Origin of the sequence: Paenibacillus sp. FSL W8-0194, assembly GCF_037969745.1 — a bacterium.
Taxonomy (GTDB): Bacteria; Bacillota; Bacilli; order Paenibacillales; family Paenibacillaceae; genus Paenibacillus_AQ; species Paenibacillus_AQ cookii.
Window position 1 is genome coordinate 2,029,902 of record NZ_CP150205.1, and the last position, 111,504, is coordinate 2,141,405.

Genomic DNA, 111,504 nt, shown 5'->3' on the forward strand with positions numbered 1-111,504 from the left:
ACGATCAAAATTCCGACCCTGGGCGTAGGTACGACGCAGTTCCACATCACGCCGGAGGAAACGATGGAGCTGTACGAATCGGGAGTGCAGGCGGGAACGAAATTTTTTGCAAGGTTCAAGGGATCGGGATCATAAAGCGGCAGAGCCGGGAGCAATCAACAGGGCTGAGAGAGGCATTTAGGGACCTGCCTAAAAATAAAAGGCGTTCATCTTCCTGGGGGAGGATGAGCGCCTTTTGTTTGCAGTTTCGCGGATGCTCCGTCGGATAACGGAGGGAGTCAATGATATTTGGGCTGCTGGTCATCGTTTTTGCCTTTGGAGCCTTCAATGACCTGAAAAGGATAATGCTTTCGTTTGCCATTCGATTGGGAACGTTTTGCCGCGGCCACCTTTTCCATCGTTCGGGCGGAAGGTTTGACCTTCGGTTTTTTGCGGTAACGGGCAGGGGGAAACTTATACAGCAAAAATACGACGCCTATTACGCACAACGGAACGAGAATGTTGCCGAGGCCGGAGCCACCGGAAAAAACGATATTGACAATCCCGAGTACGGCCAAACCGATGGCGATCCAAAAAATCAGAGCATGCCTTTTCATTTTATCCTCATCCTTTCAGGGGATCCAAGACTCCTGTTCTGACAGGCTGGTTCGTTTCAGGCGCTTTTTCCATCTGCGCGTCCAGCTCGAGCATCCGTTTGAAGGACGCGATGGAAACTTCGACTTGATCGTCCTTCGGCTCTTTGGTCGTCAACAGCTGCAGCCACAGGCCGGGGTATCCCAGGTACCGGAGCACCGGCACGTCCCGCAGCGCGTTGGTCAATTTCAAAAATTCAAAAGAGACGGCAATGACGACGGGGAGCAGAATGATCCGCTGCAGCACGCGCTGGGTCATGTTATCCCACGGCACGAGGGAATAAATCAGCACGCCCAGGACGATGGTGAGCATCATGAAGCTGCTTCCGCACCGGTAATGAAGGCGGCTGTGCTTTTGCACGTTTGCCACGGTCAGCTCTTCGCCGGCTTCGTACGTCGTGATCACTTTGTGCTCCGCGCCGTGGTATTGAAACAGCCTTTTGATGACGGGAGTTTGGGAAATTCCCCAAAGATAAGCGAGCAGGAGCAGCAGTTTGATGACTCCTTCTATGAGATTATGCAATATATAGTTCTCGAACATCGCCCCGAACAAAAATTTTTCCAAAAAGACGGGGAGCAGCGTCAGCACCAGCTTGCCGACCACGAAGGAGAGCACGCCCACGGCGGAAACGCCGATAATCATGCCGAGGCTCCATTTGGATTCTTCCTTTTGCTTCAGCTTTTCGCGTTCTTCGGGTTCGAGCGTATCGTCCGCAAAAGCATCCGCCGAATAGTTCAAATGTTTCGTCCCTTTGGCGCTCGAATCTATAATGCTTACGATACCGCGCAAGAGCGGAATTTTGCGCAGCTTCCGGATCCAATCCTTGTCCTGCTTGGGTACTTCCAAAAACGTAATCTCTTGATTTTTCCGACGCACGGCTGTCACATTGACATATTTGCCGCCAAACATCACGCCTTCAATGACAGCTTGGCCGCCGTAGCTGACGGGTTTCGATTGTTGCGACAACCAGTTCACCTTCCCTGGATAGATGGATTCAGGATTTTCATTGCATCCCGTGATTGGCTTCCGACTTCCAAAGCGGGATTCCGCACGAAAGCCGGGGTTGATTATTACCATTGTATCGAATTTCAGGTCCGATTTCTAGTTGGTTTAGGCTCGAGGGAAATGAACCATACTAAGGAAAACAAAAGGAGACAGACGAAGATGGCATCTTATGTTGCACCGTTTCGCCAAAAGTCGCAGGAAGGCCCGACCAACCCGCTTAGGTTTGGGCTCGAACTCGGATGTTTTGCGGGATTCATCTGGGGCGCGATCCATTGGCTGTTTTATACGCTGAACTTTACGAAGGTGATTCCGGGATTTCTGGGGGAACCGTTTTTTCACCACGGGTTCCTGAAAAGCGGCGCGGGACAGCTTGCCGGCTGGCTGATGTTTATCGTTCTCTCGGTGATCGCTTCCGTCATATACGTGCTGTTATTCCGCAAACTCAAAGGGCCGTGGCCCGGGATCATCTACGGGATCGTCTGGTGGTGCGTCATTTTTGCCGCCGCCGGGCCGCCGCTACATATGACGAAGCCGCTGAACCAGCTCGGCTGGAATTCCATCGTCAGCGAATTTTGCCTTTTTTTGCTGTGGGGACTGTTCATCGGTTATACGATCGCATTCGAATTTACGGATGAACGCATGCGGGAACCGAAGCGGGCAAAGGCTTGAAGCAACCAAAAAAACTTCTCAAGTAGACATTCCCTATGTTAAAATAGCAGATGGTTATTTGACAGTAAGGGTGGGAATACCATTTTGAGAACCATTTGGGTGATCAACGGACCGAATTTGAACCTGCTGGGGCTTCGGGAGCCCGGCGTATACGGATCCCAAAGCCTTCAATCGATTGAGGAAGGCCTGAGCCGAAAAGCCGAAGCGCTCGGCGTGACGCTCAGCTTTTACCAATCCAATCATGAAGGCGGCATCATCGACCGGATCCACGGAGCCTTGGGGAAAGCCGACGGGATCGTCCTGAATCCGGGGGCGCTGACCCATTACAGCTACGCCGTCCGCGACGCCATCAGCTCTGTCCGGATCCCGACGGTGGAAGTGCATTTGTCGAACATCCACGCCCGGGAGGAATTCCGCCATACATCGGTCATTGCTCCGGTGGCTGTCGGGCAAATCGCCGGATTCGGGGCTGTCAGCTACGAGCTGGGATTGATAGCCTTGCTTCGCCACTTGGAGGGCCAGGGACAATAAGCCGCTTTCCTTTTCCATGGACGAAGCTCGCGAGAGAGAGGAGACGAACGAATGAGCAAAGATCGTGTGCTTAAATTGCGTGAAGCGATGCAGCAAAAAAATGTGGAGGCACTTTTCGTTACGAGTGCGATCAACCGGCGTTATTTGACCGGATTTACGGGCTCCTCGGGCTATTGTTTGATTACGATGAACGATGCTTACCTGCTGACCGACTTCCGTTACATGACGCAGGCGTCCGAACAAACGAAAGATTTCCGGGTCGTCGAACACGGGCAGCGGGTGATGGATACCGTGAAGGAACTGCTGGCTGCCGCAAACGTCGGCAAGCTTGCGTTTGAACAGGATGACGTCACGTTCGCCGCCTACAGCGTTTATGCCGAACAGCTTAAACCTGCGGAGCTGGTGCCGGTTTCCGGCCTGGTCGAGCAGCTTCGCATCATCAAGGATGCCGAAGAGCTGAAGGTGATGCAGCGGGCCGCGGATCTTGCGGACGCGACGTTCAAACACATTTTGGAATTTATCAAACCGGGCATGACCGAACGCGAAGTCGATCTGGAGATGGAATTTTTCATGCGCAAAAACGGCGCGACCAGCTCTTCGTTCGATACGATCGTCGCTTCGGGAGAACGCTCCGCGATGCCGCACGGCGTGGCCAGCGAGCGCGTGATCGCGGGGAACGAGCTGATTACGTTCGATTTCGGCGCGCTGCTGGACGGATATTGCTCCGACTTGACCCGCACGATCGCGATCGGCAAACCGGATCCGAAGCTGAAGGAAATTTACGATATCGTGCTGGAAGCCCAATTGCATGCGGTTGCGAACATCAAGCCGGGCATGACCGGGCGGGAAGCCGACGCGCTGGCGCGCGACATCATCGCGAAATACGGCTACGGCGACCAATTCGGCCACAGCACGGGCCACGGACTCGGCATGGAAGTGCATGAGAATCCGCGACTGTCCAAGCTGAGCGACGATATCCTGAAGCCGGGCATGGTCGTGACCGTCGAACCGGGCATCTACATACCGGGCCTTGGCGGCGTGCGCATTGAAGACGATATTGTGATCACGGAAACGGGAAATGCTGTCTTGACGCATTCGCCGAAAGAATATACCGTATTACCGGCGTGATTGAAGCAATATATACTTAATTTTAGGAGGCATTTTTGTGATTTCAGTAAACGACTTTAAAACAGGACTAACGGTAGAAGTGGATGGCGATATTTTTACCGTTCTTGATTTCCAACACGTAAAACCAGGCAAAGGCGCGGCGTTCGTCCGCTCCAAACTGAAAAACCTGCGCAACGGCAACACGGTTGAGCGCACGTTCCGTGCGGGAGAAACCATCGGGCGCGCCATCATCGAAAACCGCGGCGTTTCCTACCTGTATGCCAGCGGCCAAGAGCATACGTTCATGGACAACGAGACTTACGACCAATTCACCCTGAACAGCGATCAGCTGGAGTGGGAACTGAACTTCCTGAAAGAAAACATGAACGTGAACATTGTCAGCTACCAGGGTGAAATTCTCGGAATTAACCTTCCGACCAGCGTTGAGCTCAAGGTCGTTGAAACCGAGCCGGGCATCAAAGGCAACACGGCTACCGGCGCGACCAAGAACGCGAAGCTTGAAACAGGTCTTAACGTGCAAGTACCGCTCTTCATCAACGAAGGCGACGTGCTTCTGATCGATACCCGCGAAGGCAAATACATTTCCCGCGCGTAACGTTTCGGCAGGAACAAAGAAGCGGTTTATTAACGGATTCCCCTCACGAACGGTGAGGGGGATTTTTATATGCGCAGCCGCCGCAAAAAAAGTCTACCTACCCGATGAACTTTCGTATTATACTATGTTAAAGCGTAAAAAGACATTTGCATCAATCCATCTCGGTTTTCATGGGCTGTTTGGGCCGATGACGCAATGGATTGGCTTAAATCGGGATTTTCGCAACTTTCGATCTCAATCGGCATGATCCGGCATGAATCGGAACGGCGATCGTTCGAATGTTGCGCGATCCTCAAACGAGTGGGGAGTGAATCGAAGTTGTCACTGTACGTCATGAAATTCGGAGGAAGTTCCGTAGGGGACACGGAGCGAATGAAGCGCGTAGCCAAACGCATCGTCGAAAAACAGGATGAAGGGCATCAATGTGTCGTGGTCGTTTCCGCGATGGGGGATACGACGGACGATCTCATTGACCAGGCAAAGCTGCTGAATCCGAATCCTCCGGCACGGGAAATGGATATGCTGATGACGACGGGGGAACAGATTTCCATAGCCTTGTTGTCGATGGCCATTCACGATCTGGGGCGGAGCGCCGTTTCGCTGACCGGATGGCAGGCCGGATTCCGGACCGAACCCGTGCACGGAAAAGCGCGGATTACCGATATTACGCCGGAGCGGGTCATGTCCGCCCTAAATGAAAACCACATCGTCATCGTTGCGGGCTTCCAAGGGATGACGGAAGACGGGGAAATCACGACGCTGGGACGCGGCGGTTCGGATACGACCGCGGTTGCGCTGGCTGCGGCGATCAAGGCGGACGTGTGCGAAATTTACACGGACGTGGACGGCATTTATTCGACGGATCCGCGGATCGTCAAATGCGCGCGCAAGCTTGCGGAGATTTCCTACGACGAAATGCTGGAGCTTGCCAATTTGGGGGCGGCTGTCCTGCATCCGCGGGCAGTGGAATACGCCAAGCATCACAACGTCCAGCTGGTGGTCAGATCCAGCTTTAACTATAACGAAGGCACAGCGGTTAAGGAGGAAACAAGCGTGGAACAGGGAGTTGTAGTAAGCGGCATCGCGTATGACAAAAATGTGGCAAGAATCAGCATCCTCGGCGTGGAGGACGTTCCGGGCGTGCTGGCCCAAGTATTCGGGGCGCTTGCCGAGGCGCAGATCAACGTCGACATTATCGTGCAAAGCGGCGTGCAGGACGGCAGAGCGGACTTTTCCTTTACGACGTCGCTGGCCGAATGCGATCTTGCGCTGGAGGTCATTCAAGGCCTCAGATCGAAGCTGCCGTACCGTGACGTCACCTCTGAACGCGACCTGGTGAAAGTTTCGATCGTCGGAGCGGGCATGATCAGCCATCCGGGCGTAGCCGCCCAAATGTTCGACGTCATCTCGCAGCAAGGCGTCAGCATCAAGATGGTCAGCACCTCGGAAATCAAAACGTCCTGCGTCATCGAAAACGGCAACCTGGAGCAAGTGGTGCGTGCTCTCCATACCGCTTATAATCTGGATACCGACGCGCAGGTTTACGTCGGCGGACCGCAGGTCAGACGTTAAGGATCGATTCCGTTTTAGGATACTAATGAAGAAAAAATAATGAAAAAAGGCCTGAAGCTCAAGCTTCGGGCCTTTTTTTGTTCTCGGGTCAGCAGGGAGCCTTCGCGTATAACGGCGTCAGAATCAAATCGTTTTTGGCGATGGGAACGACCGGCACGGTATCGATTCCGGTGCAGTATTCCACGTCATGGGCATATCCCAGCTTGACCAGCTGTTTGGCGGACGTTCCCTCCATGACGGTTTCGTACAGATTGGCACGGCATTGCCTGTAGGCAAGTTTCATGGCCAGCCCCAAATCGTTCAGGCGCAGCGGGCCGTCCACCATGGATTCCATGGCATCGATAATCATGCCTGCGCACAACCCGTCCTCCAGCGAAAACTCGTTTCTGCAGCCCGAGCATAGCAGGATGACGTCGCGGTCGAATGCCGCGAGCGCCGAAGCGACGGCCGTACCGTTGATGAAGGAGGCCGCCAGAAGTTTGGCTGCCCGCTGCGATTTGAGAAGCCCCCTTGTTCCGTTCGAGGTCGTCAGAACGACAAGCTTGCCCGCAACTTCTTCCGTCATGTAATCGTGAGGGGAATTGCCTGCCTGAAAGCCGGGAATCTTCTTGTAATATCGTTCTCCGCCGACAAAGGTATGTTCGCTTTTTTTGCTTTGGGCTTGGGGGACGGTTTCAACGGGAAGCAGGCCGCAAGCGCCCTTGGCCAACGCCGTGATCATCGTGCTGGTTGCACGCAGCACATCGATGACGGCAGCGCTTTTCTGAATAAAATCCTCCGATCTGATATCGTCCACATTGGCAATCACATCCACCCGCATGGGTCAAATCCTCCTTAAGCCCTTCACTTTATGTGTCCCAATCTCTATCAGCATGTTTTTGCGCGCAGAGAATTGCAACTTCAAAACTAATATATGCAGCAGGCGCGGAAATGTTCCGAACGCTTTTCTCGCAAAACATAACTAAAAAGAGAGAATGCGGCATATCCATATAAAAGATGAACATTTCATTTCAAGGAGGTTTCCCGATTGGACAAGTTCGTGTTAAGTATGGCTACGCTGCGCATGCTCTCTGGCGGCATCGAAATTGCAGCGGCATTGTTCATGTTGAGGCTCGCCCAGGTCGATAAGGCGCTGGCGATCAATTCGCTCCTGGCTTTCGTCGGGCCGACCGTGCTGATCCTGACCACTTCCATCGGCCTGATCGGCCTTGCCGACAAGCTATCATGGGGCAAGATCGCTTGGATCTTCGTAGGGGTTTCCTGTCTCTTAATCGGAATTTTAAAAAAATGATAGATTCGGTCGTCATAATTTTGAAGTACAAGCATAAACATGTGGTATAAAAAACATCTACTAGTCTATAAACGAAAAGCTCACGGACTTAAGAGAAGACAGCTTGGGGGTGGTCGTATTACGAATCCAAACTGGCTAGAACTGTTTCCCGACCGGATCAAGTCCATCCTGCTAAGATTGCCGAGGGAACTCCTCGGGAAGCTGGAAGAGGTTCGGATCCGCGAAGGAAGGCCGCTGGAGGTGAATGAATCGGGCGGGCACCGCTTCGTCACCGAAGAGGGGCACCCGACACTGGACGGGGACAAGGCGTACAGGCCCAGCCGCGACGATAGCCGCAGGTTTCTCGATCTGATCAGCAACCATTCCTTATATACCCTGGAGGAGGAACTGCGGAAAGGTTTTATTACGGTCCCGGGCGGGCACCGCATCGGGCTTGCCGGAAGAACGGTCTTATCCGGAGGGAAAGTGGAGCATATCCGGGACATCAGCGGATTCAACATCCGGATCGCCCGGGAAGTGAGGGGGGCCGCAAACGCCATTCTGCCGTTTTTGTACGACGAAAGGGAGCGAAGAATGAAACACGCGCTGATCCTTTCGCCGCCGCAGCACGGGAAAACGACGCTGCTTCGGGATTTGGCAAGGCAGATCAGCTCCGGCGGCATGGAGGCGCCGATTGCGAAGCCCGCGGGCATGAAGGTCGGCATCATCGACGAACGTTCCGAAATTGCCGGCAGCGTGCACGGGGTGCCAAGCTTCGATGTCGGCCCGCGGACCGACGTGATGGATGCGTGCCCGAAAGCCGAAGGCATGATGATGATGATCCGTTCGATGTCGCCGGATGTCCTCATCGTGGACGAGATCGGCAGGGAAGCAGATGCCGAAGCCGTCACCGAGGCGCTGCATGCGGGCATATCCGTCATCGCTTCGGCTCACGGCAGCGCCCCGGAGGAACTCCAAAACCGCCCGGCGATGAAACGGCTGATGGACAACCGGATGTTCGAAGTTTACGTCCTGCTTCACCGCAGCCGCGGCAAAACGGCATTCCGGATCATGGACCGGCAGATGCGCTTGCTCCAGCTTCAGGCAAAGGGGGAAGCCAACCATGCTTAAGCTTTTCGGGGCCGTGCTGATCCTCCTGGCCGGAACGCTTGCAGGATTTCACCAGGCCGCCCGGTTTGCGGCAAGGCCGAAGCAAATCCGCGAACTCATTCTTGCGATGCAAAGGCTCGAAACCGAAATCTCGTACGGCTTTACGCCGCTTCCCGATGCGTTCCGCAGATTGGCCGGGCAGCTCGGGGAACCGCTGCGGAGCATCTTCAAAAGCGCGGCGAACCATATGGCGTCGGGGAGCGGAAATACGGCTCAGGAAAGCATCCAGCGCTCCCTGCACGACCATTGGAAGCGGACCGCGATGAAAGCGCCGGAGCGCGATATTCTCCATCAGCTCAGCTTTACGCTTGGGACAAGCGACAGGCAGGATCAAATCAAGCATATTGCCTTGGCCGCCCAGCAGCTGAAGCATGAAGAAGCACTGGCAAGAGACGATCAGGCGAAATACGAAAAGATCAGCCGGAGTCTCGGGCTATTGATTGGAGCATTGATCGTCATTTTGATCTTTTAGCGAGGTGCCAAGGAATGAACTTTGAAGTGAACGCAATTTTCCAGATTGCGGGAATCGGCATCATCATTGCGATGATTCATACGGTACTCAAGCAAATGGGAAAAGAAGATATGGCTCATTGGGTGACGGTCATCGGCTTTGTCGTGGTGCTGTTCATGGTCGTCCGGCTGCTCGATAACCTGCTGCAGGAGATCAAAACCATTTTTCTGTTCCATTAGGGGTTGCTTATGGAAATTATACAGGTGGTGGGTCTTGGACTCATAGCAACGATTCTGATCCTGATCGTCAAAGAGCAAAAGCCGATGTTTGCTTTTCTGCTGGCCGCCGCGACGGGCGTGCTGATCTTCATGTTCCTGATGGGCAAAATCAGCACCGTCGTTTCGGAGCTGGAGCGGATGGCCAGGTCCTCCGGCGTCGAACTGATCTACCTGAAAACGATCCTGAAAATCATCGGCATCGCCTATATCGCCGAATTCGGAGCTCAGGTCGTGCGTGACGCCGGGCAGGAGAATATCGCCTCAAAAATCGAACTGGCAGGCAAAATGCTGATCATGGTCCTTGCGGTACCGATCATCGGCATCATCATCGAAACCGTGCTGAAATTGCTGCCAGCGTAGGAGAAAGTGGGAATACCCATGCTTTTAAAACCGCGCCGGGATACACGGCATTTGATCCTTTTTTTCATCCTGTTTTTGCTCGCGGGGACAACCCGGGTTTTCGCCGATTCCCCGGCCGAAGAGTGGATCAAGCATCAAGCGGAGTCGCTGCCGAAGGACCAGGTCGAAACCTACTGGGAAAGCCTGATGAAGGATTACGGCGGGTTTTTCCCGGATCAAAAAGTGCCTTCCTTTATGGATATCCTGCTTCCCGGAGGAGAAGGCTTCAGCGTCAAAAGCGTTCTGGCGGCGTTAGGTTCCTTCATGTGGCACGAAGTGCTGTACAACGGGAAGCTGCTCGTCACCATCGTCATGCTGAGCATCATGAGCATGATCCTGGAGACGCTGCAATCGGCGTTCGAACGAAAAACCGTCAGCAAGGTCGCTTACGCATTATGTTACATGGTCATCATCGTCCTGGCGATCAACAGCTTCAACGTGGCGATCGGTTACGCCAAAGAAGCGATCGACCGCATGATCGATTTCATGATGGCCATGGTGCCGCTGCTGTTCGCGCTTTTGGCCTCCATGGGCAACGTCATCACGGTTTCGGTCACGCATCCGCTCATCATTTTTATGATCAACACCGTCGGCACGCTCATCCACACGCTGATCTTCCCGCTTCTGTTCTTTTCGGCGGTGCTTCATTTGGTCAGCTCCCTTTCCGACAAATACAAGCTGACGCAGCTGGCCAACTTGCTTCGCAACATCAGCGTAGGGTTTCTCGGCGTACTGTTGACCATTTTTTTGGGCGTCATTTCGGTTCAGGGCATCACGAGCTCCGTGACGGACGGGGTGACGATCCGGGCGGCCAAATACGTGTCCGGAAGCTTCATCCCGGTGGTGGGGAAAATGTTCGCCGATGCAACGGATACCGTCATCTCGGCTTCGCTGCTCATCAAAAACTCCATCGGTTTGGTCGGCGTCATCATCATCCTGTTCCTGTGCGCGTTTCCGGCAATCAAAATATTGGTGCTCGCGTTGATCTACAAGGTATCCGCTGCCGTCATGCAGCCGCTCGGAGACTCACCGATCACGACATGCCTGGAAACGATCGGGAAAAGCATGCTGTACGTGTTTGCCGCGCTGGCCGTCGTCGGACTGATGTTTTTCCTGGCGATCACGATCATGCTTACGGCGGGGAACGTCACCGTCATGATGAGGTAAGGAAGGAGGCGTAAGATGGCCTGGCTGAGCAGTTGGCTGAAAGAAGTGATTATGGTGGTTCTGCTGGCCTCCTTCGTGGATCTCATCCTTCCGAGCCGTTCCATGGAGCGTTACGTCAAGCTGGTGCTGAGCCTGCTGATCCTGCTCACGCTCCTCGGGCCGCTGATCAAAATACTGACCGATGCGGCGGACATCAAGATCGCGGCCGTGTTTAACGGCATGAACCAGAGCCACGAGGCCGGAGGAAAAGGCAGCCTGCAGCAGATCATGGACGAAGCGAAGCAGCTGCAAACCCGGCAGCAGAAGCAGTCCCTCGAATGGGCTGCACGCGAAGTCGCCGCGAAGATGAAAGACCAGATCCGCAAGGAAAGCGGGGAGCAAGGCGCGGACGTGGCGGTGGTCCTGGCGATGCCGGAGGGGACGGCGCAGGACGCGAACCAGAGCCCCTATATCAAAAACGTGACCGTCACGATAAAAGCAGGGCCCGCCTCGGAAGAAACGGCTGCCGCCCCGCCGGCGTCCGGCGAAATCCGAATCGATCCGGTGCTCCCCGTGCAGATCGAAATCGGCGGCCCGCCAAGGGAAAATCCAAGCGGCACGGAATCGGGACGGGAAGCGGCGACGAGCAGCGAGGAGAACTGCGGCGCGAACGCGGAAGCCATCAAACGAATCATCGGAAGCGAATGGGGAATCGACCCGGAAATCATCGCCGTCCGAAACGGAACAGCCGAAAACGGGAAGCTATAAAAAGAGGTGATAAACGTGGGGAAATGGTTCAAGAAACTGGAGCAGTGGATCGGAGGCGGAGGGCAGGGCAGCGGCAGCAGGATCAACACCTTCCGCTGGCTGATCATCGTCGGCCTGATCGGTGTGGCGATCGTCCTCTTCAATTCCTTCGTCAACGTCAAAAAGCTGGATAACGAAAACATCGGCCGCGAACCGCCGGCGCAACCGACCGTCAACGAAAGTTCCCCGGAGCACGGCGGGGAAAGGAACGCCTTCAGCAGCATCGAAGAAGACGCCGAAAACAAGATGAAGGAGATCCTCGAAAAAATCGTCGGAGTGGGCACCGTTGACGTCCTGGTCAACGTGGATTCGACGGAAGAAGTGGTTTACCAGAAAAACATGAAGGATTCGCAGCAGCAATCGGACGAAAACGACGCGAACGGAGGCAAACGCCGCACGACGCAATATACGCGGGACGGGGAAGTGGTTACATACGAGCAGTCAGGCACCCAGGCCCCGATCGTTACGAAGAGGGTGAAACCGCAAATCCGCGGCGTCCTGGTCGTCGCCAAAGGCGCCGAAAACGAGGTCGTCAAACAGCTGATCGTCGATGCGGTCGAAAAAGGGCTGAACGTTCCGGAATACCGGATCTCGGTCGTTCCGCGCAAACAGGGGTAGGCAGCAATTCAAATAATGAGTTCAAATTTGAGGAGGATTTAACGAATGAACAGTAAAAGACAAACGATTTGGTTGGTGTCCATGCTGAGCTTGATGGTTGTGTTATCCGCTTACTACCTGTTTACGGAGGACTCGGGATCGTCGAAAACGCCGAAAACCCCGGTTGCCGACAGCCAGCAGGTGAGCGGCGCGGATAAGTCGTCCGCCAAGGAAACGGCGTCCAAGACGACGACGGAAAGCGGAGTGGAAGTAACCGAAGTGATCACCGACGGCAAGGTCAACGAGAATGCGGCCGCCGCCAAAACGGACGCAGGCAGCGCGGATGCTTCCAAGGAAGCCGCCAAGGACACGGCCAAGGACACGACGAAAGACGCGGCGAAGGATGCTTCAAAAGAAAGCAGCGACAAAACGACGGCTCAGACGGACGGCAAGGACGCCGCTTCCAAGGATGCGGCCGCAGAGGAAAAAACGGCTTCGAAGGGAAAAACGGATAACGGCAAGGAAACTCAAGCCGGAAAAAGCGACGATGAAGTGCTGAAGGAAGTGGCTGCCCAAAAAAGCTCCGCCTCCAGCCTGTTCGACTCCTACCTGATGGAACGGGACCAAAAAAACGAGTCCAAATATAACGATCTGCTGGCTGCCATGAACGACATGAGCAAGGATCCCGCTGAAACCGCGAAAGCAAGCGAAGAACTGAACGCGCTGGAAACGAAAACAGAAAAAATCAAGGGCATCGAGGAGGAGCTGGAGCATAAATATTCCTTCGCCAACGCGTTTATCAAAGAAGAAACCGATAAATACCAAGTGCTTGTCCTCAGCGACAAACCGGACGTGAAGCAGGCCGTCAGCATCGTTGAACTGGTGATGAAAGAGCTGAACGTCACCCAGGACAAAGTGAGCGTTCAATACATGGCGCCATAAGATGCGGTAAGCACGGAATATGTCGAAAGAGTCCGGATTTCCCCGGACTCTTTCCATTTTGCTTGTTTATGATATAATACTTATCGTTATGTGTATGTATGTCCGGAAGCTTCCGAAAGCTTCCCTCGAAGGAGTGAATTGTACATGTTGAAGTTAAGCGAGATTAAAGAGTTGATACAATTGGTCGATCAGACCTCTGTACATGAACTGGATATTGAATTGGAAGGAACTCATTTAACGATCCGCAAAGCAAACAAAACCGAGGTTGTTGCAGCGCCGTCCGTACCTGCGCAGTTCGTTCAGGTTCCGCAGCAGGCCGCTCCCCAATTCCAGAACCCTGCTGCGGCAGCGGAAGCCGCCCAGCAGCCGGCAGCCGAAGCGAAAGCAGCCGATCCCAACCTACATAAAATCGTATCCCCGATGGTCGGCACGTTCTACAGATCGCCTTCCCCTGAAAAGGGTCCGTTCGTGAACGTAGGGGACAAGGTCAATGAAAAAACGGTCGTCTGCATTCTCGAAGCCATGAAGCTGATGAACGAACTCGAAGCCGAAGTGAAAGGCGAAATCGTCGAAATTCTCGTGGAAAACGGACAATTGGTTGAATACGGGCAGCCTCTGTTTCTGGTGAAAACGGAATAACACCGCATTCGAAAGGGAGGTTATCTGCATGAAATTCCAAAAAATCCTGATCGCCAACCGCGGCGAAATTGCCGTCCGTATCATTCGCGCTTGCCGAGAGCTGGGCATTTCGACGGTTGCGGTCTATTCCGAAGCGGACAAGGATGCGCTTCACGTCCGTCTTGCGGACGAAGCTTACTGTATCGGACCTACCACGTCCAAAGACAGCTACTTGAACATTACGAACATCATGAGCGTGGCGACGTTGACGGAGTGCGACGCGGTACATCCGGGTTACGGATTCCTTGCCGAAAACGCCGACTTCGCCGAAATTTGCGAATCCTGCAACATTACGTTCATCGGCCCGTCGGCGGATGCCATCAACAAGATGGGCGATAAATCGGTCGCCAAGCAAACGATGAAAGCGGCCGGCGTGCCGGTCATCCCCGGCTCGGACGGCTTGGTCGAAAACATCGAGGAGGCCGTGATGATCGGCCGGGATATCGGTTATCCATTGATCATCAAAGCGACGGCCGGCGGCGGGGGCAAAGGCATCCGCATCGCCGAAGACGAAGAGGCCCTGATCAAGCAAATCACGGCCGCGCAGCAGGAAGCGCAAAAAGCTTTCGGCAACGCGGGCGTATATTTGGAGAAATTCCTGACCGGCATGAAGCACGTCGAAATCCAGGTGATGGCCGACAATCACGGCAACGCCGTCCATTTGGGCGAACGCGACTGCTCCGTGCAGCGCCGCAGACAAAAACTCGTCGAGGAATCCCCGTGCCCGGTGATTTCTCCGGAAGTCCGCCAGCGCATGGGCGAAGCCGCCGTACGCGCAGCCAAAGCCGTGAACTATTCCGGCGCGGGCACGCTGGAGTTTCTTCTCGGTCCGGACGGGCAGTTCTACTTTATGGAAATGAATACGCGTATCCAGGTAGAGCATCCGGTTACGGAGATGGTGACGGGCGTGGATCTGATCAAGGAAATGATTTCGGTGGCGGAGGGCAACCCGCTTTCCTTTGCCCAAGAAGACGTCGTGATCAGCGGAAGCTCCATCGAATGCCGCATCAACGCGGAGGATCCGGATCGCAACTTTATGCCTGCACCGGGTAAAATCCAGTTTTATCTTCCTCCGGGAGGACCCGGGGTGCGGGTCGACAGCGCCGCGTATCAGGGATATACGATTCCTCCTTTCTACGATTCGATGATCGCCAAGCTGATCGTATGGGCGCCGACGCGCGACGAAGCGATCGCCAAGATGAAACGCGCGTTATCCGAGTTCGCCGTGGAGGGAATTCACACGACGATTCCTTTCCATATGAAGCTTCTGGATCATCCGACCTTCAACAGAGGCGACTTCGATATCAAATTTTTAGAGGAAAACGAGATATAAGCCTCCGCGGACGTTTGTCACGAATCGCCCCGAATGTTATAGTATGAGTGATTATGCGGCGTCCAGAAAGGTGTGCTTCTTATCCATCTTATCCGAAAGGTGTGTTAAGCCATAATGAGCACGGAACCGAATGAGTTTGAACGTACCGAAATCGGCGAAATCCAGATTGCGCCCGAAGTCATTGAAGTGATTGCGGGACTGGCGACCGTCGAGGTCAAAGGCGTAGCCGGCATGAGCGGCGGTTTTGCCGGAGGCATCGCCGAGCTGCTTGGACGCAAAAACCTGTCCAAAGGCGTAAAGGTGGAAGTCGGGCAGCGCGAAGCGGCCGTTGACGTTTCCGTTATCATCGAATACGGGAACCGGCTGCCTCAAGTCGCTACCGAAATTCAGCGCAACGTCAAACGATCGATCGAAATGATGACCGGCTTGAACGTCGTGGAAGTGAACGTGCATATTCATGACGTTCATTTCAAAAGCGCCGAAAGAACGGAAGAAATCGATTTGACGCAACAACGCGTGAAATAAGAGATGACCGAAGGAATGAGCCCTGGAAACATGCCGTGCTTCCGGGTTCATTCCGTATCCGTAACCCCCGACGAACGTCGAGGGTTTACTCTAATTTAAGGAGGCTGCGCCGTTCGTGGCTAAAATACTGGATAGATTTTTGCTCTTTATTTACAGCTTGAGCATCGGAATCATAAGCGTATTTGCCCTCCTCCGGTTAAGCGGCTTGGTTCCCGGTTTGGGAGAATACATGGATGCGTCCACGCTGGAAATCACGCTGCTGGTCATTGCCGCCGTCTTGTTTTTGCTTAGCGTCCGATTTTTCTATATCTCGATCCGCCGAGATCGTACGCAAATTCCTTCGATCGACCAACGCACCGAATACGGGGACATCCAAATATCGGTGGAAACGATCGAGAATTTATGCCTGAAGGCGGCAGCCCGCATCCGGGGAGCCAAAGATTTGAAGGCGCGGATCCGCGTGTCCGAAGCCGGGCTTGAAATCAAGATCCGGGCGGTGGTCGAAGGCGACGTTTCGATTCCGACCATGACGACCGACATTCAAAAGCAGGTACATGATTATCTTCAGGAGACGACGGGCATTCCGGTATCGAATGTGGCGGTATATATCGCGAATGTGGCCCAGTCGACGGCCATGAAGAGCAGAGTGGAATAGGGGTGGTCTTCCATGGCATTCTTGAAGGAAGTATGGGAGAGTCACAGAGGACGGATCGTCGGCATCGCCGGCGGGATTTTCTTTGGTTTTATTTATTTGATCGCGGGATTTTGGGATATGTTGTTCTTTGCATTGGTTGTGTTCATAGGATATGCCGTCGGCAAGCGGAAAGACTTGCGCATGGAGTCCGTTTTTCGCTGGGATGAGATGCGGAAATGGCTTTCCGAGCGCTGGCGTCCTTTTAAATGAACCGTGATATGCTTTCTCCGGAAAAAAGAGCTGCAGCTTCATAACGCCCATTTTCTGGTGAAACGTATCGCGGTTTTTTTGCGGAAATGCTTTGAAAAACCTTTGCCATAGGAGATTGCAACAATCCGCAGTAACCCATAATAAAGATAAGTGCCATAAATGACAGGTTCAGGAGGAACAAAATGAAAAGACGTTTGGCAAGGGAAATCGTCGTGCAAAGTCTGTACCAAATGGAAATGAATGAAGTGGGCAGCGAAGAAGCCGTCAATATGCTGCTGGATGAGGCCGCCGAGGAAAACGATACGGAACGCGTCATCACGAACGAAATCGAGCTGAAAAATTACGTGCTGACTCTGGTCAACGGCGTATGGAGCCAGAAACAAGCCATCGACGGCCTGCTCGAAAATTATTTGAAAGGCTGGCAAATCAGCCGTTTGTCGCGGGTCGACCGGCAAATTTTGCGTTTGGCGGCTTACGAGCTGCTCTATTCGAGCGACGTTCCGGCGAAAGTGGCCGTCAACGAGGCGATCGAGCTGTCCAAGCATTTCGGCACCGAGGAATCCGGCAAATTCGTCAACGGCGTGCTGGGGAACATGATCCGCGAAGTGGACAAGCTGAAAAACACCCTTTCCTGACCTTGCCGCTTCCGCTTGGCGTTACCGAAGCCCACATATCGATTTGACCATTCTAATTACGGGGGAGAGAGTAAAATGACAGCAACCATCATCAGCGGAAAACAGGTATCCGAAGAGATCCGGGGCAGCATCGCCGGCGAAGTGCGGGCATTGGCGGCCAAAGGCGTCGTTCCGGGCCTCGCCGTCGTGCTGGTCGGGGAAGATCCGGCATCTCAGGTGTACGTTCGGAACAAGGAAAAAGCTTGCCACGATTTAGGGTTTTACTCCGAGGTTCACCGCCTGCCCGCCGAAACCTCGCAAGCCGATTTGCTTGCTTTGGTGGACCGGCTGAACCGCAAGGGCGACATCGACGGCATCTTGGTGCAGCTGCCCCTGCCCGGACATATCGATGAAAAAGCCGTGATCAACGCGATTGCCGTAGACAAGGACGTCGACGGTTTCCATCCGGTGAACGTCGGGAACCTCGTCATCGGCGACGACAGCCTGCTTCCGTGTACGCCGGCCGGCGTGATCGAGCTTATCAAACGGGCGGGGATCTCTTTGTCCGGCAAACATGCGGTCGTCATCGGACGAAGCAATATCGTCGGCAAACCGGTTTCCCTTCTTCTTCAGCGGGAAAACGCGACCGTGACGATGTGCCATTCCCGTACGGAGCGGATGGCGGAAATCGCGCGCCAAGCCGATGTGCTGGTCGTTGCGATCGGCCGTGCCAATTTCATTGACGCCAGCTACGTGAAACCCGGAGCCGTGGTCATCGACGTGGGCATGAACCGGCTCGAAAACGGCAAGCTTGCGGGAGACGTCGACTTCGAAAGCGTGAAGGAAGTGTCCGGTCCGATTACGCCTGTGCCGGGCGGCGTCGGTCCGATGACCATTACGATGCTCATGCAGAACACCCTCATCGCGGCAAAGCGCCATCACGGGCTTGTGTAAGCGGGGGCATGGCCATGGAACCGCAGCGAATTTTATCGATCAAGGATTTGAACCGGTATATCCGGATGAAGCTCGACTCGGACCGCCTGTTGTCCGACGTGTGGATTCGCGGCGAAATTTCGAATTTCACGCACCATTCGAGCGGGCATATGTACTTTACTTTGAAGGATGAGGGCAGCCGGATTCGCGCCATCATGTTTGCGTCCCATAACCAAAGGCTGCCCTTCAAGCCGAAGGAAGGCGCCAAAGTCATTGCCCGTGGCAACGTCACGGTATACGAACGCGATGGTCAGTACCAGTTTTACGCGACGCATATGCAGCCGGACGGCATCGGCAGTTTGTATTTGGCATTTGAGCAGCTGAAAAAAAAGCTCGAAGAAGAAGGGCTGTTTGCCGCGGAACGCAAAAGGCCGATTCCCGAATTCCCGGAGACGGTCGGCGTCATCACTTCGCCGACGGGCGCGGCCGTACGGGATATCATCATTACGCTCGGACGGCGATATCCCCAAGCGAAGGTGGTGCTCTATCCGGTGCTCGTGCAGGGGAAAGGAGCGGCCGCATCGATCGTTCGCGCCATCCGCAGCATGAACGAGATGGACGAGGCGGACGTGCTGATCGTCGGCCGCGGCGGCGGTTCGCTCGAGGAACTGTGGGCGTTTAACGAGGAGCCGGTGGCACGGGCGATCCGCGAGTCGCGGATCCCGGTCATATCCGCCGTAGGCCACGAAACGGACTTTACGATCGCCGATTTTGCGGCGGATCTCAGGGCCGCGACGCCGACGGCGGCCGCCGAACTGGCGGTTCCCCATGCGGCCGAGCTGCAGGATCGTTTGCGCCAATTCGAGCGGCTGCTCAAACAACTGCTGCTCGACCGGGTCAAACGCAGCCGCCAGCAGCTTGCGTCGCTGCAGCGTTCGCCGGTGCTCATGCACCCGCGGCGATATTTGCTGCAGCATGCCGAACGCTTGGACATGCTGCATATGCGGTTAAACGGCAGCATGCGCGCGGCGCTGAACCAGAGCCGCGAGAAACGGCTCCGGATTCACCACGGCCTGATGCGGTACCATCCGCAGGAACAGCTTTCCTACGCCAAAAAACGAAACGAGGCGAGCCGCAAACAGCTGGTTGCGCTGATGCAGTCCATTTTGAAGCACAGACAATCGCAGCTGCGCGAATCGGTGCGCCATCTGGACGCGTTAAGCCCGCTGAAAGTGATGGCGCGGGGATACAGCCTCGTATACGACGAAAAAGAGCAGCATCTCATCAAATCTATAAACGACGTACAGCCTGGGGATTTGGTCCAAATCAAAGTAAGCGACGGTCAGCTTTCATGCCAGGTATGGGGAATGAAGGAGGATGGGCAAGTTGACGGAAAAGGATAATGAATTGAAATTCGAAGACGCCATGATCCAGCTCGAGGATATCGTCGGTGAACTCGAACATGGCGACGTGCCTTTGGAGAAGGCGATCGAGCTGTTCCAGCAGGGAATGAAGCTTTCGCAGCTTTGCAGCCAAAAGCTGGAGCAGGTGGAACGGAAAATCGAAATGATCGTGGAAGAAAACGGCGAATTGCGCAAAAAGCCTTTCGGCAGCCCGCTCGATCCGGATGGCGGTGACTCGGTTGACTGAACGTGCCTCCTTCAGGGAATATCATCAGAACATCATCGAGCGGGTCGCGACGCGACTGGAGGAGAGCCTTCCCGCGCAGTGGCAAATCCCGTCTTCGCTGCGGGAGGCGATGCTTTATTCTTTGATGGCCGGCGGTAAGCGGATGCGGCCGCTGCTCGTCATGGCTGCCTGCGAAGCGCTGGACGGCAATGCGCATGCGGCGCTAGACGCCGCGTGCGCGGTCGAGATGGTGCACACCTACTCCCTCATTCACGATGATTTGCCCGCGATGGACAATGACGATTACCGTCGGGGCAAACTGACGAACCATAAAGTATTCGGCGAAGCGGCGGCGATTTTGGCGGGCGATGCGCTGCTTACCCACGCTTTTTATTTGGTGGCCCGGTTGTCGCAGGTCCATGGCGTTCCGGCCGAGCAGGTGGTCAACATCACCATGGATTTGGCGGAGCTTGCGGGGCCGAAAGGCATGGTCGGCGGCCAGGCGGCCGATATGGAAGGCGAGCAGGGGCTGACCGAATTGTCCCAGCTTGAATACATCCATCTTCACAAAACGAGCGATTTGATCACGTTTTCGCTTCTTGCCGGGGGAAGGATCGCCGGGGCGGATGAACAAAAGCTCGAGGCGCTCCGCACGTTCGGGCAAAAGCTCGGGCTGGCGTTCCAAATTCAGGACGATATCCTCGATATCGTCGGCGACGAGGCAAAACTCGGCAAAAAAACGCAGAGCGACATGAAGCAGGAAAAGGTAACATATCCCTATTTTATCGGGCTTGAAGCTTCGCGGGTCGAGGTCGAAAGATTGACGGCCGAAGCGAAATCGGCGGTGATCGAAGCCGGCTTAGCCGACCCGTCGCGCCTGCTGGAGATCGCCGACTACCTGATGAATCGCGATCATTGACGCCGTGCTTAGGATTGCGTAAAGTTTTGTGATATAATGACGAAAAGAATCGTCTTTCTGCAAGGAAAGCGCTAACCATATATATAATGAAAAGAGGCTTTTTACATGGAAGCCGGACTTGAAGAAATTATTCCATTCTATAGAGGAAAGCGGGGAGATTGTCGTGCTGCTTCCACAAATTAAACAGCCAGAACAAATCAAATCTCTATCGGTTGAACAATTGGGCCTTCTTTCGGCTGAAATCCGTCGATTTCTGATCGAAAAGCTGTCCGTGACGGGAGGTCATCTGGCTTCAAACCTGGGAGTGGTGGAACTCACGCTGGCCCTGCATTACTGCTATGACAGTCCACGTGATAAATTCATTTTCGATGTCGGCCACCAGGCCTACGTCCATAAAATGTTGACAGGGCGCATGGACCAATTCGATACGCTGCGCAAGTACAAAGGATTGTGCGGGTTCGTGAAACGCAATGAAAGCGAGCACGACGTGTGGGAAGCGGGGCATAGCAGCACCTCGCTGTCCGCAGCGATCGGCATGGCCGTCGCCCGCGACTTGAAGGGCGAGAAAAACAAGGTCATCGCCGTCATCGGCGACGGCGCTTTGACGGGCGGCATGGCTTTCGAGGCGTTGAACCATATCGGCCATGAGCAAAAAGATTTGATGGTCGTCTTGAACGACAATGAAATGTCCATCGCCCCGAACGTCGGGGCCATGCATAACTATTTGAGCAAAATTCGTTCCGACCGCCATTATTTGCGGGCGAAGGACGAACTCGAGATGCTGCTCAAAAAAATTCCGGCCATCGGCGGCATGCTGGCTAAAACCGGTTCCCGCCTGAAAGACAGCCTGAAATACATGATGGTGCCGGGCGTGCTGTTCGAGGAGCTCGGGCTTACGTATCTCGGCCCTGTCGACGGGCATGACATCCAGAAGCTGATCGAAACCTTCAAACAGGCAGATAACGTGCGCGGCCCGGTATTTGTCCATGTGTTGACGACCAAGGGCAAAGGCTACAAGCCGGCCGAAGCCGATTCCCATAAATGGCACGGCATTTCGCCGTACAAGATCGAATCCGGAAAAGAGCTGAAGTCCGTCGGCAATCCGATGTACACGGACGTCTTCGGCAAAACGCTCATCGAGCTCGGGGAAAAGGATCCGCGCATCGTGGCGGTGACCCCGGCCATGCCGAAAGGTTCGGGGCTGATCGAATTCAGCGAAAAATTCCCAAGCCGAATGATCGACGTCGGCATCGCCGAGCAGCATGCGGCAACGATGTGCGCGGCTCTCGCCATGGAGGGGATGAAGCCGGTGTTCGCCGTCTACTCGACGTTTATGCAGCGGGCGTACGACCAGATCGTCCATGACATTTGCCGCCAAAACGCCAATGTCATGTTCGCCATCGACCGAGCCGGTTTCGTGGGGGCCGACGGCGAAACGCATCAGGGCGTGTTCGACGTGGCTTTCTTGCGCCATATTCCGAATCTCGTGCTGATGATGCCGAAGGATGAAAACGAGCTGCGGCACATGATGAAGACGGCGCTGGACTACGATGACGGACCGATTGCGTACCGCTATCCGCGCATTAACGGGCTGGGCGTCCCTTTGGACGAAAAGCTTGTGCCGATACCGATCGGCTCCTGGGAAACCGTTCGCGAAGGCGAAGGTTACGCCGTTTTGGCATCAGGTCCGATGGTGCAGGTGGCGCTGGAGGCTGCCGATCAGCTGAAGCGGGAAGGCATTAACCTGCGCGTGGTCAACGCGCGTTTCCTCAAGCCGCTTGACGAAGAGATGCTGATCGAACTGGCCGACAGCCACACGAACATGATCGTGCTGGAAGAGGCCAGCGAAAAAGGCAGCCTTGGCAGCGCCGTGCTCGAATTTTACGCTTCCAAGCATATTTTTGATACGAGAGTGTCCTTGATGGGCGTGCCGGACCGTTTTATCGAACACGGCAGCGTCAAAGAACAGCGCCAGGAAACCGGGTTGACCGCCGAGAACGTATGCGCGGAGATCAAAAAGCTGATGTCTATGCATGCATTCGGGATCGGAAAAACCGGGTACTCCTCCTAGGCGGAACGTACAGTCAGGAGATAATCATGAATTCGCCAAAAGAACGGATTGATGTCCTGCTGGTGGAGCAGGGATTTTACGATAGCCGCGAGAAAGCCAAGGCCGCCATCATGGCGGGCCTGGTGCTCGCCAACGAGGAACGCATCGAAAAAGCGGGCATGAAGGTTCCGAGGGACACGGTCATCCGCGTCAAAGGAGCCGTTCATCCGTACGTAAGCCGCGGCGGATTAAAGCTGGAGAAAGCCATTCGCACATTCGGCCTTGATCTGGCGGGCAAAACGATGCTGGACATCGGCTCCTCCACGGGCGGATTTACGGATTGCGCCCTTCAGCACGGGGCCGCATACGTTTACGCGATCGACGTGGGTTCGAACCAGCTGGACTGGTCGCTGCGCAACGACGAGCGCGTCTGCGTAATGGAGAAAACCAATTTCCGTTATATGACGCCTGAAGATTTGAAAGGTCCCGCGCCCGATTTTGCTAGCATAGACGTATCCTTCATTTCGCTTCGGATCATTTTGCCTCCGTTAAAGGCGCTGCTGCAGCGCCCCGGGGACGTTGCTGCGCTCATCAAGCCGCAGTTCGAAGCCGGAAGGGAGAAGGTCGGAAAATCGGGCGTCGTCCGGGAGGCGGCCGTTCATCGCGAAGTGCTCGTGAACATTTTGAGCTTTGCCCATGAACTCGGATTCGAGCTGAAGGGGCTGACGTATTCGCCGATCACCGGCGGGGAAGGCAACATCGAATTTTTGGCCCACTGGCATGTGAGCGATCAAGAGGGCGGTGCAAACGAGACATCCACCGAAGAGTTTGAAGCCGTGCTGCAGCCGCTCGTCCATGACATCGTGGCGGAAGCCTCGCATACGTTTACGGGAAACTCATCCAAGGGATGAGTTTCTTTTCGTTCATGACGAAGAAATGCTAAAAGTGAATTGAGAAGAACGTATGTTTGGTATATAATGGACTTGAAATTGATATTTATGCGGTTCATTCACGGTTATAAAGGATTTTCTTCCGGCTGCCGCGAAATAAACCATCGAGGTGATCGAAATGGAGGAACGGGCGGATTGGCTCGTCATGCTTCTTATTGGATTGCTGTTGTTGGTTTGGCTCGCGCATGGGCTTCGGACGTGGCTCTTTAGGCCCCTTCCCGCCCGCGTGCCGGACATGCCCATAAATGAGAACATCCCTGATCATCCGGCGGTGGACATGCTGGAGAATGCAGGTTATGAAGTGCTGGGCGGCAAGATCAAAATCCCGCTGTTGTTCGATGTGGACGGGGAAGATTTTCACAGCCGTCTCTTCATCGATTTTATCGCAAGAAATGACGAGAACGTTCTTTATCTGGTCAAGGTGGCCCGAAGCCGGCTTCCGATGGAATGGACTGGCAGTTCGATCCGGGACAGGCTGCTTCCTTATTTTCTCCTGTATCCGGGCTGCGGCGGCGTGTTATACGTCGACGTGGATAACGACGAGGTGGCCTGCATCCATTTCGACTGGGATGAAGAGGACGCTAATGGATATGATGAATAAATATAAGCTTTTACCAGGAGGTATGTATGAAAGGACAACGACATATTAAAATCCGGGAAATCATTACCCAGCAGGATATCGAAACCCAGGACGAGCTGGTCGAAGCGCTGCGGGCCGCCGGCTTTCAGGTGACCCAGGCGACCGTGTCCCGGGACATCAAAGAGCTGCTGCTGATCAAAGTGCCGATGGACGACGGAAGATACAAATATTCGCTCCCGACCGACCAGCGCTACAATCCGCTCCAAAAGCTGAAACGGGCTCTCGTGGACAACTTCGTCCATATCGATTACACCAACAATTTGGTGGTCATGAAATGTTTGCCCGGCACGGCGAACGCGATTGCGGTTTTACTCGACAACATGGAATGGAACCAGATCATGGGCACGATTTGCGGCGACGATACGATCTTGATGATTTGCCGCACCAACGAAGACAGCGAAAGCTTGGTCGAATTGATCATGAGTTATATTTCATAAGGGAAACCGGGCAATATTTATGGGGGGATTGAATCCATGCTGCTTACATTAAGTATTCGGAATTTGGCCGTCATCGAATCGGTCGACGTGTCTTTTCATGCGGGCTTTCATGTTCTTTCAGGGGAAACGGGGGCAGGGAAATCGATTGTCATCGATGCGCTGGGGCTCATCGCGGGCGGCCGGGGTTCGGCCGAGCTGATCCGCTACGGCTGCGACAAAGCCGAAATCGAAGCGAGCTTCGAGCTGCAGCACAATCATCCCGTATGGGCGTCGCTCGAGCAGATGGGCGTGCAGGCCGATCCCGAAGAGCATTTGATCATTCGCCGGGAGGTGAACCAGCAGGGGAAAAGCACGGCACGGATCAATGGGCAGCTCGTCAATTTGACGATGCTTCGCGAAATCGGGGAACAGCTGATCAACATCCACGGCCAGCACGAGCATCAAAACCTGATGCGGGCCGACCGTCACTTGCATCTTCTCGATACGTACGGCGAAGCGGTCATCGGTCCGATCAAAAGAACATATCAGGAGCAATATGCCTCGTTTTCGAAAGTCGAAAAGGAATACAAAGAGCTGATGATGAACAGCCAAAAAACGTACCAGATGCTGGATTTGTACCGTTTTCAGCTGGAGGAAATTTCGGCGGCTGCCTTGAAATCGGGCGAGGATGAATGGCTGATGGAAGAACGGGTCAAGCTATCCCATAGCGAGAAAATGATGGATTCCGTTTCGGGCGCATACGACCTCGTATTCGGCGAGAAGGGACTGGGTGCCGTCAGTACGGCGGTATCGCGCCTTGAGGACGTGGTGCAATACGACGAAAAAGAGCTGAAGCCGATTTTGGAGCAGCTGCAGTCGGCGTATTACCAGCTGGAGGACGTCGCTTTTCAGCTCCGCAACTACCGCGACGACATCGAATTTAATCCCGAACGCCTGGACGAAGTCGAAGAACGGCTGGATTTGATTTCTTCCCTGCGGCGGAAGTACGGGGAGAGCGTGGACGAGATCCTGGCGTACTACAACAATATTTTGCAGGAAACGAGCGCGCTCGAAAACAAGGACGAACGTTTGGAGGAGCTTAAAACCCGGCGCGACGAATTGCTCGCGGCGCTGATCGCAACGGCCGAGGAGCTCAGCGAAGCCCGCCAAATGTGCGCGGCCGACCTGGCCGGCCAAGTGGAAAAGGAGTTAAAGGACCTTCATATGGAACGGACTTCGCTTCAAGTTCGTTTCGACCGGATCGAGGATCCTAAAGGCGTGGAAGTCGACGGCAGAAGGATCAGGCTGACGCGGCAGGGCATCGATACCGCCGAATTCATGATCTCGCCCAACCCCGGCGAACCGCTGCGGCCGTTAAGCAAAATCGCTTCCGGCGGCGAGCTTTCCCGGATGATGCTGGCGATGAAAAGCATTTTTGCAAGGCATGACCGCATTCCGGTGCTTATTTTCGACGAGGTGGATACGGGAGTCAGCGGAAGGGCTGCACAATCGATCGCCGAAAAACTGGACAAACTCGCCGAAAACTGCCAGGTATTCTCCATCACGCATTTGCCGCAGGTCGCTTGCATGGCGGACCATCAATATTTGATCGAAAAAAACATCGAAGGCGAACGGACGATGACGCATGTGGAGGAGCTTTCCGACCAGGGGCGCGTGGAAGAGCTTGCGCGTATGCTTGGAGGCGTCGAAATTACCGAAAAAACGCTCCATCATGCCCAAGAAATGTTGAAGCTGGCGGAGGAGCGGAAGGCCGTCAAAACCGCACCAGCGTAATGATTGACAGTAATAAAAGACTTGGGGCAGGGCAATCTTAAAGGTACGCAATTGGCGACCACCTTTTTCGTCAAGCGAAAGAAGCAAAAGGGAGCGTGACAGCCATTGAACTCCAGCCTCAGGAATAAAATGCTCGGTCTTTTCATTGTCTTCTTTCTGGTTTTTTTCAGCACGACAGCACCTGTCAAAAGTTTTGCGTCGATTCCGAACGAAATCAGGATGTTTGCCGGCGATCAAAGCTCCTTTCAGCTGGCGATGCCGGTGGAAGCACAAGCTACGGTGGACCGTCCCGATGTGCTTCAGCTGAACGGTTCCGCCGCTTCATCGCTGAAGGTTTCTCCGCAGCATCCGCTTCAGCTGATGCCCCAACAGAGCGGAAGCGCCAAATTAACGTTGAAGTTGTTCGGCAAAATTCCGTTCAAAACCGTGAATGTCCATGTCATACCCGGTCTGAAAGTGATCCCCGGCGGTCAAACGATCGGCGTTAAAGTCAAATCGGCAGGCATTCTGGTGGTGGGGCATCATCTGGTGCACGTGGATCCGACAACAAGAGTATCCCCCGGCGAAAACGCCGGAATTCAGTTAGGCGATTTAATGACGCATTTTAACGGCGAACCGCTGAAAGACATGTCAAAAGTCGCCCGAATCGTCGAAGAAGCCGGGATGAGCAAAAAACCTCTGGAAATCACCTTCAAACGGGGCGAAAAGATCATGAAAACGAAATTAACCCCGGCGTTTGACCAGAGCGAGCAAAAATGGAGACTTGGTCTTTATATTCGTGATTCCGCCGCAGGTGTCGGCACTTTAACCTTCTATGCTCCGGAACAGGGAGTTTACGGCGCTTTAGGCCATGTCATCACGGACATGAATACGCAGACCCCAATTACGGTGGGCAGCGGTGAAATTTTGCAATCGAGCGTCACCTCGATCTCCAAATCGCAGGACGGGGAACCTGGAGAAAAAAGAGCTCATTTTTTAAAGGGCGGCAAAGTACTGGGCAACATTGAACGCAATACCCATTTCGGCATTTTCGGAAAGATGAATCAGAATCCCGATTACAGCCTTTATAAAGAAGGAATTCCCGTAGGGTTCGCGCAAGACGTCAAAGAAGGGCCCGCCGAAATTTTAACGGTTGTGGACGGGCAGCAGGTCGAAAAGTTCAAGGTGGATATCGTTCATGTCGCGAAACAGGATGCACCGGCTACCAAAGGGTTGGTCATTCGCATTACCGATCCCAAGCTGATCGAAAAGACGGGCGGGATCGTGCAAGGCATGAGCGGCAGCCCGATCGTTCAGAACGGGAAGCTGGTCGGAGCCGTCACCCACGTCTTCGTTAACGATCCAAAGTCGGGGTACGGATGCTTCATCGAATGGATGCTGCAGGATTCCGGCGTCATACCTCAAAGGGATACAATGAATCTTAAGGCGAGTTAGCCTTAAGATTTTTTGTCGTTTTTGGCAGAAAATGCGTGAATTTTGAATAAAAATATTTATTATAAATCAACTTCAAAAAAAAATAAACAAAAATAATTTTCGACAGAAGGAATTTAAATGGGGATGTCGAAAAGTATTTCAGACGAAAAAAAATTGGATTTTGATTCTAAGGAGGAAGCAGCCAGTGCAAAAAATCGAGGTTTTGTTGGCAGATGACAACCGTGAATTTACGAATTTGCTTGCTGAATACATTACGGAGCAAGAAGATATGATGGTAACTGGAATCGCCTATAACGGCGAGGAAGTCCTGAATATGATCGGTGATTCGCGAAAAATTCCGGACGTACTCATTTTGGATATTATCATGCCTCATCTTGATGGCTTGGGTGTTCTTGAACGATTGCGGGAAATGAATTTGTCTCCACAGCCGAAGATCATTATGCTGACTGCTTTCGGCCAAGAGAACATCACGCAGCGAGCGGTTCAGCTTGGGGCATCGTACTACATTCTTAAACCGTTTGACATGGAGGTTCTCGCAAGCCGGATTCGTCAACTGGTCGGCGGACAAAACGTGACGGCCGGAAACGTAAGCATGGCTTCGACGATCAAATCCAATGTCGTTCCGATGGCCAAAGGCAAAAACTTGGATGCGAATATTACGTCCATCATACATGAAATCGGCGTGCCTGCGCATATTAAAGGATATCAATATTTGCGCGAAGCGATTACGATGGTGTACAACAACATCGAAATTTTGGGCGCCATCACCAAAACGCTTTATCCGGCCATCGCCGAAAAATTCAAAACGACGCCTTCCCGCGTGGAACGCGCCATTCGCCATGCCATCGAAGTAGCCTGGACGCGCGGCAACATCGATTCCATCAGCCACTTGTTCGGCTACACCATCAACATCAGCAAATCCAAGCCGACCAACAGCGAATTCATCGCGATGGTTGCAGATAAGCTGAGAATTGAGCATAAAGTGAGCTGAAAGGATCTCTAAAGAAGAGGGAACCATTTTTTCACGGAAATCATATATATTCGATTTAAAGAGACGCCTGACTTCAGAAGGCGTCTTTTTATGTTTTTTGTGGCAACATGTTAGGTCTTTTTATTAATTTCACGATCCTGTATACATAACCCCGCTTTATATCGTTATTAGAATGGAAAGGAGCGGATCATAATCGATGACGAGTTGATAAGACAACTGCTTCATAGAGGCAAAGTCATTAAACACTACTTGGTGCGGATCGGTGCAAACCCTTCGGATGCGGAGGAAATCGTGCAGGACACATTGCTCAAAGGCATAACGCATATCGATTCCATCAAACCGGAAAAGTTTATGTCCTGGCTTTTTAAAGTCGCGACGCATAAATATTATGACCTGTACAGGAAGGAAACCCGGCGAGGAAAAACGGTATCGTTCGAGCTTTTATCATTCATGGATGAGTCATCACCGGAAGATCGTTATTTGCGAAAGGAAAAAAGCCTGGGGGTAAAGGAATTGCTGAACCGGATTCCGCAAAAGTACAAACAGATGCTTATCCTGAAGTACGATTTGGGTTTGAGCTACGACGAAATCGGCAGATTGTTGAACGTAAAAACCGAGCGGGTCAAAACCGACTTGTACCGGGCCCGAAACATGTTCAAAAAAATGTATGAAGGAGAACGACAAGATGAGCAATGATTATTCTGAGGCTGTGGAGCAGGACAATGAGCAGCATTTTCGAAATCTTTTGAAAAAAACGAAAAGGAAATCGATGTTGCGAAATATTATGATTTCCGTCTTGAGTGCGATGGTTGTAATTGTCGGGCTGCTCATTGCGGACAAAATGCTCTTATCACGCAGCGCGAAGCAAGCCCTTACGGATCTTTATCACTATCAATTAATTTCGTCTCCTAATGTTCTTCTTGGCGAAAGCCAATCACTGGATAGCGTGTTAGGAGGAACGGCAATCTATCGGACATATAAAGTCATCGAAGGCGTGCCGCTGCCATGGGCCGAGGTGAAAGTCCATTACAATGTTTTTGGCGAATATGGACAATTTGTCGGCGGATATTCTTCATTAAACGTTAAAGATCCAGACATGGAGAAACTGAATATGGCAAGACCTTATAACGTCATGAACGGACAGAGGGAACTGATGTTTTTTCACCCGGAAGTACATTATCCCGATTTGCTGAACGAGTTGAACAAGCTGGATCAGATCGATGCCGGGAAAAAAGTAGAGATGGCTATCTCGCTCGATCATGCCTACACGGCAAAAGCAATCCGCGATATGCTCCCTTCCGGCGTACATGCCCGTTGGTTCTGGGTAGATACATATACACCCGAATACATCAAATTTATGAACGGCCCGCCGGCCTTGCCTCTCATCAGTCCTAACGTATATGGCTATGCGGCCTACGCCGATCGGGAGGACACATGGGAAAATGACGAGAGCAAATTTATCGAATACGTTAAAGAAGGATTGAAGCTGAACGGAAACTATGATTGGGAATACACGCAAATTTTCAATCAATTAAGAGGCGGCAAAAAAGAGCCGGCAAAAGACGATGTGCATTCTATCGGCGTTGTCGTGACGGGCAGTCCGGAAGCCTTGCGGGCTTTACAAGAAAAAAAATACGTACGTGCCGCGGTTTTAGGGGCGATTGCAGAGAAATACTGAAAATGAGAAGCTCATCGGCGACAAAACAAAGAAACGCCCGGCCTGAAAACCACCTTATTAGGCAGAGTGTTCTTAACTTGAAATGGCGTCTAAGATGTATGAATCGCTGCTGCCGCACGATCCGTAAAAGATGCCGCCAATGCATGGCGGCTTCATTAGTTTAATTGGTAGTTTGTACATATTTATGGTAAAAATATGTTATGAGGAGAAATGAACCAGGAGGGGGATCAAGCATGAACCGCGTATTTGTCATTTCGGACCATCATTTTGGCCATCAAAAAATCATCGATTTTGAGTCGAGACCGTTTGCATCCGCAGAAGAAATGGATGACTATATGATCCGCCAATGGAATGCGGTCGTTGCCAAGAACGACAGGGTGTTTCACCTCGGCGATTTCTCTTTTTACAATAAAGAAAAAACGAAAGCGATCGTGGAACGGCTGAACGGACAAAAATTCCTCATCCTGGGCAACCATGACCGGGGGCGGAGCAAAACTTGGTGGCTGGATGCCGGTTTTGACGAGGTGAGCGAATATCCTATCGTCTACGAATCTTTCTACATTTTGTCCCACGAACCTCTCTACATGAATAAACATATGCCTTACGTCAACATTCATGGACATATTCACAGCCAGAAATACGAAGGATTGCATTACTTCAATGCCTGCGTGGAGCACTTTGATTACAAGCCGGTTGCTTTCGAAGATATCCGCAATTCCTTGGCCGCCAAAGAGGAATAATAAGGAAATAAGTCTATATTCATAAACGCGTCCCCTGGATATGGTCCAAAGGTTACAAATTTTTGGCTGGATAAGCTCTTGAAAACAACATAATATGAAGATAGAGATGCTGGCTTGCAATGAAGCTGTGCGACCAAAGAGAGGAGCTTCACGTTGACGAGCAAAAAATGGATCATTGCGGCAGCCGCAGTTATCGCCATATGTTCTGCGACTTCGATAATTACCTTAGCCAAGGATCATGTTATAAAACAAGGGTTGCCCGTTGCAGATCCGGTGGCGTCACACGCCGTCCGACAAGCAAACGGAGAAGTCTCGCTGCTTTTACGGGACGATGCCGGCCATGACACGATGAATAATCAAGACCATGCCCTCCAATCGGAAATTGAAACGCCCGAGGAGACTATCGCCGAATCCGACGATCACACCATACATATGACAGGAATCCAAACAAACGAGGGAACCTACGACCATCTAAAACTTGAAACACCTACTTTCAGCCGCAGCCTGCCCGGTTATAACGTGACGAATCCGACCTATGCTCCGCAAATCATTTGCGAAGACGTGAACGGGGACGGCAACAAGGAGTCCGTCGTTATTTTGACAACCGGATACGGCACCGGAGTTTACCGTTCCGACGTTGTTGTGTATAATTCAGAAGGCGACAGGATACCGGTAGAAGATGCCAATACGGCGTTTTTGAAGCAGTTTGACGGGAGTTTTAACGGCCAAGGGCTTACGCTGAACGTTCAGGGGCAATCGTATCAAGTTCCATATGCGCTCATTTTAACGGATCGTACCGGGTTGAACGGGCGGCCGCAAATCGGAAGCATCATGCAGTATACCGTTTCAGGCGGCGTGTTAACCGCTACGACTGCGGTGCAAATTTCGCCTGCGGAATTCGTGGGAGACCTGACAGTGACATATACGTTCAAAAATGGCCAGCTGCAGGCCGGGAGCGCCACCTTCGAACTGTATCCGGAATACAGCTCCTAAACGCAGGAAAGGAAGTATATGAAATCATCAAGAATTACATACGTATTTATGGCCATGCTGGCGGGCATGTTTTTGTTCGTGTTTTCGGGATGCTCCGTCGGTTTGCCGGACACCGGGACGCCGGTTTCGACGGCAGGACAAAAGCTCAAAGTGTATTTTCTGGACGTGGGGCAAGGAGCTTCGCAGCTGCTGGTGACGCCGTCGGGAAAAACGATGCTCATCGATGCGGGGAATAATGATAAAGAACAAGTGATGCTGGATTACATGAAGCAGTACCATATTTCCAAATTGGACGTCGTGATCGGAACGCATCCGGATGCCGACCATATCGGCGGGCTCGATAAAGTGATCGACCAGATCCCCGTCGAAACGATCTACATGCCGAAAGTTCAATCCAATACCAAAACATTCGAATCCGTATTAAAATCGATCAAAAATAAAGGGCTGAAGGTTAAAACGGCAAAAGCGGGCCTGTCTTGGGACCTCGACGATGAGGTGCACGTGGACATGCTGGCCCCGACCCGCAGTTATGACGATTCAAACAACATGAGCGCCGTCGTCAAGGTCACGTACGGACAGACGTCGTTCCTATTGACCGGCGATGCCGAAAGCGCAAGCGAAAAAGACATGATCGCCTCGGGGGCGGATTTGCAGGCGGACGTGCTGCTTGTCGGCCACCATGGCTCGAATTCTTCGACAACCTTGAGTTTTTTGAAAAAAGTAAATCCGAAATATGCCGTGATCCAGGTAGGAAAAGGCAACACCTACGGCCATCCGAAAAGCGCGATTTTGAGCCGCCTGCAGAAGCAGGGCGTTGAGGTGTTCCGCAATGATCGACAAGGAACGGTTGAAGTCGATTCGGATGGCAGCTCGATTCAGATTTCCACGGAAAGGTAGTGGGACATATGAAAAGCATGACCGGAATTATCGAAGGTTTTGAAGGCGGATTTTGCAAGATCGAGCGGGATGGACATGTGGAAGCCGTGCCCAGGACGAAAGTGGACGTCTCCGCGAAAAGTGGCGACGTGGTCGAATGGAACGGTGAGCAATGGATTCCGAATCGGGCTTTAACCGCGCAACGCACCAAGGAAATCCGAACATTGATGGATGACGTATGGGACGATTAACACAGAAAAAAACCACCTGAGAAGGTGGTTTTTTCTATGAAATCGATTATTCAACGATCAGTTTGCCCTTCATATCGCTGTGACCCGCACCGCACATGACGGAGCAATCGAAGTCGAACGTCCCGGCTTTGTCGGCCGTAAATTCTACGGAGCCGTCTTTTTGCAGGTTTACGTTATAGTCTGGAATTTCCAAACCATGCGCACCGTCGGTGTTTTTCAACGTGAGTTTCACTTTTTCGCCTTTTTTCACTTTGATTTCGTTTGGCGAAAACTCAAAGCTTTTGGCGTTGACGGTAATTTCTTTCACGTCTCCGCTAGCGGAAGAAGAAGAATCGCTTGCGCTGCCGGAGCCGGAATCGTTATTGCCGCATGCGGCTAACACCGTGGCGGAAAGAGCTGCGACGGCGATCAGAGAAAAGATCTTTTTCATTTCTATGGCCTCCCCTTTTTGGTTAAAGATTGTTTAACCATTTACAAAAGACGAGTTTACGCTTCTCGTTTGCCGCTGTCAATGCCATTTTCTTGAAGAGTCCCCTGGCATCAAATCACTGCACTTTATGGGGAGGCACGAAACAATGTCGGCAGCGCGGCTCGTAATCGTCGGAATCGCCGATCAGAATGATCGAGCCGAGCGGCGCTGGCTTGCCGTTGACGATGCGTTGGGTGAAAACAGCCTCGGGGCTGCCGCAAACGGCGCAAAATGCGGTGAGCTGCTGGATGTCATCCGCCATCGCGAGCAGGCCGCCGATATAACCGAATTCTTTTCCCCTGTAATCCATGTTCAGGCCGTCGACGATGACATGTTTTCCGCGGTAGGCGAGTTCCTCGACCAATCCCAATATCGGTTTATTGAAAAATTGCACTTCATCGAATGCGACGACATCCGCATCGGCCGTTTCTTTATAAATCCGGGCAAGAAGCTCGTCCGTCAGATGCCTTGGAATGGAAATGGCCGGAAGACGGTAGCCGATCCGGCTGACAATTTCATCCTTGGCGTAACGCTGATCTTCCGCCGGCTTATAGGCAACCAGCTTTTTCCGTCCATATTGCACGAGTTTTTGGCATCTGCGGATCAATTCACCCGATTTTTCGCTAAACATGGGGCCCGTGATTACGGTAATCCGTCCTTTATTCACCTTTATGCTCCTTTCCCGCTTAAAAACCAGGTATTTTCATCGCTGGATGAAAAATCACGAAAAATAGCGGCTTTTATAGAGTACCATAATCCGTTGGGGGTGGCTATAGACATTTGGGACGCTGGCGTTAGCCCGGCGGAAAGTGGTAAGGTTAAAGAGATAAGTACATGTGCACACGGAGGAATGTCGCGATGAAAGAGAAATTGGCGGAATACCGGGAGAGAATATCTGCGTTATCGCCGGAGCTTGAACGGATTCCGGAAGCCAAACAGTTGATAGAAGAAATGCTGCAGGAGATGAACGAGCTTCATCGGCAAAATCACGCGCTACGGAACAGGATATTAAAGAGCGCAAGCAAGGAATCGCGAATGTCGAGCAAACTGCGGGACGCCTTATATGAATGACTATGCGTAACCCCGGCTTCGTTTCGAAACATGGCTGCCGAGAATTCACGAGAGGTAATTTGGCGGAACCGATACACACAATCCCCATTGCCGCTATATGCTGTTACAAGGTAGAACGAGAACTGTCGGCGGGGTGATGAGATGAGCCGTTCCAAGAAAAAACCGTTGCGCAAGGCCCAGGCATTGCCGAAAAAACGGCTCCTGCGAACCTCGGCGCGGCCGAAATTGAGCCCGCAGCAGATCGCTGTGATCGGAGGGCTCCTTTCGGGTTTTTTTGTGGTGGAATCCTTGATTTATAACCGCAACAATGAGCTGAAGGTCATTTTGACGAGCACGACGTTGACGGACTATCCGGTGCTTGGCAATAAAGAGCGGGAAGAGCGGGAAGACGAGGCACTGGAACTCATCGCCAGCGAATCGGATGACGGATCGAATGATATGGCTTATCCTGCCCGTAAAATATAGCAAACCCCGCCTTGTATCGCAGCTTGGCGGGGTTTTGTCGTCGTCTTTTTATGAGGTTGGCTGGGCGGGCGGCTTGGGCTTGCGTTTCTCCTTAAACCTTGGTCCAACGTAATTCCGCTTGCGGTCCCGGTACAAAATCCATCCGCCAAGAAACGTCATGCCGGCAAGGAACAAGAGAAGACCAAGCAAAAAATGCCCCCATTCAAAGGAAGGATGGGCGACGCTTGCATCCCCGTGAACCGAATAAAACGCAAATACGGCGTCTTTCATAAATAAAAAACCTGTCATCGCCATCAATCCGGGGATGACGAGGATTAGAATGGCAATAAAGCGGGAAATGACTAATTTCATACGGAATATCCCTTCCTGTCATTCGATTTTACATAAACCTATCATACCGTTTTCAAGAACTTCTGTCCATTTCGCCGGGGGTTTGTTTGTAAAGGAGGAAAAAGAGAGTAAAATAGAAAAGATAATACATCACGGTGTTCCCGGGTGAGGGAGACCGTTCACGACAAACGATCAGCATGAATAAAAATTTATGGATAAATGTGGGGGATGGATATGACAATAACATGCGATGTGGCCGTGCTCGGCGGAGGAACCGGCGGATATGTGGCGGCGATCCGGGCAGCGCAGCTCGGCAAACAGGTTGTGATCATTGAGGCGGACAAGCTCGGAGGGACCTGTCTGCACCGGGGCTGCATTCCGAGCAAATCACTGCTGCGCAGCGCCGAGGTATATGCTGAAATCCGCGACAGCGAAAGTTACGGCATCGAGACGGCGGGCGCGACGCTGGTGTTCTCCAAAGTGCAGAACCGGAAAACGGCGATCGTCGACCAGCTTCACCAAGGGGTACAGTACTTGATGCGCAAAAACAAAATTCAAGTGATCCATGGCAAAGGGCGCGTCACCGGCCCGTCGATTTTTTCGCCAAAAAGCGGCGCGGTAGCCGTTGAACTGGCAGACGGCGAAATGGAGACGGTGGTTCCGGCGAACTTGATTATCGCAACCGGATCCCGTCCGCGCACGCTCCCGGGCCTTGAGCCGGATGGCCGTTACGTGCTGACGAGCGACGACGCGCTTCTTCTGGAAGAACTGCCGGAATCCATCATCATCGTCGGCGGCGGCGTCATCGGCGTCGAATGGGCGTCCATGCTTAGCGATTTCGGAGTCCGGGTGACCGTCGTCGAAGCGGCCGACCAGCTATTGCCGGCCGAGGATCAAGACATCGCCCGCGAGCTGCAGAAGCTGCTGACCAAACGCGGGGTTGCCGTTCATACGGGAAGCACGGTACAACCGGATACATACCAGGCCAAGGATGGACAGGTCACCATCGACATGCGCAAAGGAGAGCAAAACGAGACGTTAACGGCTTCGTGCATACTGGTGTCGGTCGGCCGTCAAGCCAACGTGGAGAACATCGGGCTGGAGAACACGGATGTGCGCGTCGAACGCGGTTTTATTGAAGTGAACAAATTTTTGCAAACCGGGGAATCGCATATTTACGCCATTGGGGACGTGATCGGAGGCCTGCAGCTGGCCCATGCCGCAAGCCATGAAGGCATTGCGGCGGTCAATCATTTGGCGGGAGAACCGGTTCACCCCGTCCAGCCTCATTTGATTCCGCGCTGCGTATACACGCGGCCGGAGGTTGCCAGCATCGGCATCACGGAGAAGGAAGCCCGCGAGAAAGGCCACGAGGTCAAAGTCGGCAAATTCCCGTTCCAGGCAATCGGAAAGGCGTTGGTTCACGGCAGCAAAGACGGGTTTATTAAGGTTGTGGCTGATGCTAATAGCAACGATATTCTCGGCGTACAGATGATCGGAGCCCACGTGACGGATTTGATCAGCGAAGCCGCTTTGGCCCAGCTGCTTGATGCGACGCCATGGGAGGTCGGCCAGCTGGTGCATCCGCATCCGACGCTTTCCGAAATCATCGGCGAAGGCATGCTGGCCGTGGACGGATTATCCATCGGCATGTAACGCCCCGCCCGCCGGGTATCGCTTCAGCCCGAGTAAAATTTATAAAACCTTCTTTTCTTTTTGGTGCGGAAAGGATTATAATAAAGTTAACCCAAGTCTTAGTACCAGGTTTTAATATCAGGTTAAGAATTTGGCCTAAGGCTTTATTAATAAGGAGGTACCTACCATGAGCGAACAAGGTACTGTTGGAACAGGGCATGAACATGAGCAGCTTGGACTCAGCAACGGACAAGTGATTGACATGTACAGATATATGCTGCTCGCACGCAAATTCGATGAACGCAATTTGCTGCTGCAGCGCGCAGGCAAAATCAATTTCCACGTTTCGGGGATCGGGCAGGAGACCGCCCAAGTAGCGGCCGCGTTTGCTTTGGATCGCGAGCGGGACTATTTCCTGCCGTATTACCGCGATTACGGGTTCGTCATGGCCGTAGGCATGACGGCGCGCGAGTTAATGCTGTCCTCCTTTGCGAAAGCGGGAGACCCGAACAGCGGCGGACGCCAGATGCCGGGGCATTTCAGCAGCAAAAGGCTGCGCATCGTAACCGGGTCCAGCCCGGTTACGACGCAGGTTCCCCATGCGGTCGGCATCGCGCTTTCCGCCAAAATGAGAAAGCAGGACATCGTTTCGTACGTTACATTCGGCGAAGGCTCCAGCAACCAGGGCGATTTTCACGAAGGCTTGAACTTCGCGGGGGTTCACAAACTTCCCGTCATCGTAATGTGCGAAAACAACCAATACGCCATTTCGATTCCGGCGCACAAGCAAATCGGCGGCAAAGTGAGCGACCGCGCGCTTGGGTACGGATTTCCGGGATTCCGGGTCGACGGCAACGATGCGCTTGCGGTTTATAAGGCCGTCAAGGAAGCCCGCGAGCGGGCGGTCCGCGGCGAAGGGCCGACGCTGATCGAAGCGATGATGTACCGCCTGTCCCCGCATTCCACCTCCGACAACGATTTGGCTTACCGGACGAAAGAGGAAGTCGAGGAGAATTGGAAGAAGGACGGCATCGCCCGTTTCAAAGCCTATTTGATCGGCTGCGGCATTTGGGACGAATCCAAAGACGCCGATCTGCAGGAGCAAGTGGCGCTCGAGATCAAGGACGCGACCGAATTTGCGGACAACGCGCCTTATCCGAAGCCGGAAGAAACGCTGCTGCATGTCTATGCGGACGATCGTGAAGAGGGGGAAAAGGCATGGCAGTAATGGAATATATCGACGCGATTCGTCTCGCGATGAAAGAAGAGATGGAAAAGGACGAATCCGTATTCGTTCTCGGCGAGGATGTCGGCGTGAAAGGCGGCGTGTTTACGACAACCAAAGGTTTGATCGAGCAGTTCGGCGAAGACCGGGTGCTTGATACGCCGCTGGCCGAATCCGCCATTGCAGGCGTAGCGATCGGGGCAGCGATGGTCGGCATGAAGCCGATCGCGGAAATGCAGTACTCCGATTTCATGCTGCCGGCTACCAACCAAATCATTAACGAAGCGGCCAAAATCCGCTACCGCTCCAACAACGACTGGAGCTGTCCGGTCGTCGTCCGGGCGCCGATCGGCGGCGGGATTTTCGGGGGATTGTACCACTCCCAATGCCCGGAATCCATTTTCTTCGGGACGCCGGGACTCAAAATCGTCGCTCCGTTTACGGCCTATGACGCCAAAGGGCTGCTGAAAGCCGCGATCCAGGATCCCGATCCGGTGTTGTTTTTCGAAAACAAAAAATGCTACAAAATGATCAAGGGCGACGTGCCTTTGGATGACTATACCGTGCCGATCGGCAAAGCGAATGTGCTCCGCGAAGGGGCCGACATTACCGTCATCGGTTATAGCATGCCGCTGCATTTTTGCATGCAGGCTGCCGAAGAACTCGAAAAAGAAGAAGGCATTACCGCCCATATCCTGGATTTGCGCACGCTGCAGCCGCTGGACCGCGACAGCATCATCGAAGCGGCCCGCAAGACGGGCAAGGTGCTGATCGTCCACGAGGATAACAAAACCGGCGGCGTCGGCGCCGAGGTGGCGGCCATCATTTCCGAGGAATGTCTTTTCGACCTTGATGCGCCGATCATGCGCTGCTGCAGCCCGGACGTGCCGGCCATGCCGATCAGCCCGCCGATGGAGAAGTTTTATATGCTGAGCAAAGACAAAGTGAAGGAAGCCATGCGACAATTGGCAATCTACTAGGGGAAGCTTAGGGGTGAAAATATGTCTGAAAATCAAAAGTTAACCGATGTGGTGATGCCGCAGCTGGCCGAATCGCTCGTTTCGGCGACGATTGCTAAATGGCTCAAGCAGCCGGGAGAAAAAGTCGAACAGTACGAGCCGATCTGCGAGGTCATGACCGATAAAGTCAATGCGGAAATTCCATCGACCATCGATGGCGTGATGGTGGAGCTGATCGCGGAGGAAGGCCAAAACGTGAGCGTCGGCGAAATCATCTGCCGCATGGCCGCCGCCGGCGGGGCTCCGGCTTCCGCCGAACCAACGCCGCAAACGGCTTCGGCGGTTTCGAACGTTTCTTCCGCCGCTGCCGCAGGCGATCAGTCCATGAGAAACCGCTATTCGCCGGCCGTGCAGACGCTCGCCGCGCAGCATGGCGTCGATCTGAACCAGATCCAGGGAACGGGAATGGGCGGCCGAATTACGCGCAAGGACGTCCTTGCGTACGTGGAAAAGGGAGGGGCTGCTCAGCGGCAGCCGCAAGCTCCCGAAGCAGCGCCTGCCCGGGCGGAAGCGCCGTCGCCGTTCAAGGATTTGCCGCACGCCGATCCGGCCGTCACGCCGGAGCAATACATTCCGGTTCAGCCGGTATCCGAAAGAAATTCCGGCCTGCATATGTCGGAATCGCCGAAAATTCCGCCGATCGAGGTGGAAAGAGGCGAACGCGAAACGCTGATTGACGTGACGCCGCTCCGCAACGCGATTGCGACCAACATGCGCCAAAGCGTATCCGAAATTCCGCATGCATGGACGATGGTTGAAGTGGACGTGACCAACCTCGTGCTGCTCCGGAACAAACTGAAGGATGAATTTAAACGGCGGGAGGGGTATAATTTAACGTATCTGGCGTTTTTCCTGAAAGCCGTCGTCAATGCGATCAAAGATTACCCGATCATGAACTCCGTTTGGGCCGTCAACAAAATCATCGTGAAACGCGATATCAACATTTCGCTGGCCGTAGGCACCGAGGATTCGGTCATGACGCCGGTCATCCAAAGGGCGGATCAGAAAAATATCGCGGGCCTGGCCCGGGAAATCGAAGAGCTTGCGACCAAAACCCGTCAAGGCAAGCTGAAGCTGGAGGATATGCAGGGAGGCACCTTTACGGTGAACAACACCGGGTCCTTCGGTTCCATCCTGTCGTATCCGATCATCAACTATCCGCAGGCCGCCATTTTGACGTTCGAATCGATCGTGAAACGTCCGGTCGTCATTAACGACATGATCGCCGTCCGTTCGATGGCCAACATCTGCTTGTCGCTGGACCACCGGATTCTCGACGGCGTCATCTGCGGACGGTTCCTGCAGCGGGTGAAGGAAAACATCGAAGCATATACGCTGGATACGAAAGTGTATTAAGCAAGAGAATGAAAAGGCAGTCATTCATCATCTGGAGAGGACGTGATTTCGGTATGGGCAAAGAACTTCATGTTTCCTATACGCCGATGATGGGTTATGATGCAGCATGGGATTTGCAAAAATCGATCGTAAAAAGCATTGACCTTGGAGAGCAGCAGGATACCCTGCTGCTTTTGCAGCATCCGCCAACCTATACCATCGGATCCCAAAGACATCCGGAGCATTTGCTGCTCAGCAAGGAAGAACTGGAGGAAAAGGGCATCGGTTTGTTCGAAATCGACCGCGGCGGCGATATTACATACCATGGGCCGGGCCAGCTGGTCGGATACCCCTTGCTTGTTTTGGAGGGGGAAGGGCTGGATTTGCACGCTTACTTGCGCAACCTGGAACAAGTCATCATCAATTACTTAAAGCACCATGGCATCGACGCCGGCCGCAAGCCCGAATATACGGGCGTATGGGTCGGGGACTTGAAGGTATGCGCCATCGGGGTCAAATTCAATAAATGCCGCAGCCGCCGGGCATTCGTCACCAGCCACGGCTTCGCTTTCAACATTAAAGCGGGCATCGAAACGCAGGGCTTTTCCGGAATTATTCCTTGCGGCATCCAGGAATACGGCGTGACATCGCTTGAAGGTTGTACCGGCAAGACGTTTAGCGTGGAACAGGTTGCCGAGGAGATCGTGCCTTTTTTTGCGGAGGTTTTTCGTTACGAGGCGGTCGCCGGCACCGTCCCGGGTTCGGCCCGCTGAATCAGCGGGCGATCAGGGATTCGACTACTCCGAAAATGACGGAGCCGAACATGGCGACCAGCATCATGTAAACAAACACGCGAAACCATTTCTTGTTTTGCATAGCTACTCCTTTTTTGATAGATGGTGTATTAGCTTGGATAACATGTCATTTTGATGTTAGGACAGCTATGTTTATTGTAACTTAAACGCAGGGAGAGAGGAAAGTCCAATGATCAGACAAGACCGTTTGGTGGAAGAATTCATGGAGCTCGTCCGGGTGGACAGCGAAACGGGGCATGAGGAAGAGATCGCGGAGGTCCTGAAAAGAAAATTTTCGGATCTCGGGCTGAGCGTGACCGAAGATGACTCGAAGAGCAGAACGGGCCACGGGGCGGGAAATTTGATCGTGACCATGGCAGGCACGCCGGGAGTCAAAGCTCCGAAGCTGTTCTTTACATGCCATATGGATACGGTGGCGCCCGGCAAAGGAATTCAGCCGCAGCTCGGCGCGGACGGCTGGATCACAAGCGACGGCACGACGATTCTCGGTTCCGACGATAAAGCGGGAATCGCCGTTCTGTTCGAAGCCGTCAAAGTCATTCAAGAGCAGAACATCGAACATGGACAAATCCAGTTCGTCATTACGGCCGGCGAGGAATCGGGCCTGCTGGGGGCCCGCTGCATGGATCCGAAATATTTGGATGCGGACCTTGGCTATGCCATTGATTCCAACGGGGAGATCGGCGCCATTGCGGTAGCCGCTCCGACGCAGGCGAAAATAAAGATGAAAATTTTCGGCAAATCGGCCCATGCGGGCGTAAATCCGGAGGACGGCATCAGCGCGATCCAGGTGGCTTCCAAGGCGATCGCCCGGATGAAGCTCGGTCGATTGGACCATGAAACGACGGCCAACATCGGAAAATTCGCCGGCGGCGGCGCGACCAACGTCGTTTGCGATTACGTCGAAATCGACGCGGAAGCCCGCAGCATCGTGCAGGACAAAGTCGAACGGCAAATCGAACATATGCGCGAAGCGCTTGAAAGCGCCGTTCAGGAATGCGGCGCGACCTGCGAATTTATCAGCGAAATCGTCTACCCCGCGTTCAACTTCGACGAAAACGACGACGTCGTGAAGCTGGCGCAGCGGGCCATTGCCAATATCGGGCTTCCGAGCCGTACGTTCCATTCCGGCGGCGGCAGCGACGCGAACATTTTTAACGGCATGGGGGTTCCGACAGTCAATTTGGCGCTTGGTTACGAGAACATCCATACCACTAAAGAACGAATCCGCGCGGCGGACATGGTCAAAGCCGCGGAAATGGTCATCAGCATTGTGCGCGAGACGACCAAATAAGGCAAACCAACCAAAGGCTGTTACCGGCCGGCATTCCATGCCGCGGTAACAGCCTTTTTTAACGGGACCCTCTTTTTCTGTGACCTAATGCAGCATAACGGCGGAAGTCGCTCCGTGATTGCGCATCTGGGCAGGAGTCCAGCGGGTATGCCATTCCGTAATATTCAAAATGTGCAGCGCGCGGGTAATGTTGTTCAGATAACGTTCGATTTGGAGAAAATGCTCGCTGCCGACGATCGTGTTTTCGAGCCGGGCCATCAGCGATTTTTTCGTTTGCTGCAAATAACAGGAGGCCGCGCCGAACCTCGAAGCCGAATGGTTGGGATCCGTGTTGTAAATGGCCTCAAAGATGGAGGCCGCCGTTTCGTAATTCCCTTCGTCGTATTGGATTTCCGCGGCGATGAAGCAAAGTTCAAGGGAAATCTGGCTGCGGTCGTACAAGGGAAGCTGTTCCATCCCGGCGATCTTCGAAGCGGCAAGCTCGCGGTATCCTTGCTTGTACAAGGTATAGATGAGCTCATGGTATTCATGCTCCGTCGGACTGGACAAAATAGCCAAAGCTTCCTCCACTTTGCCGAGCGCAATGGCGGTTTTGGCTGTTTCCAAAGCTTCGTAGCGTGATAAAGCAGTCATGCCGATATCTCCTCCGTTCTTGCCATGCAGACACAGTTTGCATACATGGATGGCTTCCGCGGTTCTGATTCTATGCCGGGCAGTAATCAGGAGCACGCGATCCTGCTGCATGGTGTTTCGTGATAATAGGGAAAGCGCTTCTTTGAATTGATTCATATATATTAAGCATAAAATGTATTGGGCCAGGTTTCTGTCGGTATACCTTTCAGGAGGGCTTAGGGATGCATAGAGTTCGGCGGCGGAAGCATAAGCTCCCAGCGTCCAAAGCGTTTCCGCTACATGAAGCGCCGGATCTTCAATGAATTCGGAGGCGACCGCGGTTAACCGGATCCGGAGCTCCCCGTCGCTTATTTCCGACTGGCGGAGAAGCAATCCGATTTCCACGAGTGCTTCCGGGATGTGCCGCTTCCTTGCGAGACATTCGCGGAAAGCCCTTCCTGCTTCATGATGGCGGCCCAGCTGCCTCAGCAGCCTGCCGTATTCCCTCCAGCACAAGGATTCGTCGAATGAAGGATCCGCCGTTTTCTTGCCGGACCTGGTGATCGAAAGGGCTTTCTCGAAACACGAAAGAGCAGCGGCATCCATTCCGCGCGAGCGATACCATAATCCTGATTTGTAATGAAACGAAGAAGATTCAGGTTTGGTTTGAAGCAGGGACAATGCTTGGTCTTTCTTCATACGAGACCCTCCGTTATATAAAACAACGCAAACGTGAAATAGTTATAGGGGACGAGCAAAAAAAACGAGAAAATCCAAAAAACCATGACAATTTTCACATTTATTTATATCTTTGCCATATTTGGGGTCATCGCGATCCGGCATCCGTGCGTCTTAAGGCCGCTTCTCTCCCGAGTATCGCTCTTAGAGGGGCGCGGGGTTCGGTTTCTTTCATCCACTGTTTCAGCATGATCCGGATCTGCCAGGCTTGACCAACCATATGGATCGAGGTCTCCGTGCGGTAGCTCTTCATAAGGGGCTCTCCTTCTTTCCTGCGTGAAGTTTGTTATAATAACACCATATGTGTCAGTCTGTTCAAACATGCTTGTTTTTAAAATATAGGGGCTTGCAAATTTCATAGAAACCATAGAGGACGTTTGCAAAGCCGGATCTAAGGAGAGAGACGCTTTGAAACCAATTTCATATTCGAATCCAAAACTCGACGAAGTCACGGTTTCCACGAAACCCGTATTTGAGGGCAACATCATTTCGCTCCAAATCGACACGGTCAAACTGCCGGACGGCGGCACGGCTTCCAGGGAAATCGTGAGGCATCCCGGCGCCGTGGCGGTGCTGGCGATCCATGACGGCAAAATCATTTTGGTCGATCAATACCGGCAGGCCATGGGGCGCTGCGAGCTGGAAATACCGGCCGGGAAGCTCGAAAAAGGAGAAGATCCGCTTGAAGCGGCCAAACGGGAGCTCCAGGAGGAGACGGGGTATACATGTCAGCAGATCCGGCTGCTGCATTCGTTTTACACTTCGCCGGGTTTTGCGGACGAGTTGATCCATTTATATGTAGCGGAAGGGCTGGAAAGCGGGGAAGCGGTACCGGACGAGGATGAATTTCTTGAGCTTTACGAGCTGACCTTGCAAGAAGCGCTGGAGGCCGTGAAATCGGGGAGAATCAGCGATGCCAAAACGATCATGGCGGTTTATGCTTGGAAGCTGCAGCAGCTGACGGGAGAATTCCGGATATGACGTTACCTGAAGGCAGCATGACACCAAGAGATCCCCGCCCAACATTAAAGGAATTTTATGCCGATTTGCACATCCATATCGGTCGGACGACTTCCGGACAGGCCGTAAAAATAAGCGGAAGCAAGGACTTGACGTTCGCGAACATCGCCAAAGAAGCCGCCGGCCGCAAAGGCATGGATTTGATCGGCATCATCGACTGCCATTCGCCCGAAGTGCAAAAGGATATCATCGACTGCCTGGAATCCGGCGAAATGACGGAACTTCCCGGCGGCGGCATCGCCTATCGCGGAACGACGATCCTCTTGGGCAGCGAAATCGAAATCTATGAGGAAGGAAAAGGCGCGGCCCATCTCCTTGCCTATTTTCCGGACCTGGCGGTCATGAGTCATTTCACCGGTTGGATGGCTGGGCATATGAAAAACGTCAATCTGAGTTCCCAACGGATTTACGTGACGGCGCGGAAACTGCAGGAGGAAATTTACGCCAGGGGCGGCATCATGATCCCTGCCCACGTGTTCACCCCGCACAAAGGAATCTATGGCAATGTGGCGCCGCGAATGTCCGAAGTGCTGGACCTGGACATGGTAAGCGGCGTGGAGCTTGGGCTTAGCGCCGATTCGGAGATGGCGGGGCTGATATCCGAGCTGGACCGCTTTACGTTCGTCACGAATTCCGACGCGCATTCCTTGGGCAAAATCGGCAGGGAGTACAACCGGATCCGGCTTGCCGAGCCGAGCTTCCGCGAATTCATGATGGCGCTGGACCAATCGGAGGGACGCCGCGTGACGGCCAATTTCGGCCTGAATCCCCGGCTCGGGAAGTACCACCGGACTTATTGCCTCGGCTGCAGCCGCATCCTTGACGGGGAGGAGGCGATGACGGGAGCCTGCCCCCATTGCGGCAGCTTGAAAAAAGTGCAGGGAGTGCTCGACCGGATCCTGGACATCGCCGACCGAAAACAGCCCGTGCAGCCGGACGGGCGGCCAAATTACCATTATCAGGTGCCGCTCGAGTTCATTCCGGGCCTGGGAAAAGCCACGATGAAAAAGCTTCTGGAGCGTTTCGGCACCGAAATGGCGATTTTGCACCGGGCGTCCGAAGAGGAGCTCGCGGGGACGGTCGGGGAAACAATGGCCCGTCAAATCGTCATGGCGAGAAACGGCACGCTGTCGCTGTCGGCCGGCGGCGGAGGGACATACGGAAAGGTAGACGTATCTACCGACAAGTCATAGTCGGACGCTTGTCTTCATAGAGTAGAGGTATGTGACAGGAAGGGAGAGATCCGTCAAATGCGAACTTTCCGCCATACCTTGAAGGAGCAAAATATTCTATACATTTTTGTTGCCGTGCTGTTTCTTGTAGGGGTCATATTCGGGGCTCTTATGGTCAATGCGTTGTCGCTGGAGCAGCAGCAGGATCTCGGGCGGTATCTTCAAAACTTTTTCATGACGGTAGACCAAAACGAAGCCGGTTCGGGCACTGCGCAGTCTTTCTGGAGCATCGCCGGCCTGCATTTGAAATGGGTCGGGCTGATCTGGTTCCTCGGCCTGTCCGTTATCGGGCTGCCGGGCATTCTTATCCTTGATTTTCTGAAGGGCGTGCTGATCGGGTTCACGGTCGGTTATCTCGTCGGGCAGTTTTCATGGAAAGGGCTGCTGTTTGCGCTCGTGTCGGTTGCCCCGTCCAATTTGCTGATCATTCCCGTGCTGATCGTGTCCAGCGTCTCGGCGATCGCGTTTTCGCTGCACGTGATCAAAAACAGGGTGATGCTGCATAATCGCGTCAATGTTACGCGTCCTTTCGCGCGTTATGTCGGTTTGACGCTGGTGATGTGCCTGCTGATGCTCGGCGTGTCCTCGTTCGAGACGTGGGTGACGCCAAGCATGATGAAATGGGTGACTCCCGTGCTGCTGGAGACGGCGGCGGTGCCCGGATCATGAGCAAAATGGTTTGACTTTGCCGCGCAACTCCCTCTATAATAAAAGATATGATATAGCATAGGTACAGTGATTTTCCTGTGGGGAGGGAGAAAATGGAAGCGCGGATCGATAAAATCAAACAACAACTGCAATCCCAGGGCTATAAGCTGACACCCCAGCGGGAAGCGACCGTCAGAGTTTTGCTCGAGAATGAAGAAGATCACCTGAGTGCGGAAGACGTCTTCATGCTCGTCAAAGAAAAAGCTCCTGAAATCGGTCTGGCTACCGTGTACCGTACCCTTGAGCTGCTAAGTGAATTGCATGTCGTTGAAAAAATCAATTTCGGCGACGGCGTTGCAAGGTATGATTTGCGGACGGATACCGCAAAACACCACCATCATCATCTGATTTGCGTGAAATGCGGCAGCATGGATGAAATCCGCGAGGACTGGCTGGGGCCGCTGGAAGAGCGGCTGGAACGCGAGTTTAATTTTACGGTGTCCGATCATCGGCTTGATTTCCACGGCATCTGTTACCGCTGCAAGGCGAAAGAAGAGGAAGAACGCAGCGAAACAGCGGGCAAGTCGAAACTTTAATCCATCGGATCACGATCCTCCAAGATCACAAGCTCTCGCCGGCATGATGTTTGCCGGTGGGGGCTTTTTTGGTAGGCGGGGCGAAGGGCTTGTCATATCGCAAGGCGCATGTTCATAAGCTGTGTAACGGGAAGCGCTTATGCTTCGCTTTTTTCGATTTTCCCAGCCATCAGCCGAAAGGTGTGATCCGAATGATTATATCGGTGAGAAAATGCCTGTCGACATTGAAATTTCTGCTTGTTTTTGCCGCGCTTACCTACGCTTTGTACCAGCTATTCAGTCTGATTGGGGCATGGATTACGCCGGTCGACCATTACCGGATTCCGGAAGGGCATGCCGTTAAGGCTTTCCACCCCTCCGATCAGGCCCCGGCGGGCGAAATGATGGGCGACAGGCTGCGGTTCTTTTATTGGTACGGTGAGTAAGGGGAACGACAAAGAAATCCGGGGGGCTGTCCGATTCATGAACGGATCTGCAAAATCTATTTGAAGGAGCTTTATTTGACTTATGATACAGTACGTAGAATCCTTCATCCGCCATTTGGGTGAAGAGAAGGGGTTGTCTCAAAGCACGCTTGAGTCCTATGAACGCGATCTGCGGCAGTTTTTCGAGTTTGCCTCGCGGCAGGGGATTCAATCGGTCGACGAGATCAAAAAGCTGCATGTATCCATGCATATGAATGAAATGAAGCAAAGCGGGTTTGCGGCATCCACGGTCATGAGGAAGCTGGTCTCGCTCCGTTCCTTCTTTCATTACATGGTCAAGGAGTCTTTGATGGAACAGGACCCTACGCTGTATTTGGAGTCGCCGAAACCGAAAAAAAAAGTTCCGCAAATATTAAGCGTCGAACAGGTGGAGCGTCTGCTGGCAGCGCCGGACCTCTCGACTTCGCCGGGAATCCGCGATAAGGCGATGCTGGAGCTGCTGTACGCGACGGGGATGAAGGTCTCCGAGCTGACGTCGCTCAACGTGGAAGACGTGTATCCCGACATGAAGTTTCTCCGCTGCACGAGCAGCTCGGGGAAGGAGCGGGTGCTGCCGATCAGCAGCATTTCAGCCGAAGCCGTTAGTACATACATCCATCGGATACGGCCTCAATTGGTCAAGGATGAACGGGAAAACGGGCTTTTCCTGAACAATCTTGGGACAAGGCTGACCCGCCAAGGGTTTTGGAAAATATTAAAAAAATACGCCGCGGAAGCCGGCATTGACGGGGATATTACCCCGCATACGCTGCGCCATTCCTTTGCAGCCCATCTGCTCGAGGACGGGGCGGATATCCGTTCCGTCCAGGAGATGCTGGGGCACAGCGATATGTCCGCGGCTCCAATCTATAGCCTGTTGACCAAAAAAGCGATGAAGGATGTATACCAAAGCCATCATCCGCGGGAGCGGGCGTATTTAACGATGTCGAAGGAGCGAAACGGAAATGACAATGATTAATCAGACAGTGATCCGCGAAGCGGCGGCTTACATTCAAGGCAAAACCGATTTGAAACCCGAGGTGGGGTTGATTCTCGGATCCGGGCTTGGCGTTCTTGCGGATTTGATCCAGGACGGCATTTCGATTCCTTATCAGGATATTCCGCATTTCCCGGTATCGACGGTCGAAGGGCATGACGGCGAGCTTCTGCTCGGAACGATTGAAGGCCGCGCCGTCATCATGATGAAAGGGCGTTTCCACATGTATGAAGGATACGGTCCGGAAGTAACGGCCTTCCCGGTGCGCGTCATGAAGGAACTGGGCGTGCAAAGCCTGCTCGTCACGAACGCGGCGGGAGGCGTAAATACATCCTATAAGCCCGGCGATTTGATGGTCATATCCGACCATATCAACCTGACGGGCCGAAACCCGCTGATCGGTCCAAACGATTCGGCGCTTGGCGTACGCTTCCCGGATATGTCGGAGGGCTACAGCCGCCGTTTGCGCAAGACGCTCAAAACGATCGCCGCCGCGAAAGGCATCGAGGTGCAGGAAGGCGTATATGCGGGCATGCTCGGGCCTTCGTATGAAACGCCGGCCGAGATCCGGATGCTGCGGACGCTGGGTGCCGATGCCGTAGGCATGTCGACCGTGTCGGAAACGATCGTGGCGCGCCACGCCGGCCTCGAGGTGCTCGGCATCTCCTGCATCAGCAACATGGCGGCGGGGATTTTGGACCAGCCTCTTTCCCACGACGAAGTGATGGAAACGACCGATCTGGCCCGGGACAAGTTTTTGAGCCTCGTGCTGGCGGTTATTCCGCAGATGTAATTTATGTTCTAGCGTATGTATGGCAACATGCCGAAAGGATGTCCGCAGGTCTGGTGACCTGCGGATTTTTGTGTTTTATCCAAAATTTTCCTCATAAGTCCGCCGATCCATGGAATATTTTTCTCGGAACCTGACGACACTGGAAAACAGCAGGATTTGAATTTTGCAACATATTTCCGCTTCCGTTCGTTTTCAGCCGGCTATTTTTCGGGTTTGCAAAATTCTCAAGATCAAAATGACGAGAGTCAGGAGGGGACTTATTTTGAGGAAGACACTATTGGCGGTGGTGCTGTCGGCATGCCTGTCGGCCGCGGCATTCCCGCAGGCAGGATTTGCGGAGGAAAAGGCCAAACAGACGGGGCAGGCGGATTTGGCGGCAAACGCAAAGTCCGCCATCCTAATGGATGCGAATACGGGAACTATTATTTACGAGAAAAACAGCCATGATAAACTGCCGCCGGCCAGCATTACCAAAATTATGACGATGCTGCTTACGATGGAAGCGATCGACTCCGGCAAACTGAAGCTGACCGACAAGGTTCGCACCAGCGAATACGCCGCTTCCATGGGAGGTTCGCAAATCTTCCTGGAGCCCGGCGAAGAAATGACCGTCGACGAAATGCTTAAGGGCATCGCCATGGCATCGGGCAACGACGCTTCGGTGGCCATCGCGGAAAAAATCGCGGGGACCGAAGAAGCGTTCGTGCAAATGATGAACGACAAAGCGAAGGCGCTCGGGTTGAAGGATACCCATTTTGCCAACTGCAACGGGCTGCCCGCCGAAAACCATTACTCCTCGGCCCACGACATTGCCGTCATCAGCCGCGAGCTTTTGAAACATAAAGACATTACGAAATACACCGGCTCGTATCAGGATTACCTGCGCAAAGATTCCAAAAATCCGTTTTGGCTGGTCAACACGAACAAGCTTGTCCGGTTCTACTCGGGGGCCGACGGGCTGAAAACGGGATACACGTCCGAAGCGAAATTTTGCCTGTCCGCAACCGCGGTCAAAGGCGATCTGAGGGCGGTGGCGGTCGTGCTCGGCGAACCGAACACGAAGACGCGCAACGAAGAAGTGTCCAAAATGTTCGACTTCATGTTCTCGCAATACAGCATGCATACCCTGTTCAAACCGGGCGACACGATCGGAACGGTCAAGGTCAACAAAGGGAACGTTAAGGAACTGACCTTAACCGCCGGACAAAACTACAGCGTGCTGCTGAAAAGGACGGCCAATGCCGAAGGCATCCGCCACGAGCTGCAGGTGCCGAAGGAAGTCAAAGCGCCGGTGCAGGCCGGACAGGTGCTTGCCAAGCTGGTCGTGTACCAAGGCGACAAAGTTCTTAAGGAATTCGAGCTGAAATCGCCGGAGCAAGTCGGCAAAGCCGGATGGTGGAAGCTGTTCAAGCGCACGGCCTCGAAATTGTTCCTTGTAGATTGATAGCGGTTTTCTTCTAGTTTTGTCGGGGTGCAGGAATCTCTTTTCGCTGCGTAGAAATCCTTGTTCAAGCGACAGGAAGGAGAGTGAGCAGGCGTGAATCTGCAAGTGGAAATGGAGCATCACCGCAAAACATTGATCGTCCGCCTTTCGGGCGAATTGGATCATCATACCGCCGACCATGTCCGTTTACAGCTGGACGAAGCGATCCAGAGAGGACAAACGGAGCATTTGGTGCTCAGCTTTAAAAATTTGCAGTTTATGGACAGTTCCGGTTTGGGAGTCATTTTGGGACGGTATAAGCTGATCAAAAGCAAAGGCGGAAAAATGGCCGTATGCGACGTCAATGCGGCGGTCTATCGTCTGTTGGACATGTCCGGGCTGTTTAAGATCATGCCTATTTATGATAACGAAGGCCAGGCGCTTTCGGGATTGGAGGTCGTGTCATGACGGAGAAAAAAGAGGTGCAGCGCAATTTCATGACGCTCCAATTTTCCGCCAAGTCGGAAAACGAATCCTTTGCGCGGGTGACGGTCGCGGCGTTTATCTCCCAGCTGGACCCGACCATGGACGAGCTGAGCGATTTGAAAACCGTCATTTCCGAAGCGGTCACGAACAGCATCATTCACGGGTATGACGGCAATCCCGAAGGAATCGTCACGATCAACGCAGAAATCGTCGGCGATACGGTGACCATCACCGTCGAAGACAAAGGGGCAGGCATCGAGGATTTGGATCTGGCCCGTCAACCGCTGTACACGTCAAAGCCTGAACTGGAGAGATCAGGGATGGGATTTACGATCATGGAAAACTTCATGGACGAATTTGAAGTTTCCAGCGAACCCGGCTCCGGTACATCGATCAGGATGAAGAAAAGGATTGAATCCAAGAAAGCTTTGTATAATTAGGGGTTGGGCGCATGGATGCTGATGTGAAAAAACCTTCGCAGACCTATCTGGAAGATGCGGAAGTCAAACGCCTGATCGCGCTGAGCCAGGCCGGAGACAGCATGGCCCGCGATACGCTGGTAAACTGCAACATCCGTCTCGTCTGGTCCGTTGTACAAAGGTTCATGAACCGCGGTTATGAGCCGGAGGATTTGTTTCAGATCGGCTGTATCGGTCTGCTGAAGTCGGTGGATAAATTCGATTTGAGCTACGACGTTAAATTTTCGACGTATGCCGTGCCGATGATCATCGGCGAAATTCAGCGGTTCCTCCGGGACGACGGCACGCTTAAGGTAAGCCGCTCGCTGAAGGAAATGGCGAACAAAGTCCGGAAGAAAAAAGACGAGCTGTCGAAACACCTGGATCGGCTGCCGACCGTGAAGGAAGTGGCCGAAGAACTCGGGGTCACGCCGGAGGAAGTGGTATTTGCCCAAGAGGCGAACAAGCCCCCGACCTCGATCCATGAAACCGTCTTTGAGAACGACGGCGATCCGATTACGCTGATGGACCAAATCGCCGACGATTCGCAGGAGCGCTGGTTCGACAAGCTGGCCCTGAACGAAGCGATCGACGGCCTTTCCGAACGCGAGAAGCTGATCGTGTACCTACGGTATTACCGGGATCAGACCCAATCGGAGGTGGCCTCCAGGCTGGGCATATCCCAGGTGCAGGTGTCGCGCCTGGAAAAGAAAATATTGCAGCTGATCCGCGATCAGATTGCGCAGTAAACGCGCAGCGGACCGGTTCTAAGGATGTTTTTCCTTGGGCCGGTCCGTTTTTGTTTTCTAGTGGGCTGTTCTCGAAAAACAAGGGAAAAACGTCCAGGAATGGTATCGATGGAGTAGAAAACGGAGCTTTTTCCTATACTAACGTCATTGAGGCAGCAAAGGAGTGATAGGAATGTCATCGAATTCGGCTCCTACGGTGTACCTGCAGCTGCGCAGCCGCGTGCCGATCACGCAGGGCAGGGTCGTGACGCTTGGGCATGTCGCCCGGATCCTGAGCGACCCGGAGTGGGAGGCGCCGCTTCGCAATTTGGAGCTGGTCGAGCCGCAAAAATGGGACGGCAATTTACTGCTTATCGACCTTATGCAAATCATACCGAAGGTGCAGGAGCTTATCCCCGGGGTGAAAATCGAACCGATCGGGCAAAACCACGTGCTGGTGGAGGTCGTCCAAAATCCGCGGAAGCCTTCCCTCGCGCTGTTTTTGCTCGTTTGGCTCCTTCTTTTTTTCGGCTCCGCGCTGACGATCATGAATTTTCATGCGGACGTCAACATGCAGGAGGTTCAGATCCGGACGGTGGAAATGTTGACGGGCAAACGGGACGAGCATCCTTACCTGTTCCAGGCGGCCTATTCGTTTGGCATCGGGTTTGGCATGGTCATTTTTTTCAACCATCTGTTCAAGAAAAAATGGAACGAGGAGCCGACCCCGCTTGAGGTGGAAATGTTCCTTTACCAGGAAAACATCGATCAGTTTGTCGTCGCCCAGGAATACAAACGGATGAAATCGTCGCAAAACAAGGGTGAACCGCATTGAACACGACGGCATTTGGTCTGCTGGTGCAAATTTTGCTGGGCATTGCAGGAGGCATTGCCGTCGGCGGCGGCGTGATCGCATTGTTTATCGTGCTGGACATGATTCCGAGGCTTGCCCAACTGACGCGTTCATACCACCAGGTACACTGGTACGAAGGGGCGATGGTCGCGGGGTCGCTGGTGGGAACCGTGTTTGATTTTTGGAATTGGAAGCTGTCGCTGGGCCCATGGTCGGGGCTGGTCGTCGGTTTGTTCCATGGCGCGTTTATCGGCCTGTTGGCCGCGGCTTTGACCGAGGTGCTGAACGTCCTGCCGATTTTGGCGAAGCGGCTGAAGATGATCCGCTTTTTGTTTGGCCTTTTGATGGCGATGGTGACAGGGAAAGTGGCAGGCTCGTTGTTTGACTGGTTTGTGTACAGAAAGTAAGACGCGAAAGGGGTGCGTGGATCATGAACGAACATGAAAACGAACGAACAGGCATGGAGGATCCGGCAAAACCGGCCGCGGCGATGTCGTACGGCGACGCGGAGGAAGCAGAGGGAGAGGCGGCCTCGAGTTCAAACGCAGGGGATGGGAACGGCTATGATCCCGGGAACGGGGCAAGCATGAAGGCGGCGGAAGGGCCGCGGCAGAAGGGGCCGGTCAAAACCGAGGAGAAAAAGCGGGAAAAGGAGCACTCCGACTCGGTCGAGGAATCCGTCATCTACTGGCAAAAAACGGACGACATTTCGGGGAGCCTCGACCAAACGAAGGCGACGTTAAAGGAAGTGGTGGGACTCGGGACCTCTTTTGACATCGTGTTCCGCGAGATGACGCTGGCGGGGCAGCGCACGGGGCTGTTTTTCGTCAACGGGTTCGCCAAAGACAACATCATGCTCGAAATTTTGAAGCGGCTGACCTACCTGTCGGCGGATCAACTGACGACCGATGCGCTGAAAGCCTTTTTCGAATGTTATATCCCGCATATTCAGGTGGAAGTCGAAAAGAAGCTCAGCTCCACGATCAACAAGGTGCTGATGGGCATGTCCGCCCTGTACATCGAAGGCGAGCAGGCGGCCATCGTGCTGGATACGCGCACCTTCCCGGTGCGCAGCCCGGAAGAACCGAGCATCGAGAGGGTGGTACGGGGCTCCAGGGACGGCTTTGTCGAGACGCTGCTCAGCAATATCGCCCTTGTCCGCCGCCGCGTCCGCGATCCCGGATTCAAAGCGGAGCTGGTCCAGGTAGGTAGACGTACACGTACGGACGTGTGCATTGCATATATTGACGATATCGTCGATAAGGTGCAGGTCGATTCGATCCGGGAAAAAATCAAAGGCCTGGATATCGAAGGGCTGCCGCAGGCGGATAAGCAGCTGGAGGAGGCCATCATCAACAAAGGCTGGCATCCATATCCGCTGGTCCGGTATTCGGAGCGGCCCGACGTGGTGGCTTCGCATATTTTGGAGGGGCGGGTGGCCGTGTTCGTCGATACGTCGCCGAGCGTCATGGTCATGCCGACCACCTTTTTCGACCTGTGCCAGCATGCCGAGGAAAACCGGCAAACGGCATTTATGGGCACGTATTTGAGGTGGATCCGTTTTCTCGGGATCGTCGCCTCCATGTTTTTGCTGCCCTTATGGATGCTGCTGGTGGCCAATCCGGAATTGAAGCCGGGCTTTCTTCAGTTCATCGGGCCACATGACCATGGCAAAGTCCCTTTGGTCGCCCAGTTTCTGATGGTCGAATTCGGGGTGGACCTGCTGCGGCTGGCGGCCGTCCACACCCCTACGCCGCTGGCGTCCGCCATGGGTTTGATCGCGGCCATCCTCGTCGGCGACATCGCGGTCAAAACCGGACTGTTCGTCAACGAAGTCGTGCTCTACATGGCCGTTGCGGCCATCGGCATGTTTGCGACGCCAAGCTATGAGCTCGGGCTGGCCAACCGGCTGGTGCGCCTGGTGCTCCTGGTGGCCGTTGCGCTCTTTAAGGTGCAGGGGTTCGTCATCGGCACGACGCTGCTCGTTTTGCTGCTGACGCTGCACCGATCGTACAATTCTTCGTATTTGTGGCCGTTTATACCTTTTAATGCAAAGGCGCTGGCGAGCGTATTATTCCGTTTTCCGCTGCTGGAGGCGAAGAAAAGGCCATCCTTCAACAAAACGCGGGATAACACGAAAATGGCGCCTAACCCGGACAATACGGATCAATCGTAGAAAAAATACAAATGTTTTGCTTAAAAATCCATTCATTCTCTTCCGTTGTCTGTTATACTGATGTAAAAGTTCAGATGGAAGTTTGATTTTCCACAGAAAGCGAAGGGATGCTGAATTATGTTCTTACATGGTACAAGTCAAATAAACGCAGCAGGGCATCTGGAAATCGGCGGTTGCGACGTGACGGAACTCAAGTCCCGATACGGAACACCGCTTTATATCGTGGACGAAGAGCTCGTGCGTCAGCGCTGTCAGCAGTACATCACAGCTTTCCGCGCATCCGGCCTGAAATTCCAGGTCGCTTATGCGAGCAAAGCGTTTTGCACGATGGCCATGTGCCGCATTGCAGACCAGGAAGGCATGTCGCTTGATGTGGTATCCGACGGGGAGCTTTACACCGCGCTGCAGGCAGGATTTCCGGCCAAACGCATTCATTTCCACGGCAACAACAAAACGCTGGAGGAAATCGAAATGGCGATCGACGCCGAAATCGGCTGCTTCGTTGTGGACAACTTGGTGGAGCTGCACCTCTTGAATGCGGTCGCGGCCGAGAAAAACGTGCGCGTGCAAATTTTGCTCCGCGTAACGCCGGGCGTCGAAGCGCATACCCATGAGTACATCTCCACGGGTCAAACCGATTCCAAGTTCGGCTTCGACATCGGCAACGGATCGGCATTCGAAGCCGTGAAGCTGGCGTCCGAACAGTCGAACCTGGAGCTGCTCGGCGTTCATTCCCACATCGGCTCCCAAATCTTCGAGGTTGAAGGCTTTGAAATGGCGGTGCAACGCGTGGCGGAATTCGCAAAAAGCGTGTCCGAGCAGCTTGCCGTGCAGTTCAAGGTGGTCAACCTGGGCGGAGGTTTCGGGATCCGCTATGTGGACGGGGATACGCCGCTTGAGGTTTCGCAATACGTAAAAGCGATCACCGATGCGGTTAAAACCCATTTTTCCGGCTGGTCTTCCGAGCTTCCCGAAATTTGGGTGGAGCCGGGCCGGAGCATCGTCGGCGACGCCGGCACGACGCTTTACACGGTCGGAACGAGCAAGGACATTCCGGGCGTCCGCAAATATGTGGCCGTAGACGGCGGCATGACGGACAATCCGCGTCCCGCTTTGTACGAATCCAAATATGAAGCGCTGCTCGCCAACCGCGCGAACGATCCGGTCGAAGAGACGGTTTCCATTGCCGGAAAATGCTGCGAAAGCGGCGACATGCTGATCTGGGACCTGGACCTGCCGAAAGTAAACAGCGGCGACCTGCTGGCTGTTTCCTGCACGGGAGCGTACAACTATTCCATGGCCAGCAACTATAACCGCATTCGCCGTCCGGCGGTCGTATTCGTCCGCGAGGGCGAAAGCGATCTGGTCGTCCGCCGCGAAACGCTGCAGGATATCGTCGGCAACGACGTCATCCCGGAGCGGATCAGCAAGCAGGCTGTCCTGAAGTAAGGAGTTACAGCGGTCCGAAAGATCGGGAACAGCCGTCTTTAAAAAGCAAGAATTGGTGAAGAACAAAACACGGAAAAGATCATTTCTGTATTGGGGAATGCGGAAATGGTCTTTTTCGTTTCCCGAAATCATTGCAAAAGGGTCTGTATGTAAGATACAATCAGGTAGTGAGTCCAAACGGCGGACATGCTTGTAACGGTGTTTGTCCATTGGCGAATGAAGCAGCATCCAATAAACGAAAATATCCGGAGGAAGTGAATACCGATGAAAAAAGGTACGATTGAACTTGAAAAAGGCGGAGTAGTTGAAATAGAATTTTTGCCGGAAGAAGCGCCGAACACGGTGGCAAACTTCGAAAAGCTGGCGAATTCCGGCTTTTATAACGGCCTGACGTTCCACCGCGTGATCCCTGGTTTCGTGGCGCAAGGCGGCTGCCCGATCGGAAACGGCACCGGCGGCCCGGGTTACACCATCGATTGCGAAACAGCAACGAACACGACGAAGCACGAGAGAGGCGTGTTGTCCATGGCGCATGCCGGACGCAACACGGGCGGCAGCCAATTTTTTATCGTGTACGAGCCGCAGCATCATCTGGACGGCGTGCACACCGTTTTCGGCAAAGTGACGAAAGGCATGGAACTTGTCGACGCGATCAGACCGGGCGACAAAATGAAAGAAGTTAAAGTTTGGGACGAACAATAAGAAGGGCATCGCCTCTTCGGAACGTTTTGGCTTGGCCGTCAGCGAACGGCACAGCCGGCGCCGGTTTACCGGCGTCGGCTTTTTTTCGTTTGATGAAACCCGAAAGCCTTTCGTTGCGGGCGTCTGCGAGCCATAGGATCGGCTTCGCGGGGCAAAGGTTGCAATTTGGCGGAAGTGGTGGTAACATTTCTTTTAGAAAGCGGCTTGATCTTTTTCAGCAGGCTTTCAAACAATTGTATACGCATGATTGGTTTATTCCTTCGGGGCAGGGTGAAATTCCCTACCGGCGGTGATGATGCATTTCGTTTATGGCGTACGGCCATGAAACTTGTGCATCTTAGTCCGTGACCCGGCCGCGTGGCCTTTAGCGCCCGCGTACGGTGGACCCGGTGCAAATCCGGGACCGACAGTATAGTCTGGATGGGAGAAGGAGCGAAAGCGCATGGTACATATGCTTATGCGTTTGCACCAATAAAGCTGCGGCATAGACGTGTCTTTTTACGTGTTTTCAGGACGTTCGTTCTTGGAATATCGGAAAACGGGTTTTTTGATGACTCCGGATTCGATCTTCAAGGAAGGTCCCGTTTTCGCGTCGCGTCTCGGATGAAGCAAGTGACTCAGGCTCGCTTTGTTTTGCCGTACCCGGTTGCGGGTACCGCCTATGATGATTGGGCGAAGCTTTATTCGCGTGTCTTTAGCTTACTCTCGACAAGCCCCCGGATGGTATCCGGAGGGCTTTTTTTGTTGCCTGGTTGATCAGGCAAAAGAACGGAAAGGAGGGGATTTGCGCGATGGAACTCCCCGTGAATGACGAATTTTACATGTCCCTGGCGCTGGATATGGCCGAACGCGCGCAGGGGCAGACGGGAATCAATCCGGTCGTGGGCTGCGTGATCGTCAAAGGCGGTGCGCTTGTCGGACTCGGGACGCATCTGCAGCGAGGAACCGCGCACGCGGAAGTGCATGCCGTCCGGATGGCCGGCGATCAGGCCGAAGGCAGCACGGTGTACGTCACGCTGGAGCCCTGCAGCCATCACGGCAAAACCCCGCCATGCAGCGACCTGTTGATCAAAGCCAAGGTGAAGCGGGTCGTCGTCGCTTGCGAAGACCCGAATCCCGTCGTCGCGGGCTCCGGGATCGAACGGCTCCGCCGTCACGGAATCGAGGTCGATGTCGGCGTGCTGCGGGAACGGGCGCTTCGCCTGAACGAAAAGTTCGCGAAGTATATCACGACAAAGCTGCCTTACGTGACGATCAAGACGGCAAGCACGTTGGACGGGAAAATCGCCGCCGACACGGGCGACAGCAAGTGGATATCAAACGCGGAAGCCCGGCTCCAGGCGCATGCCCTTCGCCATCGGCATCAGGCGATCATGGTCGGGATCGGAACGGTTCTGGCCGATGATCCCAGCCTGACAACGCGGCATGAACGAGTGGAAGGCTTGCAGCCGGTACGGATCGTCGTCGACTCCGGGCTTCGCCTGCCGGCCGAAGCCAAAATGTTCAAGGATGGCACCTCGCCCATCGTCGTCTTGACGACGGAGCAGGCGCCGGCAGAACGGCGCAGGATGCTGGAGGAACTCGGGGCGGAGGTCGTCGCCTGCGGCGCGGGGCCTCGCGTGGACCTGACAACCGCTTTGGAAGAGCTTGGCCGCCGGGAAATCGGCTCCATCCTGGTCGAAGGCGGCGGGACGCTGAACGGGGAGCTGCTGCAGGCGCGACTGGCGGACCGAATCGTGATGTATATCGCTCCGAAAATCGTCGGCGGCAAGCATGCCCCGCATAATTTCGATTTTGAAGGCATCCGCCGCATGGCCGATGCGATCACGTTAAATGAACTTGAGGTCGAGCAGGTCGGGGACAACATCCTCGTTTCGGGAAAACCGGCGTGGCCCGCCAGCTCGAATGGGGAAAAACAATAAGAAGGAGGGAGACGTCATGTTTACCGGTTTGGTTGAGGAAATCGGGATTTTGGATGGCATTGCAAGGCAAGGGGAGGCCATGGTTTTAACGATCAAGGCTTCCGCCATCATGGACGACATCCGGATCGGCGACAGCATCGCGGTGAACGGGGTCTGCCTGACCGCCACGAAAATCGGCGGCGGCGCTTTTTCCGTCGACGTCACGCCCCAGACGTACCGCCATTCCAATCTGGGGCTGCTGAAGCCGGGAAGCCGCATCAATCTCGAGCGGGCGATGAAAGCAGGCGGGAGATTCGGCGGCCATCTGGTTCAGGGTCATGCCGACATGACCGGCACGGTCCGGCGGCTGTCCAAGGAGCAGAACGCGGTGCTGATCGAGATCGTGCCGGATAAACAGGACTTGTCCAAATTCATCATCCCGCAAGGCTCCGTCACGGTGGATGGAGTCAGTCTGACGATTGCCGACACCGACGGCGAAAGCTTCACCGTGTCGGTCATACCGCACACGCTTCAGGAAACCGGATTATCCGGCCTGAAGCCGGGCAGCGTCGTCAATATCGAATGCGACATTATCGGCAAATACGTGCATGCGCTGTTAGGGCCGGCGGCGTCCGGCAAAGGCGCGGAGCGGTCCGGCATAACGCTGGATATGCTGGCGTCCAACGGTTTTGCGTAACGCGCAGCGCTGCCGACAACGCAACTACAAAAGGGGGTAACGAACATCATGGAACCAATTCATTTTGACCCGATTGAAGACGCGATTCAGGATCTCCGGTCCGGCAAGGTGATCATCGTCGTGGATGACGAGGACCGGGAAAACGAGGGGGATTTTGTGGCTCTTGCGGAAAAAGCGACGCCGGAGGTGATCAATTTCATGGTTACCGAAGGCCGCGGGCTTGTCTGCGTCCCTCTGGCAAGGGAACGGGCGGAGGCGCTCGAGCTGATGCCGATGACGTCTCAGAACACGGATCATCACGGCACGGCCTTTACGGTGTCTGTGGACCATAGAAATACGACGACGGGGATTTCGGCGCAGGAACGGTCGCTGACGGCCAAGGCGCTGATCGACCCGGCGGCGGCTCCGGCGGATTTTCGGCGTCCGGGACATATGTTTCCTTTGATCGCCAAAGACGGCGGCGTCCTGCGTCGCGCAGGGCATACGGAAGCTGCGGTGGACCTGGCCGTATTGAGCGGTTCGGCGCCGGCCGGCGTCATCTGCGAAATCATGAAAGAAGACGGCACGATGGCAAGACTGCCGGATCTGCAGGGGATCGCAAAAAAACATGGGCTGAAGCTCATCTCGATCCAGGACTTGATCAAATACCGGAATGAGCGGGAGAAGCTGGTGCACCGGGCGGCCGAGGTGCGGATGCCGACGGAATTCGGCGAATTCAAGGCTGTTGCCTATACCAACGACGTCGACGACAAGGAACATCTCGCGCTCGTGAAGGGAACGATTTCGGGCGACGAGCCGGTGCTCGTCCGGGTCCACTCCGAATGTTTGACCGGCGACGTCTTCCATTCGCTGCGCTGCGACTGCGGCCCGCAGTTCGCCGCTGCGCTGCGCCAGATCGAGCAGGAGGGTACCGGCGTACTGCTGTACATGAGACAGGAGGGCCGGGGCATCGGTTTGATCAACAAGCTGAAGGCTTACGAATTGCAGGAGCAGGGACTGGATACGGTGGATGCGAACCTACAGCTCGGATTTCCGGCAGACCTGCGCGATTACGGGATCGGCGCGCAAATTTTGAAAGATTTGGGCGTATCGAAAATCCGGCTGTTGACCAACAATCCGCGGAAAATCAAAGGCCTTGAAGGCCATGGCCTCGAGGTGGTGGAGCGGGTGCCGATCCAGATGGAGGCCGGAAAGGACAACAGCCGTTATTTGCAAACGAAACGGGCAAAGCTTGGCCATATGCTGAATCTGTAAACACTCGTCTGGCGCATGGCCCAAGTCAAAGCATGAGAATAAACAAATACACTCAAGAATGAAAGGTTGATGAAACATGACGCATATTTTTGAAGGAAATTTGGTATCGAGCGGACTGAAATACGGAATCGTGGTAGGCAGATTCAACGAATTTATTACAAGCAAGCTGCTTAGCGGGGCCTTGGACGGACTGAAGCGGCACGGGGCTTTGGACGAAGAAGTGGACGTCGCCTGGGTGCCAGGAGCTTTCGAAATTCCGCTGATCGCCAGCAAAATGGCCGAAAGCGGCAAATATGACGCCGTCATCACGCTGGGCACGGTCATTCGCGGGGCGACTTCCCATTATGACGTCGTGTGCAATGAGGTCGCCAAGGGCGTAGCGGCAACGAGCCTGAAAACCGGCGTTCCGGTCATCTTCGGCGTTTTGACGACGGACAGCATCGAACAGGCCGTGGAGCGCGCAGGCACCAAAGCCGGCAACAAAGGTTACGAGGCGGCGGTGTCGGCGATCGAGATGGCGAACCTGACGAAGCAGTTCAAATAAAATGAAAGCCGGTTAACGGCAGCACAAGGCATCCTTCGGCATGAAGGGTGCCTTTTTGGCGCGGGAGCGATGCTTTTGCTGTAGTTGCCGAATGAAGCGAAAAACCGGATACCATTCCCTGTACGTCATCTATCAACGGCAAATCACGGGCCGGTTGACGTTGGGAGCCCTAAAGGGCTGATGCGGCGGGGACGGCCCGGCTTGACGAATGCGGCGATATCGTGCTTATTTAAATGTAGCGCCTTTACACGGGGCACTGCATTTTTTTAATATATAATAGTAGAAGCTCATTTTATGGACGGAGGATAAGCCGTGAACACAGTATTATATAAACTGGAGACATTTGAGGGTCCGCTCGATTTGCTCCTTCACCTGATAGACAAAGCGGAAATCAATATCCAGGATATCCCCGTCAGCGAGATTACCGATCAATACATGGAATATTTGCACACCATGCAGGAGCTGGAGCTCGATATTACGAGCGAATTTCTCGTCATGGCCGCAACGCTGTTGTCCATTAAAAGCAAGCTGCTCCTGCCGAAACCGCCGGTGTTTGAAATGGATGAATTCGATTTTTACGAGGAAGAAGACATCGATCCGCGCGCGGAGCTGGTGCAGAAGCTGATCGAATACCGAAAATACAAAGGCATCGCCAAACATTTGCAGGAAAGGGAATGGGAGCGCAGCCTGATTTATGCCAAAGAACCCGAAGATTTGACGCCCTGGGTGCCGCAGGTGAACGAAAACCCGGTGCGGGGGCTGCATGCCGCGGACCTGGTCGCCGCCTTTCAGAAGGCGCTCCGCAAAGCGGTGCGTCGGACAAGCTACACCCGGATCCAACGCGACGAAATCTCGGTTAAGGACCGGATCCGGCAGGTCGTGGACGTTCTTTCGGAGTCGGGCCCTGGGGGGAAAGTGCTGTTTTCCCGGCTCTTGCACGACGACATGGTAAGGCATGAGATTGTCGTGACTTTTTTGGCTATTTTGGAGCTGATGAAAATGAAGCAAATCCTGTGCTACCAGGAAAAGCTGTTCGATGATATCGTAATGGAATGGAGAGGAGGGGAGCAGCTTCATGGACTTTCCGAAATTGAAATCGATTATTGAGGGGCTGCTGTTTCTCGCGGGGGATGAAGGACTCACGGTCAAACAGATCGCCGAAATCGTGGATCACCGGCCGGAACTGGTCGAAGACGCGTTAAAAGAATTGAAGGAGGATTTCGAGCGGCAGCAGCGCGGCATCCAGGTGATGCAAATCGCCGGCAGCTACCAGCTGGCGACGCTTGCGGACCATGCCTCCTATTACGAAAAACTCGCCTATTCGCCTTCCCGTTCGTCGCTGTCCCAGGCTGCGCTGGAAACGCTGGCGATCGTCGCTTACCGTCAGCCGATCACGCGCGTGGAAATCGAAGAGATCCGCGGGGTCAAATCGGAGCGTGCCATTCAAACCTTGGTAAACAAGGATCTGATCGAGGAAACGGGGCGAGCCGAGGCGATCGGCAGACCGATTTTATACGGGACGACGAAATCGTTTTTGGATTATTTCGGTCTTCCCAGCCTTCAGGATTTGCCGGAGCCGCAGCTGTTCGAAAGCACGGAAAACCTGGAAGAGGAGACGCAGCTGCTGTTCGAAAAGCTGGACGGAAGGCAGCTGACGATCGATGACGTGGATTAAATCAAATCGGGTTGACGAAACCGTCGGAAAGAAAATCTTTCCGGCGGTTTTTTATTTTCCTTATGCCCAAACAAGTCAATAAAACGAAAACCAAGTAAGAAAATTGACATTTCGCTTAGGGGTCATCCATATTACAATGAAAGCGCATACTGCGCATAATTGAAAAAACGTTCGTAAAGCGGCTGTCTTGAGCCAGCCGGTATACCTAACGATTTTGAAGAACGATTTATAAGGAGGAAATTGAAATGAACAGCAACCCGCACGCGCCCGGCTTCCCGGCAAATCCGCCGCAAAAGGAAGGATGGCAGCTGGTTTTCCAGGAAGAATTCGAAGGAACGGCACTCGATGAAAGCAAGTTTTTGCCTTACGGGCTGGCGCATTGGTACGGGCCTGGAGAAAATGAGGCAGCTTACGAGCTCAGGGATTCCTGTCTCGTGCTGCAGCTGCCGGACGCCCAAAAAAGGATCTCGGCCGTGGCCACAGGCATGCGGGACGGGCTTCACCGTTTCTGGGACCAACTGGAGCTGCGCAGGCACGTAAGGCCTGCCATGAATCTGGTGACGAAATACGGTTATTTCGAGCTGCGGGCCAAAGTCGCGAAAGGCAGCGGAATCAATTCGGCCTGGTGGATGATCGGCTTCGAAAACCAGCTGCAACAAAACGCCGAAGTGGACATTTTCGAAGTGCTCGGCAAAGATACGCATGTCATGAACTCGACCTTGCACGCGCTGCGCGATCCTAAATTAAAATACGAGCATCAGCCTTACCGTGCCGAAACCGATTTGTCCGGTAGGTTCCACGTTTACGGCTTCGAATGGGACGAAAACGGCATGGCTTTTTATTTGGATAACCAAAAAATATGGCAGACGAACCAGTCTCCGGACTACCCGATGGTCACGCTGCTGCAGATCAACGAATCCGATGGTGGATGGGTCGGCGAACTCGATCCTGCAGTGCCTTATCCGAAGGAATTCGCCGTCGATTATTTCCGCGTTTACAAAAGGGAAGGGATGCCGATGGAGCTATTCCCGACGGAAACGGCGCAGGAAGGCGAAAATCTGGCGCGCTCGGCGGTGGCCGGGAGCGGGACGGATATCGTATGGGGAGATTTGTATGAAGCAAAATCGCATATTTGCGCGCTGAACGACGGAAATCCGGATACCTGCGTCTTGAGCAAGCCGGGCATCCCTGCGCCGCACATGTATTATTTGGATTGGATGGAGCCGAAATCATTTAATACGGTACGTTTCGCCCTTGCTTCCGAATGCCATTGCGAGTGGGCAGTCGAAGTGTCCGCGAACGGTTTGGACGGGTGGATTCAAGTAGCGGATCAACGCTCGGCCCTGAAGGAGCCTGCTTCTGGAAGCGGGCATCTCGTTTACAAAGCGAAATTCCCGATCGTCAAGGGGGCAAAAGCCCTGCGACTGATCGTAAAGAGCGTTGCGGATGCGCCGCAGGGCTACCAAATCGCTGACCTGGCCGTATTCATGGCATAGGATGCACCCCCCGGAAAGCAAATGAACCGAATCTTTTCCAGACGTGTAGACAATACTATGTCCGAAGAAAAGATGCTCAGATCTGGGGGGCTCCATCGTGTGGATTGCGCTCGTTGTCATAGCCGTCATCGTCATCCTGATCATTGCCGCCGCAATGTCGAACATCACCTGTACCGTCCGGTACAAAAAAGAAGGAAGCGATGACCGCGCCGAAGTCGATATCCGGATGCTTTTCGGCATGGTCCGGTTCCATTACGAAATGCCGAAGCTGAAATTCGACAACATGAAAAAGGGCTTCCTGCTCAAACTTGAAAAACAAAACAACCTGAGCCGGAAATCGGGAGACTCCGCCCATGTGCGGCTCAATAAACGCCAAATCGAACTGTGGTCCAAGGAAGTGCACATTTTATTGGAATCGACCGCTTCCCTCAAAAAATGGCTGCGGCACACCTTCGCACATGTCCGGGTGCATGAACTCAACTGGTCGACCCGTTTTTCGACGGGGGAAGCCGAGTGGACGGCCGTTGCCAGCGGCGTGCTTTGGAGCATCAAAACGACGCTGGTCGGATGGCTTTCCTTTCAGGTTCGCATGAAAAGCCATCCGCATTTGCACGTCATTCCCGAATTTAGCGACGAAATGTCCTTTTCGACCGAATTTTATTGCGTGTCCAGGCTTTCGTTCGGTTATGCGATGTATGCGTCGTTTATTTTGATGTCGCGGATTTTGCAGGTGAAAGGCGGGCTAAAGCGATGGTTCCGCTTGTACCGCCAAATGAAGGCCAACAACCAGAAGGTTCCAAGCGTATAGCTTGGCTGTGCGGGTTCATGCTCCTACATACTCGAAATGATTGTGGGCAAACTAAGGATTGAAGTGACCTTATTTAGTTTCATGAAGGAGGAAGCAGAACATGTCCGATCATCCGATTCAAGGCCTTATGCAAACCGCCATGGAAAACATCAAAGGCATGGTCGACGTTAATACCATCGTAGGAGACCCCGTGCAGACGCCGGACGGCAGCGTCATCCTTCCGATCAGCCGCGTCGGCTTTGGATTCGCTGCGGGGGGCAGCGATTTTAACGGCGAGTATGCAGGCAAAGTCGGCGAGCATGGCCAAGCAGACCTGAAGTCCTCGATGCCATTCGGCGGCGGCAGCGGCGGCGGCGTCTCCATCCGCCCGATCGCGTTTCTCGTCGTCGGCAAAGAAGGGGTCAACATCGTGCCGCTGGACAACCAAACGCATATCTTCGAGAAAATCATCGACTCCGCGCCGATGATGGTGGAAAAGCTTCAAGCCATGTTCCAAACGGGGAATGCCACGACTGCAGGCGTAAACGCCCGGCAGCAAATGGTAAACGAACCGCCGACTTTTTATTAAACCAGAGCATGATCCCCTTCGCACCCGAAGGGGATTTTTTTGAGAACCGCCTTTTTCGGATGAAGAAGGCTTGATGGCATACGCTTTGAAAGACAAGCATATACTTGTACAAGATTTTCAAGAATCCGGAGGAATAAACGATGAGGATCAAATCGATCACCCGCTGGATCGCCGCGGCCGCGATATTTTTGGCATATTGCTTCCCCGTTGCGGCGGAAGGCGCAGCGAATAAGGTTCCCGGGTTATACACCCACGCCCAGGCGGCGGCTCTGATGGACGTCACCTCCGGGCGGCTGCTCTATTCCAGCCACGGCGACGACGAATTGCGGATCGCAAGCCTGACCAAAATCATGACGGCGATCGTGGCCATCGAACACGGCGACTTCAACAAACCGGTGAAAGTCAGCCAAAAAGCTTACGGAAAAGAAGGCTCCTCGATTTACCTGAAGCTGGGCGAGGAGATGACCCTCGAAAATATGCTGTACGGCCTGATGCTTCGTTCGGGGAACGACGCCGCGACGGCGATTGCCGAACATGTCGGCGGTTCGGAGGAAGGGTTCGTGCACCTGATGAACGAAAAGGCAAGGGAGCTCGGTCTGACGCATTCCCATTTTGCCAATCCGAGCGGGCTTGACGCGGACGGCCATTACTCCTCCGCCAACGACATGGCCAAACTGACGGCTTACGCGCTCCATAACCCGCTGTTCAAAAACATCGTCAAAACACAGGTCAAAAAAGCGCCGAATCCGAACGAATCGTGGGATTACCGCTGGGACAACAAAAACAAAATGCTGCGTCTGTACGAAGGGGCCGACGGGGTCAAAACCGGTTATACGAAAAAGGCATTTCGTTGTTTGGTCAGCTCCGCCACCCGGAACGGCCAGCAGCTTGTGGCGGTAACGCTGAACGACGGGGACGATTGGAATGACCATGGCAAAATGCTGGATTACGGCTTTAAATATTTTCCGCTCTCCCAATTAATGGAGAAAGGCGAGTCCGTTCAGGGGTACGATCTGGTCGTGGCGAATACGTTCAAATATCCGTTTGCCGAAGGGGAGCAGGAACGTTTGGAAAAAAAGCTGGTGCTTCATTCGCCTGCAAAGGAAGGCAGGGCGGATTTGAGCTTCGGTTTGCGCGGGGAAATCCGAATGGTGCTTGACGGCAAGCTGATCGGGACGGTTCCGGTATACCAGAAAGGCAGTTTGCTGCCCGAGCCGAATGCCAGAAATCCGGTCAACGACACGCTGGGGCCTTTGCGGCCCGCCACGTTGGCTGAAGCCATGGCCCGGGTGTTCCGGCAGATGTTCCTGCAGCGGGACTAGCTTTGAAGCAAGCGGGGGAGGAGAGGATATACCATGATCAATGTCATTTGGATGGCGCTTATTTTAATCGGCTTCGTTTTTGCGGCCGTCCAGGGGAATATCGAAACGGTCACTTCGGCCGCGTTCGACGGCGCCAAAACGGGGGTCACCGTATGTTTCGGCCTGATCAGCGTGCTGGTGTTCTGGCTCGGGATGATGAGGCTGGCGGAGGATTCGGGGCTGCTCCAAAAAATCGCGAAGCTGCTCAGCCCGATCGTCCGGTTTCTGTTTCCCGACGTGCCCAAAAACCATCCCGCCATGGGATATATCTTGTCCAACATGAGCGCAAACCTGCTGGGACTGGGCAACGCCGCGACGCCGATGGGGATCAAAGCGATGCAGGAGCTGCAAACGCTGAATCCCGACAAAACGGCCGCAAGCCCGGCCATGTGCACCTTGCTTGCGCTCAATACGGCCAGCATCACACTAATACCGACTACTCTGATCGCGATTCGGATGAATTACCAGTCGGCGAATCCGACCGAAATCGTCGGACCGACGCTGGCCGCGACCATCGTGGCGACGCTCGCGGCGGTGGCGGCGGACCGGTATTACCGGCGGAAATTTTTAAGAAGGGGGCCGAAACCTCCAATTCCTTCGGGCCCGCCGCCTTCGGCCACACCGGATGCGAAAGGATGATGCCTCGTGACCGCTTTGATCAACGTCATTTCAGCATGGGCCATCCCGGCCCTGATCGCCTTCATACCGCTCTTTGCTTTCGTCAAAAAGGTGCCCGTATATGAATCCTTCGTTCTCGGCGCGAAGGACGGCTTTCAGACCGCCATTCAGATCATTCCGAACCTCGTCGGCATGATGGTGGCCATCAGCGTGTTTCGCGCGTCCGGCGCATTGGACTTTTTTGTCGGCTGGACCGGCCCGTTTTTAAAAAGCTTGGGCGTTCCGAGCGAAATTTTGCCGTTGGGGCTGCTGCGCCCTTTGACAGGCACCGGTTCACTGGCATTCGCAACCGATTTGATATCGGTCTACGGTCCCGATTCGATGATCGGTAGAATGGCATCGACCATCCAAGGCAGCACGGACACGACACTGTACGTATTGACGGTATACATGGGGGCGGTCGGCATCCGCAACGGAAGATATTCGCTGAAAGTCGGATTGTTTTCGGATGTCGTCGGGTTCATCGCTTCCATCGCCGTCTGCCTGCTTTTCTTCGGATAACCGGATCCATTCGCGGATCAAGCCTCGACCCGTCACGCAATGAACGTTGCCTCATATACTGTATCACGCTTGACATCGTACAGGGATTGAGGTGAAATCATGGCGTTCGAAGGTTTTATCATCCATCATTCCTCCTGCGCGTCCATCAACGGATCCGGATATGACTTCTGGATCGGGGCGGACGGTTCCGTGACGCCGGCCCCCTTTTTGACGGACCCTTCCCACATCCATATTTGCCTGGAAGGCCGCTTTGACCGCAGCTACGATTTGCTCGGCACTGCCGAAAAGCAGCAGCTTTTATCGCCGGCAAGCTGATCTTGGAGCTCTCCAGGCAATATGACATATCCCCCCTTTTCCTTTATCCGCATGCATCCGATTGCCCGGGGAAAGAATTTCCCTGGAATGAACTTGTGATTTACCCTTCTCGCGGGTATCATTAGTTCTGAGGTGACCTAAAAGACAATGGAAAGATTACAGAAAATTTTAGCCCAGGCAGGCATCGCTTCCCGCCGCAAATGCGAGGAACTGATTCTGGCCGGCAAGGTGGAAGTTAACGGGGAAACCGTGACCGTGCTGGGAACCAAGGCGGACCCCGAACAAGATATCATCACGGTGGAAGGTAAGCCGATCCGAAACGAAAAGAAAATCTACATCATGATGAACAAACCGAAAGGCGTCATCACAAGCGCAAAAGACCCGGCGGGCCGCAAAATCGTCACGGATTACATCAAGGGCATCAAAGAGCGGATTTATCCCGTGGGCCGGCTCGATTACGATACGGAAGGGCTGCTTCTGCTGACGAACGACGGCGAATTCGCGAATATGCTGACGCACCCGAAACACCACGTGCCCAAAACGTATCTCGCGACCGTCGAAGGGATTCCGCACGGGACCGATCTGGACAAGCTGCGCGCCGGCATTCAGCTCGAGGACGGTATGACTTCTCCCGCGGAAGTCGAATATAAGGATATCGACATCGAAAAAAACGAAGCGGTCATCACGATTACGATCCACGAAGGAAGAAACCGTCAGGTGCGGCGCATGTTCGACGCGATTTCCCATAAAGTGATCCGTTTGAAGCGCGTTTCCTTCGGCGATTTGCAGCTGGACAACCTGAAGCGGGGGCTTTACCGCCACCTGACGAGCAACGAGGTCGAAGCCCTGAAAAACATGGCTAAAACCGGAAAGAAAAGAAAAAAATAGCTCGGAAGGACACACAATATTCAAATCCGTCCGCCGCAAATATGACATGTTTTCGCTATAATTGTTCATAGGATGTTCAAACCTGTGAAGGGAAAACATGACGTTTGTCATAGTAAAGGAGCATTTGGCATGGGTAATTCAAAAAAGAAGCTAATGCAGATCGTTATCCTGCTGTTGATCGTGATCGTGGGCGGTTATGCGATCGTGACGCAAGTGTCGGGATCGGGCGGAAAACCTACCGAGGGCAGCAAAGCGCCCGGATTTCAGCTGCTTGGCCTGGACGGCAAAACCCATACGCTGGACGAATATAAAGGCAAGGCCATCGTTCTGAATTTCTGGGGCACCTGGTGCGAGCCTTGCGTAAAGGAAATGCCGGCTTTGCAGGCGCAGTGGGAGAAGTGGAAGGATAAAGGCGTCGTCGTCGTCGGAATCAATGCCGGAGAGGATAAAATGGCCGTCGAAAACTTCGTGAACAACGTCAACGTCGATTTTCCGGTGCTGCTGGACCCGGATAAGGATTCGATCGCCAGTTACGGCATTTCGCCTTTGCCTACTACTTTTTTTGTGTCCAAGAGCGGCAGGATCAACAAGATCCATCTCGGACAGCTGGATTTGGCCACCCTCGACAAACAAATTGAAGAGCTGGTGAAATCGTAAAATGTTGCAAAAAGTCATCGCTTTTAAAAACACCAAATGCGAATGCGGCCACCAGAACCCGGTCGGAACCGTGCTGTGCGAATCCTGCGGCAAACCGCTTGACGAAGAGGAGCAAAACTCGAAGGAAGTTTTGGAAATGCGGTACGACGGGATGGCCCGCCGTTCGCAGCGAGCCAATCCGAATATCATCGACCGGATCTGGAATTTTTTTGCCTCCGTCAAAATCGCGGTTTACATGATCATCCTGACCCTGCTGGGTTCGATGCTGGGCACCATTTTTCCACAGGAAAACACGTTCCTGAACATCGATCCATCGACATACTACAAAGAAACCTACGGCACGTGGGGGCTGATCTATTACAAGCTTGGATTAACGCATACGTATGAATCCTGGTGGTTCATCCTCCTGCTTGTCATGATCGGCGCTTCGCTCGTCATCTGCAGCCTGGACCGCGTCCTTCCGCTGTACAGAGCACTCAGCAAGCAGCAAATACTTAAGCATATGCAATTTCTGACCCGGCAGCGCGTCGTTTATCAAGGCAAGATCGAAGGCGATGCGGAAGAATGGGTCAAGCAGGCCGCGGTTCCGATGAAGAAAAAGGGCTATCGCGTGCATACCGACGGAAACGCTCTCTTGGCCGAAAAATACCGTTTCAGCCGCTGGGGGCCGTACGTCATTCATATCGGTTTGATCATCTTCCTGCTCGCCGTGTTGGCCCGCGGTTTGCCCGGGCTGAAAATGGACCAGCATATCGCCTTCCCCGAAGGGGAAATCAAACATATTCCGAACACTTCTTATTATCTTAAAAATGAGAAGTTTACCGTGGAGTTTTATTCGGAGGAGGACATGCCCGAGGAGTTCCGGAACCAAGGAAAGGTGCTCCCGAAACTGTTCAACACGAAAGCAACGCTTTACCACTGCACGGCGGATTGCGATGACCCGACCAAAGAGCCGAAGCTAGAAGTCGTCGCCCAACATGACATTCAGGTCAACGACCCGCTGGATTACAAAGGGCTCAAGGCGTATCAATTCGATTACGATTTGACGCCGGTCCTGCGATCGGTCAGCCCGTCGCTCGTCGATGCCAAAACGGGCAAGGAGCTGGGCAAATTCAAGCTGGACATCAAAAATCCGCAGCGGAATTACACCGCAGGCGATTATTCGCTGGAACTGAAAGAGAAATACAATGATTTCGGACTGGACGAAAACGGAAGGCCCGTAACGAAAACTCCGAATCCGAACGCGCCTGCATTCCTCTTTTTGATCAAAGGGCCGAATCTGCCGGCTTCGGGCATGCAATACATCTATTTCCCCAAGCAAATCGATAAAGAGCGCTTCCAGCAGGACGCCATCAACGAAAAGATGAACGGCGGCGCGCCGCCGCTGATGCTTGACGTGAAGGGAATGGAAAACGTCGACTTTTCCATGTCGACGACGTACCTGAACATCCGGGTGGACAAAGTGATGCCGTTTATCTGGATCGGCGCGGCCATCGTGATGATCGGGCTCGTGCTCGGCTTTTATTGGCAGCATCGCCGGATTTGGCTGCGGATCGACGACGGCGTGCTGACGCTCGGAGCGCATACGAACAAAAACTGGTTCGGCATTCGCCGCGAAATCTCGGCCATTTTGAAAAAAATGAATTTGGACGTGGACGAAAAGTCCCTGGATAACGGAGGAAAACACGCATGAATGATTTGTTATCTATCAGCAGTAATATGTTTGTCGTCGCCTTTTTCCTCTACTGCGCGGCATTCATATTATTCGCTGTCGCCCTGATGGGCCGCAGGTGGAGCAACCGGGACCCGGTCGCCCATTCGAAAAAGTGGGGCAAAATCGCCTTCATCGGATCCGCGCTTGGCTTCATTTTTCATCTGATCTTTTTCGTGACGCGCTGGATCGGAGGGGGACATATCCCGGTCAGCAACATGTACGAATTTATGTCCTTCCTGTCGATGATGGTGATGTTTGCGTTTACCGTGGTCTACTTGATCTATCGAAAAACGCTGCTTGGACTGTTTGCGGTGCCGATTTCCATCATTATTATGGCATACGCCGCCGTATTCCCGCAGGAAGTGCAGCCGCTGATTCCTTCGCTGCAATCGTACTGGCTGAAAATTCACGTCACGCTGGCAGCGGCGGGCGAATCTTTCTTCGCCATCGGTTTTGCGGCAGGCTTCATGTATTTGATCCGTACCGTCGATTTCAAAAGCAAGGATAAAAAAGCGAAAAGGCAGCAGCGCTGGGTCGAGGTCGTATTTTTTTCCGTCATTCTCGTTATTTCCTTTATCGCGACCGTATTTATTTTCCGTGCGGCCGGCTACGAATCCGTGTTTACCCAAACGAAGGTAACCGGACAGCCCGGTGCAGAGCAAACGGTCACGCAAACGGTGTCGTACAAGCTTCCGCCGATCGTCGGACCGTACCAAAGCAAAGTCGTCAGCTACGAACCGTTCCTCGGCATGACGAAGCCGCTCTTTAACGCGCCGTCCTGGATGAACGGGGTCAACGCCGGACGCAAATTCAATACGATCATCTGGTCCTTCATCACCGGCATCATTTTGTACGCCGTGTTGCGCCTGATCGCTCGCAAGCCGCTTGGCCGGGCGGCGTCGCCGATGATGGAAGGGATCGATCCGGACGATCTGGACGAAATCAGTTACCGTGCCATCGCCATCGGCTTCCCCGTATTTACGCTGGGCGCCTTGATATTCGCGATGATTTGGGCTGAGATCGCCTGGGGAACGTTCTGGAGCTGGGACCCGAAAGAAGTATGGGCGCTCATATGCTGGCTGTTCTACAGCGCATACCTGCATCTCAGACTGTCCCGCGGCTGGCAGGGCGGCAAATCCGCTTGGCTGTCGGTCATCGGTTTCCTGGTCGTCATGTTTACGCTCGTCGGGGTCAACCTCGTCATTGCAGGCCTGCACTCTTACGCGGGCGTGGATTGAGCATATCGCCAAGACGAATAACGCAGTTGCAAGAAAATCCGTTTCCTCATTTGAAAGTTGGATGTCGAAGCGGATTTTCGCTATAATTGTCCCTATAAGGGTATGTTTTTCGCATAATTTGGGATGCTGCAAATCCGGCTTCGGCCGTTCCTTTTTTTGCGCCATTCCTGAACTAAAAGGGGTTGTTGTCTAATGTCAGAGCATGCAAATCGGATACTGGTAGTGGACGATGAAGAGCGGATTCGCCGTCTGTTGAAAATGTATCTGGAGAAAGAAGGATACGAGGTGGAAGAGGCGGAAGACGGGGAGACCGCGCTCCGCAAAGCCGCCAATCAGGATTACGGACTTATTTTGCTTGATTTGATGCTTCCCGGGATGGACGGCATGGAGGTCTGTTCCCGTTTACGACAGTTAAAATCCACGCCGGTACTGATGCTGACGGCCAAAGGGGAGGAAATCAACCGCGTGCAAGGGTTCGAGGTCGGGGCGGACGATTACGTCGTGAAGCCGTTCAGCCCAAGGGAAGTGATCTATCGGGTGAAAGCGATTCTCCGGCGCGCTTCGGCAACGGCGTATTTGTCCAAAGACAGCAATTCCAGCAACAACATCGTGTTCCCTCATTTGGTCATCGAGCATGACGCGCACCGGGTGACGGCAAGCGGGCATGAAGTCAGCCTGACGCCAAAGGAATACGAGCTGCTGCATTATCTTGCGGTATCGCCCGACAAGGTGTTTTCGCGGGAAGAACTGCTTAAGGATGTGTGGAATTACGAGTTTTTCGGCGATTTGCGCACCGTCGACACGCACGTGAAACGATTGAGGGAAAAGCTGAACAAGGTATCCCCGGAATCCGCCGCGATGATTACAACCGTATGGGGCGTCGGTTACAAGTTAGAGGTGCCAAAGTAACGTGAACTTCTGGACATCGCTGGTCGGAAAACTGTGGGCGACGATCATTTGCCTGGTTGCCTGCATACTCATCATTTTAGCCTTGTTTCTGCTCCCGTACATCGACACGAATTTTTCGAACAATTCCGGAGATATCAAACGTTTGTTTACGTACACGGCCATCATCGGTTTTTCGATGACGACGTTTTTTGCCCTGTTTCTGCTCACCAAAATCACGCAGCCGATGCAAAAGCTGATCAGCGCGACGGAGGCCATCAGCAAAGGCGAATACAGTACCCGCCTATCGATTGTGACCAGCGACGAAATCGGCAAGCTGGCCAATACGTTTAACCATATGGCGGCCGAGCTGGAGGACAATATCCGCAACCTGAATCAGGAGAAGGAACATTTGGCGAGCGTCCTGCGCAGCATGAGCGATGCCGTGATCACGATCGATACGTCGGGACGCATCATTTTGACGAACCCGCCGGCCCAGAAGCTTATTCCGAAGTGGAGGGACATCGATTGGGATATGGAGCAGGAGGGCGAATTGGAAGGCAATGCGGAGGAAAAGGTGCCGAAGCCGCTGCTCGACCTGTTCGAACGCATGCTGAAGGAAAGCGCGGACGTCAGCGCCGACGTCCATGTCAAACAAGGGGTATGGTCGGTGCATATGGCGCCGCTATATGCCGAGAACGATATCCGCGGAGCGGTGGCGGTGCTGCGGGATATTACGGAAAAAGTGAAGCTGGAGAAAATGAGGCAGGACTTCGTGGCCAACGTTTCGCATGAAATCCGGACGCCGCTTTCGATGATGCAGGGATACAGCGAGGCGCTTCTGGACGGCATGGCCGCTTCCCCGGAAGAAAGCCAGGAGCTGATCCAGGTCATCCATGACGAATCGCTGCGGATGGGCCGTCTCGTGAAGGATCTGCTCGATCTGGCCCGAATGGAAGCGGGGCATACGGACATCCAGCGCAGAAGGGTGGACGTCAACGAAATGCTCGAACGCGTGTACCGGAAATTCTCCGTTCGGGCCAAAGAAAACGGGATCGAGCTTATTTACGATAAAAAAACTTCCGACTTGGTGCTTGAGGCCGCGGACGAAGACAAACTCGAGCAGGTGCTCACGAATTTGCTGGACAACGCGTTCAGGCACACGCCGGGAGGCAAACAGATCCGGATCGTGGCCGACAGGACGGAGGCGGGCCCCGCTTCCGAACTCCTCATCAAAATCGAAGACGAAGGGGCGGGAATCCCGAGCGAGGATCTGCCTTACGTTTTCGAGCGGTTTTATAAGGCGGACAAGGCGAGGGTCAGAGGAACGTCGAACGGTACGGGGCTCGGCCTTGCGATCGTCAAAAGCATCGTGGACGCGCACGACGGAACCATCCGCGTTTCGAGCCAGATCGGGGAAGGAACCGTATTCTCGATACGGCTTCCTGTCGAAAACGATAAAGCTTGATCAAAAGGCAAGAAACACCTCAAACCGGGGTGTTTTTTGTTGAAGTTGCGAGATAAATCTTGTTCAACGTGGAACAAATGAAAAGCGCATGCCTTTTGGATCGGGCATGCGCTTTTGTTGTGTTTCGCGTTAGATTTTTATTACAGCGTGATTTCGATCGCGCTGTTTAATCCCGGCAGCGTTGTCAGCTGCGTCAGCACGTCTTTTTGCACGGCTTTATCGACCGTCAGGATCATGATGGCTTCCCCGCCGATAATTTTGCGGCCGACCTGCATCGAAGCGATGTTGACGTCGTTTTGGCCGAGCAGGGTGCCGACGCTTCCGATCATGCCCGGTTTGTCATGATGGGAGATGAGGATTTGATGCCCTTCCGGCGCGACATCCACCGGGAATTTGTTGATTTGCACGATCCGTTCGCCGTAACCGTTCAACAGCGTTCCTGCGACAAGTGTTTCTTCGTTGTTTTGCGTTTTCAGCGTCACCGTGAGCAGGTTGGTGAAGCCTTTGGATTTCGACGCTTGCGTGACGACGACGTTGATGTCGCGGGATTTGGCGAGATGCATGCAGTTGACGATGTTGACGTTTTCGCTGCCGAGATGATGCGCCAGCACGCCTTTAACGATGTACCGGGTCAACGGAAGCGTGTCAACGTCGGACAATGCGCCCGCGTAGTCGACGTGAATTTCGTTTACGGCCTGGTTGGCGGATTGGGCCGCGAAGCTTCCCAGCTTTTCGCCGATCGAAAAATAAGGCTGCAGGCGGCTCATGACGCTGGCGGCGACCGGAGGCATGTTGACCGCGTTTTTGAACGGCTCGTTCCGCAAGATGTGAAGCACTTCTTCGGATACGTCGATCGCTACGTTCTCTTGGGCCTCCACGGTCGAAGCGCCAAGATGCGGCGTAACGATAATTTTCGGATGGTTCAGGAACGGGTGATCCTGCTGCGGCGGTTCGCTTTCAAACACGTCGAATGCGGCGCCGGCAACGATGCCTTCGTCGATTGCTTCCACCAGGGCGCGTTCGTCGATGATGCCGCCACGGGCGCAGTTGACGATGCGCATGCCTTTTTTCATCACTTCGAACTGGGGACGGGAGATCATATGGCGCGTATCCGGCGTCAGCGGCGTATGCACGGTCATGAAATCCGCGTTCCGCACGATGTCGTCGACGGAGGCGAGCTTGACCTCCATTTTTTCCGCCCGCTCTTGGGTCAGGAACGGATCGAACGCCAAAATGTTCATGCCAAACGCTTTGGCGCGTTTTGCGACTTCGCTGCCGATCCGGCCCATGCCGAGCACGCCCAGCGTTTTGTTGCGAAGTTCGACGCCAAGGAACGATTTGCGGTCCCAAACGCCACCGATCGTTTTGGCGTAGGCTTGCGGAATGTGGCGGGCAAGGGCCATCATCATCGCAAACGTGTGCTCGCATGTGGTGATGGTGTTGCCGTCCGGAGCGTTAATGACGATAATGCCGCGTTTGGTTGCCGCTTCCAGGTCGATGTTGTCCACGCCGACGCCGGCGCGGCCGACCACTTTCAGCTTGGTGCCGGCCTCCATGATTTTTTCGGTGACCCGCGTCTGGCTGCGGACGAGCAGGGCGTCGTATTCTCCGATAATTGCTGCAAGCTCGTCTTCGCCAAGGCCCGTCTTTTTCTCTACCTGGACATCGGCGGCGTCCATCAACTGCTGGATTCCCAGATCGCTGATCGGATCCGATACTAATACTTTAAACATGGTTTCTTCCTCCTTTAATCTGTAAAACAAAAAATAAAATATGATTGAAGGGATGCTTCCCGAAAGAAGCATGCCCATAAAACACGTGAAAAGGATGTTTCGGATACGGCTGCAACGTTAAAGAATGCAATTCGGCGCTGTATTCCAAAAGCAACGCGGTACTGTGTAAAAGAATACATGTATAACGCACCGCGGATTCAAGCCGCAAGGGACGCTGAACGGACTTGCAATCGATACTGAACAGACTTGCGAAGAGGAGCATATAACAAAAAAACTCTCAATCCGCACACTACTTGCGTAGCAAGGGACGAGAGTTGTTCGTGGTACCACCCTAATTCACCGCCGGATTTGACGCCGGCAGCCTCAGAGGCCATGGTAAAGGCCTATTTGATAACGGAAATTACCCGGCTGCACCTACTGTAAAGTTCAATGCAGCTTCTCTGGAACGCTGAAGACGTCTTGCCCGCCACCGGTTTGCACCAACCACCGGCTCTCTGAAGGCATTCAAGGGTCTTTTTTCCTTCATCGGTTTTGACTCGATAATTTTTTTCATAATGTATCATGGCCCCGCGGCTGCTGTCAATAGGAAAACTCGGGCTTCTTGAATCTTTTGCGCGAAATCTGATATGATTTTGATGGTGTTTCATGGCGTTTTTTCATAGGCTCTATCATACCCTATCGTCACATGGCGCAGCTTTGGAGGCGGCGATTTCCCGAACGCGACAAAATGCGATATGATAGAGGTGAGGGCGAACGAACTTTGTAGCTAAATTAAACGACAGGCAGGCAAAAGATGAAAAAATTCAAATTCCGTGCGCCTAAACTGAAACAGGCCACTCCCGATCAGCTGACGGACCGTCTGCTGCTGATCAATCTGTACCTCACCCAAGGACTTACCTTCATTATCGGAATCATTTGGATATTGTTTCAGAGAAGAAATCCCCTGGAGCTGTTTGCCGTACAGCCGGGATCCTATTTTTGGGCGTGGGGCCTCGGCCTTGCGGCCGTGATGTTTCTGATCGATTTTGCGGTGTCCCGGATTACGCCCGAGGAAGTCATGGATGACGGAGGAATCAACCATTTGTTGTTCCGGAAGCGTCCCGTTTGGCATATCATATGCATAGCCGCCGTCGTCGCGGTATGCGAGGAGCTGCTGTTCAGGGGCGCAGTACAGCATTCGTTCGGCCCTTATTGGACCAGCATCCTGTTCGCGGCGATCCATGTCCGTTATCTGCGGCATTGGATACCGACGGCCTGGGTATTCCTAAGCAGCTATGGGCTGGGTTACATCTACATACATTCGGGCACGCTGCTTGCCCCGGTGGTATGCCATTTTGCCATCGACTGCATTTCCGGTTTGGTCATACGATTTCGGAGGGAATCATGAGTACTGAGTTAAGCAGAGTCAAAACGTATAAAAGCCGAAAAAAAAACGCTAGAAAAAAGCCCCCCTTGCCGGCGCAGGACGGCAATCAACCGGTCGCCGGAACGTCGCGCCGGGAGCGCTTGAAGACTGCGGGGGCGACCTTAAGCAGGGTGAAGGCAAGGAAAGAGCGAAGCGAAGCTCCCAAGCCGGAGGAGGAAGTACGGGAACAAAGCGCCCCGTTCGAGCCGACGGGTTCGTTCCGCTCCCGGTCTGCAAGGCATAAAGCAGGACACGAAAGAGTTCAAAACGCGGGGGGAGAAGAAGATGGCACTCCGAGCCGAACCGACAAATACACCTCCAGGAAAATCGTCGTCAGCAAATATTTTACGAATTCGCTCTTTTTCCTTTTCCTGGTCCTGACGATGTTTTTGGTGTATTGGGGAGTCAAAGGCGCCCCTCCGCTGGAGGATCTGTGGTAACGGCAGCGCTCCTGTGGAGCGCCGGCCTGATCGCGGCCTGCTGCGTCCTGCTTTTTGCAAGGATGTCCTATGAAGCGAGGATGCACGCGGTCACCCGTTCAGAGGTAAAGCTTGAAAGATTGCCGGAGGCGTTCGACGGAAGCCGGATTTTTTTTATTTCGGATATTCATAAACGAAAGCTTTCGGAATCGTTTTTACGGACGATGGAGGGGGAAGCCGACTGGGTGATCCTGGGCGGCGACATCATGGAAAGGAACGTGCCGCTCGATCGCGTGCGGGAAAATTTGAAGCTTCTGTCGCGGATCGGCCCGATGTACGCGGTATACGGCAACCATGACCTGAAGGCCGACCCTGCGGGTTTGGACGCTGCGCTGAAAGAAGCCGGAGGCAGGCTGCTGAGGAACGAAAACGTCTTGCTGGAACGGGCGGGCGACCGCATCCTTCTTACCGGCGTGGACCAGCCGCTTCAAAAGCGCGACGGGTACCCCGGGCTTCCCGAGTTGCCTCCGGGGACTTCGGATCTTTGCCGGATCGTCGCCGTTCATGATCCCGTCTGGATCCAGCACGTGCCCGAAAAGCCGGCGGACCTGATTCTTGCAGGACATACCCACGGGGGGCAAATCCGTTTTCCGTTTCTCGGCGCGCTTCGGCTGAACCGGTTTTACCGCAAATACGATTGCGGATGGTTCCGGTGGTACCAGCCCGGGGCGGAGGTTCAAAGGCCCCAAATGCTGATCAGCCGCGGATTCGGCAACCGGCGGGTAACGCTTCGTTTATGCTGTCCTGCCGAAATGCATCTTATTCGGCTTCGCAGGGCGATCCCTGATCAAACCGAGGCATAAAGCCGATACGTCAAAAAGGCGCTTCTCGCCGGCACAACCGGGAGAAACGCCTTTTTTTGGTTTTTTAGCGCATTTCAAGCTCGATGCTGCGCGGGTCCACGAAGGAGTAGCCTTTGCTTTCCAGCTTGGTCAAAAGCTCGTCCAGCGCTTCGGCCGTCCACGGGAGCTCATGCATCAAGATATTGCTGCCGGCGTGAAGCTGGTCCATGACGTTTTGGATGACCTGTTGGGGGTTGTCCTTTCCTTTGGATTTCATCGTCCAATCCAGGGATCCGTTGGACCAGGTCATGTAGAGGAGGCCGTTTTCCTTGGCGACCTTTTTGCCGACATCGCCGCCTTCGCCGAAGGGCGGGCGGAAAAATACCGGCGCTTCTCCGATCGTGGCTTTCACGATGTTTTGCACGTCTTCGATTTGCTGCCTTACTTTCGCTTCGGGCTCCTTCCGCAGGGAGATATGGTCCCAGCTATGGTTGCCGACGATTTGGCCGCGATCGTGGATCAGCTTCAGCAATTCGGGATTTTCTTTTACCCGGTAGCCGTTGACGAAAAAGATCGCTTTGGCGTGATGCTTGTCCAGTGTATCGATCAAACCGTTGATCCATTCCGCTTTTTTCGGACCGTCGTCGAACGTGAGCAGCACGACCTTTTTCTCCGTCCCTTCATCGTTAGGCACGATGTTGTAGGCTTTGTTCATGTGGTACTTCAGCGGAACGGCCGCCGGGGCAGCGTCGTTTGCGCTTTCCCCAACTGTGGGTTGGCCCGAGCCGCTGTTTCCCTGCTCCGCGCCCGTTTCGCCTGCAACCTGATTCTCCCCGTTTCCGTTTGGCTTCGCCGGCGCTTTTTCTTTTGTTTCGTCCTGCTGCTGTACCGCCGTTTTGGCGTTTTCGGTGGCCGCCTCGTCTTTTCCTCCGCATGCGCTGAGGAGCAGCGCCGTCAAAAGAAGCAGCGCAGCCGTTTTTCTTACCATTATTTCATCTCGCTTTCCTGTTTTTTTGCCGCATGAGCATGCCGTGATCCGCGAACACTAGACTTGATTTTATCACATAAGGAGGTTGTAATTGTGAATACTTCGTCATTTATAAGCGGCGTTTTGATTGGTGCGGCGGCAACTGCCCTCGTCTCCAGAAGCAGAGGCAACATCACTTCCGCCATCGCCAGCAACGCGGGCAAAATGATGGACATCGGCTCGATCGGTTCCATCGGCATGAACAACCATGAATCCCGTTATTCGGAACCCCATTCCAAGGTCGAAAGCATGAAGCAAATCAATGAATTCATCAACAGCAATCCCGACGTAAAAAGGGAAGTGGATTCGATTCTGAAGGAGACAAACACCGTCATTCCGGGCTTGTAAACGATTGAAAAACCATAAGAATCATTTTTGGGGCGACAGTGCCCAAAATGATTCTTTTTTTGTCTATTTTACAGCGTGCATTTTGAGTTATATAATGATAACATACTTACATAGAACTATTTTCAGCACACCATTATGGGAGACATCATAATTTGTTATAACATTGCTTACAGAGGAGGATCCTGTCATGAAAATAGAACGATTAAGCTCAGATAAGATACGGATTTTCCTCACGTTCGACGATTTGAGTGAGCGAGGAATTCAGAAGGAAGACATGTGGAAGGAACTTCCCAAAGTCCACGAGCTGTTCACCGAAATGATGGATCAGGCCTACAATGAACTCGGTTTTGACGCAACCGGACCGCTCGCCGTGGAAGTTTTTGCCCTTCCCGCTCAAGGCATGGTCGTCATCGTGACCCGCGGAAAATATGATTATCAGCACTACAGCCACTTAGGGGAAGATGAGCTCCCCGAGGAAGTGTACGAAATGGAAGTCACTTTGGAGCAAAGCGACACCATCGTTTACGCGTTCGGCGATTTTGAAGTGCTGATCGAAGCAGCGCATGTTCTTGGCGGTCACATCACCGAGGAAGGCCGTCTTTATCATTATAGAGATAAATGGATTTTGTTTATCGATCCGGACAACGTCGATTCCGGCAAGCTTCCTTCGCTGATCGCCGTTTTGGCGGAATTCGGGGAAGCCGCTTCCTATACGGAAGCGGTCCTCGAAGAATACGGCAAGGTGGTTATGCCGGAAAAAGCCATTGCAACGATCCGTGAACATTTCAAAAGACAGGACTAAAGCTTGTCATCCCATGGGCATTCCTTTGCTTCATGGGATGAATTGCGTTTAATTCATACGGTATTTTAATCAGAAAAAGGGGGAAAAACGGTGCTTTGGTTTTCGGTTATAGCTTCGGCGTTGGCGCCGGGTCTCGCCCTTTTGACGTATTTTTACCTGAAGGACAGATATGAGCAGGAACCACTCATGATGGTCGTCAAAGTGTTCGTGCTCGGTTTTTTGATCGTCGTGCCGGTGATGATTATCCAGCGGGGGATGACCGGCGGGTTTGGCGGCAATCCATACGTGGAGTCCTTTGTCATATCGTCTTTCGTCGAGGAATTTCTGAAATGGTTCGTGCTGTACCATATGATCTACAACCATACCGAGTTCGACGAGCCTTATGACGGCATCGTATACGCGGTGGCGATCTCGCTCGGTTTTGCGACCGTCGAAAACGTCATGTACGCCTGGTACAGCCACGCATCGATCGGCGCGATGTTCCTCAGGGCGCTGCTCCCGGTTTCCGGACACGCGATGTTCGGCGTCATGATGGGGTATTACCTCGGCCGGGCCCGTTTTTCCGAAGGCGCGAAAGCCAAACGTTTTCTGGTGTATTCCATGGTTATTCCGTGGTTCTGGCACGGCGTGTACGACCTGATTTTGGCGACCATGACTCAATATTGGATTTGGTTCATCGTTCCGCTGATGGCCTTTTTATGGTACGGAGGCATGGGGAAGGTCACCCGGGCCAACAACCGCTCTCCTTTCCGTTTCCTTAAACGCGAGGAAGAGGTTAATATGTGACGAAAATGGGCACACTTGATCCTATGAACTTCCATTTCTGGAAATTTATTTGATCGGGGGGTGCTTTTTTTTGCGCGTAAAAGTGACGATCGTGTGCAAGCAGTGCGGAGAGCGCTTTGTTTTGCGGGGCAAAAGGGATCGGGGCCGGATCGAGACCGGATTTAAGCAATGCCTTTGCAACAACAAAAACCATTTCGACATCGAAGAGCTCCCGCTTTAACCGGCACAGAAAAATGGCGCTTACCGCTGCCAATTGATGCATAAGACTCCTTTCTTCTTGTCAAACTAACAGCAGCAACCAGTAGAGTGATCCATCAGCCGTTATGAAAGCGAAAAGCTTGGTTTGATCGGTTCAGCTGAAGAAAGGAGACTTAAAGCAATTATGTACAAGCGGTTAAGCGCTGTTTTGTTTCCCATCGTGACTCTCCTGATGATCGGCGCATTTGTGTGGGGGTACCAGGAGAACCAGGAAAAAAACTCGATTTTGATTAAAGCCGAAAACCAATATCAGCGTGCGTTCCACAACTTGTCTTACCACATGGACCGGCTCCACAGCGAGCTTGGCAACACGCTGGCCGTCAGCTCTTCCTCCAATGCGATGCACCGCAAAGGGCTTATCAACGTCTGGAGGCTGACGAGCGAAGCCCAAAACGAGATCAACCAGCTTCCGCTGACGATGCTCCCGTTCAATAAAACCGAGGACTTCTTGTCCCGGATTTCGAACTTCTCGTATCAGACGTCGATGCGCAATCTCGAAAAGGAACCGCTCAGCAACGAAGAACTGCAAAACCTGAAAGTGTTGTACAAAAACTCCGGCGAGATCACCAAACATCTGCAAGACGTCCAAAGCAAGGTGATCAGCAACCGCCTGCGCTGGATGGACGTGGAAAGCGCCATGGCGTCCGAAGAGAAGCAGATGGACAACACGATCATCGACGGCTTCAAAACCGTCGACAAGCGCGTCGGCGAATACCCGGAATTAAACTGGGGCCCGGCCGTATCGAGCATCTACGACAAACGGTCCGTCAAAATGCTTTCCGGCACGGCGGTATCGCAGGAAGACATCAAACGCAAAGCGGTTAAGTTCGCGGATGCCGGTGCGGGAGCGTCCGTCCAGGTAACCGAAAACGGCAAGGGAACGGACTGGGAATCGTACACCGCAACCGTGAAGGCAAAAAATCTGCCGGCCGTCGTTTCGATGGATTTTACGAAAAAGGGCGGGCTTCTGATCAGCTACCACGACAACCGCAAAATCGGACACAAGGCGGTGACGATGGAGCAGGCCAAAGCAAACGCCGACCAGTTCCTCAGCAAAAAGGGTTACAAAGGCATGACGGCCGTCACCGCCGACCAATACGGGAATATGGGGAACCTGACCTATGTGAGCACGCAGGACGGCGTCCTGATCTATCCTGAAAAAATCACGGTTCGCGTCGGTTTGGACAACGGCGAAGTGACGGGGTTCCAGGCCAGCGATTACGTTTATGAGCATAAAGAGGGCAAGCGCAACTTGGCAAAACCGAAAATGGGCATCGCCGAAATCCGAAAAAAATTGAATCCGGAATTCAAGGAAACCTATCACCGGCTGGCGCTCATCAAGGACGATTTGGGCAAGGAAACGCTTTGCTACGAAATCGGGGGCAACATCAACGGTTCAAGATACCGGATGTACCTGGACGCGAATGACGGGTCCGAAAAAATGGTGGAGGAGCTGAAATCCTCCGACCGCCAGGCTGCAGTCCGGTAAAATAGACTTTTATACCCGCCTAACGAAGGGGCCTTTTGAGAAAAAAGGCTCCTTTTTTGCTGAAATAATACGCGTACCTGAGACAAAAGACATGGTATAATCAGGGCATGCGGTACATTTTTAAGTTGGCGGTGAACGTTTTTGTATCCGAAAATTAATGACTTATTGATGATTAGCGTAGATTCGGGAGACGAAAAAGAAACGAGGGTGGAATATAAATCCAGAATCGCCGACATGGACGAGGACTCGATTCTCATCGAAGTTCCGATCCGGGAAGGAGGAGGGCAGCTTAAAAAGCTGTTCGTCGGGGACGAGCTGTCCATCTATTTTATGACCGACGGCGGCGTCAAGAACTACTTCAATTCCTATGTGACCGGGTTCAAGCAGGACGTGATCCGGATGGTGAGGATCCGAAAGCCCGACCCCGACTCGATCGGCAAAATCCAGCGGCGCAGCTTTTTGCGGGTAAACGGAGAACTCGAGGTGGCCGTCAGGATGGATAACGACCGGCGTTTCCTGACCCATACCGACGATATCGGGGGAGGCGGAATATCTTTTTACTGCGAACCGGAACATCGCGTGGCGGAAGGGGACAGGATGTCCTGCTGGGTGCTGGTGCCCTATAAAAACGGAAGCCTTGAGCATGTGCCGTTCGAAGGCGAAATCGTCAGGATCAAAGCGCTGGATAACGGCCGCAAAATCGTCATGGCCAAATTCACGACGATCGCGGACATCGAACGGCAGAAGCTGATCAGATACTGCTTCGAACGCCAACTTGACTTCAGGCGGTAAGCCCTGTTTGCAAGATAAGCAAGATCCTGAATAAAACGGGCCGTTTCCGGACACAGTAATAGGAAAAATCCGGGAGACTTGCCATGATGAACGAAAAAGAACAAGTTGAGCATTATGTGCGGCTGTTCGAACGGCTGTGCGAACAAACGGGGAAATGGACGAAAATTTTGCTCGTTTTTTTGATCGCCGCGCTCGTCTTTTTTCAGGCCGCTCTGCACATCCATTCCCTTCGTCCGCTGATTTCTCCGGTGGACCGATTGGACGGAATACCGATAAAAGAGCGAAATGTAAAGGATTGGCATCCATGAACCGAAGGGTGTTTTTTGCATCAGTGTAGGTTGTGTGGTATAATTTTCACAGCGCAGGCAATGCCTGCTTTTTTCTTGAGTGATCGAAGAGGCGTTAGCTCGGGCTGAAGCCGCTTTTGGATCGCAGGGGGAGTCGGGCTGGCAAGCCGCGTTCCCGCCGCTCTATAACATTTCTTATGCTTATGATTTGAGGAGGAATGCCCCTTTGAGTAGGCAGGGGACGGAGAACAACATGAAGATCAATATCGCGATTGATGGACCTGCCGGGGCGGGAAAAAGCACGATTGCTCGATTGGTGGCCAAAGAGCTGTCCTACATATATGTGGATACCGGCGCGATGTACCGGGCCGTGACCTGGTATATGCTGAAGCATGGAATCAAGCCGGAATCTTCGGCGGAAGTGCTGCGTCATGCCCAAGCGTTGGAGATCGAACTTCTTCCGGGGGCCGACGGGCAAAAGGTGCTGGTGGACGGCCAAGACGTGACGGGGTTCATACGCTCGCTCGAAGTCAACGGCACGGTATCGCAATACGCGCAAATCGAAGGGCTTCGCAAGCATTTGGTAGCACTGCAGCAGCAGATGGCTGCCCGCAAAGGCGTGGTCATGGACGGAAGGGACATCGGGACGACGGTTCTGCCGGACGCCGAACTGAAGATTTTCATGACGGCCAGCGTGAAGGAACGTGCGCTCCGCCGATTCAAAGAGTTGAGTGATGCGCAGGGCTTGACCTTGGAGCAGCTGGAAAAGGATATTTCCGAACGCGATCGTTTGGACGCAGAACGCGAAATTTCGCCGCTGCGCTGCGCGGATGACGCTATCGTGCTGGATACGACGCATATGGACATCCCTCAGGTCGTCGACACGATCGTTTCCTATTGCAAAGCGCAAACGAACTCTTAAGGATGGGGAGAAGGAAGCATGTTTTATGAGTTTTGCCGGGGGCTTTTGCGGGGGATTTTCGCCGTGGCTTACCGTCTTGAGGCAACGGGGGATGAGAACATCCCGAAGGAAGGCGGAGTGCTGCTCTGCTCGAACCATATCAGCGTCCTGGACCCGATCACGGTGGGCATCAGAATCAAGCGTAAAATCAAATTCATGGCCAAGGCCGAGCTGTTTAAGGTGCCCGTGCTCGGACCGATCATCACGAAGCTGGGTGCGTTTCCGGTCAAACGCGGAGGCGTCAGCAAGGAATCGATCAAAACATCCCTCACCATTTTGCGTAACGGCGAAATGATGGGCATTTTCCCGGAAGGCACGCGACATTCCGATAGCGGAGCGGCCAAAAAGGGCGCAGCGACTTTTGCTCTGCGAAGCGGGGCTGCAGTCGTGCCTGTCGCCATTGTCGGCGATTACAAGCTTTTCCGGAAAATGAGAGTGATATACGGCGCTCCGTTGGATTTAACCGAATTCAAGGAAATGGAGTCCGGGGAAGCGGTGGAAGCGGTCACGGACAATATCATGTCGCGCATCCGCGAGATGCAGAAGACCGGGAAGCCGACGGTGAAGTAAGCGCCGGTGCATGAATGCAAGCACTTATTGGAAAGATATGATCACAACTGTTTTCAAGTTTTGAACTCTGCGTCAGCAGGTTTGAATAAATGGTTTTTTTGAATTGAGGAGGGTATTGACATGTCGGAAGAAACAAAAAATCAAGAAGCAGAAGTAACTCAGGAGGAAATGGACCAAATCGTATCCTTGAAAAAAGGGGACACCGTAAAAGGTTCGATCGTCAAGCTGGAAGATAACCAAGCTTATGTAAGCATTGGATATAAATACGACGGTGTGATCCCGATCCGCGAACTGTCTTCGGTTCATCTGGACAACGCGTCGGACGCGGTTCAGATCGGACAGGAGGTAGAATGCAAAGTGGTCAGCATCGATGACGAAAAAGAAAAACTCGTTCTTTCCAAACGCGCGATCGACAGCGAAAACGCTTGGGAAGAGCTCGAAAAACACTTTGAAGCGCAAGACGTGTTCGAAGTCACCGTGGCTGACGTCGTGAAAGGCGGATTGGTTGCGGACGTGGGCGTGCGCGGATTCATTCCGGCTTCCATGGTAGAGCGTCATTTCGTTGAAGATTTCAGCGACTACAAAGGACGCACGCTGCGCGTGAAGGTGAAAGAAATCGACCGCGAGAACAACAAGGTGATCCTTTCCCAAAAAGACGTGCTCGACGAAGAATTCGAAGCCAACAAACTGAAAGTGATGTCCGAACTTCAAGAAGGCCAAGAGCTTGAAGGTACGGTACAGCGCTTGACCCAATTCGGCGCATTCGTTGACGTAGGCGGCGTAGACGGACTGGTTCACGTGTCCGAAATGGCATGGAACCATGTCGAAAAACCTTCCGACGTCGTATCCGAAGGGGATAAAGTCAAAGTCAAAGTTCTGAAAGTAGACCCTGAAAAAGGAAAAATCAGCCTCAGCATGAAAGCGGCTCAGCCTGGTCCTTGGGATACTGCTGCAGAAAAATTCCATACAGGCGATGTGGTAACAGGCGAAGTCAAACGTCTGGTGACCTTCGGTGCATTTGTTGAGCTTGCTCCAGGAGTCGAAGGACTTGTTCATATTTCCCAAATTTCTCATAAACACATCGGCACCCCGCATGAAGTCCTGAAAGAAGGACAAGAAGTTCAAGTGAAAATCCTTGACATCAACACCGCTGAAAAACGCGTGAGCCTCAGCATCAAGGAAACGGAAGAAGCTCCGGCTCCTGCTCCTAAAGCGGACAGACCGGCAAAAAGCGGCGGAAACCACAAGGATGAGCTTAAAGACAATCCTAACGTATCTCTGAGCAACCAAGGTCTCAGCATTACGCTTGGGGAACGTTTTGGAGACAAACTGAGCAAGTTCAAGTGATGACCACCGTCTCGGAAGCAAAAAAACGGCGAACCCTTCATCGGGTTCGCTTTTTTGCTTTCATGTCATGCGCAAAAATGTATAATAAACAGGTTCAATGGCGCATGGAATCCTGTTTCTACGGGAAAATAGGATTAATAAGACGATCCGTCCATGAAAGGTTAGCCAAAATAAGCGTTTTTTGCTATGATGATTATCGTAAGTATTGACAGGAGGAGTGAATATGGCAAGACCCGTAGTAGCTATCGTTGGCAGGCCTAACGTTGGTAAATCAACCATTTTCAATCGATTGATCGGCGACCGGCTGGCCATCGTGGAAGATAAACCGGGTATTACCCGCGACCGGATTTATGGGGTATCCGAATGGAACGGCAAAGCGTTCAGCGTCATCGATACCGGGGGGATCGAAATCGACGGCGATGACGTCATTTTGAAATCCATCCGCATGCAGGCCGAGCTTGCAATCGAGGAAGCGGATGTGATCGTGTTCATGTGCGACGCCAAAAGCGGGGTCACGCAATCGGACGAAGAAGTGGCCCAAATTTTGTTCCGCTCCGGAAAGCCGATCGTGCTCGCCGTGAACAAGGTGGATAACCTCAGCCGCCATGACGAAATTTATGAGTTTTACAGCCTTGGATTCGGCGACCCGATCGCGATCTCCGGCAGCCACGGAACAGGCATCGGCGATTTGCTTGATGCGATCGTCGATATATTGCCCGATCTTAGCGACGACGACTACGACGAGGACGTCATCCGCGTTGCGCTGATCGGACGTCCCAACGTGGGCAAATCTTCTCTCGTCAATGCCATTCTGGGCGAGGAACGCGTCATCGTCAGCGATATCGCGGGCACGACAAGGGATGCGATCGACACGCCGTTTGAAAAGGACGGGCAGCGTTACGTCCTGATCGATACGGCGGGGATGCGCAAACGCGGCAAAGTATACGAGACGACGGAAAAATACAGCGTCATGCGGGCCATGCGCGCCATCGAACGGGCGGACGTCGTGTTGATCGTCATCAACGGCGAGGAAGGCATCATCGATCAGGACAAGCATATTGCCGGTTACGCGTATGAAGCGGGCAAAGCATCCATTTTCGTCGTCAACAAATGGGATGTCGTCGAGAAGGACGACAAAACGATGCACCAGTTCGAGAAAAAGATCCGGGATCATTTTCTCTTCATGACGTATGCACCGATCGTGTTTTTGTCCGCCAAAACGAAGTCTCGCCTGCATAAGCTGCTGCCCGTCGTCCAGCATGTGGCCCAGCAGCATTCTCTTCGCGTGCAGACGCATCTGCTTAACGACGTCGTTTCCGATGCGGTCGCGATCAACCCTCCTCCGACGGATAAAGGAAGGCGTTTGCGCATTAACTATGTCACCCAGGTGGCCGTCAAGCCGCCGACCATGGTTGTATTTGTTAATGATCCTGAGCTGATGCATTTCTCCTATGAACGGTATTTGGAGAATAAAATACGGGGGGCGTTCGATTTTGAAGGGACCCCGATCAGGATCTTTACGCGGCGCAAATCGGATGAAAGTTAGGGGAGAATAGTTTGACATTACAGATCATCGCCATTGTACTGAGTTATTTGCTCGGCTCCGTCAGTTTCAGCGTCGTGCTGGCCAAACTTCTGAAAGGGATCGATATCCGCCAGCATGGAAGCGGAAATGCGGGAGCTACCAACACGCTGAGAATTTTGGGAAAAGGGCCGGCCATTGCCGTCCTGCTGCTTGACGTATTGAAGGGCATCGGCGCCATTTGGCTGGGCAAGTGGCTTGGGGGAGGAAACGAATGGATTCCCGCCCTCTGCGGCCTGGCTGCCATCGTCGGCCATAACTGGCCCGTGTACTTCCGTTTCCGCGGCGGCAAAGGGATCGCCACCACGATCGGCATTATGGCAACGCTCTGCTTTTTCCCGGCATTGTGCGCGGGAATCATCGCCATTTTATTGATCGTGTTTACGCGTTACGTTTCGCTCGGTTCGCTTGTATTCGTGGCGCTGACTCCTATTTCTCTGTTAGTCTTTGGTTTGATCCAAGGTTTCGACTGGCCGATTTTCTGGTCCAGTTTGGTCATTTGTTTGTTTGCCTTCTGGAGACACCGCAGCAATATCGTAAAGATCGTTCAAGGACGGGAAAACAAAATTGGCTCCGGAGGTTCCAAAGGGGGAAAGGGCATTGTCAAATAAGATAGCCGTACTGGTTGCGGGAAGCTGGGGCACCGCCCTGGCCAGCGTTCTCGCCTGCAATCACCCGAACGTGGTGATCTGGAGCCGCAGCAGCGAGCAGGTACGGGAAATCAACGAGAAGCATATGAACAGCCGGTATTTGCCTGACGCCGCGCTGCCGGCCAACCTGAAAGCGACAACGGATCTCGAAGAGGCCGTCAAGGATGCGGGGGCGGTGCTGATCGTGGCCCCGTCCAAAGCGATGCGCGAAGTGGCGCGGTCGCTGAAGGCGTATTGGCGCAAAGACATGCTGTGCATCCACGCGACGAAAGGGTTCGAAACCGAAACGCTGAAGCGGATGTCGACGGTCATTTCCGAAGAGCTTGGCATCGAAGAGGGCGACGTTGTCGTTCTATCGGGGCCGAGCCACGCGGAGGAAGTTATCCGCCGCTGCCCGACGACGGTCGTAGTGGCCTCCCTCAACCAAAAGGCCGCGGCCGCGGCGCAATATTTGTTCATGAACGCCGACTTCCGCGTGTATACCAACAGGGACATGTTAGGCGTCGAATTGGCCGGGGCGCTCAAAAACATCATTGCGCTCGGGGCCGGCATGTCCGACGGGCTTGGTTACGGCGACAATGCAAAAGCGGCGCTGCTGACGCGGGGGCTTGCGGAGATCACCCGGATCGGCGTCGAACTGGGAGCCAACCCGCTTACGTTTTCGGGGCTTGCCGGGGTCGGTGACCTGGTGGTTACTGCGACCAGCCGTCACAGCCGGAACTGGCGGGCAGGCTCGATGCTTGGCCAAGGGAAAAAGGTCGACGAAGTCCTGAACTCCATGGGCATGGTCGTAGAAGGGATCCGCACGACGCAAGCGGCCCACACGATCTCCGCCAAATACGGCGTGCAAATGCCGATCGCGGAGCAGCTGTACCAAGTGCTGTTTGAGAACAAAGATCCCCGCATCGCCGTCGAAGCCCTGATGGGCCGCGACCCGAAGACGGAAATGGAAGCCATGAAGCTCGAAACCTGGGAGCAGTGGCATAGCTGATCTTTTCACCTTTCAGGGCCAATCCTCATATATATAAGTTGAGGACTGTCGGAGGAGGGGAGAAGATGAGCAAAAATTTCCCGAAAGATGTGCTGAACGTCGTCAACAAGAAATCCGGTAAGCGCATCTCGGAAAGCCAGGTTAAGAAATTAGCCAGTACCGTAAAACCGTCCACGATGCAAAACGAGACCCAGCTCCGCCAACTGATCAAGCAAGTGTCCGCGATGGCCAACGTTCCGGTCAGCGAAGAGACGATCCAGGACATCGTGAGCGCGGTCAAAAAAAGCGGCATGAACCCGCAAAACATGGAATCGTTGATGAAATTAATGATGAAGAAATAAATCGGGTTACCCAAAATCAAAGGGCAATAAGCCTTTGAAGCCTTAAGCTTCAAGGACTTTATGCTCTTTTTTTCAGATGTCGATTTTACGTAACCCTTTTCGCTAAAAATGCGGACAAGTTTCATGCTATAATACGTCTATATATCAAGAAATGGAGAGTCAGCCTATGGATCCGATGACAAAAATGTGGGTCTCCCTGATTGCCATCCTGATCATGGGATTATCCGTGTTTTTAATTACGTTTGCCCGCACGAAAACAACCGGCATTCTTCGCGGCGCTTTATCTTTTGTGGCGTTTATTTTTATGGTGGTGGGATTTCTCGGAGGAGTGGCGGCGTTGATATGAACCCGTTCCGCATTTTTTTTGACAAAAAAAAGCCGGCAAACGAAGAGACGGTTGAACCGGAACAACGCGCAACCGCGGCTTCCGGGGAAGCCACCATGCAGCTGAAAGGACGGACGATCGAAAAAACGGTCGTGCCCGAACCGGGAAAAACGATCCTTCAGCATGCAAAGGACCATGAAATCGACTGGCAGCATATGTGCCGCCGCGGCACGTGCGCCCGCTGCAGATGTCAGGTCGTGGAGGGAGCGGAGCTGCTCGAAGAGCCGACGGAAGCCGAACTTCGGCGCCTCGACCCGGAAGAATTCGACGAAGGTTTCCGCCTTGGATGCCAGGCGGTCGTAAGATCCCCGGGAAAAATCGTAGCGCGGAACAAAACTTATTTTTAAACGGATGGTTGGATAGGAGAGTGGGACATGCAGGTTTCATCCGAACTACATCATGCGCTGCAGCAGTTATCTGAACGGTTCGGGCAAGCCGGGAATTGCTGGCTGGTCGGCGGAAGCTGCGGACTTCTGCTCCAGAACGTGCGTCTTGACGCGATGCCCCGGGATATCGACGTCTATGCGGATGATGTCCGCGTAAGCCGGCTTCACGGCCTGCTGAACGACTTGGCCGTCGACGAACCCGAAGTGAGCCGGACGGATACATATCACTCCACCCTCAGCCATTATAAGCTGGGCGATTATTTGATGGAACTGGTCGGCAGCTTTAAGGTTCATGCGTCGGGGAGCCGCTATGAGGTTCTGGTGGAAAAACTTTTGCTCCCGGAAGCCAAAACGGCTGAGATCGGAGGCTTTTCCATTCCCCTGATGCCGCTTGGACATGAATTGGTGTTTAACGTGCTTAGGGAGCGTCCCGACCGGTATCAAGCGATCGCCGCAACGATGGCAACGGATTTGGGGAGCCATATGCCGCTGCTCCGCCGCATTTTCGAAACCTGCCGGCTGTCGCGCAAGCATGCGGTGCAAATCGAAAAACTGCTCGGCTTAAGCGGAGACGGCAGCCATTTTCGCGTCGCGCCCGAGGAGCCGTTGCATGATGAAGCATGAAATTACGTTTAAGCCTTCGGGCAAAAAGACGGCCGTAAGCCCCGGCACGACGGTGCTGGAGGCTTCCCGCCGGGCGGGTGCCCCTATTCCGACGCGCTGCGGCGGCAAAATGGGCTGCCTCATGTGCAAAATCGAAGTGGACGATCAAGCCAAAGAGCAGCTGTCTCCCCCGTCGGAGGCGGAAAGCCGGAAGCTTGGTTCGTTGATCCATACAGGGATAAGGCTGGCCTGCCAGTCGAAAATTGAAGGAGCGGTGACCGTCACCATACCTGAAGACAAGCTGAAGGCCGCGATCCGCAAACAGCTGGAGGCGGCGCGGCAGCGGGATCAGGAAGACCTTTGGTGATGCCTGCCCGATTTGACATTTTCACGACATAAAGGATGATGATTGTGACTCAGGCTCATTTCGCCAAACGTTCCGGTACCCTCCGGAAAGCCGCGGCCGCCATCATGGCGGTTTTGCTTGCGGTCAGCTTGTCCGGATGTTTGTACCCGGATGAGAAAAAAAACGAAAACAGTGTGTCGTATCGCGAAAGCGTCAAACGCATCCAGTCCGCGATCGACGATTATCAAAAAGAAAAAGGTCTGCTGCCGATATTGAACGCGGACCAGGACACGCCGAAATACGAGAAATTCCGGATCGACCTGGATAAGCTGCAAAAAGAGGGATTCATCGATGAAATCCCGTCGACGGCCTTCGAGAAGGGCGGAAGCGCCTACTTCCTCATTCAGGACGAAGAAACGAAACCTACGGTCAAAGTGATGGATCTGATCACGGTCCAAAAAGTCAACGACGTACAGCGTCTCGTCAACCAATACAAGATTGCGCACGACGGGAAGCTCCCTGCCGGCGACGAAGTTTATCCGGATATTCATGCGGTGGACCCTTCGCTTGCAGGTTTGAAGGATATCGGTTTGAAAAGCGTCTATTCCGGCCAGGAGGTCCGTTTTATCATGGACCGGGCAGGCACGGTTTACGTCGACTACGCATTCGATATGATGCAGCTGATCGATAAGCAAGGCCTCAAGCCGACCCAAGAGGAGGATTTGCGGGAAGAGCTGGTGAAAGCATCGGAATACGTTCCCGTCAAATCGCTGCCGTACCGATGGTCCGGGGATGCGCCGGTAGCCGTCGCGCCCGGATCCTCGTCCAAATAACCCCATAGATTCCTATAGCCGTTGTTCCAAGCGATCCGCTTGCGAAGAGCGGCTTTTTGCATTTTTCGAGGAGGGCTTCAGAAAATCTTCTTTTAGCGGCGCTCCACGCTTTGTTTTCGCAAAATAAGTTACATAGATGGACGGCAAGGCGCATATAACTGGAAAGGATGACGAGGCCGGGCAAAGCTCGGGATCTATGGAATGGGCTAAAGAGCGGCGGAAATCGGGCGTGAACGGGCTTTAGAACACTCTCTATAGGTTAAGAGATTTTGCAAAATACCCGTCATATTGTTTTTCATAGGTACATAATATGATACTAGTCCAAATGCCTAAAGCGAGTATCGCCGCTTTGCCGTTCCAATCCGATTCTGACCCCGGCGGCGGACTACTGACGACATTGTATGGCTCCATTCCGTTGCAATGGCTCGAGGCTTCAGATGGAACACGAAGCGGGATGCTCTTAAGCATTTTTCCTTCGGAGTAAATGAGGAGGGGATCTCTTTTGGAAAAAGTGGACATTTTTAAAGACATTGCCGAACGCACCGGCGGGGACATTTACCTGGGTGTGGTCGGCGCGGTCCGAACAGGCAAATCAACGTTCATCAAGCGGTTCATGGAAACCATCGTGCTTCCGAACATCGCAAGCGAAGCCGACCGGGCACGAGCCGTGGATGAACTGCCGCAAAGCGCGGCCGGCAAAACCATCATGACGACGGAACCGAAATTCGTGCCGAACAATGCAGTGCAAATCAAGGTAACCGAGGGACTGGAGGTCAACGTCCGCCTGGTGGACTGCGTAGGCTACGCGGTTGAGGGGGCAAAAGGGTACGAGGATGAAAACGGTCCGCGCATGATCTCCACCCCTTGGTTCGAGGAGCCGATTCCGTTTCAGGAAGCGGCTGAAATCGGAACGCGCAAAGTCATCCAGGAGCATTCGACGCTTGGCGTGGTGGTCACCACCGACGGAACCATCGCGGAAATCCCGCGCAGCTCCTACGTGGAAGCCGAGGAACGCGTCATCGCCGAGCTGAAGGAAGTAGGCAAGCCGTTCGTGCTCGTCATCAACTCGACCCGTCCGCGCAGCGAAGAAACGCTGCAGCTGCGCAACGAACTGGCCGACAAATACGACATCCCGGTCATGGCCCTCAGCGCGGCGACGATGACGGAGGACGACGTGACAGGCGTGCTGCGCGAAGTGCTTTACGAATTCCCCGTGCATGAAGTCAACGTCAATCTGCCGAGCTGGGTGATGGTGCTGAACGAAAAGCACTGGCTCCGGAGCAACTATGAAAATTCGGTCCGCGATACGGTCAAGGACATCCGCCGTTTGCGCGACGTGGACCGCGTCGTGTCCCAATTCATGGATTACGAATTCATCCAGCGCGCCGCGCTCAGCGGCATGAACATGGGGCAGGGCGTGGCGGAAATCGACTTGTTCGCGCCGGATGAATTGTATGACCAAATCCTGATGGAAGTGGTCGGCGTCGAAATCCGCGGCAAGGATCATCTGCTCCAGCTGATGCAGGAATTCTCCCATGCCAAACGCGAATACGACCGGTTCGCGGAAGCGCTTGAAATGGTGAAAACAACCGGTTACGGCATCGCCGCGCCGTCCCTTGCGGAAATGTCGTTGGATGAGCCTGAGCTTATTCGTCAGGGAACCCGTTTCGGCGTGAGGCTGAAAGCGACGGCGCCTTCGATCCACATGATCCGGGTCGACGTCGAATCCGAGTTCTCCCCGATCATCGGCACGGAAAAGCAAAGCGAGGAGCTTGTGCGCTACCTCATCCAGGATTTCGAAAACGACCCGATCAAAATTTGGGATTCGGACATCTTCGGACGTTCCCTGCACTCGATCGTGCGCGAAGGCATTCAAGGCAAGATCGCCATGATGCCGGACAATGCGCGATACAAGCTGCAGGAAACGCTGGGCAGAATCATCAACGAGGGATCGGGCGGCCTGATCGCCATCATTCTGTAACGCTGCATGCGAAACCCCGCCGGCGGAGCCATCCGCCGGCGGGGTTTTTTGCGTTCGTTTGCAGGATTAAACCGGTCGATATTCCCAGCCGCGCCAGCATTTTTTAACTTCATCATACCGATGAGAAAAGCGGTTTTAGTCGAATTTTGCAAAAATATGGCGTAAATAATTAAAAACCTATTTACATACTTGGTTTTAGGCCTTATATTATGTATAACATTTTCACATTGTAGAGAGTTGAAGGGGGAAAGAACCGATGCGATTCGGTAGAAAAAGAAATGCGGCATTGCTCTCATTATTCCTGGTTTTGGCTTTACTGGCAAGCGCCTGCGGGCAAAAAAACGCATCGACCGTCGGCGGCGAAGCGGACGCTGCCGGCAATGCGGACAAGCCTTTGGCAGGCAAACGCGTGGCGCTCATCATGGAATTCAACACAGGCACGTTCTCGCAGCAGTACGTGCAGGGCGTCACCGAGGAAGTCGAAAAATTCGGGGGCAAGCTGACGAAATTCGTTGCGGGCAACGACAAGGCCAAGATGGCATCCTTGCTCGATTCCGCCATTACCCAGCGTTTTGACCTGATCCTGACGGACCATGGCGATCAGCTCTTGCAGCCGGGCGTTCAGAAGGCGGTGTCCCAGAAGATCCCCGTCGTCGTCTTCGACGCCGACGTCCACGTGGCGGGCGCTACGACCTTGTCCCAGGACGACCGGAAAATGGCCGAGCTGACGCTGGAACAAATGAAAAAAGACATCGGCGGCAAAGGCAATATCGTCAAGGTGTGGGTCGCCGGCTTCGCGCCGATGGAACGCCGTCAGACGGCATACAGCAAATTCATGCAGGAAAACCCGGACATCAAAGAGATCGCGACGTTCGGCACGGCCCAAAATCCGGCCCTTGATACGCAAACGCAAATGGAAGCCATTCTGAAGCAGTATCCGAAAGGCCAAATTTCGGCCGTTTGGACCGCCTGGGACGAATTCGCCAAAGGGGCCGCCCGCGCGATCCAGCAAGCCGGACGCGACGAAATCAAAGTATACGGCATCGATATGAGCGACGAAGATTTGCAGATGATCCAGGATCCGAAAAATCCTTGGGTCGCCTCCGCCGCGGTGGATCCGAAGGACATCGGGCGCATCCAGGTCAGATACGGATACCAAAAGCTGCATGGCGACAAAACCGAGGACGAAGTGGTGCTGGAGCCGGTTTACGTATCCCGCGACGCTTTGCCTCAAGAGCAAATTTCGACGACGGAGCTGTCCAAATACGTGAAAGGCTGGGGCGAAAGCAAGCAAGGCCTTGCGGATTGGATGGCGGAATACGGCAAGTAATGGCTGAACGTCAAGCCAGGGCTTCATGCTGAAAGGCCGTGCTTAGGCACGGTCTTTTCAATCATATGAGGATGATCCACAGTCCTTGAGCGAACAAAGGAGGGGCCGCTTTGACAGCTTCATACCAATTGGAAATGAAAAAGATCACCAAGCAATTCGGCGGCGTTCCGGCCCTGAACGCGGTGGATTTTACGGCAAAGGGAGGGCAAATCCATGCGCTCCTCGGCGCTAACGGGGCGGGGAAAAGCACGCTGATGAAAATCCTTTCCGGGGCCTACCGGGCGGACGGCGGGGACATAGCCGCGGATGGCAAGACGCTCCGGATCGCCTCTCCCGCCGACGCGAAAAAAAGCGGGATCCACTGCGTCTACCAGGAGGTGGATTCGGCTCTGGTGCCGCAGCTGACGGTCGCGGAAAACGTGATGCTGGACGCGCTTGCCTCCAAGGAATCGGGCCTTTGGATCCGGACCGGGGACCGGGCGAAGCGGGCGAAAAGCGTTTTATCCCGTCTTGGGGCGGACATCGACGTGAATCGGAAGGTCGCGGAACTCAGCCTTGCGCAAAAGCAAATCGTGCTGCTGGCCCGCATCGTGGCGCAGGACGCCAAGGCGATCATTTTCGACGAGCCGACTGCTCCGCTCAGCGACGGCGAATGCAGAGCGCTGTTCAGAATCATGCATGAATTAAAAGATAGCGGCGTGGCTTGCATCTTCATTACGCATCGGCTCCCCGAGGTGCTGGAGCATGCGGACTGGGTGACGGTCATGAGGGACGGGCAGAAGGTCCACTCCGGGCCCGCGTCCGACATCAGCGCCGAAGGCATCATCGGCCATATGCTCGGCAAAACGTTCGAGGAGGAATTTCCGAAACGGGAGACGAAGATCGGCGAACCGCTGCTTAAAGCCGAAGGAATCCGGAGGGGCTACAAAGTCCGCGGGGCGGATCTCGAGGTGCGAAGCGGCGAGGTGCTCGCGGTCGTCGGTCTCGTCGGCGCGGGCAAAACGGAGTTTGCCCGGATACTGGGCGGTGCGGACAAGCATGAAGAGGGCCGGATCGAGATGCGCGGGAAAAAGCTGTCGTTCCGGCAGCCCGCGGACGCGGTCAAGGCCGGGATCGTGCTGGTGCCCGAGGAGCGGCGCAAGCAGGGCATTTTCATTCATCAGTCCGTCGATTTGAATCTGACGCTGCCCATTCTCGACCGGGTGAGCCGTTTCGGCTTCGTTTCCCTCAAAAAAGAAAAGCGCCTCAGCTCGGACATCGCGCGTTCGCTTGGCGTCAAAGCGGCTTCGGGCGATCAGCTTGCCCTCTATTTAAGCGGCGGCAACCAGCAAAAGCTGGCCATCGGCAAATGGCTTGAAAGCGGCGCCGAAGTATTCATTTTCGACGAGCCGACCAAAGGCGTGGACATCGGGGCGAAAAGCGATATTTTCCGCATCATCGGCGACCTCGCGGCAGCGGGGAAAGGCATCATCTATTTTACTTGCGAATTGGCTGAAGGGCTCGGGATCGGCGACCGGATCGCGGTCATGGCGGACGGCGCGGTCAGCAAGGTGTTCAAGCGCGGCGAAGCCACGCAGGCCCGGCTTTTATATTACGCCAGCGGAGGCATGGAGGAAGATTATGAAGGATAAATTGCTGCATTACGCGTTCCGTTACGGGGCGGTTGTCGTCATTATCGGGGTGATCGCCTTTTTTTCGTTCCGGCTCCCCTACTTTTTTACCTACGGCAACTTAAGCGATATTTTGGGCTCCATCACGATCGTGACGTTCGTCGCCATCGGCGTGACGCTTTCCCTGGTCGTGGACGGCTTCGATTTGTCGGTGGGCTCCACCGTCTCTCTGACGACCGTAGGAGCCGCTTCGCTGATGATCTGGTACCAGCAGCCCGTTTACGTCGTGATCATCGTCTCTTTGCTTGCAGGGGCGCTTATCGGCCTGCTGAACGCTTTGCTGATCGTTAAACTGCGGATACCGGATTTGCTGGCGACCCTTGCGGTGATGTACATCGTCGGCGGCATCCACAAAACCTATGCGCAGGGCTACAACATCTATAATCATATGGAATTTCCCGACGGCACCAAGGCTCCCGGGGAAATGAGCGCCGCTTTCCTTCAGCTGGGGCAGGGGAAGTGGTTCGGCATCCCGATCTCCGCCGTTTTGTTGATCATTGCCGTGGCGGCGGCCCATATTTTCCTGACGCGCACGAAATACGGCAGGCAAATGTACGTCACCGGCGGCAACGAGGAGGCGGCGCGTCTTTCCGGGATCAAGGTGAACAAAGTCCGCACCCTCGCCTACGTTGCATCGGGCATTTTTGCGGCCATCGGCGGCATTTTGTATGCGTCGCGCGTCGGCTCGGGGCAAATCGACGCAGGTTCGCCGCTGCTGATGGAATCCGTCGCCGCCGTCTTCGTCGGCTTCTCGGTTTTTGGCGCGGGAAAGCCGAACGTCATCGGCACCTTCATCGGCTCCGTGCTGATCGGCGTGCTTGTCAACGGCTTGACGATGATGAACATGCAGTATTTTACGCATGACATTATCAAAGGAACGGTGCTTGTGCTGGCGCTTGCCGTCACTTTTTATGTTTTGAACCGTTCCAAAGCTTAAAACTCTTGAAATTATAATGGCGCTGTATTACTATAAGTTTGTCCGCGCCTGCGGCTGTACTGGCTTTACGGCGATTCTATCTGTAAATAACAGCAGATGAACGTATATTTTGCTGCAAAACGGAAAGAGTGAGTAACAACCGATCGAACCTTTGGGGAGGTGAAATGACCATGAATAAATCCGAACTGATTTCCCAAGTAGCTGAAACTGCAGAATTGTCCAAAAAGGATGCGACGAAAGCCGTTGACGCGGTATTCGAAGCGATCGCTCAAGCTCTGCAAAACGGAGACAAAGTCCAACTCGTTGGATTTGGCAACTTTGAAGTTCGCGAGCGTTCCGCCCGTAAAGGACGCAACCCGCAAACCGGTGAAGAAATCGAAATCCCTTCGAGCAAAATCCCTGCTTTCAAACCAGGCAAAGCGCTCAAAGACGGAATCAAATAAGATTTCTACATATTTCCAATAAGCTGGTGAGAAAAAGACCGTGATGAACCCGGCTGCCGCTGCAGATCTTGATCCGCAGCAGCGTTTCGGGTACCTGCAAAGCTTTTCGGTTCAACCCGATTTGACGCGCAGGCGTTCACGGCCTTTTCTTTTCTGTCTGGACGGTACGAGACGGATCTAGAGGGACCGGCCGGGGGGAGTTTTCAAGCGTACTTCATTGGGATGCGGGTTGGTCTTGGTCCGCGTATGCGATCAGGACGACGGGATAACCTGCTTCCCGGCTGATCTGGCGTTCATACTCCCGGAGCTTCGAAATCGTTTCTTCGTCCAGCGGCGCCGGTTCGTAATGAACTCCTTTTTTAGTATATTGCTTGATTAGCTTTCCCAGGACGGCATCGAATTTTACGAGAAGAATCGATCGCGCAGATGATGGCGGAAGGAGGGAATTCATATGGAAAATCCGAACAACAACGATTACATCGTCGTGAAGGCCAAAGAAAACGGCGTGCAGGTGATCGGGCTGACCCGCGGTACTGATACGAAATTCCATCATACGGAAAAGCTCGATAAAGGCGAGGTTTTGATCGCGCAGTTCACGGATCATACGTCCGCCATGAAAATCCGCGGCAAGGCGGAGGTTCAAACCAAGCACGGGGTGATCGAAAGCGACAGCTAAATGCAGGCATAGCCTGCTTTTTTTCGTTGGGTAATCGAGGTATGGACTCCGGGAATGAAGCTTAAACTATAGGTACCGAACAAGCGAGGAGGACTACCAGATGACCCGTTATATCCTGCCATGCGCCGCGCTCATCCTTGCTTTGGGAACGGCGCCGCCTTTATTTTGGGCAACCCCGCATGCCGATGCCGCCCCGGCCCGTCCCAAACAGGTGATGCCGGTCGCTTTGCATCGGCAGGGCTGGGAATTGAGCGACGACAACATCGTCGACGTGCTGCATTCGCTGCCTTTGACGCTGGCGATCCGCCGCGTGGAATGGCATGCCCCCGTGATATCCATCGACCTGACGGTACCCGCTCCCGAAACGACGCGAACGGAAATGTACAAAAACATCGCCGAAATCCTGTCGTTTTGCTTCTCGGGCACAAGCAACGTCCAGCAGGTCAAGCTGAGGCTGATGGCCGAGGATCCGTGGCTTGATACGCGCCATCTCCTCCTGGCGGCCGACACGGGACGAAGCGCATGGGATTCGGCCATGTACCGCGAACTCCGGCTGACGGGAGAAGCGGCGCTGCCCGAATACATAAAGAGCCGTTTGCACGTGATCGAAACCCTGTTGTGGAAAGAGCGTTACGGCGGATATTTTAGCGGGTAGATATATATAAAAATAAGGCTTCCCCACCCGTGCGTGGGGAAAAAACATGTGATATAATAGAAAAGATTGTGAACAAATGATCTTGTTCGTCGGATTAGCAAGTGATTCAAGAGAAATAAGGCTCGGAGGCTGACGATGAAACCGTACCGCGTACCCCAACTAGCAAAGAAATATGTCGAATACGACATGATCCAAAAACATACGGAGCTGCCGCCTTTTCCAGACGCTCGTGTTCAGCTTTTATACATTTTCCTGAACCAGGGAACCAGCAGTCACGGCATGCACAGCGAGCTGTTTTCGCTGGTGACTTCCCTCGTTCAATTAGGTATAGATACGCATGAAACGATTGATACGCAAAAGGACAAACCGGGCGAAGGCTTTATGCGTTCCCGCCAGCTGAAGGTTCTCGCAGGAGACTATTTCAGCAGCCGGTTTTATCAGCTCTTGTCCCAGAAGGGACAAATCGAAGCCGTTTCGCGCCTAAGCCAAGCCATTTGCGACGTAAATGTGCTGAAGATGAACTTGTACGGCAAAATGAAAAGCCTGTTATTGTCGGCAGAAGAATATTTGCGGCATACGGTGCAGCTGAATATGCAGCTGTTTCTTTCTTTTACGCCCCTGCTGGAAGAATCCCTCCACGAGTTGTGGGGCACTCTGTTGCGCAAAGTCAGCGAATGTGAAACCGTGGCGAGGGAAATGCAGCGGAGCGGCGGCGAACCGTTTCTTTACAGTTACTCTTACTGGCACATCCTGGATGTTGCCAATGAAGAGGATAAAGAGGCGCTGAGAGAACGAAAAATCGACAACAAGGACTGGAAAAAGCTGATGCTGAAATACAAAGCGGCCGAGCATATGGCCGAACGGCTGCGTCAAGCGGTAAACGGCGTCCAATCCGTTTTGAAAAACGCCAAAAGCGACGGCTGCCTCCGCGAGATCGGACAGGTTCTGGAGCCGTTCCAGCGTCAGCTGCACGCTTCCGGTTCGGCCGTCGGAGAAGGGTAGGGTTGCTTAATGAATATCAATGCTTCGGAGCCCAAAACGCATACGGAGGACCACAAATACGACCATGTCCAATCCGTATTCGAAAGCATCGCTCACAAGTACGACATCATGAACGACATTTTAAGTTTCCGCAGGCACAAGGCCTGGCGCAAATTCACGATGAAGAAGATGGCGATGAAGCCCGGGGATACGGCCATCGACCTGTGCTGCGGAACATGCGACTGGACGCTCAGTATGGCTGAGGCCAGCCGGACCGGCCAAGTGGTAGGACTTGATTTTAGCCCCAACATGCTGAAGGTAGGGGAAAGCAAGGTCCGGGCCAAACATCTCGAAAACCAGATCACGCTGGTGCAGGGGAATGCGATGGAGCTGCCGTTCGAGGATAACCGGTTCGATTATGCGACGATCGGTTTCGGCCTTCGGAACGTGCCGGATCTGGTGCAGGTGCTCCAGGAAATGAAACGCGTGGTCAAACCCGGCGGCATGGTCGTTTGCTTGGAATTGTCCAAGCCGACATGGCAGCCGTTCAAAGGCATTTATTATTTTTATTTTCAAAAGGTACTGCCCAATCTGGGCAAACTGTTCGCCAAAAGATACGAGCAGTACAAGTGGCTGCCGGATTCGCTTGCGCTTTTTCCCGGAAGGGAGGAGCTGGCGTCGATATTCCGGGACGTCGGGTTACAGCATGTCAAGGCCTATCCCCTGACTGGCGGCATCGCGGCACTACATATTGGGATTAAGGAGAATCGGCATGTTTAAGAAAATCGGCGTTTTTTTGGAAATGATCAAAATCGAACATACGTTGTTCGCACTTCCGTTTGCGTTTATGGGGGCCATTCTGGGATCGGTGACCGTAAACGGCCACCTGCCTTCATGGGCGCAAATCGGCTGGATATTGATGGCCATGTTCGGGGCGCGGAGCGCCGCATTCGGTTTGAACCGGATGATCGACCAAGTCATCGATAAAAAGAATCCCCGCACGGCCGGGCGGGCGATTCCCGCAGGGCTTCTCAAAACGGCCGAAGTCATCGTGTTTACGATCGTTTGTTTCGTATTGTTGTTCTGGGCGGCGTTCGAATTGTCCCCGCTTGCCGTAAAGCTGCTTCCGATCGCGGTCTTTTTCCTTGTATTCTATTCTTACACGAAGCGCTTTACATGGCTTTGCCATTTGATTCTCGGGCTTACGATCGCGCTGGCTCCGCTGGGCGGCTGGGTGGCCGTGACGAACAACATCGACTGGACGGCGCTTTTGCTCTACGTTTCCGTCGCGTTCTGGACGGCGGGTTTCGACGTGATTTACGCGATTCAGGACATGGAATTCGATAAAAAGGAAGGGCTGTTCTCCATTCCTGCCCGCTTCGGCCTGCACGGGTCGTTGAAAATCGCAAGATATTTTCATATGGTCACGGCGGCAGGTTTTATCATCCTCTTTTTTGCGACGGATTTGAGCTGGTGGTATTTCGCCGGGATGGTCATTTCGTATTTTATCCTATTCTATGAACATTTCATTTTGTCGCCAAATGATATGAGCAAGCTGCAGACCTCGTTTTTCACCATGAACAGCGTGCTTAGTATCGTTGTTTTTGTCTTTACGCTGATTGACTTGGTGGTGCAGTTCCATTGATCGATGCGAAAAAACGGGGCTGGGTCGTCGGAATCACGGGAGCTAGCGGCTCGGTTTACGGCGTGCGCCTGATCGAGGTTCTTTTAAGCGAAGGTTACCCGGTTCATCTGGTCGTCTCCAATGCGGGCTGGCGGGTCCTCGGCGAGGAACTTGGATGGAATGCCGCCAGGCGGGAGCAGGCGCTGCAGGACAAATTCGGCGGGCTTCCGGGCGAGCTGACGTACCACGCGATCGCGGACATCGGCGCGACCATTGCAAGCGGCTCCTATCAGGTCGAAGGCATGGTGATCGTTCCTTGTTCGATGGGCACGTTGTCCGCGGTGGCCAGCGGCGCCTCCGACAATCTGATGACGCGGGCGGCGGACGTCATGCTGAAGGAAGGGCGACCGCTCGTCCTGGTGCCGCGGGAAACGCCTTTGCATGCCATCCATCTGGAAAATATGCTGAAGCTTGCCCGGCTCGGAGTGAAAATGATTCCGGCCATGCCGGCTTTTTATTTTCATCCCGAAACGATCGACGATCTGGTCGATTTTCAGGTAGGCAAAATATTGGACAGCCTGCGGATCGAACATCGGCTGTTTACCCGCTGGGACGGCGGGCAGGCCGCGCACAAGCGGGAAAAACCCTGAATCCGGTACAGTGTCATCTGCGTATGAACTGTGCTATGATGAACTAAAACTGGTTATTGCATGAAAACAACTCGAATTCTGCTGCTGCAAAAGGGAAATGCGGATTGAGAATACGCTGACACGGGTGAAGGAATGAAAAGATTAGACATATTCGGCTTACTGAAAAAAGATATGAACTACATTGAAAACGAGCTCTTTCGCAGCATCGAAGGAGAGCATCAGCTGCTGAACGAAACGTCGATGCATCTGCTGAAGGCGGGAGGCAAACGGCTGCGCCCCGTGTTCGTGCTGATGGGGGGGAAGTTCGGAAACTACGACTTGGAAAAGCTTAAGCATGTGGCGGTTCCGCTGGAGCTGATCCATATGGCCTCTCTCGTTCATGACGACGTGATCGATGACGCGGATACCCGCCGCGGGGAGTTGACGGTCAAGTCCAAATGGGACAACCGGATCGCGATGTACACCGGCGACTATATCTATGCCCGGGCTCTCATGATCGCAGCGCAGCTGGAAAAACCGCAAATCCATCAAATCCTGTCCAAAGCGATGGTCGAAATGTCCATCGGCGAAATGGAGCAGATCCGCGACTTTTTCAATACCGAGCAAAGCGTGCGCCGCTACCTGCTGCGGATTCGCCGCAAAACCGCCCTTCTGATCGCGGTCAGCTGCCAGCTCGGAGCCGTGGCCTCCGACGCGGATGAGAAGGTGTCCAATTTGCTGTACCGTTACGGATACAACGTCGGCATGGCCTTTCAAATCCAGGATGACCTGCTGGACCTGTGCGGGACGGAAAAACAGATCGGCAAACCTCCGGGAAGCGACATCCGGCAGGGGAACATTACGCTGCCGGTCATTTTTGCCCTCCAGGACGAAGAGCTCAAGGCTCCCCTGTTGCGGGAAATCGGCTATATCCGCGAACGCAACGGGGAATGCGACGTGACCGGGGCCATTCAGATGATCAAGTCCAGCAGCGGCATTTCGCGGGCCGAAGCCTTGGCGGATCGTTACATAAAAAAAGCGCTTGGCGCGCTGGAGCGTCTCCCGGATAACCGGACGAAGAAAAATTTGAGGGACATCGCCCATTTCGTGACCAAACGCTCTTATTGAAGCACCTTGCCGCCTTCCAGTGCAGGTATGACGAAGTTAATATCAGTCTGATTTTATATATTGTAAGATTGCCATACTTAACCTTACGACTTGAGTCAAAATAGGAGAGTGAGTTTATGGAACGAACTTTTTTAATGGTCAAGCCAGACGGAGTACAACGTGGTTTAATCGGCAAAATCATCGCAAGACTGGAAGACAAAGGGTTCAAAATGGTGGCAGGCAAGCTGGTGCAAGTGTCGCAGGAACAGGCGAAACGCCATTACGCCGAACATGAAGGCAAGGATTTTTACGATAACCTGGTCAACTTTATTACTTCCGGCCCCGTCTTCGCCATGGTATGGGAAGGCGACGACATTATCGCCCTGTCGCGGATGCTGATGGGGAAAACGAACGTGAAGGAAGCGCAGCCGGGCACCATCCGCGGCGACTACGCTTCGCACACCCCGCATAATCTGATCCACGGTTCCGATTCCCCGGAAAGCAGCGCGCGCGAGATCGCGAATTTTTTTGAAGCGCATGAACTGGTGGAATACGACAAGACCATCTCGCCGTGGACGTAAAGCAGCCGTATCCGCCGACCGGGGGGGAATCTGCCGGAACTTCCCTGCCGGACCGCGATTATATGATGTTCATCGAAAACGTAAAGCAAAGCACCGGCATCGATCTGTCGGAATATAAGGAAGCGCAAATGAAACGTCGTTTGACCACGCTCCGCGTTAAAAACGGTTACACGAGTTTCGCCGCTTTTTTCGAGGCTTTTTCCAAGGACAAATCCTTGTTTTATGAATTTTTGGACCGGATGACGATCAATGTATCCGAATTTTGGCGCAACCCGAACCGCTGGGAGGTTTTGCGGGATATCATCCTTCCCGAGCTGGCCAGCGGAAGTCCGCGGGGGCTTAAGGTTTGGAGCGCGGCCTGTTCCACGGGGGAAGAACCGTATACGCTTGCGATGATCCTCGACGGCAAAGGCTTGCTGGATGCGTCCAAGCTGGTTGCGACCGACATCGATGAAGGCGCTTTGGCCAAAGCCAAGCAGGGGCTCTACATGGAGCGTTCCCTCAAGGATGTGCCGCAGGACGTCGCCGCCCGCTATTTTACGCAGGATGGAGCCCTGTTCAAATTCAGCGAGCTGCTGAAAAAGAAGGTCGAGTTCCGCAAGCAAAACCTGCTGCTTGACCCGTTCGAAAAGGGACATGACTTGATCGTCTGCCGAAATGTCATGATTTATTTTACGGAGGAAGCCAAATCCAAGCTGTACCACAAATTCGCGGAAGCGCTCCGCCCGGGCGGGTATTTGTTCGTCGGCAGCACGGAGCAAATTTTTTCGCCGGGACAATACGGGCTCGAGCCGACCGAAACGTTTTTTTACCGGAAAAAAGGCTGACGTTCCATTGCAGGTATAATGAAGGCCGGTTCAAACCGATACTATGATTGACATGGGAACTCACAAAAGTGGAGGTTCGTATCATTCATGGACAAACGCCAGGTCATTACCGCGTACCGCCGCGGGTTTATTACGATTCAGGAATGCGGGCAAATTCTGGGCATCGAAGATATCCGGCTAAGTCGGATGGTGCAGGATTCCGTGGAAAACCTGGAGAACGTCCCCAAGCCCGCCGGCAGACTCACCGCAAACGGCAGCAGCGCAGAATAAGACGCCGACCCTTGATTTCAAAGGGCCGGCTTTTTTTGTATGCGGATTTACAGGCAACAGCTTGCGTCCATCGTGCTCTGGCGGGCAAATTTTGAATCAACGCGTGACAGGGCCTACCGTTAAATATTATAATGGGCAAAGATATCATCGGATTTTAGTCGTTTACCGTTTAACAGTTTAAAGGGGGAAAGCAACATGAGTGTTTCTAACTTCATCGCAAGCGGAGTGTTGCGAATATGAGAACGGTACATGTGGATTTGGGAGAACGCTCGTACCCGATTTATATCGGCACCGGACTGCTGCCGCAGGCGGGATCGTTTCTGGTCAAACACGGTTTGTCCGTCAAAAGCCCGCATCTGATCGTCACCGACGACAAGGTCGCCCCGCATCATCTGGATACGCTGAAGTCAACGCTCGAGAAAGCCGGCTTTCGCCTGGTCGTCTCGGTGGTGAAATCGGGCGAAAGCTCCAAATCGCTGCAGGTGTTCGAGGAAGTCATGACTTCGGCCATCCAAGGCGGCTTGGACCGCAAATCTTCGGTCATTGCCCTCGGCGGCGGCGTCGTCGGGGACTTGGCGGGTTTCGTGGCCGCTACCTATATGCGCGGCATCGCATTCATTCAAATGCCGACCACGGTGCTGGCCCATGACAGCAGCGTCGGGGGCAAGGTGGCCGTGAACCATCCGCTGGCGAAAAACATGATCGGCGCCTTCCATCAGCCCGAGTTCGTGCTGTACGACCTCGACACGTTGATGACGCTGCCTCCGCGCGAAGTGTCCGCGGGTTTGGCGGAGATGGTCAAACACGGCCTCATCCGGGATGCCGCATTTGCCTACTGGTGCAGAGACCATGCGCAGGAACTGCTTTCGCTCGACCGGGAAGCGCTGGGCTACGGTCTCGAACGCGGGGTGGCCATCAAGGCGGAGGTGGTGTCCCAGGACGAGCGCGAAGGCGGTCTGCGGGCCATATTGAACCTTGGCCATACGATCGGCCATGCCATTGAGGCGGTCGCCGGGTACGGCGAATTCCTTCACGGCGAAGCCATTTCGATCGGGATGGCCGGCTCGGCCCTGTTGGCCGAGGCGCTCGGCCGCGGCACAGGGCTGTACGAAGACACGACGGCCATGTTGAAAGCGTTGAATTTGCCGGTCATTTTGCCCGACCATTTGGGCGAAGACGAGCTGATGGCAGCGATGATGCATGACAAAAAGTTCAAGGAAAACACGATGGTATTCATCGTACCGGATGCCATCGGCTCCGTCAGCATCGTGAAGGATATTCCGCAGCAGCTGGTCAGAGATATCCTGAAGCAGCTTAGAAAAGGAGGAAAAGCCAATGTATAACAGAGGGATAAGGGGCGCCACGACCGTCCGGCATAACGACGAGCG

General features: G+C 53.7%; 132 protein-coding genes, 1 riboswitch and 1 other annotated feature (2 of these 134 running past the window's edge). Of the genes, 119 read left to right on the forward strand and 13 right to left on the reverse strand.

The window, feature by feature from the left end; genetic code table 11:
- Positions 1-135 carry the end of a patatin-like phospholipase family protein gene (locus MKY58_RS08850; protein WP_339324238.1) on the forward strand. It extends 795 nt beyond the left edge of the window, so 135 of the gene's 930 nt are visible here — the last part of the coding sequence; its start codon lies off the left edge, out of view; the stop codon is at positions 133-135.
- A gap of 143 nt (positions 136-278) precedes the next feature.
- On the opposite strand, the gene MKY58_RS08855 is transcribed toward MKY58_RS08850, so the two are convergent.
- Complete coding sequence (locus MKY58_RS08855; protein ID WP_212946945.1) at positions 279-596, reverse strand: hypothetical protein; 318 nt, start codon at positions 594-596, stop codon at positions 279-281.
- Between the two features lie 7 nt (positions 597-603).
- Positions 604-1,599, reverse strand: coding sequence for a DUF1385 domain-containing protein (locus MKY58_RS08860; protein WP_036714294.1), 996 nt, complete (start codon positions 1,597-1,599; stop codon positions 604-606).
- 198 nt (positions 1,600-1,797) lie between these two features.
- Here MKY58_RS08860 and MKY58_RS08865 point away from each other — a divergent pair, with 198 nt between their 5' ends.
- The 5 genes from MKY58_RS08865 (at position 1,798) to MKY58_RS08885 (ending at position 6,133) form a co-directional block, all read left to right on the forward strand.
- Positions 1,798-2,307 (forward strand): YqhR family membrane protein, encoded by a 510-nt coding sequence (locus MKY58_RS08865; protein ID WP_339324239.1) that lies wholly within the window; start codon positions 1,798-1,800, stop codon positions 2,305-2,307.
- 84 nt (positions 2,308-2,391) lie between these two features.
- Positions 2,392-2,838, forward strand: a complete 447-nt coding sequence (gene aroQ, locus MKY58_RS08870) for a type II 3-dehydroquinate dehydratase (protein WP_339324240.1) — start codon at positions 2,392-2,394, stop codon at positions 2,836-2,838.
- Between the two features lie 51 nt (positions 2,839-2,889).
- On the forward strand, positions 2,890-3,966 hold the full coding sequence (locus tag MKY58_RS08875) for a Xaa-Pro peptidase family protein (RefSeq protein WP_339324241.1): 1,077 nt from the start codon (positions 2,890-2,892) through the stop codon (positions 3,964-3,966).
- Between the two features lie 37 nt (positions 3,967-4,003).
- Complete coding sequence (gene efp, locus MKY58_RS08880) at positions 4,004-4,561, forward strand: elongation factor P (RefSeq protein ID WP_160041042.1); 558 nt, start codon at positions 4,004-4,006, stop codon at positions 4,559-4,561.
- A gap of 318 nt (positions 4,562-4,879) precedes the next feature.
- A complete protein-coding gene (locus tag MKY58_RS08885; RefSeq protein ID WP_339324242.1) occupies positions 4,880-6,133 on the forward strand; it encodes an aspartate kinase in 1,254 nt (417 codons plus the stop codon).
- An 88-nt stretch (positions 6,134-6,221) separates the two neighbouring features.
- Here MKY58_RS08885 and MKY58_RS08890 read toward each other — a convergent pair whose 3' ends face one another.
- Positions 6,222-6,953 carry a 2-phosphosulfolactate phosphatase gene (locus tag MKY58_RS08890; protein ID WP_212946938.1) on the reverse strand — a complete coding sequence of 244 codons (732 nt, stop codon included), beginning with the start codon at positions 6,951-6,953 and terminating at the stop codon, positions 6,222-6,224.
- A gap of 228 nt (positions 6,954-7,181) precedes the next feature.
- On the opposite strand from MKY58_RS08890, the gene MKY58_RS08895 reads away from it, so the two are divergent.
- The 32 genes from MKY58_RS08895 to MKY58_RS09050 all read left to right on the forward strand — a co-directional run bounded on the left by MKY58_RS08895 (position 7,182) and on the right by MKY58_RS09050 (position 33,541).
- Entirely contained in the window at positions 7,182-7,424 is a 243-nt protein-coding gene (locus tag MKY58_RS08895) for a YqhV family protein (RefSeq protein ID WP_036714335.1), read from the forward strand.
- A 117-nt stretch (positions 7,425-7,541) separates the two neighbouring features.
- Entirely contained in the window at positions 7,542-8,534 is a 993-nt protein-coding gene (gene spoIIIAA / locus MKY58_RS08900) for a stage III sporulation protein AA (protein WP_339325094.1), read from the forward strand.
- Complete coding sequence (gene spoIIIAB, locus MKY58_RS08905; RefSeq protein WP_339324243.1) at positions 8,527-9,045, forward strand: stage III sporulation protein SpoIIIAB; 519 nt, start codon at positions 8,527-8,529, stop codon at positions 9,043-9,045. The genes spoIIIAA and spoIIIAB overlap by 8 nt, the downstream gene beginning before the upstream one ends.
- Before the next feature lie 14 nt (positions 9,046-9,059).
- Positions 9,060-9,263, forward strand: coding sequence for a stage III sporulation protein AC (gene spoIIIAC, locus MKY58_RS08910; protein ID WP_036714303.1), 204 nt, complete (start codon positions 9,060-9,062; stop codon positions 9,261-9,263).
- Positions 9,264-9,272: 9 nt separating this feature from the next.
- On the forward strand, positions 9,273-9,662 hold the full coding sequence (gene spoIIIAD / locus MKY58_RS08915) for a stage III sporulation protein AD (RefSeq protein ID WP_212946935.1): 390 nt from the start codon (positions 9,273-9,275) through the stop codon (positions 9,660-9,662).
- A gap of 18 nt (positions 9,663-9,680) precedes the next feature.
- Complete coding sequence (gene spoIIIAE, locus MKY58_RS08920; RefSeq protein ID WP_212946934.1) at positions 9,681-10,868, forward strand: stage III sporulation protein AE; 1,188 nt, start codon at positions 9,681-9,683, stop codon at positions 10,866-10,868.
- A 15-nt stretch (positions 10,869-10,883) separates the two neighbouring features.
- Positions 10,884-11,615 (forward strand): stage III sporulation protein AF, encoded by a 732-nt coding sequence (spoIIIAF, locus tag MKY58_RS08925; RefSeq protein ID WP_339324244.1) that lies wholly within the window; start codon positions 10,884-10,886, stop codon positions 11,613-11,615.
- Positions 11,616-11,630: 15 nt separating this feature from the next.
- Positions 11,631-12,272, forward strand: a complete 642-nt coding sequence (spoIIIAG, locus tag MKY58_RS08930; RefSeq protein WP_339324245.1) for a stage III sporulation protein AG — start codon at positions 11,631-11,633, stop codon at positions 12,270-12,272.
- A gap of 45 nt (positions 12,273-12,317) precedes the next feature.
- Positions 12,318-13,193, forward strand: a complete 876-nt coding sequence (locus MKY58_RS08935; RefSeq protein WP_339324246.1) for a SpoIIIAH-like family protein — start codon at positions 12,318-12,320, stop codon at positions 13,191-13,193.
- A 144-nt stretch (positions 13,194-13,337) separates the two neighbouring features.
- A complete protein-coding gene (gene accB, locus MKY58_RS08940) occupies positions 13,338-13,832 on the forward strand; it encodes an acetyl-CoA carboxylase biotin carboxyl carrier protein (RefSeq protein ID WP_339324247.1) in 495 nt (164 codons plus the stop codon).
- Between the two features lie 28 nt (positions 13,833-13,860).
- Positions 13,861-15,204 carry an acetyl-CoA carboxylase biotin carboxylase subunit gene (gene accC, locus MKY58_RS08945; protein WP_036714314.1) on the forward strand — a complete coding sequence of 448 codons (1,344 nt, stop codon included), beginning with the start codon at positions 13,861-13,863 and terminating at the stop codon, positions 15,202-15,204.
- 114 nt (positions 15,205-15,318) lie between these two features.
- On the forward strand, positions 15,319-15,729 hold the full coding sequence (locus MKY58_RS08950) for an Asp23/Gls24 family envelope stress response protein (protein WP_212946924.1): 411 nt from the start codon (positions 15,319-15,321) through the stop codon (positions 15,727-15,729).
- Positions 15,730-15,844: 115 nt separating this feature from the next.
- On the forward strand, positions 15,845-16,384 hold the full coding sequence (gene amaP / locus MKY58_RS08955; protein WP_212946922.1) for an alkaline shock response membrane anchor protein AmaP: 540 nt from the start codon (positions 15,845-15,847) through the stop codon (positions 16,382-16,384).
- A gap of 12 nt (positions 16,385-16,396) precedes the next feature.
- A complete protein-coding gene (locus MKY58_RS08960) occupies positions 16,397-16,633 on the forward strand; it encodes a DUF2273 domain-containing protein (protein WP_212946921.1) in 237 nt (78 codons plus the stop codon).
- A gap of 182 nt (positions 16,634-16,815) precedes the next feature.
- Complete coding sequence (gene nusB, locus MKY58_RS08965) at positions 16,816-17,268, forward strand: transcription antitermination factor NusB (RefSeq protein WP_036714317.1); 453 nt, start codon at positions 16,816-16,818, stop codon at positions 17,266-17,268.
- A gap of 75 nt (positions 17,269-17,343) precedes the next feature.
- Positions 17,344-18,201 carry a bifunctional methylenetetrahydrofolate dehydrogenase/methenyltetrahydrofolate cyclohydrolase FolD gene (folD, locus tag MKY58_RS08970; protein WP_212946917.1) on the forward strand — a complete coding sequence of 286 codons (858 nt, stop codon included), beginning with the start codon at positions 17,344-17,346 and terminating at the stop codon, positions 18,199-18,201.
- 14 nt (positions 18,202-18,215) lie between these two features.
- Positions 18,216-19,583, forward strand: coding sequence for an exodeoxyribonuclease VII large subunit (gene xseA, locus MKY58_RS08975; RefSeq protein ID WP_339324248.1), 1,368 nt, complete (start codon positions 18,216-18,218; stop codon positions 19,581-19,583).
- Positions 19,567-19,830, forward strand: a complete 264-nt coding sequence (gene xseB / locus MKY58_RS08980; protein WP_339324249.1) for an exodeoxyribonuclease VII small subunit — start codon at positions 19,567-19,569, stop codon at positions 19,828-19,830. The genes xseA and xseB overlap by 17 nt, the downstream gene beginning before the upstream one ends.
- Positions 19,831-19,861: 31 nt before the next feature.
- A complete protein-coding gene (locus MKY58_RS08985) occupies positions 19,862-20,728 on the forward strand; it encodes a polyprenyl synthetase family protein (RefSeq protein ID WP_339325095.1) in 867 nt (288 codons plus the stop codon).
- A gap of 163 nt (positions 20,729-20,891) precedes the next feature.
- Positions 20,892-22,799: a 1-deoxy-D-xylulose-5-phosphate synthase gene (gene dxs / locus MKY58_RS08990; RefSeq protein ID WP_339325096.1), complete on the forward strand. Its 1,908-nt coding sequence runs from the start codon at positions 20,892-20,894 to the stop codon at positions 22,797-22,799.
- A 26-nt stretch (positions 22,800-22,825) separates the two neighbouring features.
- On the forward strand, positions 22,826-23,689 hold the full coding sequence (locus MKY58_RS08995) for a TlyA family RNA methyltransferase (protein WP_036714319.1): 864 nt from the start codon (positions 22,826-22,828) through the stop codon (positions 23,687-23,689).
- A gap of 157 nt (positions 23,690-23,846) precedes the next feature.
- Positions 23,847-24,329: a hypothetical protein gene (locus tag MKY58_RS09000; protein ID WP_339324250.1), complete on the forward strand. Its 483-nt coding sequence runs from the start codon at positions 23,847-23,849 to the stop codon at positions 24,327-24,329.
- Between the two features lie 26 nt (positions 24,330-24,355).
- Positions 24,356-24,805: a transcriptional regulator ArgR gene (gene argR / locus MKY58_RS09005; protein WP_339324251.1), complete on the forward strand. Its 450-nt coding sequence runs from the start codon at positions 24,356-24,358 to the stop codon at positions 24,803-24,805.
- 36 nt (positions 24,806-24,841) lie between these two features.
- Positions 24,842-26,578, forward strand: coding sequence for a DNA repair protein RecN (gene recN, locus MKY58_RS09010; protein WP_212946914.1), 1,737 nt, complete (start codon positions 24,842-24,844; stop codon positions 26,576-26,578).
- Positions 26,579-26,683: 105 nt separating this feature from the next.
- Positions 26,684-28,012, forward strand: coding sequence for a SpoIVB peptidase (gene spoIVB / locus MKY58_RS09015; RefSeq protein ID WP_212946913.1), 1,329 nt, complete (start codon positions 26,684-26,686; stop codon positions 28,010-28,012).
- Between the two features lie 184 nt (positions 28,013-28,196).
- Positions 28,197-29,003 (forward strand): sporulation transcription factor Spo0A, encoded by an 807-nt coding sequence (gene spo0A / locus MKY58_RS09020; protein ID WP_212946912.1) that lies wholly within the window; start codon positions 28,197-28,199, stop codon positions 29,001-29,003.
- 204 nt (positions 29,004-29,207) lie between these two features.
- Positions 29,208-29,699 carry an RNA polymerase sigma factor gene (locus MKY58_RS09025; protein ID WP_339324252.1) on the forward strand — a complete coding sequence of 164 codons (492 nt, stop codon included), beginning with the start codon at positions 29,208-29,210 and terminating at the stop codon, positions 29,697-29,699.
- Positions 29,689-30,681, forward strand: a complete 993-nt coding sequence (locus tag MKY58_RS09030; RefSeq protein ID WP_339324253.1) for an anti sigma factor C-terminal domain-containing protein — start codon at positions 29,689-29,691, stop codon at positions 30,679-30,681. The genes MKY58_RS09025 and MKY58_RS09030 overlap by 11 nt, the downstream gene beginning before the upstream one ends.
- A gap of 233 nt (positions 30,682-30,914) precedes the next feature.
- Entirely contained in the window at positions 30,915-31,421 is a 507-nt protein-coding gene (locus tag MKY58_RS09035; RefSeq protein ID WP_339324254.1) for a metallophosphoesterase, read from the forward strand.
- A 348-nt stretch (positions 31,422-31,769) separates the two neighbouring features.
- On the forward strand, positions 31,770-32,414 hold the full coding sequence (locus tag MKY58_RS09040; protein ID WP_339324255.1) for a hypothetical protein: 645 nt from the start codon (positions 31,770-31,772) through the stop codon (positions 32,412-32,414).
- A gap of 18 nt (positions 32,415-32,432) precedes the next feature.
- Positions 32,433-33,311, forward strand: a complete 879-nt coding sequence (locus tag MKY58_RS09045) for a ComEC/Rec2 family competence protein (protein ID WP_212946903.1) — start codon at positions 32,433-32,435, stop codon at positions 33,309-33,311.
- Positions 33,312-33,319: 8 nt separating this feature from the next.
- The gene (locus tag MKY58_RS09050) at positions 33,320-33,541 is read left to right on the forward strand and encodes a DUF3006 domain-containing protein (RefSeq protein ID WP_339324256.1); all 222 of its coding nucleotides are present in this window, start codon (positions 33,320-33,322) and stop codon (positions 33,539-33,541) included.
- Between the two features lie 46 nt (positions 33,542-33,587).
- On the opposite strand, the gene MKY58_RS09055 is transcribed toward MKY58_RS09050, so the two are convergent.
- Positions 33,588-33,971, reverse strand: a complete 384-nt coding sequence (locus MKY58_RS09055; RefSeq protein ID WP_339324257.1) for a cupredoxin domain-containing protein — start codon at positions 33,969-33,971, stop codon at positions 33,588-33,590.
- A 115-nt stretch (positions 33,972-34,086) separates the two neighbouring features.
- Complete coding sequence (locus MKY58_RS09060; protein ID WP_212946898.1) at positions 34,087-34,677, reverse strand: thymidine kinase; 591 nt, start codon at positions 34,675-34,677, stop codon at positions 34,087-34,089.
- Between the two features lie 191 nt (positions 34,678-34,868).
- Here MKY58_RS09060 and MKY58_RS09065 point away from each other — a divergent pair, with 191 nt between their 5' ends.
- On the forward strand, positions 34,869-35,081 hold the full coding sequence (locus MKY58_RS09065; RefSeq protein WP_339324258.1) for a hypothetical protein: 213 nt from the start codon (positions 34,869-34,871) through the stop codon (positions 35,079-35,081).
- A 141-nt stretch (positions 35,082-35,222) separates the two neighbouring features.
- Complete coding sequence (locus MKY58_RS09070) at positions 35,223-35,546, forward strand: hypothetical protein (protein ID WP_339324259.1); 324 nt, start codon at positions 35,223-35,225, stop codon at positions 35,544-35,546.
- A gap of 48 nt (positions 35,547-35,594) precedes the next feature.
- On the opposite strand, the gene MKY58_RS09075 is transcribed toward MKY58_RS09070, so the two are convergent.
- On the reverse strand, positions 35,595-35,897 hold the full coding sequence (locus MKY58_RS09075) for a DUF2627 domain-containing protein (RefSeq protein WP_339324260.1): 303 nt from the start codon (positions 35,895-35,897) through the stop codon (positions 35,595-35,597).
- 213 nt (positions 35,898-36,110) lie between these two features.
- On the opposite strand from MKY58_RS09075, the gene lpdA reads away from it, so the two are divergent.
- The 5 genes from lpdA to lipB all read left to right on the forward strand — a co-directional run bounded on the left by lpdA (position 36,111) and on the right by lipB (position 41,863).
- Complete coding sequence (lpdA, locus tag MKY58_RS09080; RefSeq protein WP_339324261.1) at positions 36,111-37,532, forward strand: dihydrolipoyl dehydrogenase; 1,422 nt, start codon at positions 36,111-36,113, stop codon at positions 37,530-37,532.
- 166 nt (positions 37,533-37,698) lie between these two features.
- A complete protein-coding gene (locus MKY58_RS09085; RefSeq protein ID WP_339324262.1) occupies positions 37,699-38,739 on the forward strand; it encodes a thiamine pyrophosphate-dependent dehydrogenase E1 component subunit alpha in 1,041 nt (346 codons plus the stop codon).
- The gene (locus tag MKY58_RS09090) at positions 38,730-39,716 is read left to right on the forward strand and encodes an alpha-ketoacid dehydrogenase subunit beta (RefSeq protein ID WP_036714519.1); all 987 of its coding nucleotides are present in this window, start codon (positions 38,730-38,732) and stop codon (positions 39,714-39,716) included. The genes MKY58_RS09085 and MKY58_RS09090 overlap by 10 nt, the downstream gene beginning before the upstream one ends.
- A gap of 21 nt (positions 39,717-39,737) precedes the next feature.
- Positions 39,738-41,111: a dihydrolipoamide acetyltransferase family protein gene (locus MKY58_RS09095; RefSeq protein WP_339324263.1), complete on the forward strand. Its 1,374-nt coding sequence runs from the start codon at positions 39,738-39,740 to the stop codon at positions 41,109-41,111.
- A gap of 53 nt (positions 41,112-41,164) precedes the next feature.
- On the forward strand, positions 41,165-41,863 hold the full coding sequence (gene lipB, locus MKY58_RS09100; protein ID WP_339324264.1) for a lipoyl(octanoyl) transferase LipB: 699 nt from the start codon (positions 41,165-41,167) through the stop codon (positions 41,861-41,863).
- A gap of 1 nt (position 41,864) precedes the next feature.
- On the opposite strand, the gene prli42 is transcribed toward lipB, so the two are convergent.
- On the reverse strand, positions 41,865-41,966 hold the full coding sequence (gene prli42 / locus MKY58_RS09105; protein WP_339324265.1) for a stressosome-associated protein Prli42: 102 nt from the start codon (positions 41,964-41,966) through the stop codon (positions 41,865-41,867).
- 108 nt (positions 41,967-42,074) lie between these two features.
- Between prli42 and MKY58_RS09110 the strand changes: the two genes are divergently transcribed.
- The gene (locus MKY58_RS09110) at positions 42,075-43,199 is read left to right on the forward strand and encodes a M20/M25/M40 family metallo-hydrolase (RefSeq protein ID WP_339324266.1); all 1,125 of its coding nucleotides are present in this window, start codon (positions 42,075-42,077) and stop codon (positions 43,197-43,199) included.
- 84 nt (positions 43,200-43,283) lie between these two features.
- On the opposite strand, the gene MKY58_RS09115 is transcribed toward MKY58_RS09110, so the two are convergent.
- Positions 43,284-44,510 (reverse strand): hypothetical protein, encoded by a 1,227-nt coding sequence (locus MKY58_RS09115; protein WP_339324267.1) that lies wholly within the window; start codon positions 44,508-44,510, stop codon positions 43,284-43,286.
- Between the two features lie 127 nt (positions 44,511-44,637).
- A complete protein-coding gene (gene mciZ / locus MKY58_RS09120; protein ID WP_339324268.1) occupies positions 44,638-44,802 on the reverse strand; it encodes a Z-ring formation inhibitor MciZ in 165 nt (54 codons plus the stop codon).
- A 155-nt stretch (positions 44,803-44,957) separates the two neighbouring features.
- Here mciZ and MKY58_RS09125 point away from each other — a divergent pair, with 155 nt between their 5' ends.
- The 35 genes from MKY58_RS09125 (at position 44,958) to MKY58_RS09295 (ending at position 77,222) form a co-directional block, all read left to right on the forward strand.
- On the forward strand, positions 44,958-45,530 hold the full coding sequence (locus MKY58_RS09125; RefSeq protein ID WP_339324269.1) for an NUDIX hydrolase: 573 nt from the start codon (positions 44,958-44,960) through the stop codon (positions 45,528-45,530).
- Entirely contained in the window at positions 45,527-46,762 is a 1,236-nt protein-coding gene (locus MKY58_RS09130; protein WP_339324270.1) for an endonuclease Q family protein, read from the forward strand. Before MKY58_RS09125 ends, MKY58_RS09130 begins: the two co-directional genes overlap by 4 nt.
- A 57-nt stretch (positions 46,763-46,819) precedes the next feature.
- On the forward strand, positions 46,820-47,470 hold the full coding sequence (spoIIM, locus tag MKY58_RS09135; RefSeq protein ID WP_339324271.1) for a stage II sporulation protein M: 651 nt from the start codon (positions 46,820-46,822) through the stop codon (positions 47,468-47,470).
- A gap of 92 nt (positions 47,471-47,562) precedes the next feature.
- Positions 47,563-48,045 carry a Fur family transcriptional regulator gene (locus MKY58_RS09140; RefSeq protein ID WP_212946879.1) on the forward strand — a complete coding sequence of 161 codons (483 nt, stop codon included), beginning with the start codon at positions 47,563-47,565 and terminating at the stop codon, positions 48,043-48,045.
- A gap of 191 nt (positions 48,046-48,236) precedes the next feature.
- Positions 48,237-48,470 carry a DUF4227 family protein gene (locus MKY58_RS09145; RefSeq protein ID WP_339324272.1) on the forward strand — a complete coding sequence of 78 codons (234 nt, stop codon included), beginning with the start codon at positions 48,237-48,239 and terminating at the stop codon, positions 48,468-48,470.
- Between the two features lie 82 nt (positions 48,471-48,552).
- The gene (gene xerD / locus MKY58_RS09150; RefSeq protein WP_339324273.1) at positions 48,553-49,488 is read left to right on the forward strand and encodes a site-specific tyrosine recombinase XerD; all 936 of its coding nucleotides are present in this window, start codon (positions 48,553-48,555) and stop codon (positions 49,486-49,488) included.
- On the forward strand, positions 49,475-50,299 hold the full coding sequence (locus MKY58_RS09155; protein WP_339324274.1) for a purine-nucleoside phosphorylase: 825 nt from the start codon (positions 49,475-49,477) through the stop codon (positions 50,297-50,299). The genes xerD and MKY58_RS09155 overlap by 14 nt, the downstream gene beginning before the upstream one ends.
- Before the next feature lie 262 nt (positions 50,300-50,561).
- Positions 50,562-51,743: a D-alanyl-D-alanine carboxypeptidase family protein gene (locus tag MKY58_RS09160; protein WP_339324275.1), complete on the forward strand. Its 1,182-nt coding sequence runs from the start codon at positions 50,562-50,564 to the stop codon at positions 51,741-51,743.
- Between the two features lie 93 nt (positions 51,744-51,836).
- A complete protein-coding gene (gene spoIIAA / locus MKY58_RS09165) occupies positions 51,837-52,190 on the forward strand; it encodes an anti-sigma F factor antagonist (RefSeq protein WP_036714537.1) in 354 nt (117 codons plus the stop codon).
- On the forward strand, positions 52,187-52,648 hold the full coding sequence (spoIIAB, locus tag MKY58_RS09170) for an anti-sigma F factor (RefSeq protein ID WP_036714538.1): 462 nt from the start codon (positions 52,187-52,189) through the stop codon (positions 52,646-52,648). Before spoIIAA ends, spoIIAB begins: the two co-directional genes overlap by 4 nt.
- 11 nt (positions 52,649-52,659) lie before the next feature.
- Entirely contained in the window at positions 52,660-53,415 is a 756-nt protein-coding gene (gene sigF / locus MKY58_RS09175) for an RNA polymerase sporulation sigma factor SigF (RefSeq protein ID WP_339324276.1), read from the forward strand.
- A gap of 172 nt (positions 53,416-53,587) precedes the next feature.
- Positions 53,588-54,229: a stage V sporulation protein AA gene (locus tag MKY58_RS09180; RefSeq protein ID WP_339324277.1), complete on the forward strand. Its 642-nt coding sequence runs from the start codon at positions 53,588-53,590 to the stop codon at positions 54,227-54,229.
- Entirely contained in the window at positions 54,226-54,654 is a 429-nt protein-coding gene (locus MKY58_RS09185) for a stage V sporulation protein AB (protein WP_339324278.1), read from the forward strand. The genes MKY58_RS09180 and MKY58_RS09185 overlap by 4 nt, the downstream gene beginning before the upstream one ends.
- A 179-nt stretch (positions 54,655-54,833) precedes the next feature.
- A complete protein-coding gene (locus MKY58_RS09190; protein WP_339325097.1) occupies positions 54,834-56,423 on the forward strand; it encodes a spore germination protein in 1,590 nt (529 codons plus the stop codon).
- A 117-nt stretch (positions 56,424-56,540) separates the two neighbouring features.
- Positions 56,541-57,872 carry a diaminopimelate decarboxylase gene (gene lysA / locus MKY58_RS09195; protein ID WP_339324279.1) on the forward strand — a complete coding sequence of 444 codons (1,332 nt, stop codon included), beginning with the start codon at positions 56,541-56,543 and terminating at the stop codon, positions 57,870-57,872.
- Positions 57,873-58,136: 264 nt separating this feature from the next.
- Positions 58,137-58,574 carry a peptidylprolyl isomerase gene (locus MKY58_RS09200; RefSeq protein ID WP_339324280.1) on the forward strand — a complete coding sequence of 146 codons (438 nt, stop codon included), beginning with the start codon at positions 58,137-58,139 and terminating at the stop codon, positions 58,572-58,574.
- Positions 58,575-58,826: 252 nt separating this feature from the next.
- Positions 58,827-59,010, forward strand: a riboswitch (FMN riboswitch).
- A gap of 355 nt (positions 59,011-59,365) precedes the next feature.
- Positions 59,366-60,496: a bifunctional diaminohydroxyphosphoribosylaminopyrimidine deaminase/5-amino-6-(5-phosphoribosylamino)uracil reductase RibD gene (gene ribD, locus MKY58_RS09205; protein ID WP_339324281.1), complete on the forward strand. Its 1,131-nt coding sequence runs from the start codon at positions 59,366-59,368 to the stop codon at positions 60,494-60,496.
- A gap of 16 nt (positions 60,497-60,512) precedes the next feature.
- Positions 60,513-61,172 carry a riboflavin synthase gene (gene ribE / locus MKY58_RS09210; RefSeq protein WP_339324282.1) on the forward strand — a complete coding sequence of 220 codons (660 nt, stop codon included), beginning with the start codon at positions 60,513-60,515 and terminating at the stop codon, positions 61,170-61,172.
- A gap of 48 nt (positions 61,173-61,220) precedes the next feature.
- Entirely contained in the window at positions 61,221-62,426 is a 1,206-nt protein-coding gene (locus MKY58_RS09215; protein WP_212946870.1) for a bifunctional 3,4-dihydroxy-2-butanone-4-phosphate synthase/GTP cyclohydrolase II, read from the forward strand.
- A 76-nt stretch (positions 62,427-62,502) separates the two neighbouring features.
- Positions 62,503-62,970: a 6,7-dimethyl-8-ribityllumazine synthase gene (gene ribE, locus MKY58_RS09220; RefSeq protein WP_036714547.1), complete on the forward strand. Its 468-nt coding sequence runs from the start codon at positions 62,503-62,505 to the stop codon at positions 62,968-62,970.
- A gap of 312 nt (positions 62,971-63,282) precedes the next feature.
- On the forward strand, positions 63,283-64,077 hold the full coding sequence (locus MKY58_RS09225) for a segregation/condensation protein A (RefSeq protein WP_339324283.1): 795 nt from the start codon (positions 63,283-63,285) through the stop codon (positions 64,075-64,077).
- Positions 64,046-64,645 (forward strand): SMC-Scp complex subunit ScpB, encoded by a 600-nt coding sequence (scpB, locus tag MKY58_RS09230; protein ID WP_036714552.1) that lies wholly within the window; start codon positions 64,046-64,048, stop codon positions 64,643-64,645. Before MKY58_RS09225 ends, scpB begins: the two co-directional genes overlap by 32 nt.
- 245 nt (positions 64,646-64,890) lie before the next feature.
- A complete protein-coding gene (locus MKY58_RS09235) occupies positions 64,891-66,141 on the forward strand; it encodes a glycoside hydrolase family 16 protein (protein WP_339324284.1) in 1,251 nt (416 codons plus the stop codon).
- A gap of 97 nt (positions 66,142-66,238) precedes the next feature.
- On the forward strand, positions 66,239-66,949 hold the full coding sequence (locus MKY58_RS09240; RefSeq protein WP_339324285.1) for a DUF2953 domain-containing protein: 711 nt from the start codon (positions 66,239-66,241) through the stop codon (positions 66,947-66,949).
- Between the two features lie 100 nt (positions 66,950-67,049).
- Positions 67,050-67,517, forward strand: coding sequence for a GerW family sporulation protein (gene ytfJ / locus MKY58_RS09245; RefSeq protein ID WP_339324286.1), 468 nt, complete (start codon positions 67,050-67,052; stop codon positions 67,515-67,517).
- 140 nt (positions 67,518-67,657) lie between these two features.
- Positions 67,658-68,839 carry a D-alanyl-D-alanine carboxypeptidase family protein gene (locus tag MKY58_RS09250; RefSeq protein WP_339324287.1) on the forward strand — a complete coding sequence of 394 codons (1,182 nt, stop codon included), beginning with the start codon at positions 67,658-67,660 and terminating at the stop codon, positions 68,837-68,839.
- 33 nt (positions 68,840-68,872) lie between these two features.
- Positions 68,873-69,517 (forward strand): nucleoside recognition domain-containing protein, encoded by a 645-nt coding sequence (locus MKY58_RS09255; RefSeq protein WP_339324288.1) that lies wholly within the window; start codon positions 68,873-68,875, stop codon positions 69,515-69,517.
- A 6-nt stretch (positions 69,518-69,523) separates the two neighbouring features.
- A complete protein-coding gene (locus tag MKY58_RS09260; RefSeq protein WP_339324289.1) occupies positions 69,524-70,057 on the forward strand; it encodes a spore maturation protein in 534 nt (177 codons plus the stop codon).
- Positions 70,058-70,156: 99 nt separating this feature from the next.
- The gene (locus tag MKY58_RS09265) at positions 70,157-70,372 is read left to right on the forward strand and encodes a hypothetical protein (protein WP_339324290.1); all 216 of its coding nucleotides are present in this window, start codon (positions 70,157-70,159) and stop codon (positions 70,370-70,372) included.
- Positions 70,373-70,519: 147 nt separating this feature from the next.
- Positions 70,520-71,260 (forward strand): pseudouridine synthase, encoded by a 741-nt coding sequence (locus MKY58_RS09270; protein WP_036709935.1) that lies wholly within the window; start codon positions 70,520-70,522, stop codon positions 71,258-71,260.
- Positions 71,261-71,389: 129 nt separating this feature from the next.
- On the forward strand, positions 71,390-71,917 hold the full coding sequence (gene resA / locus MKY58_RS09275) for a thiol-disulfide oxidoreductase ResA (protein WP_339324291.1): 528 nt from the start codon (positions 71,390-71,392) through the stop codon (positions 71,915-71,917).
- A gap of 1 nt (position 71,918) precedes the next feature.
- Positions 71,919-73,610, forward strand: a complete 1,692-nt coding sequence (locus MKY58_RS09280; RefSeq protein WP_339324292.1) for a cytochrome c biogenesis protein ResB — start codon at positions 71,919-71,921, stop codon at positions 73,608-73,610.
- Positions 73,607-74,869 carry a cytochrome c biogenesis protein CcsA gene (gene ccsA, locus MKY58_RS09285; RefSeq protein WP_212946858.1) on the forward strand — a complete coding sequence of 421 codons (1,263 nt, stop codon included), beginning with the start codon at positions 73,607-73,609 and terminating at the stop codon, positions 74,867-74,869. The genes MKY58_RS09280 and ccsA overlap by 4 nt, the downstream gene beginning before the upstream one ends.
- A gap of 192 nt (positions 74,870-75,061) precedes the next feature.
- On the forward strand, positions 75,062-75,778 hold the full coding sequence (locus MKY58_RS09290) for a response regulator transcription factor (protein WP_036709948.1): 717 nt from the start codon (positions 75,062-75,064) through the stop codon (positions 75,776-75,778).
- A gap of 1 nt (position 75,779) precedes the next feature.
- Positions 75,780-77,222, forward strand: coding sequence for an ATP-binding protein (locus tag MKY58_RS09295; protein WP_339324293.1), 1,443 nt, complete (start codon positions 75,780-75,782; stop codon positions 77,220-77,222).
- A 140-nt stretch (positions 77,223-77,362) separates the two neighbouring features.
- On the opposite strand, the gene serA is transcribed toward MKY58_RS09295, so the two are convergent.
- Positions 77,363-78,955, reverse strand: coding sequence for a phosphoglycerate dehydrogenase (gene serA / locus MKY58_RS09300; protein WP_339324294.1), 1,593 nt, complete (start codon positions 78,953-78,955; stop codon positions 77,363-77,365).
- A 300-nt stretch (positions 78,956-79,255) separates the two neighbouring features.
- Positions 79,256-79,490: a binding site (T-box leader), on the reverse strand.
- Between the two features lie 258 nt (positions 79,491-79,748).
- Between serA and MKY58_RS09305 the strand changes: the two genes are divergently transcribed.
- The 3 genes from MKY58_RS09305 to MKY58_RS09315 are packed head-to-tail and all read left to right on the forward strand — an operon-like array spanning position 79,749 to position 81,642.
- Positions 79,749-80,342 (forward strand): CPBP family intramembrane glutamic endopeptidase, encoded by a 594-nt coding sequence (locus MKY58_RS09305; protein ID WP_036709953.1) that lies wholly within the window; start codon positions 79,749-79,751, stop codon positions 80,340-80,342.
- Positions 80,339-80,800: a hypothetical protein gene (locus MKY58_RS09310; protein WP_339324295.1), complete on the forward strand. Its 462-nt coding sequence runs from the start codon at positions 80,339-80,341 to the stop codon at positions 80,798-80,800. Before MKY58_RS09305 ends, MKY58_RS09310 begins: the two co-directional genes overlap by 4 nt.
- Entirely contained in the window at positions 80,794-81,642 is an 849-nt protein-coding gene (locus MKY58_RS09315; protein WP_339324296.1) for a metallophosphoesterase, read from the forward strand. The genes MKY58_RS09310 and MKY58_RS09315 overlap by 7 nt, the downstream gene beginning before the upstream one ends.
- 64 nt (positions 81,643-81,706) lie before the next feature.
- Here MKY58_RS09315 and MKY58_RS09320 read toward each other — a convergent pair whose 3' ends face one another.
- Positions 81,707-82,609, reverse strand: a complete 903-nt coding sequence (locus tag MKY58_RS09320; RefSeq protein ID WP_339324297.1) for a polysaccharide deacetylase family protein — start codon at positions 82,607-82,609, stop codon at positions 81,707-81,709.
- A gap of 93 nt (positions 82,610-82,702) precedes the next feature.
- Between MKY58_RS09320 and MKY58_RS09325 the strand changes: the two genes are divergently transcribed.
- The 3 genes from MKY58_RS09325 to prsW all read left to right on the forward strand — a co-directional run bounded on the left by MKY58_RS09325 (position 82,703) and on the right by prsW (position 84,584).
- Positions 82,703-82,996, forward strand: a complete 294-nt coding sequence (locus MKY58_RS09325; protein ID WP_339324298.1) for a hypothetical protein — start codon at positions 82,703-82,705, stop codon at positions 82,994-82,996.
- Positions 82,997-83,183: 187 nt separating this feature from the next.
- On the forward strand, positions 83,184-83,798 hold the full coding sequence (locus tag MKY58_RS09330; RefSeq protein WP_339324299.1) for a genetic competence negative regulator: 615 nt from the start codon (positions 83,184-83,186) through the stop codon (positions 83,796-83,798).
- Between the two features lie 90 nt (positions 83,799-83,888).
- On the forward strand, positions 83,889-84,584 hold the full coding sequence (gene prsW, locus MKY58_RS09335; protein ID WP_339324300.1) for a glutamic-type intramembrane protease PrsW: 696 nt from the start codon (positions 83,889-83,891) through the stop codon (positions 84,582-84,584).
- Here prsW and MKY58_RS09340 read toward each other — a convergent pair.
- A complete protein-coding gene (locus MKY58_RS09340; protein WP_339325267.1) occupies positions 84,574-84,846 on the reverse strand; it encodes a hypothetical protein in 273 nt (90 codons plus the stop codon). The genes prsW and MKY58_RS09340 overlap by 11 nt on opposite strands.
- Positions 84,847-84,966: 120 nt before the next feature.
- Here MKY58_RS09340 and ypeB point away from each other — a divergent pair, with 120 nt between their 5' ends.
- The 20 genes from ypeB to MKY58_RS09440 all read left to right on the forward strand — a co-directional run bounded on the left by ypeB (position 84,967) and on the right by MKY58_RS09440 (position 102,766).
- On the forward strand, positions 84,967-86,331 hold the full coding sequence (gene ypeB / locus MKY58_RS09345) for a germination protein YpeB (RefSeq protein WP_339324301.1): 1,365 nt from the start codon (positions 84,967-84,969) through the stop codon (positions 86,329-86,331).
- Between the two features lie 141 nt (positions 86,332-86,472).
- The gene (locus tag MKY58_RS09350; protein ID WP_339324302.1) at positions 86,473-87,123 is read left to right on the forward strand and encodes a flagellar brake protein; all 651 of its coding nucleotides are present in this window, start codon (positions 86,473-86,475) and stop codon (positions 87,121-87,123) included.
- 83 nt (positions 87,124-87,206) lie between these two features.
- A complete protein-coding gene (locus MKY58_RS09355; RefSeq protein ID WP_339324303.1) occupies positions 87,207-87,431 on the forward strand; it encodes a hypothetical protein in 225 nt (74 codons plus the stop codon).
- A 205-nt stretch (positions 87,432-87,636) separates the two neighbouring features.
- Positions 87,637-88,332, forward strand: a complete 696-nt coding sequence (gene cmk, locus MKY58_RS09360; RefSeq protein ID WP_339324304.1) for a (d)CMP kinase — start codon at positions 87,637-87,639, stop codon at positions 88,330-88,332.
- 18 nt (positions 88,333-88,350) lie between these two features.
- Positions 88,351-88,941 carry a lysophospholipid acyltransferase family protein gene (locus MKY58_RS09365; protein WP_339324305.1) on the forward strand — a complete coding sequence of 197 codons (591 nt, stop codon included), beginning with the start codon at positions 88,351-88,353 and terminating at the stop codon, positions 88,939-88,941.
- Positions 88,942-89,061: 120 nt separating this feature from the next.
- Entirely contained in the window at positions 89,062-90,288 is a 1,227-nt protein-coding gene (gene rpsA, locus MKY58_RS09370; RefSeq protein ID WP_036709977.1) for a 30S ribosomal protein S1, read from the forward strand.
- Between the two features lie 223 nt (positions 90,289-90,511).
- Positions 90,512-91,834: a ribosome biogenesis GTPase Der gene (gene der, locus MKY58_RS09375; RefSeq protein WP_036709982.1), complete on the forward strand. Its 1,323-nt coding sequence runs from the start codon at positions 90,512-90,514 to the stop codon at positions 91,832-91,834.
- An 11-nt stretch (positions 91,835-91,845) separates the two neighbouring features.
- A complete protein-coding gene (gene plsY, locus MKY58_RS09380) occupies positions 91,846-92,481 on the forward strand; it encodes a glycerol-3-phosphate 1-O-acyltransferase PlsY (protein WP_339324306.1) in 636 nt (211 codons plus the stop codon).
- On the forward strand, positions 92,471-93,511 hold the full coding sequence (locus MKY58_RS09385) for an NAD(P)H-dependent glycerol-3-phosphate dehydrogenase (protein WP_339324307.1): 1,041 nt from the start codon (positions 92,471-92,473) through the stop codon (positions 93,509-93,511). The genes plsY and MKY58_RS09385 overlap by 11 nt, the downstream gene beginning before the upstream one ends.
- Before the next feature lie 65 nt (positions 93,512-93,576).
- Positions 93,577-93,852 (forward strand): stage VI sporulation protein F, encoded by a 276-nt coding sequence (locus tag MKY58_RS09390; RefSeq protein WP_036709992.1) that lies wholly within the window; start codon positions 93,577-93,579, stop codon positions 93,850-93,852.
- A 166-nt stretch (positions 93,853-94,018) separates the two neighbouring features.
- Positions 94,019-94,198 (forward strand): DUF2768 family protein, encoded by a 180-nt coding sequence (locus tag MKY58_RS09395; RefSeq protein WP_339324308.1) that lies wholly within the window; start codon positions 94,019-94,021, stop codon positions 94,196-94,198.
- Complete coding sequence (locus MKY58_RS09400; protein ID WP_339324309.1) at positions 94,195-94,584, forward strand: 2Fe-2S iron-sulfur cluster-binding protein; 390 nt, start codon at positions 94,195-94,197, stop codon at positions 94,582-94,584. Before MKY58_RS09395 ends, MKY58_RS09400 begins: the two co-directional genes overlap by 4 nt.
- 27 nt (positions 94,585-94,611) lie before the next feature.
- A complete protein-coding gene (locus tag MKY58_RS09405; protein WP_339324310.1) occupies positions 94,612-95,247 on the forward strand; it encodes a hypothetical protein in 636 nt (211 codons plus the stop codon).
- Positions 95,237-95,593, forward strand: a complete 357-nt coding sequence (locus MKY58_RS09410) for a 2Fe-2S iron-sulfur cluster-binding protein (RefSeq protein ID WP_339325098.1) — start codon at positions 95,237-95,239, stop codon at positions 95,591-95,593. Before MKY58_RS09405 ends, MKY58_RS09410 begins: the two co-directional genes overlap by 11 nt.
- A gap of 44 nt (positions 95,594-95,637) precedes the next feature.
- Complete coding sequence (locus MKY58_RS09415; protein WP_339324311.1) at positions 95,638-96,405, forward strand: hypothetical protein; 768 nt, start codon at positions 95,638-95,640, stop codon at positions 96,403-96,405.
- 502 nt (positions 96,406-96,907) lie between these two features.
- Positions 96,908-98,386, forward strand: coding sequence for a stage IV sporulation protein A (spoIVA, locus tag MKY58_RS09420; RefSeq protein WP_036710007.1), 1,479 nt, complete (start codon positions 96,908-96,910; stop codon positions 98,384-98,386).
- A 256-nt stretch (positions 98,387-98,642) separates the two neighbouring features.
- Positions 98,643-99,716 carry a sugar ABC transporter substrate-binding protein gene (locus MKY58_RS09425; RefSeq protein ID WP_212946833.1) on the forward strand — a complete coding sequence of 358 codons (1,074 nt, stop codon included), beginning with the start codon at positions 98,643-98,645 and terminating at the stop codon, positions 99,714-99,716.
- 134 nt (positions 99,717-99,850) lie between these two features.
- Positions 99,851-101,347 (forward strand): sugar ABC transporter ATP-binding protein, encoded by a 1,497-nt coding sequence (locus tag MKY58_RS09430; RefSeq protein ID WP_339325099.1) that lies wholly within the window; start codon positions 99,851-99,853, stop codon positions 101,345-101,347.
- Positions 101,337-102,323 (forward strand): ABC transporter permease, encoded by a 987-nt coding sequence (locus MKY58_RS09435; protein ID WP_339324312.1) that lies wholly within the window; start codon positions 101,337-101,339, stop codon positions 102,321-102,323. The genes MKY58_RS09430 and MKY58_RS09435 overlap by 11 nt, the downstream gene beginning before the upstream one ends.
- Positions 102,324-102,493: 170 nt before the next feature.
- Positions 102,494-102,766, forward strand: a complete 273-nt coding sequence (locus tag MKY58_RS09440; RefSeq protein WP_036710010.1) for an HU family DNA-binding protein — start codon at positions 102,494-102,496, stop codon at positions 102,764-102,766.
- Positions 102,767-102,980: 214 nt separating this feature from the next.
- On the opposite strand, the gene MKY58_RS09445 is transcribed toward MKY58_RS09440, so the two are convergent.
- Entirely contained in the window at positions 102,981-103,217 is a 237-nt protein-coding gene (locus MKY58_RS09445; protein WP_339324313.1) for a hypothetical protein, read from the reverse strand.
- Here MKY58_RS09445 and mtrB point away from each other — a divergent pair, their 5' ends adjacent.
- The 12 genes from mtrB to aroH all read left to right on the forward strand — a co-directional run.
- On the forward strand, positions 103,218-103,442 hold the full coding sequence (mtrB, locus tag MKY58_RS09450; RefSeq protein WP_036710013.1) for a trp RNA-binding attenuation protein MtrB: 225 nt from the start codon (positions 103,218-103,220) through the stop codon (positions 103,440-103,442).
- A 100-nt stretch (positions 103,443-103,542) separates the two neighbouring features.
- On the forward strand, positions 103,543-104,097 hold the full coding sequence (locus MKY58_RS09455; protein WP_339324314.1) for a hypothetical protein: 555 nt from the start codon (positions 103,543-103,545) through the stop codon (positions 104,095-104,097).
- Positions 104,098-104,232: 135 nt separating this feature from the next.
- Complete coding sequence (locus MKY58_RS09460; protein WP_339324315.1) at positions 104,233-105,099, forward strand: heptaprenyl diphosphate synthase component 1; 867 nt, start codon at positions 104,233-104,235, stop codon at positions 105,097-105,099.
- 9 nt (positions 105,100-105,108) lie between these two features.
- Positions 105,109-105,858, forward strand: a complete 750-nt coding sequence (locus MKY58_RS09465) for a demethylmenaquinone methyltransferase (RefSeq protein WP_339324316.1) — start codon at positions 105,109-105,111, stop codon at positions 105,856-105,858.
- Entirely contained in the window at positions 105,851-106,723 is an 873-nt protein-coding gene (locus tag MKY58_RS09470) for a UbiA-like polyprenyltransferase (RefSeq protein WP_339324317.1), read from the forward strand. The genes MKY58_RS09465 and MKY58_RS09470 overlap by 8 nt, the downstream gene beginning before the upstream one ends.
- Positions 106,720-107,352 carry a flavin prenyltransferase UbiX gene (locus MKY58_RS09475; RefSeq protein ID WP_339324318.1) on the forward strand — a complete coding sequence of 211 codons (633 nt, stop codon included), beginning with the start codon at positions 106,720-106,722 and terminating at the stop codon, positions 107,350-107,352. Before MKY58_RS09470 ends, MKY58_RS09475 begins: the two co-directional genes overlap by 4 nt.
- Positions 107,353-107,484: 132 nt before the next feature.
- Positions 107,485-108,459: a polyprenyl synthetase family protein gene (locus tag MKY58_RS09480; RefSeq protein WP_036710023.1), complete on the forward strand. Its 975-nt coding sequence runs from the start codon at positions 107,485-107,487 to the stop codon at positions 108,457-108,459.
- 116 nt (positions 108,460-108,575) lie between these two features.
- Positions 108,576-109,019 carry a nucleoside-diphosphate kinase gene (gene ndk, locus MKY58_RS09485; protein WP_036710027.1) on the forward strand — a complete coding sequence of 148 codons (444 nt, stop codon included), beginning with the start codon at positions 108,576-108,578 and terminating at the stop codon, positions 109,017-109,019.
- 62 nt (positions 109,020-109,081) lie between these two features.
- Positions 109,082-109,846, forward strand: a complete 765-nt coding sequence (locus MKY58_RS09490) for a protein-glutamate O-methyltransferase CheR (protein WP_339325100.1) — start codon at positions 109,082-109,084, stop codon at positions 109,844-109,846.
- An 87-nt stretch (positions 109,847-109,933) separates the two neighbouring features.
- Positions 109,934-110,116: a hypothetical protein gene (locus tag MKY58_RS09495; protein WP_339324319.1), complete on the forward strand. Its 183-nt coding sequence runs from the start codon at positions 109,934-109,936 to the stop codon at positions 110,114-110,116.
- Positions 110,117-110,352: 236 nt separating this feature from the next.
- Complete coding sequence (gene aroB, locus MKY58_RS09500; protein WP_339324320.1) at positions 110,353-111,459, forward strand: 3-dehydroquinate synthase; 1,107 nt, start codon at positions 110,353-110,355, stop codon at positions 111,457-111,459.
- Positions 111,452-111,504: the start of a chorismate mutase gene (gene aroH, locus MKY58_RS09505; protein WP_339324321.1), read on the forward strand. 322 nt of this gene lie beyond the right edge of the window; only the first 53 of its 375 coding nucleotides appear in the window; the start codon lies at positions 111,452-111,454; the stop codon falls past the right edge of the window. The genes aroB and aroH overlap by 8 nt, the downstream gene beginning before the upstream one ends.

What these genes read in the sequence shown, in the direction of transcription:
- MKY58_RS08855 (WP_212946945.1), bottom strand. Translation starts at nt 596, where the DNA reads ATGAAAAGGCATGCTCTGATTTTTTGGATCGCCATCGGTTTGGCCGTA.
- MKY58_RS08865 (WP_339324239.1), top strand. Translation starts at nt 1,798, where the DNA reads ATGGCATCTTATGTTGCACCGTTTCGCCAAAAGTCGCAGGAAGGCCCG.
- MKY58_RS08875 (WP_339324241.1), top strand. Translation starts at nt 2,890, where the DNA reads ATGAGCAAAGATCGTGTGCTTAAATTGCGTGAAGCGATGCAGCAAAAA.
- MKY58_RS08890 (WP_212946938.1), bottom strand. Translation starts at nt 6,953, where the DNA reads ATGCGGGTGGATGTGATTGCCAATGTGGACGATATCAGATCGGAGGAT.
- MKY58_RS08895 (WP_036714335.1), top strand. Translation starts at nt 7,182, where the DNA reads ATGGCTACGCTGCGCATGCTCTCTGGCGGCATCGAAATTGCAGCGGCA.
- spoIIIAB (WP_339324243.1), top strand. Translation starts at nt 8,527, where the DNA reads ATGCTTAAGCTTTTCGGGGCCGTGCTGATCCTCCTGGCCGGAACGCTT.
- spoIIIAC (WP_036714303.1), top strand. Translation starts at nt 9,060, where the DNA reads ATGAACTTTGAAGTGAACGCAATTTTCCAGATTGCGGGAATCGGCATC.
- spoIIIAD (WP_212946935.1), top strand. Translation starts at nt 9,273, where the DNA reads ATGGAAATTATACAGGTGGTGGGTCTTGGACTCATAGCAACGATTCTG.
- spoIIIAE (WP_212946934.1), top strand. Translation starts at nt 9,681, where the DNA reads ATGCTTTTAAAACCGCGCCGGGATACACGGCATTTGATCCTTTTTTTC.
- spoIIIAF (WP_339324244.1), top strand. Translation starts at nt 10,884, where the DNA reads ATGGCCTGGCTGAGCAGTTGGCTGAAAGAAGTGATTATGGTGGTTCTG.
- MKY58_RS08935 (WP_339324246.1), top strand. Translation starts at nt 12,318, where the DNA reads ATGAACAGTAAAAGACAAACGATTTGGTTGGTGTCCATGCTGAGCTTG.
- accB (WP_339324247.1), top strand. Translation starts at nt 13,338, where the DNA reads ATGTTGAAGTTAAGCGAGATTAAAGAGTTGATACAATTGGTCGATCAG.
- accC (WP_036714314.1), top strand. Translation starts at nt 13,861, where the DNA reads ATGAAATTCCAAAAAATCCTGATCGCCAACCGCGGCGAAATTGCCGTC.
- MKY58_RS08950 (WP_212946924.1), top strand. Translation starts at nt 15,319, where the DNA reads ATGAGCACGGAACCGAATGAGTTTGAACGTACCGAAATCGGCGAAATC.
- MKY58_RS08960 (WP_212946921.1), top strand. Translation starts at nt 16,397, where the DNA reads ATGGCATTCTTGAAGGAAGTATGGGAGAGTCACAGAGGACGGATCGTC.
- nusB (WP_036714317.1), top strand. Translation starts at nt 16,816, where the DNA reads ATGAAAAGACGTTTGGCAAGGGAAATCGTCGTGCAAAGTCTGTACCAA.
- folD (WP_212946917.1), top strand. Translation starts at nt 17,344, where the DNA reads ATGACAGCAACCATCATCAGCGGAAAACAGGTATCCGAAGAGATCCGG.
- xseA (WP_339324248.1), top strand. Translation starts at nt 18,216, where the DNA reads ATGGAACCGCAGCGAATTTTATCGATCAAGGATTTGAACCGGTATATC.
- MKY58_RS08995 (WP_036714319.1), top strand. Translation starts at nt 22,826, where the DNA reads ATGAATTCGCCAAAAGAACGGATTGATGTCCTGCTGGTGGAGCAGGGA.
- MKY58_RS09000 (WP_339324250.1), top strand. Translation starts at nt 23,847, where the DNA reads ATGGAGGAACGGGCGGATTGGCTCGTCATGCTTCTTATTGGATTGCTG.
- argR (WP_339324251.1), top strand. Translation starts at nt 24,356, where the DNA reads ATGAAAGGACAACGACATATTAAAATCCGGGAAATCATTACCCAGCAG.
- recN (WP_212946914.1), top strand. Translation starts at nt 24,842, where the DNA reads ATGCTGCTTACATTAAGTATTCGGAATTTGGCCGTCATCGAATCGGTC.
- MKY58_RS09030 (WP_339324253.1), top strand. Translation starts at nt 29,689, where the DNA reads ATGAGCAATGATTATTCTGAGGCTGTGGAGCAGGACAATGAGCAGCAT.
- MKY58_RS09035 (WP_339324254.1), top strand. Translation starts at nt 30,915, where the DNA reads ATGAACCGCGTATTTGTCATTTCGGACCATCATTTTGGCCATCAAAAA.
- MKY58_RS09040 (WP_339324255.1), top strand. Translation starts at nt 31,770, where the DNA reads ATGAATAATCAAGACCATGCCCTCCAATCGGAAATTGAAACGCCCGAG.
- MKY58_RS09045 (WP_212946903.1), top strand. Translation starts at nt 32,433, where the DNA reads ATGAAATCATCAAGAATTACATACGTATTTATGGCCATGCTGGCGGGC.
- MKY58_RS09050 (WP_339324256.1), top strand. Translation starts at nt 33,320, where the DNA reads ATGAAAAGCATGACCGGAATTATCGAAGGTTTTGAAGGCGGATTTTGC.
- MKY58_RS09055 (WP_339324257.1), bottom strand. Translation starts at nt 33,971, where the DNA reads ATGAAAAAGATCTTTTCTCTGATCGCCGTCGCAGCTCTTTCCGCCACG.
- MKY58_RS09065 (WP_339324258.1), top strand. Translation starts at nt 34,869, where the DNA reads ATGAAAGAGAAATTGGCGGAATACCGGGAGAGAATATCTGCGTTATCG.
- MKY58_RS09070 (WP_339324259.1), top strand. Translation starts at nt 35,223, where the DNA reads ATGAGCCGTTCCAAGAAAAAACCGTTGCGCAAGGCCCAGGCATTGCCG.
- MKY58_RS09075 (WP_339324260.1), bottom strand. Translation starts at nt 35,897, where the DNA reads ATGAAATTAGTCATTTCCCGCTTTATTGCCATTCTAATCCTCGTCATC.
- lpdA (WP_339324261.1), top strand. Translation starts at nt 36,111, where the DNA reads ATGACAATAACATGCGATGTGGCCGTGCTCGGCGGAGGAACCGGCGGA.
- MKY58_RS09085 (WP_339324262.1), top strand. Translation starts at nt 37,699, where the DNA reads ATGAGCGAACAAGGTACTGTTGGAACAGGGCATGAACATGAGCAGCTT.
- MKY58_RS09090 (WP_036714519.1), top strand. Translation starts at nt 38,730, where the DNA reads ATGGCAGTAATGGAATATATCGACGCGATTCGTCTCGCGATGAAAGAA.
- MKY58_RS09095 (WP_339324263.1), top strand. Translation starts at nt 39,738, where the DNA reads ATGTCTGAAAATCAAAAGTTAACCGATGTGGTGATGCCGCAGCTGGCC.
- lipB (WP_339324264.1), top strand. Translation starts at nt 41,165, where the DNA reads ATGGGCAAAGAACTTCATGTTTCCTATACGCCGATGATGGGTTATGAT.
- prli42 (WP_339324265.1), bottom strand. Translation starts at nt 41,966, where the DNA reads ATGCAAAACAAGAAATGGTTTCGCGTGTTTGTTTACATGATGCTGGTC.
- MKY58_RS09110 (WP_339324266.1), top strand. Translation starts at nt 42,075, where the DNA reads ATGATCAGACAAGACCGTTTGGTGGAAGAATTCATGGAGCTCGTCCGG.
- MKY58_RS09115 (WP_339324267.1), bottom strand. Translation starts at nt 44,510, where the DNA reads ATGAAGAAAGACCAAGCATTGTCCCTGCTTCAAACCAAACCTGAATCT.
- mciZ (WP_339324268.1), bottom strand. Translation starts at nt 44,802, where the DNA reads ATGAAGAGCTACCGCACGGAGACCTCGATCCATATGGTTGGTCAAGCC.
- MKY58_RS09130 (WP_339324270.1), top strand. Translation starts at nt 45,527, where the DNA reads ATGACGTTACCTGAAGGCAGCATGACACCAAGAGATCCCCGCCCAACA.
- spoIIM (WP_339324271.1), top strand. Translation starts at nt 46,820, where the DNA reads ATGCGAACTTTCCGCCATACCTTGAAGGAGCAAAATATTCTATACATT.
- MKY58_RS09140 (WP_212946879.1), top strand. Translation starts at nt 47,563, where the DNA reads ATGGAAGCGCGGATCGATAAAATCAAACAACAACTGCAATCCCAGGGC.
- MKY58_RS09145 (WP_339324272.1), top strand. Translation starts at nt 48,237, where the DNA reads ATGATTATATCGGTGAGAAAATGCCTGTCGACATTGAAATTTCTGCTT.
- xerD (WP_339324273.1), top strand. Translation starts at nt 48,553, where the DNA reads ATGATACAGTACGTAGAATCCTTCATCCGCCATTTGGGTGAAGAGAAG.
- MKY58_RS09155 (WP_339324274.1), top strand. Translation starts at nt 49,475, where the DNA reads ATGACAATGATTAATCAGACAGTGATCCGCGAAGCGGCGGCTTACATT.
- spoIIAB (WP_036714538.1), top strand. Translation starts at nt 52,187, where the DNA reads ATGACGGAGAAAAAAGAGGTGCAGCGCAATTTCATGACGCTCCAATTT.
- sigF (WP_339324276.1), top strand. Translation starts at nt 52,660, where the DNA reads ATGGATGCTGATGTGAAAAAACCTTCGCAGACCTATCTGGAAGATGCG.
- MKY58_RS09180 (WP_339324277.1), top strand. Translation starts at nt 53,588, where the DNA reads ATGTCATCGAATTCGGCTCCTACGGTGTACCTGCAGCTGCGCAGCCGC.
- MKY58_RS09190 (WP_339325097.1), top strand. Translation starts at nt 54,834, where the DNA reads ATGAAGGCGGCGGAAGGGCCGCGGCAGAAGGGGCCGGTCAAAACCGAG.
- lysA (WP_339324279.1), top strand. Translation starts at nt 56,541, where the DNA reads ATGTTCTTACATGGTACAAGTCAAATAAACGCAGCAGGGCATCTGGAA.
- MKY58_RS09200 (WP_339324280.1), top strand. Translation starts at nt 58,137, where the DNA reads ATGAAAAAAGGTACGATTGAACTTGAAAAAGGCGGAGTAGTTGAAATA.
- ribD (WP_339324281.1), top strand. Translation starts at nt 59,366, where the DNA reads ATGGAACTCCCCGTGAATGACGAATTTTACATGTCCCTGGCGCTGGAT.
- ribE (WP_339324282.1), top strand. Translation starts at nt 60,513, where the DNA reads ATGTTTACCGGTTTGGTTGAGGAAATCGGGATTTTGGATGGCATTGCA.
- MKY58_RS09215 (WP_212946870.1), top strand. Translation starts at nt 61,221, where the DNA reads ATGGAACCAATTCATTTTGACCCGATTGAAGACGCGATTCAGGATCTC.
- ribE (WP_036714547.1), top strand. Translation starts at nt 62,503, where the DNA reads ATGACGCATATTTTTGAAGGAAATTTGGTATCGAGCGGACTGAAATAC.
- scpB (WP_036714552.1), top strand. Translation starts at nt 64,046, where the DNA reads ATGGACTTTCCGAAATTGAAATCGATTATTGAGGGGCTGCTGTTTCTC.
- MKY58_RS09235 (WP_339324284.1), top strand. Translation starts at nt 64,891, where the DNA reads ATGAACAGCAACCCGCACGCGCCCGGCTTCCCGGCAAATCCGCCGCAA.
- ytfJ (WP_339324286.1), top strand. Translation starts at nt 67,050, where the DNA reads ATGTCCGATCATCCGATTCAAGGCCTTATGCAAACCGCCATGGAAAAC.
- MKY58_RS09250 (WP_339324287.1), top strand. Translation starts at nt 67,658, where the DNA reads ATGAGGATCAAATCGATCACCCGCTGGATCGCCGCGGCCGCGATATTT.
- MKY58_RS09255 (WP_339324288.1), top strand. Translation starts at nt 68,873, where the DNA reads ATGATCAATGTCATTTGGATGGCGCTTATTTTAATCGGCTTCGTTTTT.
- MKY58_RS09265 (WP_339324290.1), top strand. Translation starts at nt 70,157, where the DNA reads ATGGCGTTCGAAGGTTTTATCATCCATCATTCCTCCTGCGCGTCCATC.
- MKY58_RS09270 (WP_036709935.1), top strand. Translation starts at nt 70,520, where the DNA reads ATGGAAAGATTACAGAAAATTTTAGCCCAGGCAGGCATCGCTTCCCGC.
- resA (WP_339324291.1), top strand. Translation starts at nt 71,390, where the DNA reads ATGGGTAATTCAAAAAAGAAGCTAATGCAGATCGTTATCCTGCTGTTG.
- MKY58_RS09280 (WP_339324292.1), top strand. Translation starts at nt 71,919, where the DNA reads ATGTTGCAAAAAGTCATCGCTTTTAAAAACACCAAATGCGAATGCGGC.
- ccsA (WP_212946858.1), top strand. Translation starts at nt 73,607, where the DNA reads ATGAATGATTTGTTATCTATCAGCAGTAATATGTTTGTCGTCGCCTTT.
- MKY58_RS09290 (WP_036709948.1), top strand. Translation starts at nt 75,062, where the DNA reads ATGTCAGAGCATGCAAATCGGATACTGGTAGTGGACGATGAAGAGCGG.
- serA (WP_339324294.1), bottom strand. Translation starts at nt 78,955, where the DNA reads ATGTTTAAAGTATTAGTATCGGATCCGATCAGCGATCTGGGAATCCAG.
- MKY58_RS09305 (WP_036709953.1), top strand. Translation starts at nt 79,749, where the DNA reads ATGAAAAAATTCAAATTCCGTGCGCCTAAACTGAAACAGGCCACTCCC.
- MKY58_RS09310 (WP_339324295.1), top strand. Translation starts at nt 80,339, where the DNA reads ATGAGTACTGAGTTAAGCAGAGTCAAAACGTATAAAAGCCGAAAAAAA.
- MKY58_RS09320 (WP_339324297.1), bottom strand. Translation starts at nt 82,609, where the DNA reads ATGGTAAGAAAAACGGCTGCGCTGCTTCTTTTGACGGCGCTGCTCCTC.
- MKY58_RS09330 (WP_339324299.1), top strand. Translation starts at nt 83,184, where the DNA reads ATGAAAATAGAACGATTAAGCTCAGATAAGATACGGATTTTCCTCACG.
- MKY58_RS09340 (WP_339325267.1), bottom strand. Translation starts at nt 84,846, where the DNA reads ATGCATCAATTGGCAGCGGTAAGCGCCATTTTTCTGTGCCGGTTAAAG.
- ypeB (WP_339324301.1), top strand. Translation starts at nt 84,967, where the DNA reads ATGTACAAGCGGTTAAGCGCTGTTTTGTTTCCCATCGTGACTCTCCTG.
- MKY58_RS09355 (WP_339324303.1), top strand. Translation starts at nt 87,207, where the DNA reads ATGATGAACGAAAAAGAACAAGTTGAGCATTATGTGCGGCTGTTCGAA.
- MKY58_RS09365 (WP_339324305.1), top strand. Translation starts at nt 88,351, where the DNA reads ATGTTTTATGAGTTTTGCCGGGGGCTTTTGCGGGGGATTTTCGCCGTG.
- rpsA (WP_036709977.1), top strand. Translation starts at nt 89,062, where the DNA reads ATGTCGGAAGAAACAAAAAATCAAGAAGCAGAAGTAACTCAGGAGGAA.
- der (WP_036709982.1), top strand. Translation starts at nt 90,512, where the DNA reads ATGGCAAGACCCGTAGTAGCTATCGTTGGCAGGCCTAACGTTGGTAAA.
- MKY58_RS09390 (WP_036709992.1), top strand. Translation starts at nt 93,577, where the DNA reads ATGAGCAAAAATTTCCCGAAAGATGTGCTGAACGTCGTCAACAAGAAA.
- MKY58_RS09395 (WP_339324308.1), top strand. Translation starts at nt 94,019, where the DNA reads ATGGATCCGATGACAAAAATGTGGGTCTCCCTGATTGCCATCCTGATC.
- MKY58_RS09400 (WP_339324309.1), top strand. Translation starts at nt 94,195, where the DNA reads ATGAACCCGTTCCGCATTTTTTTTGACAAAAAAAAGCCGGCAAACGAA.
- MKY58_RS09405 (WP_339324310.1), top strand. Translation starts at nt 94,612, where the DNA reads ATGCAGGTTTCATCCGAACTACATCATGCGCTGCAGCAGTTATCTGAA.
- MKY58_RS09410 (WP_339325098.1), top strand. Translation starts at nt 95,237, where the DNA reads ATGAAGCATGAAATTACGTTTAAGCCTTCGGGCAAAAAGACGGCCGTA.
- MKY58_RS09425 (WP_212946833.1), top strand. Translation starts at nt 98,643, where the DNA reads ATGCGATTCGGTAGAAAAAGAAATGCGGCATTGCTCTCATTATTCCTG.
- MKY58_RS09430 (WP_339325099.1), top strand. Translation starts at nt 99,851, where the DNA reads ATGAAAAAGATCACCAAGCAATTCGGCGGCGTTCCGGCCCTGAACGCG.
- MKY58_RS09435 (WP_339324312.1), top strand. Translation starts at nt 101,337, where the DNA reads ATGAAGGATAAATTGCTGCATTACGCGTTCCGTTACGGGGCGGTTGTC.
- MKY58_RS09440 (WP_036710010.1), top strand. Translation starts at nt 102,494, where the DNA reads ATGAATAAATCCGAACTGATTTCCCAAGTAGCTGAAACTGCAGAATTG.
- MKY58_RS09445 (WP_339324313.1), bottom strand. Translation starts at nt 103,217, where the DNA reads ATGAATTCCCTCCTTCCGCCATCATCTGCGCGATCGATTCTTCTCGTA.
- mtrB (WP_036710013.1), top strand. Translation starts at nt 103,218, where the DNA reads ATGGAAAATCCGAACAACAACGATTACATCGTCGTGAAGGCCAAAGAA.
- MKY58_RS09455 (WP_339324314.1), top strand. Translation starts at nt 103,543, where the DNA reads ATGACCCGTTATATCCTGCCATGCGCCGCGCTCATCCTTGCTTTGGGA.
- MKY58_RS09460 (WP_339324315.1), top strand. Translation starts at nt 104,233, where the DNA reads ATGAAACCGTACCGCGTACCCCAACTAGCAAAGAAATATGTCGAATAC.
- MKY58_RS09465 (WP_339324316.1), top strand. Translation starts at nt 105,109, where the DNA reads ATGAATATCAATGCTTCGGAGCCCAAAACGCATACGGAGGACCACAAA.
- MKY58_RS09470 (WP_339324317.1), top strand. Translation starts at nt 105,851, where the DNA reads ATGTTTAAGAAAATCGGCGTTTTTTTGGAAATGATCAAAATCGAACAT.
- MKY58_RS09480 (WP_036710023.1), top strand. Translation starts at nt 107,485, where the DNA reads ATGAAAAGATTAGACATATTCGGCTTACTGAAAAAAGATATGAACTAC.
- ndk (WP_036710027.1), top strand. Translation starts at nt 108,576, where the DNA reads ATGGAACGAACTTTTTTAATGGTCAAGCCAGACGGAGTACAACGTGGT.
- MKY58_RS09490 (WP_339325100.1), top strand. Translation starts at nt 109,082, where the DNA reads ATGATGTTCATCGAAAACGTAAAGCAAAGCACCGGCATCGATCTGTCG.
- MKY58_RS09495 (WP_339324319.1), top strand. Translation starts at nt 109,934, where the DNA reads ATGGACAAACGCCAGGTCATTACCGCGTACCGCCGCGGGTTTATTACG.
- aroB (WP_339324320.1), top strand. Translation starts at nt 110,353, where the DNA reads ATGAGAACGGTACATGTGGATTTGGGAGAACGCTCGTACCCGATTTAT.